Below are 114,536 nucleotides of genomic sequence, written 5' to 3' on the forward strand. Positions count from 1 at the left end.
TTCCGAATGTTACAAATCAGCCCCGAACAAAGGGGTTCTCGCGCATTTCGTCGCCGAGGCGGGTATCCGGACCATGCCCGGTCACCACGGTGGCGTCTTCATCGAGGGTGTACAGCCGCTGCTTGATCGAGCGCACGATGGTCGCCTGGTCGCCGCCCCACAAATCCGTGCGTCCTACGCCGCGACGAAACAGCGTATCGCCGGCAATCAGCAGCTTGGCCTCGGAAAACCAGAAGCTCATGGAGCCCGGCGTATGGCCTGGCGTGTGCAGCGCCACGCCACAACCGCAGGCCAGCTCTTCATCATCGGCCAGCCAGCGATCCGGGGACGGCACCGGGGTATAAGGAACGCCGAACATCTGGCACTGCATTTCCAGATTGTCCCACAGAAACTGGTCTTCCTTGTGCAGATGCAGGGTCGCGCCGGTTTTCTCCTTGAGTTGGCCGGAAGCCAGGAAATGATCGAGGTGCGCATGGGTGTGAATGATGCTGACCACTTTCAGCCCCAGGGCGTCGAGCCGCGCCAGGATCAGCTCATGATTGCCACCCGGATCGACGACGATGGCCTTTTTCGTTACCGGATCACCGATGATCGTGCAGTTGCACTGCAACGGGCCGACTGGGAAGGTTTCGCGGATAAGCGCAGGTTTGACAGCGTCCATGGGTGTTCCTGGAAAAAATGGATGGCCTATTTTGGCACAGCCCGCCGAAATCGCCGATGCCGTCCGCCGCTTATCACCTGCCTGATTGCAGAATCCACCTACATCATTGAAGGAAACGTCTGATTTAACTCCCGTACCGCCTAGCCTAGCGTGCTCGCCCCTGCAATCAACACAAGGGCTGAATCATGGGAAGAGGAACAGCTAACGGGTTAGGTCAAGGATTGCACGGCGACCTGACCACCACAGGAGCCGTGTGTATCAGTAGCTTGCCCTGTGCGACGCATGGAGGGCGTGCTGTGCTACGACTCGGGGACAAGACCACTGCGTGTAAGAAATGCGGGAAAGACGGCGTTATCGTTGACAGCCTACCCGCCATGAAATGGCATGGGGTTCCAACTGTACTCGACGGAGCAGAAGTTCACTGCGGCTGCCCACCAGGTACCAATCGACTGATTGCTCCTGCACCTTCGCCTCGCGCTACACGCTCCGGACACATTCAAGGTGTTGCTCATCCGACAAGGCATTCTGACCAACCATCGACGACAGAATCTCTACAAAGCGATCAGATACTAGCTGAGAGGAAAACACGACCTGTCGTTTGCAATGACCCTGACATGATGGAAGAAGTAGCGAGCTACATTGCCGGGGAAATGAACCGCAATATTACTCATCCGTCCGTGATGAAGATGAAGAGCCTCAACAATTTTGACGCTGATGCTGAACAAAAGAGGTTCAGAAAACTACCTTGGTACGCACGCCTTTCCCCACCCAACTTCAAAGCAATTGAGTCAGGAAATAAGGTGGCAGCTATGGCTCTTTGGGCAGAGCGTGTAGGTCAAAACAGACCCTGGGATCACAAGGTCATGATAGGGCTACAGTTTGGCGGACCTTGGCAAAAGCAAGGCATGTTCGACTACTTCTACGACATATGGTCAAACGTGCACTATGGGTACGTAGGGATGGCGGGAGGACTTTCCGAAAGTCTCCTTTTGGATGGAGCTGGAGTCGAACAAATTGCCTCAGATTCCATCCGTAAAATACAAAAGTGGGATAAAAGACCGGGTCCCCGTCGGTCGGAGGACATCGAAGGGATGCGAGCGTGGGACGACATCGGAGACAGGGTATCTATCAGCATTGGCATCAACCTTTACAGACTTCAACCGAACGGCGGGATAACCGTGAAGATGCTGATGGATAAAGTCTTAGGCTTACCACGCAGAAGCTGGGGGGATGGTATTCGTGACCATATCTGTAAGTAAGCCCCATTCCAGGATTACATGGTGTGGCTTGGTCATTCTACTGCTCGCACCCATCCTCTTTTGGTACTTCGCCGCACCTCAGGTGAACTTCTACTTTTCTGAAAAAGGCCAAGGGCGCCTAGGCTACATCCTGAATGTTCAGCACGAGATCTCAAAGGGAGAACTTTACCCCGGTGAAGTGACTGGAGGCCCCGGTCATATCTTCCCTGACGCGAAATTTTTTATGGAGTTTTACTGGAGCAACGGAGGTAAATCACACTGCATACGGATCAAACCGAAATGGCCAAACACAGATATCTACATTGGGCCAGACGGAGAAATTGAGAGTCGCACCGAGAGTGGCCGCATTGAACAGTGCGGGGCGCTCCCGGGCTGATTGCAGCCAATGTTTTCAAACCTGGCCCGTTTTTTGATCACAATTCCCCTCCTGCAACACAGAGCCACTAATACCAGCCCCCCACAATAGAAGATCTGCTGCACGTTACACCAACACCCCCAACTCCTTGGCCCGCGCCACCGCCTGCGTACGCCGCTCGACCCCGAGCTTGCTGTTGATGTGGCTGGCGTGGGTCTTGACCGTGTGCAGGGAAATAAACAGCTGATCGCTGATTTCCTGGTTCGAACAGCCCTGGGCGATCAATCGCAGGACCGCCATTTCCCGGGTGCTGAGTTGTTCCGTGGCCGCACAGGACTCCAGTCCGGGACGGGCGGCCAATGCCGGAAGTTTTTCACTGAGGCTCAGGGAAACGGGGGTTGGCGGACAGTTTTGAAGCTGCCCACGCAGCCAGTCCGGGTGCTCGACCAACAAGCGCTCAAAGGGTTGCAGCCCCCCTCCACCAGCAGCGTCCAGCGCCTGGGCCAGTGCCTTGCGTGCTTCCGGTTCCCGTCCGCTGCCCAGCAACAACGCCACTTTCTGGGTCAGCGCCATGGCACTGAGCATCTGCCGACCGCTTTGCTGGCCATGTTCGAGCAGCGCATTCAAACGCCCTTCGGCCAGCATCGGTTGGCCCTGGATGACGTCGAGCAAGGCTTGTTGCAATTCGATATGCAGCGGCAATTGCGGGTGGAATTCCGGTGGCGCGGCCCCGTTTTCACCGTTATAGGTCTGCCCCAGGCGCGCCAGCCAGGCTTCAGCCAGATCGGTGCGTCCCTGGGCCAGCCAGAGTTCACATTTGACCAGGGTGATCATGGCCAGGTAGTAGATTGGCGGCACGTCCCAGATGTGCATCAGCCGTTCGGCTTCAGCAAGTTCGGCAAAGGCTTTGGCGAACTCGCCGCTGCTGCCTTCCAGCCTGGCAATCACGCAGTGTCCGATCAACACGCTGATGTCACGGCAGGCCCGCGCCTCGCTCAAACCGGCCTGCAATCGCACCCGAGCCGCTTGCGGTTGCATGCGCAGGGCCAGCAAAAAGCCTTCGTACAAGGTCAGCCGGGCGCGAACCGCATACAGCCGTTGCGCAGGCAAGCTCTGCAGGCGCTGCATTCCCTGACGGACCTCTTCCAGCGCCCGACAGATTTCCCCGCGAGCTTGCAGCACCCGGGCGCGGTCGTAGTGCGCCAGTGCTTCGAACAAGGGGTTGCCGACCCGTTGCGCCAGTTCCAGCGATTCGCGGTTAAGCCCTCGTGCCCGCCACAAATCACCGTCGGCAATGGCCAGGTTGGATAGGGTCGAGAGGCACATCAGGCGCTGGCCGTAACGCTTGGACGGAAGACTTTCCAGCGCTTCGCCGCAGTACCGCAGCGTCAGTTCGCGGTTGCCGCGCCCACGGGCAATGATGCCGCTCAACGCCAGCCATTGAGCCAGCATCGACTTCTGGGCGGTGGCCGACGGAGCGGGTAGGAAACGGCTCAAATGGCTGGCCAGCTCTTCGGCGGCATCCAGTTGGCACGCCATCCCCAATGCCCAGCTATACAGCACGATCAGTCGCGGCGTGCTGATCAGCAAACTGTCAGGCAAGTCCATTTTCCAGCGCAACAACATGCCGACATTCTGCTCGGCCAGCAGTTGCTCTTCGGAAAGGTTCTGCACCAGGTTCGCCGCGACGTCCAGGTGACCGGCGCGCAAGGCCTGCTCCACGGCCTCATCGAGCAACCCCTGGGCATTGAACCAGCGGCAGGCACGCAGGTGCAGGCTGGCGGCCGGCACTATCGACTGGGAAGTCGGCCGCGTGCGCAACAGATCGGAAAACAGATGGTGGTAACGATACCAATGGCCATGTTCGTCCAGCGGCACCAGGAACACTTGGTGGGCGAGCAGGAAGCGCAGTATTTCGCCGCTGTCATGGGCGTCGCGAACGGCGTCGCACAGTTCGCTGCAAAAGCGTTCCTGGGGCGCCGTGTCATAGAGGAACGACTGGACCTCGGCGGGCAGGCAATCGATGACCTCTTCGAGCAGGTAATCGCGGATCAGCCCTTCCCCGCCGTGCAACGATTGCGGCAGCGCGCCATCGGTGCCCGCCTCCGAGGCGGCCAGCAGCCAGAAGCGTAACCCCGCAACCCAACCTTCGCTGCGCTCGATCAGGTTTTCCAGTGCCTCACCGCGCAAGGAACTGCTGTGCCGGTCGAGCAGGCTCAAGGCCTCGTCGTGGGTCAGGCGCAGATCCTGTTCATGTAACTCAAGCAATTGCCGCGACAGCCGCAGCCGCGCCAGATGCCAGTCGGGACGTTGGCGACTGGTGACCATCACCAACAAACCATCGGGGAGATGATTGAGGAAAAATTGCAGGCAACGGTCCAGCACTGGCCCCTGGGCCAGATGGTAATCATCCAGCACCAGCAGCAATGGCGTCGCCGGGGAAAGGTGCTCGGCCAATTCGTCGAGCAGGCCGTCCAGCCATTCTTCGAACGCGAACGGCTGATGGCGCTGGCGCATTTTCAACAGCCCGAGGGATTGCCTGCCCAGGTGCGGGAAATAGTCCTGGAGGCCTTCCAGCAGGCGCTCGAGAAAACGCCCCGGGTCACTGTCTCGCGGGCTCAACCCCAGCCAGAGACTTTGCCAGTGCGCCGGTAACCCCTGACAAAATTCCACCGCCAACGAACTCTTGCCGAACCCTGCCGGTGCGCTGACCAGCAATAACCTGCCACCGAGCCCGGCACTCAGGCGCTCGCACAAACGTGGACGCAGCACATGGCCGTCGGGCAACGGCGGGCGGAAGAAGCGCCCGTCGAGTGTCGCGACAGCAACGTGTGCAGAACCTGGGGATGTAGACAAATCAGTCATAGCCGGCTCTTGTTTGAATTGCGGGTGGCGGCGTTGCAGATGTCCGCAGCCTAGCCGTAAACGGATAGGGAATGAAGGTAATTGCTACAAATGGCTACAAAAAGTCTACAAACAAAAAAAACGCCCCGAACCAGTCGGGGCGTTTTCAGAGGGTGCGGCCTCTACTCAGTTCAGCTTAGCGAACACCATCCTGACGCAAGGCGGCCGGGGTGAAGTCGCTGGTGGTGGCAGTGAAGCCGAAGTCATAGGCCGACTTCTCTTCGTTCTTCATGCCCAGCGCCAGGTAACGACCCGATTGCAGGTCATACAGGGCTTCGAGGGCATACCACGGCACTTGCTTGTCGTAGTAGTTCTCGGCATGGGCCTCGGCAACGCGCCACAGTTGACCGCGACCGTCGTAATGGTCGATGACCGCTGCTTGCCAGGTGTCTTCGTCAATGTAGAAGTCACGCTTGGCGTAGATGTGACGCTGACCTTCCTTCAGGGTTGCAACCACATGCCACACACGACGCAACTCGTAACGAGCCAGGTCCTGGTTGATGTGACCGGCCTTGATGATGTCGGCGTACTTGAGCTTCGGATCGTCGAGCTTGTAGGCATCGGAGCCGATGTACATCTCTTTCTTGCCTTCGAGCTTCCAGTCGTAACGATCCGGTGCACCGTTGAACATGTCCAGGTTGTCGGAAGTACGCAGGCCATCGGCTGCAGTACCCGGGCCGTCATAGGACACTTGCGGTGCACGGCGCACACGACGCTGGCCGGCGTTGTAGACCCACGCCGAGCGCGGTTCCTTGACCTGATCGAGGGTTTCGTGAACCAGCAGCACACCACCGGCCAGACGAGCCGGCGCGGTCACTTTCTGCTTGAAGTAGAACAGGATGTTGCCCGGGTTTTTCGGGTCGTAATCCTTCATCTTGTCGCGGAACACGAACTGGTCCTGGAAGTACACCAGGCTGAACGAACCGTTCGGCTGTGGTGTGGCCTGGGTTACCAGACGGGTCACGCTGCCCCCGCGATAGCGGGTGATGTGGTTCCAGATGACTTCAACACCGCTTTTCGGAATCGGGAACGGAATGGCGGTTTCAAAGTTCTCCAGGCCGTTGCCGCCGGACACCAGGTTGGTGTTGGTGGCGTTTCGCTTGATGGCGGCGAACACGTCATCCGGCACGGTTGCACCGCGATGGGACGGATAGACCGGCATCTTGAAGGTTTCCGGGTAGCGCTTGAACATCGCGTACTGGCCCGGTGCGAGCTTTTCCTTGTACTGGTCGACGTTCTGCGCCGTGATGGTGAACAGCGGTTTTTCGCTGGCGAACGGATTGGACAGGAAACCTTTGCTGTCGACCGTACCGGCGTTCTTCGGCATCGGTTTCCAGGCAGGGATCGAACCGTCGGCATTACCTGCCATTTCGGCGCCCATCGGGGTCAGGCTCTTGCCCAGTTTGTCGGCCTCGGCCTGGGGAACCGCTGCGATGACGCTGGTCGCCAGCAGCGAAAGGCCCAGAACACCGGCGTGGAACAGACTCTTTGTTATTTTCATATGTGTGTTCGTCCTGAAAATACTGTGCTTAGAAGTTCACGCCGAGGCTGAGCGCAACGAAGTCGCGGTCATCCACGGTGGTGTACTTGCCGTCGAAGAAGTTGGTGTAAGCCAGGCTCGCGGTGTAGGTGTTCTGGTACTCGGCGTCGACACCCAGGCTCACCGCTTTGCGGCCTTCCTCGAAGTTGCCGCCAGGGCCAGGGGAGTAACCGCTCACGTCATGGGACCAGGCAACGTTCGGCTTGAGGTTCACACCGGCAAACACGTCGTTGTATTCCCAGATGGCACGACCGCGGTAGCCCCACGAAGTCGCGGTGGTGAAGCCTTCATCGTCGCAGTTGCGGCTGCGGTTGTTGGTCGGCGTACCCGGGCCGGCACCGTTGATGGTGCTGGTGTTGAGCGCCACGCAGGTATCGAGCGCGCCAGAAGCTGGCAACTCACCCGGGCCGTAGACCGGATCGCGGCCATAACGAACGTCGGAAGTGCTTTCCAGGCCGCCAACGTGGGTCACGCCCACTTCACCCACCAGGGTCAGACGGCTGGCGCCCATGACCTGGTCGAAGAAGTGCGTCAGGGTGGTCTGGAACTGGGTGATTTCCTTGCGACGATACCCGTGCAGGTCCTGACCCGGCACGCCGGTAAGCAGCGATGCATTGGTCAACGGGTTGTTCGGGTTGTTGTTGCCTATAGGACGGACACCGGAGAACAGGATGTCGGTGGAGTTGAGCTGCACCGGAGCGTTCGGACGGTAGCTGATCTCACCGCTCCACGCCGTACCGGTAGGCAGGGTGGTGGAGAAGCTCAGACCGTAGAGGCGGATGTCTTCCGGGTACTCGATGAAGTACTGCGAATTACCCGCCACCAGCAATGGCGCCAGCGCGGCGAACGGGCCTGGAAGCCCCGCTGCTGTGTTGTAGACCGATTGCGGCGCACCGGTGGCGCTGAAGATCGGCGCACGACTGTGGTAGTTCATGAAGTAGGCGCCGAACTCGGTGTCCAGCGGATCGAACATGTACTTGAAGGACGCACCCCACTGACCGCTGTCCCGGGCATCGCGATCCGGGCCGCGACGAACCAGAACACCTTCCTCGTTGACGTCAACGCCGTTGGCGGCCAAAGGCCCCAGGGCAATGGCCGGAATTTGCGAGCGTTTGTTCAGTACACGCAGGTTGTTGTCGCAGCCATCGGCAACGATGTCTGGCTGAGAGAAGAACGTGCCGCAGTTGTCGACGACAGTCTGGTCCCATTCAATTTGGTAAAACGCTTCGGCCGACAGGTTTTCGGTCAGGCTCTGGGACACATAGAACATGTTGACCGGGATCAGGCCTTCCTTGATCTCGGCACCCGGACGACGGAACGCGGACACGTCGATCGGGTTGATCGAGTTGATGCCACCACCGATGAAGGTACTTTCACCCCAGCTCACGACCTGCTTGCCCAGTCGCACGGAGCCTGGCTGATCGGCAATGGCGTAGTTGTGGTAGACGAAGGCGTCGAGGATCTGGCCGCCGGCAGACTTGGCGCCCTCCTTGCGGCCCTCGTCGCTGATGTCCTTGAACGGACGGTTTTCGTCCTTCAGTTCAAAGTCGTACCAGTATTTGCCACGGACGAAAACACCGGTATCGCCGTATTTCAGTTCAAGGTCATGGATGCCCTTGAAGATCTTCGAGAAGGTTTCCCCGCTCTTGAAGTTCAGGTGACCGTCATCAGATGTCTGGGACAGACCCTTGCCGCCGTTGTTGACACCGATGAGGTTCTTGTTGGCACTTTCGGTAGACCAACTGGCACCGATCGACAGGGATGAGTCGAACTGACCTTCGATTTCACCGACGTTGAAACTGACGCCGAATGCTGGCCCGGCGAGCGTAGAGGCAAGACTGACAGCCAGGGGCAGTTTCGCCCGGCGCCAGAACTGGTTAACTGATGTCATCGACGCTACTCCATGTGCATTTTATTTTTATGGCAAGAGCACTTCTAAAAACGCTGTGGATAACCGGGAGCCATGGCATCCCAAAGTCATTCCAAAGTTGCATCGCCCCGGTTCGTGCGGTTGCCCCGTTCTTAAAAATCCTTGAGCGGACTATAGCCAGCAGGTAGTAGCGCTTGATCCCTCTAAAGTGTGATTTGCAGTTGCCAGCCACTCTGGAACAGTCCTTTCGCCAGTCCGACACCCGTCGGCACGGCAAGGATGGCTGAAAAATTCGATTTGACAAGCCAAGCGCTTGCTTGGTGGGGCTGGCGTGCCCTTTCGGGCACGCCGGGAGACGCTTAAAGCGTCGAGAGGAAGGTGCTGTTGGTGGCTTGCCATTCGGTGATGTCGACGCGAATGCGCTTCTTGTCGAGTTTACCGACGCTGGTCTTGGGAATTTCAGTAACAAGGGCGATCTGGCTCGGAATCGCCCACTTGCTCAAGTGCCCCAGTTCCACGAACGGCTTGAGGTGTTCCTTGAGTTCCCGCGCCCCGATTGCGTGACCCTCACGGAGCACCAGCAGGGCAAACGGCCGCTCGCCCCACTGCGGATCGGGGATCCCCACCACTGCTACTTCACGTACCGCCGCATGACGGCTGATCAGGTCTTCCAGGTCCAGGGAGGAGATCCACTCGCCACCGGTCTTGATCACGTCCTTGATCCGGTCACGAATGTCGATCACGCCCATGCTGTCCAGGGTCGCCACGTCACCGGTGTGCAGCCAGCCTCCAGCCCAGAGCTCGGCGCCCTTCTGCGGCTCGTTGAAATAGCCCTCGGTCAGCCACGGTGCGCGCAACACCAACTCGCCCTGGGTCTCGCCGTCGGCGGGCAGGAAGTTGCCCTCGGTGTCGACGATCGCCGCCTCCACCAGTGGCCCAGGCACGCCGGCCTTGATCCGGTAAGTGGTGCGTTCGTCTTCGGTACCGGCCATCAATTCGTCGTTGAGGTGCGCGCACGACACCAGCGGCCCGGTTTCCGACATGCCGTAAGCGGCGGTCAACTGAATGCCTTTGGCCTTGGCCGCCTCGTACAACGAGCGGTTCAGGGCGCTGCCGCCGATGACGATTTTCCAGCCGCCGAAGTCGACGTCCTGCGCGGCCTTGGCATTGAGGACCATCTGCAAAATGGTCGGTACGCAATGGGAGAACGTGACCTTCTCCTTGCGCCACAACTCCACCAGGTACTCCGGGTCATAGCGGCCGGGATACACCTGCTTGAGCCCGAGCATGGTCGCCACATACGGCAAGCCCCAGGCGTGCACGTGGAACATCGGGGTGATTGGCATGTACACGTCGTTGGTGCCCAACAGGCGCACGCTATCGATCGCACCCATGATGGTCGACACGCCCATGGTGTGCAGCACCAGTTGCCGATGGGTGAAGTACACGCCCTTGGGATTGCCGGTGGTGCCGGTGGTATAGAACGTGGTCGCGACCGAGTTTTCGTCGAAATCCTCGAAGTCGTACTGCGGGCTCGCAGCGGCCAGCAGCTGTTCGTATTCGCCGACGAGGTTCGGCAGGTCCGCGGTTTTTTCCGGCAGGTCAGTCAGCAGCAGGGTTTTATCGACCGTGGTCAGTTGCCCCTCGATGGCCTTGTAGAGACCGACGAACTCGCTGTTGACCAGCACAAAGCGGTCCTCGGCGTGGTTCATGGTGTAGAGGATCTGTTCCGGCGACAGGCGCACGTTGATGGTGTGGATCACCGCGCCGATCATCGGGATGGCGAACATGCATTCCAGGTAGCGATGGCTGTCCCAGTCCATCACACCCACGGCATCCCCGGGCTTGACCCCGGCCGCAGTCAGCACGTTGGCCAGGCGGGCCACCCGTTCGATCAGGGTCGGGTAGCTGTAGCGCAACTTGTCGCGGTAGATGATCTCGCGGGTTTTCTCATAACGGGCACCGGACATCAGCAGGCGTTTGATCAACAGCGGGTACTGGTAAGCGCCTTCGGCCGGGGGGATAACGCGAGTCTGCAACATAATAATCCCTTTAATCTGACTGCACGGTCGTGACTGAAAGTACGCACTGTAGTGCCCTTGAACGCCAGCCAAATCAGCCAAAGGAATGATTTGCAGAACCCTGCAGATGCTAGCGTTGCGCCACTATCCGCAGGAATTCTCTGTCTGTAGTGACTACGGAATCAATGCATCTCGGTAAACGCCAGCTTCACGCCAATCGCAATCAGCACCGCGCCCATGGTCCGGTCGAACCAGTGACCCATGCGGGCGAAACCGGCGCGGACACGCTGCTGGCTGAACAGCATCGCCACCAGGCAGAACCAGACCGCTGTCGCCGCCGCCAGGTAAACCCCGTAACCGGCCTGCACGGCCAGTGGCGTTTGCGGATTGATGACCACGGTGAACAGCGAGAGGAAGAACAGCGTGGCTTTCGGGTTGAGACCGTTGGTGACGAAACCTGAGGTGAAGGCACCACGGGCGGTGCGCTCCCCGGCTTCCTTGTGCAGATCGTCCGCCACAGGCTTGGCCGGTTGCGCGCGCAGCGCCTTGTAACCGATGTACAGCAGGTAAGCGGCGGCAGCCCATTTCAAGGCATTGAACAACACGATCGACTGGGACACGATCAGGCCGATACCCAATAGCGAGTAACCCACGTGCAGGAAAATCGCCGTACCCACACCCAGCGCGGTCCAGGTGCCCGCGCGGCGACCGTGGGTAACACTCTCGCGCACCACCACGGCAAAGTCCGGGCCGGGGCTGGCCACGGCCAGCAGGTGAATCAGGGCAACGGTCAAGAACTCTGTCCAGTACATGGGGGCTCCTTCAGGCCAAGCGTAACTATTTATTTCATCTGGTAGGCTCGGCAGATTACGCCTTCAGTTCATTGCACAAAAGGTACAGTTGATGACGAACACTCGCCGCGCCGTATTCCTCGACCACCCGTCCCTGGACCTCGGCGACCTTGACCTCAACCCGCTGCGCAGTTGTTTCAGCGATTTGCAGCTGTTCGCCCAGACCTTGCCCGATCAAGTCATCGAACACCTCAAGGGCGCCACCGTCGCCATCAGTAACAAGATCCTGATCGATGCCGCCACCATGGCCGCCAGCCCTGATCTCAAGCTGATCCTGATCACAGCCACCGGCACCAACAATGTCGACCTCGCCGCCGCCCGCGCCCATGAGATTACCGTGTGTAACTGCCAGGGTTACGGCACACCGTCGGTGGCGCAGCACACGATCATGCTGCTGCTCAACCTGGCCACGCGCCTGGCCGATTATCAAAAAGCCGTCGGCGAAGGCCGCTGGCAGCAGGCCAGACAGTTCTGTTTGCTGGATTACCCGATCGTCGAGCTCGAAGGCAAAACCCTTGGCCTGCTCGGTCATGGCGAATTGGGCGGCGCAGTTGCACGGCTGGCTGAAGCCTTCGGCATGCGCGTTCTGCTGGGGCAAATTCCCGGACGCCCTGCCCGGCCGGACCGCCTGCCACTGGATGAACTGTTACCGCAAATCGACGCACTGACTCTGCACTGCCCGCTCAACGAACACACCCGCCACTTCATCGGCGCCCGTGAACTGGCCTCGATGAAACCCGGCGCGTTCGTGGTCAACACCGCACGCGGTGGATTGATTGATGAACAGGCGCTGGCCGACGCCTTGCGCAACGGGCATCTGGGCGGCGCCGCCACTGACGTGCTGAGCGTCGAGCCTCCCGTCAATGGCAATCCGCTGCTGGCCCACGACATTCCGCGCCTGATCGTCACCCCGCACAACGCCTGGGGCAGCCGCGAAGCGCGCCAGCGAATCGTTGGTCAAGTGAGCGAAAACGCACTGGGATACTTCAGCGGTAAGGCGCTGCGAGTCGTCAGTTGATAAACTGCGGCACTTTTTTCCATGGGAGCAGTTATGGATCCGCGCAGTGAAGTACTGCTTCGTCAGGCCGAGTTATTCCAGGGTTCGGTGTTGTTGGCCGGTTTGCCCGCCGACGACTTGCTGGGCCGCTTGCCCGAAGCTCATGGCTGGTGCTGGCACGCCGGCGATCAGGCGGCGCTGGACGCCCGCTTCGCCGAGCGCAGCCATTTTGGCGTGAATGCGCCCGAGCGCGAGTTCGATACAGCGGTGGTCTTTCTGCCCAAGGCCAAGGACCTGACCGACTACATCCTCAACGCCCTCGCCTCGCGGCTGGCCGGCCGCGAACTGTACCTGGTCGGCGAGAAAAAAAGCGGCATCGAAGGTGCCGCCAAACAACTCAACCCCTTCGGCAAGCCACGCAAACTCGACAGCGCGCGGCACTGCCAGCTCTGGCTGGTCACCGTGGCCAACGCGCCTGAAGCCAAACCGCTGGAAAGCCTGGCGCAGACCTACGAACTGCCGCTGGCCGAAGGCCCGTTGAAGGTCATCAGCCTGCCGGGGGTGTTCAGCCATGGTCGCCTCGATCGCGGCAGCGCGCTGCTGCTGGAGCATCTGGACAAACTGCCTAGCGGTCACTTGCTCGATTTCGGTTGCGGTGCAGGGGTTCTGGGGGCGGCAGTGAAACGTCGTTACCCGCACAACCAGGTCACGTTGCTGGATGTGGATGCCTTTGCCGCTGCCAGCAGTCGTCTGACCCTGGCGGCCAATGGACTGGAAGCCGAGGTGATTACCGGTGACGGCATCGATGCCGCGCCAATGGGCTTGAGTGCGATCCTGAGCAATCCGCCGTTCCATGTCGGTGTGCACACCGACTATTTCGCAACGGAGAACTTGCTGCGAAAAGCGGCAAAACATCTGAAAAACGGTGGCGAACTTCGCTTGGTAGCGAACAGCTTCCTGAAGTATCAACCGCTGATCGAAGAGCACCTTGGCGTGTGTGCGATCAAGGCCGAAGGACAGGGTTTCCGAATCTACCGGGCCAAACGCGGTTGAACTTCTTTTGAAAAAGAAGGCTTGCCGAATGGGTTTTGCCTAGGCAGAATCCGCCCCGTCCTAGGGGAGTAGTCTCCCACGAGCGCCACGCTCGTCCGGCATGCGTCAACATACTTGGTCCTCAGACCATGGCGCATGCGACCCAAGCATCCACATCAGATGGATCGCAGGGTTTGACAAGACCTATGACACGAACACCTTACCCGGGGCGGGAAGGCTGTACGTGTCATAGCCGTGTCGACCCGCCCCTTAGGAAAACCCCTGATGCTGGATTCACTACTCGTACCTACCGCAATCGTTGCCTTGGCCGAAATCGGCGACAAGACGCAACTGCTCGCGCTCATTCTCGCTGCCCGTTTCCGTAAGCCCTGGCCGATCATCGCCGGTATCGTCGCCGCGACCCTGGCCAACCACGCGGCCGCCGGTGCGGTAGGCGCCTGGGTCGGGAGTTTCTTCTCGGATACGATGCTGCACTGGATCCTCGCCGCGAGCTTCGCCGCCACGGCGCTGTGGACCCTGGTCCCGGACAAGATGGATGACGACGAGGCCAGCACCGCCCGCAAGTTCGGGCCGTTCCTGACCACGTTGATCGCGTTCTTCCTGGCGGAAATCGGCGACAAGACGCAGATCGCTACCGTGATGCTGGCTGCGCAGTATCCGGAGTTGTGGCTGGTGATCATCGGCACCACCCTCGGCATGCTGATTGCCAACGTGCCCGTGGTATTGGCCGGTAACTTTGCCGCGGACAAATTGCCATTGACCCTGATCCGTCGACTGGCGGCGTCGGCGTTCTTCATCCTGGCGATTGTCGCGGTGTACAAGGCGATGCAGAGCAGCGGGTGGATTTGACGCGATAGGTCGATAGACCGAGTTATCGTTCTTCGTCGGAACGCCGCCCGGAGCAAGCCCGCTCCCACATTGGGCCTCCAGTGCACACAAAGTTTGCAGTCAATGGAGATTTATTGTGGGAGCGGGCTTGCTCGCGAAGAGGCCAGTAGCCTCAGCACATGACTATCAGGACTTCCTGGCCTGCTCATACAAAGGCATGACTTTCGGAATCGCTGCCTGCAACGCCGCAATACGGCTCGACGACGCCGGGTGAGTGCTCATGAACTCAGGTGGCGAACCTTCCGAAGCCTTGCTCATCTTGTTCCACAGGGTGATCGCGGCATTCGGGTTGTAACCGGCGCGGGCGGCCAGTTCCAGGCCGATCAGGTCCGCCTCGTTTTCATTGGCGCGGCTGTTGGGCAAGGTCATGCCGTAGTTGGCCACGGTATCGGCCAGGGCCATGCTGTCCTGCCCCAATCCGAGCAAAGCACCGGCGCCCTGCTTGGCCATTTCGATGCCGTAAGCCTTGGACATCGCTTCACGACCGTGCTCGCGCAGGGCGTGGGCGATTTCATGACCCATGATCGCGGCGATTTCATCGTCGGTCAGCTTCAGGCTGTCGATCAGCCCGGTGTAAAAGATGATCTTGCCGCCAGGGCCGCAGTTGGCGTTGAGTTCATCGCTCTTGATCAGGTTGACTTCCCACTTCCACTGGGCCGCGTCCGGACGGAAGTTCGGCGCCTGGGCAATCAGCCGGTCGGCAATCGCCTGAACCCGCCGGGCTTCATTGCTGGTCTTGTCCAGCACACCTTTGTTGGACGCCTCGCCCACTGTCTTCTGATAGGACTGGGCGTACATCTGGTCGACCTCTTGCGCAGACAACATGCTGAACATGTACTGCTTGCGCTCAACGCCTACGGCGCCGCCACTGGTGGTATTGACCGACTGACAACCGCTGAGCAGCAGCACTGCGCCCAGTGCACTGACAACCAAAATCTTGTTCATCAAAAAACTCCCTGAAAACATGCCGCGTATCCTAGGCGTGGAAATGTAACGACGCCAGATACAATGGACGTAAGACGCACAATTCGGACAAAGCTCTCATCGCCGTAGAAAAAATTCACGTACGGCGACAACTCGCTGCCCATCACACCGCGCATTGATTCAATTACGACATCAGGCACGCAAAAACAGTCATTTCAACTGCCCGCGCTCATGCCCGCCCACTCAAGCAGATGGCCGAGATCGATCAGGTGACCAATGAAGTGGCCGGTGGTGCGGACGAGTCGAGTGCGGCCAGTGCGGACTTGACCAAGTTGGCGGAACAGCAGCGGCGGTTGATCAATCAGTTCAGGGTTTAAGTGTTACCGGAAGGTCCTGCGGACCTTATCGCGAGCAGGCTCGCTCCCACAGGGGATTTGTATACGCCACAGATCCAATGTGGGAGCGAGCCTGCTCGCGAAGGGGCCAGAACTGGCGCCGAATTAACCCGGGGTCAAACACTCCGGCCCATTGAGCTTCGGATCATTCACCATGTTGGCCAAGACCCGCTCGCGCAATGCGGCAGGCTCACTGGCCAGCAATGCTTGCAAAACATGCAATGGCGTTTCGGGATCCAGCCACGCGGCCTGCCCCGCCTCATCAAGAATCAACGGCCGCCGCTGGCTTGCCGCCGGTTGGGTAATCACGGCGGTACTCAGCCACACCTGCTCCTGTACCGGATACGCCTCCCAGATCGCCGCAAAAAATAATGACGAGCCCTCCCCCGGTGTCAGCCAGTACGGGCGCTTGCGCGTTGTGCCGCGCCATTCGTAGAAGCCATTGGCCGGCAACAGGCAGCGGCGCTCGCGCAAGGCCTGGCGAAACATTGGCTGTTCGGCAACGGTTTCGGCGCGGGCGTGGGCCGGGGTGCGGGACAGATCGGTCAGCCAGGGTGGCGTCAGGCCCCAACGGGCGCGGGCCAGCGTGCGCTGGCCGTCAGGTTCGGCCCGCAGCATCAACACCGAATCATTGGGGGAAATGTTCCACTGCGCCTGCTGGTCGGCGGGAAAACCGGGCAGCGCCGCGAAGGCGGGGTTCCAGCGAAACAGGGCATAACGTCCACACATGGGGCAACACGGCTCTTGATCAAACGAACGCCAGCCTAACAGACCAGCGTGCCGGGAAAGCTGTCCGGTTCATCGCCGGACAGCGGCAGCGCGGCATTGTACGCGGTGATCAGCTCGCGGGCGTATTCGGCCTGGTCGTTATCCACTGCCAAACCCAGCAAACCGAAAATCGGCAACTCACCGGTGGCTCCCACCAGATCGCGTCCCACCAGATGCGCCTCGATGCCCTCGCTGGCGAGCATGCCTTGCAGCAACTCGCCTTCCATCAGGTTTTCCGGATCGTAGATGCGCTGCATACACGCTCCTCACTCGTTTTCGCTGAACACTTCGAGATGCCATTCCTCTTCATGAACCTGCAACACGAAGGTTATCGGCCGGCAGCACACCTGACAGTCTTCAATATAGGTCTGATCGCCACCGGACAAATCCAGCGTCGTCTCGACTTCCTCACCACAATACGGACATTCATATTGCGCAGTTTCCAGCATCGCGGTCTCCCAGGTGACTTGTGCGTATAATCGCCGGTCTATTTGCAGGGCTATTTTTGTCTGGCTACTTTTTCAGACCGTACCCCGCCGGTTTTCAATCAAAACCTTTACTTACCCTAGCCGTTTCTAACAAGAGAGCATGATGGGCGAATTCGATGCCATCCGACCTTACGACGACAGTGAAGTCCCGGCAGTGCTGGCACGACTGCTCGGCGACAAGGCGTTTCTAGATATCCTCACCCACTTCCGCTTCCCGCGTTTCGCCGGCGCTTTAGGCTGGGCACTCAAACCTCTTATAGCCCATCGGTTGCGCCGTGAGTTTGCCGGCATTACCTCGGTGGCCACGTTACAGGACAAAGTCGAGCATTACGTCGACCATACCATCGAGCGCGCCACCGACGGTGTTACCTATACCGGGGTGGAGCAATTCAAGTCCGGCAGCGCCTACCTGTTCATCGCCAACCACCGCGACATCGTGATGGATCCGGCCTTCGTCAACTATGCCGTGTACCACGCCGGCCTGCCGACACCGCGCATCGCCATTGGTGACAACCTGCTGCAAAAGCCTTTCGTCAGCGACCTGATGCGCCTGAACAAGAGCTTCATCGTGCACCGCTCGATCAGCGGACGCCGGGAAAAAATGGCGGCTTATCAACTGTTGTCGGCGTACATCAACCATTCGATCCGCAACGATTGCGCCTCGATCTGGATCGCCCAGGCCGAAGGCCGCGCCAAGGACGGTGACGACCGTACCGAATCGGCGATCCTCAAGATGTTCCACATGAGCCGCAAGGACGAGCCGTTCGGCGAAGTCATACAGTCGCTGAACCTGACCCCGGTGTCGATCAGCTACGAGTACGACCCGTGCGATCAGGCCAAGGCCCGCGAGCTTTACATCCGCGCCACCAGCGGCAGCTACACCAAGGTGCCGGGCGAGGATGACGTGAGCATCGCCAAGGGCATCACCGGCTACAAGGGCCGGGTGCATGTGAACTTTGCCGCGCCGATCACCGAACTGTTCGACGACACCAAGCAATTGGCGGTCGAGATGGACAGGCAAATCCTCAGCGGATACCGCTTGTTCCCGGTGCACTACCTGGCTTATGCACAGTGGAAGGACGCCGACCCGCAGTTGCAGGTGCCGAAAGCGGCCGAGGTGTTCCCGGCCGACGAGCTGGCCAAGGCCCAGGAAGAATGGCAACGCCGCCTGGATGCCTGCCCTGAAGAGCATCGTCCATTCCTGGTGCTGCAATATGCGACGCCGGTGCGCAATCAGTACCGCGTGAAGGCAGGGTTGCCGCTGTAAGCGGTTTCGGCCAGATGTGAAAACGGCGCCCTCGAGGCGCCGCTTTTGTATCTGTTCACCACATAACCTGTGGCGAGACTTCAGACTTGCGTGCTGATCCACGACACCAGCAGCGCCATCCCCATGCAGGCAAAGCCGAAGATGTAGAAAAACCGGTTCATGCGCAAGGTCGCCCAGTCCAGTGTGGGCTCTGCGTTGCGGCTGCTCTGGCGCTGCGCCTGCAAACTGGCCATCGCGCGCAGTTCACGACGACGGGTGGCGTGCAGCAACCAGCCGCCCGGGAAGGCAAAGAGCAAGGCCAGCAGATTGATCAATTTGGCGGGATGGGCGGTAAACAGCGTCATCAAGTGCAGCGACATCACAAACCTCAGGTAAATCAGGTGGCAGGTGCCGGGCCGGCGACCGCGGCGCGGATTCTACCGAAAGCCTGCGCGCCTGCCCTCTGTTTCCGACAAATAACGAAGCTTTTGATCAAAGGCTGTCCTGAGTCACGGCTTCGTCATCTGTATCGGCGACCATACGCGCCTCGAAACCGACAGGGACCACGTCATGCTCCACGCCGAAAACCAGGATCGTCTTTACCTCATCACCCCCAGCGAAGAACAACAAGCCCTCGTCGGCAGTCTCGCCTTCAATGTTCAGGACCGCCATTGGCTGGTGTATTGCGCACTCGGTGGCCACCAGCATGCGGATTTACCGGAGACGGATTTGCTGACGGGCGTGAGCGTGCTGGACTTTTACTCGCAAGCCGCCTGACACCACCATTCCCTCTGTGGGTCGGTGTGCATCCACAAAAATTCAGCAGTCATGAAAAAGCCCGGGACCATCGCTGGCACCGGGCTTTTTCGCATCCAGCGAAGCTTACTCGCCGAGAATCTGACCCACGGTCGGGTCCTTGAACAGGCGGGTCAACGCATCGCTCAACACATCGCTGACCAGCTTGGTGTTGGTTTCCTGGTTCGGCGCCATACCGAAGCGCTGGTCCAGGGACGAGCCATAACGGCCGCTGTAGCGACGGTTGGCGTTCTGTACATCGGAGCGGAACGTCGCGCCGATGGTGGCTTCGGTCACGTACATGCCTTCCTTGGGCGACTGGTACTTCAACTCCGCCAGGGTCACGGTCAGTTGCGGGGCATTCATGGCGTTGTTCGTCGGGGTAAAGCCCAACAGCCGCACGGCGGCTTCAGCCTGGGCCTGCAGCTTCGGCAGGATCTGCGCGCCCTGCACGGTGATCGCGCTGGTCTCCGGGTACAGACCACCACGGGTGCCCAGCGTCGGCGACGGGCGACCGTCCACTACACGCACCACGACGGGCTGGCCATGGCCGACCGGGGCCAACTGGGCGGTCAGCTTGGGTTCCGGGCTCAGTTGTTGCGGGCTGTGGGCGCAGCCAACCAGGGTCAAACTGGTCACAGTGATCAAACCGAACAACAGGCGTTGCAACATGCTCTTCTCTCCAGAATCAGGCACAAACAGGCCGGCAGTATAGCGGTGCGCCACTGCGGGTAACCAGCACCTCACAGTGTTTGATGAAATCTCTGACAACCCCCTGGCAACGCGGTTCCTGTCACACAGATGTCACCCTCCATACACTTGCACGTAATGGCCTACAGGCAACCTTCGCAGTAGTCACCCACACGGTACTTCACCATGCGCCATCTGATCTCTCTGTTCGCGCCACGCCCACTGCATCGCTGCTTCGCCCTGCTCGACCGCAACGGCCATTGCCAGGCTTTCAAGCAGTGCAGTCTCCAGCCCATGGGCGATGGCTGGGTTGAAATCGAAGAGATCCGCCTGAACTGGCTGAATCAGCCGCTGCCTGCCGGCGCCCGGGTCGTTTCGCAGCAGCACCGGCCACGCTTGCGTGCACAGCAACTGATGACGACCTGACCAAACACCTAATAAAAGTCATTAAACACGACCATTTCCCTGCGTTTCTTAGATACAATCTCCCCCCGATTATAAGGACGTCTCCTGATCGGGCCTCGCAGCATCGTCAATGCGCTTGTATTGACACCCCGCACCGCCCACAGAGAGCCGCCCACACAGATCGAGTGAAGCTGGCGCGCTTGCTGTTTTTGTTGAGCAAAACCTCCACTTTTCGCGAATCTGCAGAGCTGTCATTACGCTCGGTCACTGAGCTGTTTGCCCGTTTTGCCTGCCCTGTATCCCATGGCGGCAATCCATCCGGGCACGGTGCCAGGCTGGGACAGCCCTTTTTGAGGTTCACGTCTTCAAAAGAGCGTGAAAAAAACGGGTTTTCACAACTTCACAAGAGTGTGGCGAGCAAATGAATAGTTTTGCGTCTGAACATGCACCATTAGCGTCTACAACAGCCCAACGACACAGGACCGAGTACTCCTCGAACACCGGAGCCTGAAGCCTGTCCGCTACGGATTTGGTTGCACAAACGGATGTATCGACCATAAGTCGAATTGCCTCCCGCGCGCTGAAATGAGTTCATATGGCTCATAGGCCCGGCAGGTAGCGTCCGTCGAAGTTGCGATAAATTGCGAAGATTCGGACATGGCGATCCTGCCATGGGTACCTGGGGCAACACTGACACGCCCCGTCACTCCTGGCAGCCATGCCGACAATTTGGTGCTGCAGATTTTGGAGACGCGTTAAATGGCGCATAACGAAGCAGTCGACGTAGTACTGGTTGGGGCCGGCATCATGAGTGCCACCCTTGCAGTACTGCTCAAAGAGCTCGACCCCGCGATCAAGCTGGAAGTCGTCGAGCTGATGGATTCCGGTGCCGCGGAGAGTTCCAACCCGTGGAACAACGCCGGTACCGGTCACGCCGGGCTGTGTGAGCTCAACTACACGCCGCAGGCCGCCGATGGCGCCGTCGACATCAAGAAAGCCGTGCACATCAACACCCAGTTCGAGGTGTCGAAGCAGTTCTGGTCGTATTTGACCAAGAAAGGCACGTTCGGCTCGTGCAAATCGTTCATCAGCCCGGTGCCACACCTGAGCTTCGTGCAAGGTGACAGTGGTGTTTCCTTCCTCAAGGAGCGCTTCAAGGTACTGAGCAAGCACCACGCCTTTTCGGACATGGAATACACCGAAGACAAGGCCAAAATGGCCGAGTGGATGCCGCTGATGATGCCTGGCCGCGATCCTGGCGAAACCCTCGCCGCGACCCGCGTGATCAATGGCACCGACGTCAACTTCGGTGCCCTGACCAACCAGTTGCTCAAGCACCTGACCAGCGCACCCGATGCCCAGGTCAAGTACTGCAAGCGCGTGACCGGCCTCAAGCGCAGCAACGGCGGCTGGACCGTCAGCATCAAGGACGTCAACAGCGGCAACACCCGTGAAGTCGACGCCAAGTTCGTCTTCCTCGGCGCTGGCGGCGCGGCACTCCCGCTGCTGCAGGCTTCGGGCATCGAAGAGAGCAAAGGCTTCGGCGGCTTCCCGATCAGCGGCCAATGGCTGCGTTGCGACAACCCGGAAGTGGTCAAGCACCACCAGGCCAAGGTCTACAGCCAGGCTGCCGTAGGTTCGCCGCCAATGTCCGTGCCACATCTGGACACCCGCGTGGTCGAAGGCAAGAAGTCCCTGCTGTTCGGACCTTATGCCGGTTTCACCACCAAGTTCCTCAAGCATGGCTCCTTCATGGACCTGCCGATGTCGGTTCGCGCCGGCAACATCGGCCCGATGCTGTCCGTGGCAAAAAACAACATGGACCTGACCAAGTACCTGGTCAGCGAAGTGATGCAATCGATGGAGCAGCGCCTGGAATCCCTGCGTCGCTTCTACCCTGAGGCGAAAGCTGAAGACTGGCGCCTGGAAGTGGCCGGCCAACGGGTACAGATCATCAAGAAAGACCCGAAGAAAGGCGGCGTCCTGCAATTCGGTACCGAACTTGTCGCGGCCAAGGATGGTTCCCTGGCGGCACTGCTCGGCGCTTCGCCAGGTGCCTCGGTGACCGTTTCGATCATGCTTGAGCTGATCGAAAAATGCTTCCCGAGCAAAACCAAGGGCGAATGGGCCACCAAACTGGCGGAAATTTTCCCGGCCCGGGAAAAGGTCCTGGAAACCGACGCTGCGCTGTATCGCAAGATCAACACGCAGAACAACGTTGCCCTGGAACTGGTTGAAGCCAGCAGCGAGACCGAAAGCTACGCTTGATTCGGCCTTATAAAAAACGCCCCGTTCTCACTGAGAGCGGGGCGTTTTTTTATGGCTGAAATTTACTCAGCCGCGAGCTTTTTCGATCAGCTCGATGTAATCCGGCGCGTTGCGCTGATCCTTGATCAGGGCAATGAAGTTATTGCCGTGCTCATCCTTGCCATTCACGTCGTAACCCGCTTCGACGAAGAACGTCAGGAAACGCGCGAAATCGTCGATGCGCAGGCCACGGTAGGCCTTGATCAGTTTGTGCAGGGACGGAGAAGTCGCGTCGACCGGTTCGAAATCGAGGAACAACTTGATCTGCTCATCGCCGATCTCGTCACCAATCACTTGTTTTTTATCTTTACGCATTGCCGACTCCAGCTCGCAGACATTTCACGGGGCGGGCAGTTTACCCCTGCGCGGGCTCAAGGCTCAACGCGGACGAGTGCTGCCGGTGTGCAGATCGGCCCAAACATGACCATTGGCGTAACTGAGAAACTGGCAATACACAGTGTCGTTGCGCAACAAGTCGATCACCACCCGGTATTGCGCCAGCGGGTAATAGAGGGTCAGGGTCTTGCTCGGCTCGTCGTAAACCGGCTTTTTCAGGCTTTTGCTTTCACCATCGAAGTTGACCAGCACCTGACTGACGGTGGCGCCCTTGCTCAGTGATTTGCCCTTGAGCCGAATCATCAACGGCGAAGTGACCGGAATCGGCTGTTGATTGGATTGACGCTGAGCACCGACCACCACCGAATAGTCGGTGACCTGCATCAGTTGCTGCTGTTCGGGGTCGGCATCGCGCAGAGTGAGATCGTCCGGCGGCAGGAATTGACTGTGCATGGGTGCCGGCACGGCGGCCAGGGGCAGGCTGAGGGTCAGCAACAGGACGGCGCAGCTGCGGATCAACAGGTTCATGACGGGCTCCAGGGGTGAACGCGTCCCCCTGTAGGAGCGAGCATGCTCGCGATGGTCGTCAACGATAACGCGGAAAACCAGATGCCCCGCGGTGTCCTTGGGCTCATCGCGAGCATGCTCGCTCCTACAGGGGGGTAGAAGATCAATCGAACTGCGCGCGCATCCAGGCCTGATACTCGGCAACGCCGGGCTCGCCTTCACGCGGAGCCCAATGCGCCAGCTCACCTTCGCCCACCGGACGGTAAGGGCCGGCCTTGCACTCGAACATCAGGCTGTCGGCCTCCAACACCACCAATCCGTGGAACACACCGGTTGGCAGGTCCACGCCAACGCAGGCGCCACCGGCCTGCAGCACGGTCTTGCTCAGCACCGCACCGGTCTCATCAAAGATCAACACGCCCAGCCGCCCCTTGAGAACCAACAGGGTTTCGGCCTTGTTGTCACCCAAATGCCGGTGAGGCGGGATATACGTGGACGGCTGCAACCCCACCGCCATGCGATGGCAAGCGTCTTCCATCTGATGGAAGTTGTGATGCTGGCGCCCACGAGGATTGGCCGCGGCTTTCCCGGCCAGCTCGGCGAACAAGGTCTGATCCAGAAAGCGAGGCGTATCCATGTCTTACATTCCTTTAACGGCGAAAATCCCGTTGGCGTTACGCCAGTAGCCTTTGTAGTCCATGCCGTAACCGAAGATGTAACGATCGATGCACGGCAGGCCGACGAAATCGGCCTTCAGGTCCGGACGGGCCTTGCGGTCGTGGTCTTTGTCGATCAGCACCGCAGTATGCACTTTACGTGCGCCAGCGTGTTTGCAGAAGTCGATGATCGCGCCCAGGGTGTGACCTTCGTCGAGGATGTCGTCGATGATCAGCACGTCACGGTCGATGAAGGAAACTTCCGGCTTGGCTTTCCAGAACAGGTCGCCGCCGCTGGTTTCGTTGCGATAACGGGTGGCGTGCAGGTAAGACGCCTCCAGTGGGAAGTGCAGGTAGGTGAGCAGCTTGCCGGAGAAAATCAGCCCGCCGTTCATCACGCAGAACACCACCGGGTTGCTGTCAGCCATTTGTTCGTTGATTTGTGCACCGACGCGGGCGATGGCCGCTTCGACTTCAGCTTCGGTGTACAGGCAGTCAGCCTCTCGCATGATTTGACGGATATGCTCGAGATCAGCGGACATGGCGCTCTCCAAGGGGTGGCGGATTCAGGAAAAGCGGGCAAAGGTACGCATCCAGCGAGGCCAGATCAAGCGTTTGTGGACTAACGTACTGTATGTCTATAGGACAACACCCTCGGATAGATTAATCTAGGCCGGTTTTTTTGCCCGCCGCCGGAGCCTTTCCCCATGCCCATCCATGAGATCCGCCACCCGCTGATCCGTCATAAACTTGGCCTTATGCGCCGCGCAGACATCAGCACCAAGAATTTCCGTGAGCTCGCTCAGGAAGTCGGCGCCCTGCTGACCTATGAAGCCACCAAAGACCTGCCGCTGGAATCCTACGATATCGAAGGCTGGTGCGGCACCGTATCGGTCGAGAAAATCGCCGGCAAGAAAATCACCGTGGTGCCGATCCTGCGTGCCGGCATAGGCATGCTCGAAGGCGTGCTCAGCCTGATCCCGGGCGCCAAGGTCAGCGCCGTGGGCGTGGCCCGCAACGAGGAAACCCTCGAAGCCCATACCTACCTGGAAAAACTGGTCCCGGAAATCGACGAACGCCTGGCAATGATCATCGACCCGATGCTCGCCACCGGCGGCTCGATGGTTGCCACCATCGACCTGCTGAAAAAAGCCGGCTGCAAGGACATCCGCGCCATGGTGCTGGTCGCCGCGCCAGAAGGCATCGCTGTGGTCGAGAAAGCTCACCCGGACGTAATCATCTACACCGCATCCATTGATCAAAAACTGAACGAACATGGCTACATCATCCCTGGGCTTGGCGATGCCGGTGACAAGATCTTCGGCACCAAGCAGAAGGACGCGTGAGCATGCAGCAAGAGTTCAACGATCCGCTCTGGCGCACGGTGCTGTCGGGTGCACAGATGCTGTTCGTGGCCTTCGGTGCCCTGGTGTTGATGCCGCTGATTACCGGTCTCGACCCGAACGTGGCGCTGTTCACGGCCGGCCTGGGGACGATCCTGTTCCAGATCGTCACCGGGCGTCAGGTGCCGGTGTTCCTGGCATCGAGCTTTGCCTTCATCACCCCGATCATTCTCGCCAAGGGCCAGTTCGGCCTGGCCGCGACCATGGGCGGCGTGATGGCGGCAGGTTTCGTCTACACCTTCCTCGGCCTGGCCGTGAAGATCAAAGGCACCGGGTTCATCGACCGCCTGCTGCCGCCGGTGGTGATCGGGCCGGTGATCATTTCGATCGGCCTGGCCATGGCGCCGATTGCCGCCAACATGGCCATGGGCAAGGCCGGCGACGGCAGTGAATTGATTCATTACCAGACGGCGATGATGATCTCGATGCCCGCGCTGCTGACCACACTGATCGTTGCGGTTTTCGGCAAGGGCATCTTCCGCCTGGTGCCGATCATCTCCGGCGTGCTGGTCGGTTTCGGCATGGCGTTCTATTTCGGCGTGGTCGATACCGCGAAGATTGCCGCGGCACCGTGGTTCGCCATCCCGCACTTCACTGCACCGGAGTTCAACTGGCAGGCGATTCTGTTCATCGTTCCGGTAGCCCTGGCCCCGGCCATCGAACACATCGGCGGCGTGATTGCCGTGGGTAGCGTGACCGGTCGCGATTACCTGAAGAAACCCGGCCTGCACCGCACCCTGCTCGGCGATGGTATTGCCACCACGGCGGCCGGTCTGTTCGGCGGTCCGCCCAACACCACCTACGCCGAAGTGACCGGCGCGGTCATGCTGACCAAGAACTACAACCCGAAAATCATGACCTGGGCGGCGATCTTCGCCATCAGCCTGGCGTTCATCGGCAAGTTCGGCGCACTGCTGCAAAGCATTCCGGTGCCGGTGATGGGCGGGATTCTGTGCCTGCTGTTCGGTTCGATTGCGGCGGTGGGGATGAACACGCTGATCCGCCACAAGATCGATCTGGGCGAGGCGCGCAATCTGGTGATTGTGTCGGTGACCCTGGTGTTCGGGATCGGCGGCGTGCTGATCGGCACCGGCACCGGGCCGGACGACTTCGGCCTCAAGGGCATCGCGCTGTGCGCGGTGGTGGCGATTGGCTTGAACCTGATCCTGCCGGGCAATGACAGCTGGAAGCACAAGAAGGCGAATGAGCCGCTGATCTAAGCAGGTTCGGATTCTTCGCTGACTGAAAGACCCTCTTCGCGAGCAAGCCCGCTCCCACATTGGATTTCGGTGTACATATATATTGTGTCCATCACCGATCAAATGTGGGAGCGGGCTTGCTCGCGAAGCTTTTAAAGCGCCAGTGGCGCCCTTTCGCACAACGCACTCAACGCTCGCGCCCAACGCGGATCATCGTTGAGGCACGGCACCAGCACCAACTCCTCGCCCCCCGCCTCGCGGAATTGCTCCTTGCCGCGATCACCGATCTCTTCCAGGGTCTCGATGCAATCGGCAACGAACGCCGGGCACATCACCAGAACCTTTTTCACGCCGCTTTTGGCCAACTCATCCAGGCGCGCTTCGGTGTAGGGTTCGATCCATTTGGCGCGCCCCAGACGCGACTGGAACGACACCGACCACTTGCCCTCCGGCAACCCCATGCGTTTGGCAAACTCTGCCGCCGTACGCAGGCACTGGCCGCGATAACAGGTGGCGACCACCTTCGGCGGCGCGCCGGCGCAGCAATCACCACCACCCTCGAAGCTGTGACCGGGGTTGAGCTTCTTCAGATGCCGTTCCGGCAAGCCGTGAAAGCTCATCAGCAAGTGATCGAAATCCTGCTCCAGATAGGGTTTGGTCGTGGCCACCAGCGCATCGAGGTATTCCGGTTGATCGTAGAACGGTTGCAGCACCGACAGTTGCACGTCGAGGTTTTTCTCGCGCACCACGCGTATGACCTCTTCGATGACCGTAGTCGTGGTGCTGTCGGCGAACTGTGGATACAGCGGCGCCAGGGTGATTCGCTTGTGCCCCCCGGCGGCCATGCGCACCAGCGTCGATTCAATCGACGGCTCGCCGTAGCGCATCGCCAGTTCGACCGGGCCATGCTGCCATTGACGGGTCATGGCTTGTTGCAGGCGACGGCTGAGCACCACCAGCGGCGAGCCCTCGTCCCACCAGATCGAGGCATAAGCATGGGCCGACTGCTCGGGACGCTTGATCAGAATCAGCGACACCAGCAGCCGTCGAACCGGCCATGGCAGGTCGATCACGTACGGGTCCATCAGAAATTGATTGAGGTAACTGCGCACATCCGCCACCGAGGTGGAGGCAGGTGAACCCAGATTGACCAGAAGCAACGCGTGATCGGTCATGCAACGTCCTATTTCAAAGGCGACCGGACAGATCGTCCAGAGCCGCGCGCAAATCCGTGAACTTAAAAGCGAAACCAGCCTGTAACAAACGCACCGGAGTGGCGCGCTGGCCGCCCAGCAACAGCAAGGACAACTCGCCCAGCCCGACCTTCAATACGAAGGCCGGCATCGGCATGAAGGTCGGGCGATGCAGTACGCCACCCAGCGCCGTGGCAAACTCGCGGTTGCGCACAGGCTTGGGCGCGCACGCATTATAGGGACCGCTGGCCTCGTTGCGATGCAGAAGAAAATCAATCAGGGCGATTTGATCGTTGATGTGAATCCACGGCATCCACTGCCGGCCGTTGCCGATCGGCCCTCCCAGGCCCCATTTGAAGGGCAGCAACAGCCGCGACAAAAAGCCGCCCTCCGCCGACAGCACCAACCCGGTTCGAATGAGGATGACGCGAATGCCCAGCGCTTCTGCCCGCTGTGCAGTCTCTTCCCAGGCGATACATAACTGGCTGGCGAAATCTTCGCTGACCGGCCCCGAGTCCTCGGTCAGTTCGCGCTCGCCACCGTCGCCATACCAGCCGACAGCCGAACCGGAAATCATCACCCATGGTTTCTGCTCGCGACTTTCAAGCCACGCCAGCAAGGTTTCAGTCAGCGTGATACGGCTGCTCCACAACAAGGCTTTACGCTTGTGTGTCCAGGGCCGGTCGGCAATCGGCGCTCCGGCCAGATTGACGATCGCATCGACCGGCTCCTGCCCCAGATCCTCCAGTCGGGCAACTCCACGCACTTGGGTACCACATATTTTCGCGACTTTTTCAGGCTGGCGACTCCAGACTGTCAGGCGATGGCCCTGCCCTGACCAGTGCCGGCAGAGCTGACGTCCTATCAAACCAGTACCGCCGGTCAGCAATATGTGCATGACTTCTTCCTCGCGTGGCGTTTTACCTTGTCCATTAGTCTATTTTTATAAGCAGGGATCTTTGGTATCGAGCAGGCTCTATGTTTAACAATAGGCCAAGCTGTCAGAACGAGAACGCTAAAAGTTATACCAAAAAACAATATTGTACAGGTTTGAACCCCGGCGTAGTCTGTACAGAAAGGTAAACGAGGCCCCTATGACTGTACCTATCGCAATCATCGGCACCGGCATCGCCGGACTCTCCGCCGCCCAGGCCCTGACGGACCTCGGGTACGTGGTTCAACTATTCGATAAAAGTCGCGGCAGCGGCGGGCGCATGTCGAGCAAGCGCAGCGATGCGGGTGCCCTGGACATGGGCACGCAATACTTCACCGCCCGCGACCGCCGCTTTGTCACGGAAGTCCAGCGCTGGCAGGCCAAAGGCTGGGTCGCCGAGTGGACGCCGCAGCTGTACACCTACCATGGCGGCCAGCTCAACCTGTCACCGGACGAGCAGACCCGCTGGGTCGGCACGCCCCGCATGAGCGCCATCACCCGCGCCCTGCTCGGTGACCTGGAAGTGCATTTCGCCTGCCGGATCACCGAGGTCTATCGTGGTGAAGAACATTGGCACCTGCAGGACGCCGAAGGGTTCACCCACGGACCGTTCAGCCACGTGGTCATCGCCACGCCGGCCCCACAGGCCACGGCTCTGCTGGCGTCAGCGCCGAAACTCGCCGGCGCCGCGGCCGGCGTGAAAATGGACCCCACCTGGGCCGTCGCGCTGGCCTTCGAAACGCCGCTGGAAACGCCCATGGAAGGCTGCTTCGTACAGGACAGCCCACTCGACTGGCTGGCCCGCAACCGCAGCAAACCCGGACGCGACAACACACTCGACACCTGGGTGCTGCACGCCACCAGCGCCTGGAGTCGCCAGCACATCGACTTGTCCAAGGAAGCCGTGATCGAACAGTTGCACGGCGCCTTCGCCGAACTGCTGCACGATTCCATGCCCGCACCAAGCTTCAGCCTCGCCCACCGCTGGCTCTACGCCCGCCCCGCCAGCAGTCACGAATGGGGCACCCTGGCCGATGCCGACCTGGGGCTGTACGCCTGTGGCGACTGGTGCCTGTCCGGACGTGTCGAAGGGGCCTGGCTCAGCGGTCAGGAAGCCGCTCGCCGCTTGCATGAGCACCTGCAGTAAAGAGCATCAACCCGAGCAAATCGCTGCTGTCACCATGGACAGCAGCCCACCACAAAACCTATACATAACATTTGACTTGTACAACTTCGAATCTATGATGAAGTTATCCTGTACAAACTCGACCGTCTGCACAGGTTCAGATTCGAGGTGCTCCGATGTTCCACTCCCCCACCAAACCGAAAATCGCCATCAGCGCCTGCCTGCTGCACCCGGACTTGCCGGTGGAGGAAGATGGCGGGCTCAATGATCCGGTGCTGCGGGAAAACTTCCTCACCCGCGCGTCCGCCTATAACGCCTGGCAGCAACTGTGCCAGGAACGCCTGACCCGAAGCGGGCTCACCGACTTTCACTCGCGCTACAAATACCTGCTGATGGCCCACAACCCGGTGCAATACAAAACCCTGGGCCACCTGCTGGGCAACATGGGCCATACCGATCCGCAGGAACTGGGGCCCCGCTATTTCAGCGAACTGATGGCGGCGCTGAAAAAGTGCGCCACCCGTCGCACTCACACCAACGTCCTGCAACACCTCAGTGGCTACCTGAAACAGGCCATCAGCCGTGAAGAAAAGCAGGCAGTGCAACACGTGATCAGCCAGTACCGCCTGGGCATCGTGCCGCTGGTGGTGCCGCTGACGCTGCTCAAACATCACTTTAACCAACACCCAGATCCCTACATCGCACAGCAGGTTTACCTGCAACCGCATCCGGAAAACCACAGCCTGCGAAACGCCATCTGATGAAAAAGGCACTCGACCCCAGCGTCCGCGAAGACCTAGGCGATGACTTTAAAAAGGCGCTGGAAGAAGGCTGGCTGCCGATCCGTGAAGTGGCGCGGCAAACCGGGGTCAATGCCGTGACCTTGCGCGCCTGGGAGCGGCGCTACGGCCTGATCGTGCCGCAACGCACACCCAAGGGCCATCGGTTGTTCTCGGCCGACCATGTACAACGCATCCAGACCATCCTCACCTGGCTCAACCGTGGCGTTGCCGTCAGCCAGGTCAAGCCATTGCTCGACACGCCGCAAGCCTTCAGCGAGTTCGTCGACAACGATTGGCACGCCTTGCTGCAAACGTTGCTGCAGGCAGTCAGCCGATTGCAGGAACGTGCCCTGGATGACAGCGTCAATCAGGCGATGGCGTTGTATCCGCCGCGAACCCTGTGCGAGCACTTGCTGATGCCCTTGCTGGCCGCTCTGGAGCAACGCTGGCAAGGCCAGTTCGGGGCGCAGATGGAGCGGGGCTTTTTTTGTGCCTGGCTACGCAGCAAATTCGGTGCGCGCATCTACCATAACAATCGTCAGTTGCGCACCGCGCCGCTGTTGCTGGTCAACCACTCGGACCTGCCCGTGGAACCGCACCTGTGGCTCACGGCCTGGCTGATCAGCAGCGCGGACTGCCCGGTGGAGGTCTTCGACTGGCCGCTGCCTGTCGGCGAACTGGCAATGGCGGTCGAACTGCTGCAACCCCGAGGGGTTCTGCTGTACTCCAGCAAAGCCCTGAACCTGGTACAACTGCCGAAACTATTGAAAGGAATCAGTTGCCCAAAAATGATTGCCGGACCAACGGTATGCATCCACCACACCGAGTTGTCCGCAAGTACTACCGAGATCGCTGATTTGTACCTGGCAGAAAATCCGTTGTCGGCACATCAGGCACTCGTTCAGCGCGGGCTGATTTAAATGAAACGCGTGGATACCAAAATGCAATTGATCTGGCTGCGCAGCGACTTGCGTCTACATGACAACACCGCCCTCTCGGCCGCCGCGGCTCGCGGCCCCTGCGTGGCGGTGTATCTGCTGAGTCCGGAACAATGGCTGGAACACGACGATGCGCCCTGCAAAGTGGACTTCTGGCTGCGTAACCTGCGCGAACTGAGCCGCGAACTGGGTCAACTGAACATTCCCCTGCTGATCCGCCAGGCTCCCCGCTGGGATGACGCGCCAAGCGTATTGCTGAACCTGTGCCGACAGTGGCAGATCGACGCGTTGCACCTCAACGAAGAATACGGCATCCATGAGTCCTGCCGTGATGCAGTGGTCGCCCGGACGCTACAGGCCGAAGGCATCGAAGCTCACCGCTACCTCGATCAATTGCTGTTCAAGCCCGGGAGCGTGCTGACCCGGACCGGCACTTACTTTCAGGTCTTCAGCCAGTTCCGCAAAGTCTGCTACGAGCGACTGCACCACTCGCTGCCCAGCCTGGTCCGCGCGCCGCACAAACAAGCGCCGCTGAACATTGCCAGCGATGCGATCCCCTTGAGTGTCGACGGCTTCGCAACACCCGCTGATAACCTGCGCAACCTGTGGCCGGCGGGCGAAGCCCAAGCCCGGCACCGCCTCGACAGCTTTAGCGATGCACAGATCGAGTACTATCAAAGCGAACGGGATTTCCCGGCGAAGCCCGGCACCAGTCAGCTCTCGGCCTATCTGGCCGCCGGGGTAATTTCTCCGCGTCAATGCCTGCACGCTGCCTTGAACAGCAATCAAGGTGAATTCGAAAGCGGCAAGACCGGCGCCGTCACCTGGATCAACGAACTGCTGTGGCGCGAGTTCTACAAACACATCCTGGTGGGTTACCCACGGGTTTCCCGGCACCGCGCGTTTCGTCCGGAAACCGAAGCGCTGGCCTGGCGCAACGCCCCCGAAGAACTGGCCGCCTGGCAACAGGCGCGTACCGGTTTACCTATCATCGACGCCGCCATGCGCCAACTGCTGGCAACCGGCTGGATGCACAACCGCCTGCGCATGGTGGTGGCGATGTTCCTGAGCAAAAACCTGCTGATCGACTGGCGCGAAGGCGAACGATTTTTCATGCGTCACCTGATTGATGGCGACCTGGCGGCGAACAATGGTGGCTGGCAGTGGAGTTCCTCCACCGGCACCGACTCGGCGCCTTACTTCCGGATTTTCAACCCGCTGAGCCAGTCGGAAAAATTCGACCCCGAAGGCATGTTCATCAAGCAATGGCTGCCGGAACTGGCCGAGCTGAATAAAAAAGACGTGCACAACCCCGCCAATCTCGGCGGTCTTTTCGGTGTTGTGGATTACCCCTCACCGATCGTCGACCTGAGTACTTCCCGTACGCGTGCGTTGACGGCATTCAAAAACCTGCCCTCGCGGCAATACGCCGCCGTTGGGTCATGAATTACCGCCACCGGGATGACTTCGATGCCGGGGCTTTGCATTATGAACATTTACCCGCATTGGGCCGGGCAATTGCCTGGCTGAAAAGGAGATTGGGATGAGTCGTACACCCGCACGACGATACTGGCTGACCGGTGCAAGCAGCGGCATCGGTGCCGCCCTGGCCGAAGAAATCCTGAAAACCGGTGCGCACCTGGCCGTCAGTTCGCGCACCGTGGCACCACTGAAAGACTTGTCGCTACGTTATCCGGGACAAGTGCTGGTAGTCGCCGGAGACCTGACCAACAGCCAGACCGTACGCGAGATCGGCGAGCAGATTGCCGAGGACTGGGGCTCGCTGGACACCGTGATACTCAATGCCGGCACCAGCGAGTACGTGGACGCCAAGCAGTTCGATGCGTCGATTGTCGAGCATGTGGTGCGCACCAACCTGCTGGCCAGCAGCTATTGCATCGACGCCGCCCTGCCTTTGCTGCGGGCCGGCATCGCACCGCATATGGTCGCCATGGCCAGTACGGTGACTTACCTGCCGTTGCCAAAGGCAGAAGCGTACGGCGCCTCGAAGGCCGGGCTGCGTTACCTGTTCGAATCCCTGCGCATCGATCTGGCCCCGGAAGGTATAGAACTCACAGTGATCAGCCCCGGGTTTGTCGAAACGCCGCTGACCGCGAAAAACGACTCCCCCATGCCCTTGAGCTGGCCGGTGGAGAAAGCCGCGCGGCACATCTTCGAAAAGCTCAAGGACCGCCCGCTGGAGATCGCTTTCCCGGCAGCGTTCATGGCCGCCCTCTGGCCACTCGCCAAACGGCCGGACCAAGTGAAACTGGAGATCGGCAAACGCATGGTGCGCAGCCAGCCGCCGATCAAGGATCAACCCTGAAAATCGCCATCATCGGCAGCGGTATCCCGGACGTTCCGATACTTGAGCGTCCGTCAGACCTTTCACACAGCACCCGGTGACTGCCTTACACTGCGCGCCATGAAAACCATCCCCCATACGCAAATCGCGGAACCCGCGGTCACCTGCTCGACCTGCGCGGCCTGCTGCTGCCAGCTCGAGGTCATGCTGATCACCGATACGGGTGTGCCTGAACGATTCATCGATACCGATGATTGGGGCGGGGAAGTGATGCTGCGCCTGGATGACGGCTGGTGCGCCGCGCTGGATCGCAACACGATGATGTGCACCATCTACGAAAAGCGCCCGCTGATCTGCCGGGAATTCGAGATGGGCGCACCGGAGTGCATCGAGGAACGCCAGGGGATTTCGACGGCGTATCGCTAGTTTGAAGTTGTCCCAATACCAATGTGGGAGCGGGCTTGCTCCGGGCGGCGTTCCGACGAAAGCGTCAGGTCAGTCGATTACAGTGTCGACTGATCCACTGCTTTCGCGAGCAAGCCCGCTCCCACATTTAGTGCAGCGTTGCGCCTTACAACGGCATCGTGTAATGCAATGCGTAGCTTTCTACACCATCGTTCGGAGTGGTGATCCCGGCGTTGGAATAGTGCGTCGCACGAACCCCGACTTCATGTCCGCCGGCAAAGCGCAAACCGAAACCAAAGCGGTCTTCGAACTGGAAGGCGCTGCCCAGATCGTTGTTTTCGACTTCGGTGCTGGCAAAGGCCGCCACGCCAACCCCAAACTCGATGTAGGGTTTGACGCTCTGGCCGGAAAATTCATAAACAAGCACGGGCGAGAACGACAGGCTGTGGTTACTGGATTGCTCGTCACCTTCCCAATAGGTGTAGGCGCCGTCCCAATAACCGGTCAGACGACCCACGTCACTCTGCCACCAGCTCTGGTCCCAATCGAATTGCATCCCCAATCGATAGGTCATGGTCGACTCGCCGGTTTGCCCCACGGCAAACTCCACACCTGCCGCCTGCGCGGTAAAAGTGTGCCCCATCAGTGCGGCCGCAATCGCGGCCAAGCAGAATAGTCGCTTCACTAGAAACTTCCTTTTCCGAACGATTTCGTATGGTTTTTTTGTTGCCAAGCCTTGCAAAACTATAGAAGTCAGCGATTTATCAGAAGTTCACCCGACTCTTCGTATTCCCCCCCGGACAGCCTTCTACCTGTTGAAGCTTCGCACAACGCCAGCGGTATTCCACAATATCGGCAAGATATTTCTGAAATGTAGCGGATCGGCGCTGGTCCAGAACTGCGCTTCGCGAGCAGGCCCCTCGGCGAGCAGCTCGCCTTCGGCCAGCAGACGCTGAAGCTGGCGCGCGACGGCGGCGCCGGTGTCGATCAGGCTGATGTCCTCGGGGATCATCTGCCGCAGCATCGGTTTGAGAAAGGGGTAATGGGTGCAACCGAGAATCAGGGTGTCCGCGCCAGCAGCCAACAATGGCCGGACATACCCGGCCAATAGCTGGCGCAACTCGGGGCTGCGCAGGTCGCCATTTTCAATCAGCTCCACCAGCCCGGGACAGGGCTGGGTGATCACTTTCACGTCCGTGGCGAAGCGGTCGAGTAACGCTGCGAACTTGGCACTTTGCAAAGTGCCGGTGGTGGCCAGCACCCCCACCACGCCGGAATGGGTTGCGGCGGCGGCCGGTTTGACTGCCGGCTCCATGCCGACGATGGGCCATTCTGGGTAGTCGCGACGCAAGTCGGCGACGCCGGCCACCGTGGCCGTGTTGCACGCCAGCACCAGGGCCTTGGCGCCCTGTTGCCGAAAGAAGTCGGCCATCAAGCTGCAACGTTGCTGGATAAATTCCGGGGTTTTCTCGCCGTAGGGAACATTCCCGCAGTCGGCGACGTACAGCAGAGATTCATTGGGCAGTAAACGCTGGATCTCGGCCAGTACCGAGAGCCCGCCGACACCGGAGTCGAACACGCCTATCGGCGCTTCACGCATGTTTCGACCCACAGACGCTGCAACCCGGATCGCGCTTGACCCGCAATTCACGGAAGCGCGTGCCCAAGGCATCGATCAACAGCAGCCGCCCCACCAGCGGCTCGCCGAATCCGGCCAGCAACTTCAGCGCTTCGAGGGCTTGCAGACTGCCGACCAGCCCCACCAGCGGACCGACTACGCCGGCCTCGCTACAGGTCAATTCGGCCTCGCTGCCGTGCCCGTACAAACAGTGGTAGCACGGACTCTCCGACCGACGCGGATCGAACACCGACAGTTGCCCTTCGAGGCGAATCGCCGCGCCGCTGACCAGCGGTTTGCCGGCGGTTACGCAAGCGGCGTTGACCGCCTCACGGGTGGAAAAGTTGTCAGAGCAATCGAGGACCAGATCTACCCCGGCCACCACGGCGGCCAGGGAGTCTTCGTCCAGCGCCGCACGATGGGCGATCAACTGGATCTCGGGATTGATCGCCGTCAGCCGCTTGAGCGCCGAATCGACCTTGGTCATGCCGACGCTGTCGGTGTCGTGAATGATCTGCCGTTGCAGGTTGGTCAGGTCGACCGTGTCGAAGTCCGCCAGGTGCAACTCGCCAACGCCGGCGGCCGCCAGATACAGCGCCACTGGCGCGCCAAGGCCGCCAAGACCGACGATCAATACGCGGCTTTCCTTGAGCCGCAACTGGCCGTCGATATCGATGTGTTGCAGCAGAATCTGCCGACTGTAGCGCAACAACTCCTGATCATTCAGCACGGCAGGCGCCCCAGACTGATGCGTTGGTGACCGCCCAGATCGGTGCGGCTGTGGACTTCTTCAAATCCGCGGGTCAGCAATAAATCGCGAACTGCCTCGGCCTGATCATAGCCGTGTTCGAGCATCAGCCAACCGCCGGCATCCAGATGCTCCGGCGCCTGGGCGACGATCAGGCGCAGATCGTCAAGCCCGTCGACTCCCGCCACCAAAGCGCTGGCCGGTTCAAAGCGCACATCGCCCTCAACCAGATGCGGATCGGTCGCTGCGATGTAGGGCGGATTGCTGATGATCAGTTGAAAACGCTGACCTTCCAGGGCGCTGAACCAATGACTGCTCAGTACCTTGGCGTTGTTCAGGTGCAGACGCTGGCGATTGCGCTCGGCCAGGGCCACGGCCTCCAGCACGCGATCCACGGCAGTGACGTTCCACGCCGGACGCTCACTGGCCAGGGCCAGGGCGATGGCGCCGCTGCCGGTGCCGAGGTCGAGCACCTTGGCCGGTGTGGCCGGTAACAGTTCCAGCGCGGCTTCCACCAGCAGTTCGGTGTCGGGGCGCGGGATCAGCGTGTGCGGCGCCACTTCCAGGTCCAGCTTCCAGAAGCCCTGCTGGCCGAGGATATAGGCCACCGGCTCACCGCTGCGGCGGCGTTGCAAATATTCGGCAAACGTCAGCGCCGCTTCGCTCGGCACGATGCGCTCCGGCCAGGTGTGCAGGAAACTGCGGGACTTGCCCAAGGCCGCCGCCAGCAGCAATTCGGCATCCAGACGCGCCGTCGGCGAGTCGGGTAAATCAGCGGCGCGCAACAAACTGGCAATGATCGTCATTTACTCACCTATCGCGGCCAGTTGATCGGCCTGGTACTCGGCCAGCAACGGCTCGATCACCGCCTCGACACCGCCGGCGAGGATCTCGTCGAGGGAATACAAGGTCAGGTTGACCCGGTGGTCGGTGACCCGACCCTGGGCAAAATTATAGGTGCGAATGCGCTCGGAACGGTCGCCGGAGCCGACCAGCAACTTGCGCTCGCTGGCGATGGCGTTGGCTGCGGCGGAGGTCTGCTGATCGTTCAGCTTGGCCGACAACCAGGACATCGCCCGGGCGCGGTTCTTGTGCTGTGAACGTTCTTCCTGGCACTCGACCACGATGCCGGACGGCAAGTGCGTGATTCGGATCGCCGAGTCGGTCTTGTTGACGTGCTGGCCACCGGCGCCGGAGGAGCGATAGGTATCGACGCGCAGGTCGGCCGGGTTGATCTCGATGACTTCCTGTTCGTCCGGCTCGGGCAATACCGCTACGGTGCAGGCCGACGTGTGGATGCGGCCCTGGGATTCGGTCGCCGGAACCCGCTGCACACGGTGTGCGCCGGATTCGAACTTCAGCTTGCCGTAGACGTTGTCGCCCTCGACCCGGGCAATCACCTCTTTATAGCCGCCGTGCTCACCCTCGTTTTCCGAGAGGATCTCCACCCGCCAGCCACGGCGCTCGGCGTAACGCGAATACATGCGGAACAGGTCGCCGGAGAAAATCGCCGCCTCGTCGCCGCCAGTGCCGGCACGGATTTCGAGGAACACGTTGCGCCCGTCGTTCGGGTCCTTGGGCAGCAGCATGCGTTGCAGGTCGGCCTCGATCGTGACCAGGCGTTCCTTGGCCTCGCGGACTTCTTCCACGGCCATTTCACGCATGTCCGGGTCGCTGTCCTTGAGCAGTGCCTGAGCGCCTTCGAGGTCGTCCTGCACTTTCAGCAGTTCTTTGTAGGCGCCCACGATCGGTTCAACTTCCGCGTACTCCTTGGAATAGGTGCGGAACTTGTTCTGATCGGAAATGACCTCGCCGTCGCCCAGCAGGGCAGTCAATTCCTCGAAACGGTCCTGGAGGATATCCAGCTTATTGAGCAGTGACGCTTTCATTGCGGTTTTTTATCCGAAAAGCTATCCGATGAGCCCTCACCGAGGGCAAAGAGTTCCTGGGCCATCGCCAGCGCATCCAGGCGACCTTCGGCAGAGAGCTTTTTCAACTGCACGCTCGGTGCGTGCAACAGTTTGTTGGTCAGCCCGCGGGCCAGTTGCACCAGCACCTCTTCGGCACTGCTGCCGTTGGCCAGCATGCGCTGGGCCTTTTGCAATTCTTCGTCGCGCAGGCGTTCGCTCTGTTGACGATAGGCCTTGAGCACGTCCACCGCCGCCAACTCGCGCAGGCGGACCATGAAGTCTTCGGCGCCGATCGAGACCATCTCTTCGGCGGCCTGGGCTGCGCCCTGACGACTCTTGAGGTTCTCGGCGACCACTTCGTGGAGATCGTCGACGCTATAGAGGTAAACGTCGTCCAGTTCGCCGACTTCTGGCTCGATGTCACGGGGAACAGCGATATCCACCATGAAGATCGGTTTGTGCTTGCGCAGTTTCAAGGCGCTTTCCACTGCACCCTTGCCCAGAATCGGCAACTGGCTGGCGGTGGAACTGATGACGATATCGCTGCGCACCAGTTCTGCCGGAATATCCGACAACAACACCGCATGTGCACCGAACTGCTCGGCCAGAATGCTCGCGCGCTCCAGGGTACGGTTGGCGACCACAATGCGTTTTACACCCAGGTCATGCAGATGGCGGGCGACCAGGGTGATGGTCTCACCGGCGCCGATCAACAAGGCCTGGCTGCGCTGCAGGTCGCTGAAAATCTGCTTGGCCAGGCTCACCGCGGCAAACGCCACCGACACCGGGTTCTCGCCGATGGCCGTGTCGGTGCGCACCTGCTTGGCCGCATTGAACGTGGCCTGGAACAGCCGCCCGAGCAACGGCCCGATGGTGCCGGCCTCGCGGGCCACGGCATAGGCCGACTTCATCTGGCCGAGAATCTGCGGTTCGCCCAACACCAGCGAGTCGAGCCCGGAAGCGACCCGCATCATGTGACGAACTGCCGCATCATCTTCATGCACATAGGCGCTTTCACGCAGCTCGTCGTAGCTCAAATGATGATATTCGGCCAGCCAGCGCAGCACGACGTCCGCCGACAGGTGATCCTGTTCTATATAGAGTTCACTGCGATTGCAGGTGGAGAGGATCGCAGCTTCGCGGCTGTCGGTGAGTCGGCAGAGCTGCTGCAAGGCCTCAACCAGCTGCTCAGGGGTAAAAGCCACGCGCTCGCGGACGTCTACTGAAGCAGTCTTGTGGTTAATACCGAGTGCAAGGAAGGCCATTCAAAGTCGCTGATTGTGACGTGAAGCCGACAATTGTCCTACTTCGACGGAATCAGAACAACTACTCGATATCTATCGTGCCAGTAGGCGACGCCGACGTTGCGAGCGGTTCTCGTTTAAAGGATCGCCCAGAGTCGTTTATCGGGCTGGCAGGTAAATTGCCGGGCCGGTTATGTTTGGCCGAAAGCTTGTGTCATGATGATCCGACCGCAGGTTAGTCGTCCTCCTCCTATATGAATAGATCTTCCGCGTTGCTCCTCGCTCTTGTCTTCCTCAGCGGCTGCCAGGCCTTGGCACCCGTGTCGTCGGACAGTGCGCCGTCGGTTGAAGACAGCACCCCGGCCCCTGAAAAGCCCAAGGTCTACAGCTCATTCAGCGAGGAAACCGTCTTCAGCCTGTTGAGCGCCGAACTGGCTGGCCAGCGCAATCGTTTCGACATTGCCCTGGACAACTATGTGACCCAGGCCATCAACACCCAGGATCCGGGCATCTCCGAGCGGGCATTTCGTATCGCCGAATATCTGGGCGCCGATCAGGCAGCCCTGGATACTGCGCTGATCTGGGCCAGGAACGCCCCCGACGACCTCGAAGCGCAACGTGCCGCCGCCGTGCAACTGGCACGCGCCGGGCGTTATGACGACTCCATGGTCTATATGGAGAGAGTCCTGCAAGGCAAGGGCGACACCCATTTCGACTTCCTTGCGCTGTCTGCGGCCGACACCGACCAGGACACCCGCAACGGCTTGATGCAAAGCTTCGACCGTTTGTTGCAGCGTCATCCGGACAACAGCCAGCTGATTTTCGGCAAGGCCTTGCTGATGCAACAGGACGGCGACACCAAAGGCGCGTTGAAGCTGCTGGAAGACAATCCACCTGAAGACGGCGAAATCGCCCCGATCCTGCTGCGTGCGCGGCTGTTGCAAACCCTTAATCGCGGTGACGAAGCCTTGCCGCTGCTGCAGAAAAGCATCAAGAAATACCCGGACGACAAGCGCCTGCGCCTGACTTACGCGCGCATGCTGGTTGAACAGGACCGCATGGACGACGCCAAGGCCGAGTTCTCGAGCCTGGTTCAGCAGTACCCGGAAGACGACGAACTGCGTTACTCGCTGGCGCTGGTCTGCCTGGAAGCCAAGGCCTGGAACGAGGCCAAGGGTTATCTTGAAGACCTGATCGCCCGGGAAAGCCACGTCGACTCGGCACACCTGAACCTCGGCCGCATCGCCGAAGAACAAAACGACCCGCAAGGCGCATTGATCGAGTACGCCAAGGTTGGCCCGGGCAACGATTTCCTGCCGGCGCAATTGCGTCAGGCCGACATCCTGATAGACAACGGCAGGACCGCCGAAGCGCAAAGAAAGCTGGCGGCAGAGCGCGACGAGCAGCCGGATTACGCGATCCAGCTGTACCTCATCGAAGCCGAAACCCTGTCCGCCAACAATCAGGGCGACAAGGCCTGGAACGTTCTGCAACAAGCCTTGCAGCAATATCCGGACGATTTGAACCTGCTCTACACCCGCGCCATGCAGGCGGAAAAACGCAATGACCTGGCGCAGATGGAAAAAGACCTGCGCACGATCATCAAGCGCGACCCGGACAATGCCATGGCGTTGAACGCCCTCGGCTACACCCTGTCCGACCGCACCACGCGCTACGCCGAAGCCAAGGCCCTGATCGAACAGGCGCACCAGATCAGTCCGGAAGACCCGGCGGTACTCGACAGCCTTGGCTGGGTGAATTACCGCATGGGCAATCTCGACGAAGCCGAGCGCCTGCTGCGCCAGGCCCTGGATCGATTCCCCGATCAGGAAGTCGCCGCTCACCTGGGCGAAGTCCTGTGGGCCAATGGCAAGCAGCGTGAAGCCAAACAAGTCTGGGGCAAGTTCCTCAAGGAACAACCCGACAGCCCGACCCTGCGCGGTACCATCAAACGCCTGACCGGATCAGAGACTCTTTAAGATTATGTTTTTGCGCCATTTCATCGTTTTCAGTTTTATCGCCCTGCTCGCCGGTTGCGCGGGCCTGGGTCCCCGCGAATCGGTCGAGGGTCGTGGCAACGCAGCCCAATGGCGCGAGCACAAACAGCAACTGACCGGCCTCGATGGCTGGCAGATCGACGGCAAGATCGGCATCCGTGCCCCGAAAGACTCGGGCAGCGGCACGCTGTTCTGGTTGCAGCGCCAGGATTACTACGACATTCGCCTGTCCGGACCACTGGGCCGCGGCGCGGCTCGCCTGACCGGACGTCCGGGCAAGGTGTCGCTGGAAGTCGCCAACCAGGGACGCTACGACGCACCGAATCCGGAAGTGCTGCTCGAAGAACAGCTGGGCTGGAAATTGCCGGTGTCCGACCTGGCCTGGTGGGTGCGCGGGCTCCCGGCTCCCAACAGCAAAAGTCGCCTGACCCTGGACGGCGACAGCCGCCTGGCCAGCCTGGAACAGGATGGCTGGAAGGTCGACTACACCGCCTACACCCAGCAAAACGGTTTCTGGTTGCCCGAGCGCATCAAGCTCAGCGGCACCGACCTTGATGTCACGCTGGTGATCAAGGTCTGGCAACCACGCAAACTGGGGCAATGACATGCCGGACAATCGCCTGACGCTGCCCTCGCCGGCCAAACTCAATTTGATGCTGCACATCCTGGGTCGCCGCGAAGACGGCTACCACGAACTGCAGACGATGTTTCAGTTTCTCGATTACGGCGACGAAATCACCTATGCCCTGCGCGATGACCGTGTCATTCAATTGCACACCGAGTTCCCGGGCGTCCCCCACGACAGCAACCTGATCGTCAAGGCTGCCAGAAAACTTCAGGAGCAATCCGCTTGCTCGCTGGGCGTGGATATCTGGATCGACAAGATCCTGCCCATGGGCGGCGGCATCGGTGGCGGCAGCTCGAATGCGGCAACAACATTGCTTGGTTTGAATCATCTGTGGCAATTGGGCTGGGATGAAGATCGCCTGGCTGGCCTGGGGTTGACGCTGGGCGCCGACGTCCCGGTTTTCGTGCGTGGCCACGCGGCTTTTGCCGAGGGTGTAGGGGAAAAACTGACCCCTGTCGACCCGGAAGAACCGTGGTATCTCGTGCTGGTACCGCAAGTCTCTGTAAGTACGGCAGAAATTTTTTCAGATCCGTTATTGACACGTAACACTCCTCCCATTAAAGTGCGCCCCGTTCCCAAGGGAAACAGTCGAAATGACTGCTTGCCGGTGGTAACAAGGCGTTATCCAGAGGTACGTAACGCTTTGAATTTGTTAGGTAAATTTACCGAAGCAAAACTCACCGGAACTGGAAGTTGTGTGTTTGGGGGCTTCCCAAGCAAAGCTGAAGCTGATAAAGTCTCGGCCCTTCTTACAGAGACCCTTACAGGGTTTGTAGCAAAAGGAAGCAACGTTTCGATGTTGCATCGCAAGCTGCAAAGTCTGCTCTAAAGGAACCGATTACCGGGTAATCGTTGCAACAAATACAGGGGCGTCGCCAAGCGGTAAGGCAGCAGGTTTTGATCCTGCCATGCGTTGGTTCGAATCCAGCCGCCCCTGCCATTTTCCTATACTCATCCAGGTTACCCTCAGCCTTCAGGTACTGCGCGTGTCCAAGATGATGGTCTTTACGGGGAACGCTAACCCCGATCTGGCTCGGCGTGTCGTACGTCAGCTGCATATCCCTCTCGGTGACATCTCTGTCGGTAAATTCTCCGACGGCGAAATTACAGCCGAGATCAATGAAAACGTCCGCGGTAAAGACGTCTTCATTATTCAGCCGACTTGCGCTCCGACCAACGATAACCTGATGGAACTGGTAGTGATGGCTGATGCCTTCCGCCGCTCCTCGGCTACTCGTATCACTGCTGTTATTCCTTACTTTGGTTATGCCCGTCAGGATCGCCGTCCGCGTTCCGCACGTGTGGCTATCAGCGCGAAAGTCGTGGCTGACATGCTTACCGTAGTCGGCATCGACCGTGTTCTCACGGTTGATCTGCATGCTGACCAAATCCAGGGTTTCTTCGATATTCCGGTAGATAACATCTACGGCTCCCCGGTTCTGGTGGATGACATCGAAGATCAGCGCTTCGAAAACCTGATGATCGTGTCCCCGGACATTGGCGGCGTCGTGCGTGCACGTGCCGTTGCCAAATCCCTGGGCGTGGATCTCGGGATCATCGACAAACGCCGTGAGAAAGCCAATCACTCTGAAGTGATGCATATCATCGGTGATGTCGAAGGGCGTACCTGTATTCTGGTCGATGACATGGTCGATACCGCCGGCACCCTGTGCCACGCGGCAAAGGCCTTGAAAGAGCATGGCGCTGCCAAGGTTTTCGCCTACTGCACACACCCTGTGCTGTCCGGTCGGGCGATCGAAAACATCGAAAATTCCATGCTGGACGAACTGGTGGTGACTAACACCATCCCGTTGTCCGCTGCTGCACAAGCCTGCTCGCGTATCCGTCAACTGGATATCGCGCCGGTAGTTGCCGAGGCGGTTCGCCGCATCAGCAATGAAGAATCGATCAGTGCGATGTTCCGCTAAGGGCCCTGCCCTTCTCGAAATGTCTCGTTGACGAAAAGCGCCCCGCCCCGGCATTCCTGTCGGGGCGGGGCTTTTTTGCCCATATCGCCTTTAGCGCTGGTCGCAAACGCTGGGGCGAATGTGGTTATTTTGGAGATACAACATGAACGATTTTACCCTGAATGCTGAAGTGCGTTCCGACCTGGGGAAAGGTGCGAGCCGCCGCCTGCGTCGTCTCGCAAGCCTGGTTCCAGCTGTAGTTTACGGTGGCGAAAAAGCCCCTGAATCCATCAGCATGCTGGCCAAAGAAGTTGCCAAACTGCTCGAAAACGAAGCGGCTTACAGCCACATCATCGAGCTGAACGTTGGTGGCACCAAGCAGAACGTCGTGATCAAAGCCCTGCAGCGTCACCCGGCCAAAGGCCACGTGATGCACGCTGACTTCGTACGCGTAGTAGCTGGCCAGAAACTGACCGCTATCGTTCCAGTGCACTTCATCAACGAAGAAGCACCGACCAAGAAAGGCGGCGAAATCTCGCACGTTGTTGCCGAGATCGAAGTTTCCTGCCTGCCGAAAGATCTGCCTGAGTTCATCGAAGTCGACCTGGCTAACGCTGAAATCGGTTCGATCATTCACCTGTCGGACCTCAAGGCGCCTAAAGGCGTTGAGTTCGTGGCCCTGGCACACGGCGATGACAAGGCTGTTGCCAACGTTCACGCTCCACGTGTTGCTCCAGAAGCTGCAGAAGGCGCTGCAGAGTAATTTTACTCTGTACGCCGGAGTGACCGGAAACATCGCGGACTAGAGCATAGCGAGAAAGCGGGCGAGAACGCGGAGTTTACATCATGGTAAATGAGCAATTTTCGTCCACTTTCGCCGCTATCCCTGATTGCGGCGATGTTATCCACCACTCCAAGGAAGGGCCCCTATCGTGACTGCCATCAAACTGATCGTTGGCCTGGGAAATCCAGGCGCTGAATACGAACAGACCCGGCATAACGCAGGGGCCCTTTTTGTTGAGCGCATCGCGAACGCACAAGGCGTGAACCTTGTGGCGGACCGCAAATATTTCGGCCTGACCGGGCGCTATTCGCATCAGGGTCAGGATGTTCGCCTGCTGATTCCCACCACGTACATGAACCGCAGCGGCCAGGCCGTGGCGGCACTCGCCGGTTTCTTCCGCATCAAGCCTGAAGAAATCCTCGTGGCGCACGACGAACTCGACCTGCCACCCGGCGTTGCCAAGCTCAAGCAGGGCGGCGGCCATGGCGGTCACAACGGGTTGCGCGACATCATCGCGCAACTGGGCAATCAGAATACCTTTCATCGCTTGCGGCTTGGCATTGGCCACCCGGGCGTTGCCAGTATGGTTTCAAATTTCGTCCTGGGTCGTGCGCCACGCGCCGAACAGGAAAAACTCGATGCCAGCATCGACTTTGCCCTCGGCGTGCTGCCGGATATCCTCGCCGGGGAATGGAACCGCGCGATGAAAAACCTGCACAGCCAGAAGGCCTGACTCTTATCCGAGGGGAAACACCATGGGATTCAATTGCGGCATCGTCGGCTTGCCTAACGTCGGCAAGTCCACCCTGTTCAACGCCCTGACCAAATCCGGGATCGCGGCCGAGAACTTCCCCTTCTGCACCATCGAACCCAACAGCGGTATCGTGCCGATGCCGGATCCGCGCCTGGATGCCCTGGCAGCCATCGTCAATCCAAAGCGCATCCTGCCGACCACCATGGAGTTCGTCGACATCGCCGGCCTGGTTGCCGGTGCGTCGAAAGGTGAAGGTCTGGGTAACAAGTTCCTGGCCAATATCCGTGAAACCGATGCCATCGCCCACGTGGTCCGCTGCTTCGAAGACGAGAACGTGATTCACGTCTCCAACAGCGTCGACCCGAAACGCGACATCGAAATCATCGAACTGGAACTGATCTTCGCCGACCTCGACAGCTGCGAGAAGCAACTGCAGAAAGTCGCGCGCAACGCCAAGGGCGGTGACAAGGACGCAGTGGTCCAGAAAGGCCTGCTGGAGCAACTGATCGCCCACTTCACCGAAGGCAAGCCGGCGCGCAGCCTGATGAAGAACATGGGGGCCGACGAAAAAGCGGTGATCAAGGGCTTCCATTTGCTGACCACCAAACCGGTCATGTACATCGCCAACGTCGCTGAAGACGGTTTCGAGAACAACCCGCACCTGGACGTTGTACGCGCCATCGCCGAAGAAGAAGGCGCCGTGGTTGTACCGGTGTGCAACAAGATCGAAGCGGAAATCGCCGAGCTCGATGACGGCGAAGAGAAAGACATGTTCCTCGAAGCCCTGGGCCTCGAAGAGCCTGGCCTGAACCGCGTGATCCGCGCCGGCTACGAAATGCTGCACCTGCAGACCTACTTCACCGCCGGTGTCGAAGAAGTCCGCGCCTGGACCGTCCGCGTCGGTGCCACCGCACCACAAGCCGCTGGCGTGATCCACACCGACTTCGAAAAAGGCTTCATCCGCGCCGAAGTGATCGCCTACAACGACTTCATCCAGTACAAGGGCGAAGCCGGTACCAAGGAAGCCGGTAAATGGCGCCTGGAAGGCAAGGACTACATCGTCAAAGACGGCGACGTGATGCACTTCCGCTTCAACGTGTAAGCTATACGCCCCCAAAAAAGCCGCGTTTGATTCGCGGCTTTTTTGTGCCTGAAACAATCATCCGCCACACCACCGAACCCCTGTGGGAGCGGGCTTGCTCGCGAAGGCGGTGTGTCATTTACAGTTGTACTGATTGACACGCCCTCTTCGCGAGCAAGCCCGCTCCCACAGGGGGATTTGTGTTGAGTCAGGCCTTTCTGGTACGCGGCAGGAAGATCGCCAACACCCCGAACAACGGCAGGAACGAACACAGGTAGTACACGTATTCGATGCCGTGTATGTCCGCCAGATGCCCAAGCAGCGCCGCACCAATCCCGCCGAAGCCGAACATCAAGCCGAAGAACACCCCGGCGATCATCCCGACATTGCCCGGCACCAATTCCTGGGCGTACACCACGATGGCCGAGAACGCCGAGGCGAGGATGAAGCCGATGACGACGCTGAGGATGCTGGTCCAGAACAGGTCGACATGGGGCAGCAATAATGTGAACGGTGCAACGCCGAGGATCGAGAACCAGATCACCGCCTTGCGCCCGATCTTGTCGCCGATCGGCCCGCCGAAGAATGTCCCCGCCGCGACCGCGCCGAGAAACAGGAACAGGTGCAACTGCGAACTGGCGACCGACAGGTCGAACTTCTCGATCAGGTAGAAAGTGAAGTAGCTGGTGAGGCTCGACATGTAGAAATACTTGGAGAACACCAGTAACCCGAGTACCACCAGCGCGCTGGTCACTCGTCCCTTGGACAGGCCGTGAGTCGCCGCCTGACCTTGCTTGAGCTTGAACAGGTTCAAGTGGTTGACGTACCAGCGGCTGATCCGGTAGAGCACGAACAGCGCAAACACCGCGAACAGGCCGAACCAGGCCACGTGCCCTTGACCGTAGGGAATGATGATCGCCGCCGCCAGCAACGGGCCGAACGCCGAGCCTGCGTTACCGCCGACCTGGAAGGTCGATTGCGCCAGCCCGAAGCGCCCGCCCGAAGCCAGGCGCGCCACACGGGACGCTTCCGGGTGGAAGGTCGATGAACCGATGCCGATCAGCCCCGCCGCCAACAGGATTAGCGGGAAACTGGCGACCACCGACATCATCAGAATGCCGACCAGGGTGCAGACCGTCCCCGCCGGCAACAACCACGGCTTGGGATGGCGGTCGGTGTAATAACCGACCCACGGCTGCAGCAGCGAGGCCGTCAACTGGAACGTCAGGGTGATCAGGCCGACCTGGGTGAAGGTCAGGCCATAGTTGGCCTTGAGCATCGGATAGATCGACGGCAGCACCGATTGGATCAGGTCGTTGATCAAGTGCGCCAGCGCTACCGCGCCGATGATGCGCATCACCAAGGGACTGCTTTGGGGCGTAGCGGACGCCGGCACTGAGCCGGTCTGGGTGTTGCTGATAGCCATGGGAGTTTCCAGACAACAGGAGGTACAAACGTGCAGGTGCGTCAATGTGCCATTTTTCGGTGCGGCAACGCCATCCCCTTAGCCTGCTAACGACTTCGATTTTTCATCGCCACAACCTTGATGGCGCAAAGCCATGGTCTGAATCTTGCCTTCCTTGTCGGCTTGAACGCGGCTTCCTTACAAAGGAGACCGACAATGGGAAGTTTCGCTACAGAGTCGGCCTACAGAGCGGACAAGGGTGAACTTTCGAGGCCTTTTTAGAGGGCACGAGTCGGAGGTGCGACAACCTCCGACGCACGCCAATAGTGCGTGGTGTCCAGAGGAGTCATGGGGCATGCAGGCTTTTTTATCACCGGGGATCGGGCTGCTGGGGCGTTTTGGCTTCGCACGTAAATTCCAGCTGTTGTTTCTGCTGTTTATCCTGCCGCTGGCCGGCAGCCTGTGGATGATCGGTCAGGACTATCGCGACAAACTCAACCTGATCTCCGGCGAACGCGCCGGGGTGCGGCAACTGCTTGCGCTTGATGCGCTGGATGACCTGCTCGCCGCCCAGCGTGATCGCGCCGCCCGGTGGCGCGCCACCGAAACCAATCGCCAGCCAACGCCGGCCACCCTCGCCGCGATGGCCGCCTTCGATGCGGTTCAGCCCGCCGTCAGCCAGGCCGCTGCCGAGTTGGGCAATGCCCTGCAAAAAGAAAGTGCCGTGGGTGAAACCCTGTCGCGTTACCAGGCCCTGCAAACCGCCCTCGATGGCCTCGATTCAAAAAGCCTGAGCAATGTCGGCTGGTGGCCGGATGGCTATGATCGCTTCACCAACGCCTTGAGCGCCCTGCAAGCCTTGCGCGAGCAAATCGCCATGGACAATCGCCTGACGCTGGCACCGTGGCTGGAAACCTACTTGCTGACGCAGATCTCCACCCAGCATGCACCGGACCTGATCGAACGGGTCGGTCGTCTGGCGGCGGTGGGTCAGGCCTCGGTGGTGTCCGGGCAGTTCACCCTGCAAAGCCGCCTGCAACTGCGCGACCTGCGCAGCCGCATCGGCGATGCTCGAGAGCAGTTGGTGAAAACCGCAGACCTGCTCGAAGCGCGCTTGCCCAGCGCCCTGCAAACCTGGGCCGGGCAATACCATGACAGCCTCAAGCGCCTCGATGCGGGCCTGAAGGTGCTGGATGACGGCGTGTTCGGCGGCAGCATCAACCTCAAGCCGGAGGATTTCGAACGCAGTCTCGATGCCCTGCTCTCCAACCTCGCCTCGTTGCGTCAGCAGTCGCTGGTGTCGCTGGATCAACGCCTGGATTACTACCACGGCTCGGCGATCCGCCAGTTCATTGTGGTGGCCGCCGTGTTGGGCTGTCTGCTGTTGGCCGCGCTGTATCTGTTCATCTGTTTGCAGGCCTCGATCCGCCGCAGCGCCAGCGGCATCACGGTACTGGCCGAGGCCTTGCGCGATGGCAATCTGAGCCTGCAAGTACCGGTTCAGGGTCGGGACGAACTGGCAGTCATCAGCACCGCGCTGAATGTCGCCGTGGTGCAACTGCGCAGCAGCCTGCAAGGGGTGGATCACGAAACCCTGCAACTGAGCAATGCGGTGCAAGCCCTCAACCATCACTCCAGCGATGCCCTGGGCGAAGTCGAAGCCCAGCAGTTGCAGATCAGCCAGATTGCCGCTGCGGCGACGCAACTGGCCGCCACCTCACAAGGGGTGGCCCACAGTTGCGAACAGGCGTCAGGCAGCGCGCAACACACCCGACGCATTGCCGCCGACAGCAGCCGTGACAGCCAGCGCACCACCGCGAGCATCCAGCAACTCAATCAACGCCTGAATGACACTGCAGCGGCACTCGGCCGGGTCAGTGAACAAGGGCAGCAGATTCAACTGGTGGTCGACACCATTCGCGGCGTCGCCGAGCAGACCAACCTGCTGGCACTCAATGCCGCCATCGAGGCGGCTCGGGCGGGCGAGCAAGGGCGTGGCTTCGCGGTGGTGGCCGATGAGGTGCGCAGCCTGTCGCAACGCACGCAATCGTCGACCGCACAGATTGCCGGCACGGTCGACAGCCTGCGCAACACGGTGAATGAGGCCGTCAGCCTGATGCAAGCCGCGTGCAGTCAGGCAGAGTCCGATGCACAAGCGGTCACCGGCCTCGGTGAACGACTCGGGGAAATCGCCAGCGCGGTGCAGAGTGTCACTGACACGCTCGCGCAAATCGCCACGGCGGTGGAGGAACAGGCCAGTACCGCCGACGAGGTCAGCGGCAATATCCAGCAGGTCGATCAAGCGGCGGTGCGTTTGCTCGAAGGGGCCCGCGCGGTGAACCGGGCAGCGGACACTCTGAGCCACGGCAGCAAGGCCTTAAGCGACAATACCGGGCGCTTCCGCTTGAGCTGAGTCCGCCAGGACTTCTCAGGCGCGGATCACCGCCTCCGGGAAGTCCTGCTCCAGTTCGCTCTTGAGCCAGTCGATAAACCACGCCACGTCCGCCGAGAGCTCGGCGGACGGCGTCAGCACCCGATAGCTTTCCAGCTTCACTTGCGCGTCCACCACCCGTACCAGCTTGCCGCTATGGAGTTCTTCACGCACCAGCACTTCGTTGGCCAGCGCAATGCCCTGCCCGCTCTCGGCCACCGACAATGCGTGGTCGTTGTTGACGTAGAGCATGTCCGAATTGAGATGGATGTCGAGGTCATTGGCGGCGAACCACAGGTTCCACCACTCGCCATCATCGACGTGGATCAGGTTGTGTTTCACCAGGTCCGCGGGGCTGTCGATGGGCTCGACGCTGGCCAGATAATCGGGGGAACAGATCGGAAACACCCGAGGGCAAATCAGGCTGGTGCGCGAGTGGGCATATTGGCCGTCCACCCCGTAGACGATGCCCAGGTCAGCGCTTTTGCCATCCACTTCGGTAAAGGTCGAATTGGGTTCAATGGCGAACTTCAAGCCCGGACGCAGGTGCCGCATGGCCTCGATGCGCGGCATCAGCCAGCGCTTGGCGAACCCCGGCACAACCATGATGCGCAACCAGCGTTCGGCGTGTTTTGGCTGCGCCTCTTTTCCGGCCTCGATGATCAGCTGCAAGGCGGCGGTGATCTTGCGGTGATACTTCTCCCCCGCCGTCGTCAGGTTGACCCCGCGAGAGGTGCGCTCGAACAGTTGGATGCCCAGCCAGTCTTCCAGCAACTTTACGTGACGGCCGATGGCCGGCTGGGTCACGTGCAGGGCCTTGGAGGCTTCGACATAGCTGCCCAGCCGGGCCGCGGCATCAAAGGCACGCACCGCGTTGAGCGGCGGCAAACGGTGGTCAGGCATGGTTTCCGGGCGCCTTCTGCTGTTAAATTTTTTAACAGCCCCTATGTTAAAATTGAAGTTTCGCCCCCGCAACCCCTCGCTGATAATCGATCCACAGCAGAACAAAAAAACAGCTGGTTACAACACCCGAACGCAATCTCGATCCTGCCCAGAAAAATAATATCCATGGCCCGACGGCACAGCTGTTTCAGCAGGTGCGCGGGCGATGGGGGAATCGGAGGTAACGCATGAATGCCCTGCATTCGCTGCAAACGCTGGCGGTGTCTATCCGCTCAGTGCGCAAAGTCTACGGTGATCCAAAGACTGGCCCGGTGGCGCTGAAAAGCATCGACCTGGACATTCGCGACAACGAGTTCTTCACCCTTCTCGGCCCTTCAGGCTGTGGCAAAACCACGCTCCTGCGGATGATCGCCGGGTTCGAATTCCCTACCGAAGGCGAGATTCTGCTCTACGGCGAAAACATCGCCGACCGCCCGCCCTTTCAGCGCCCGGTCAACACGGTGTTCCAGCATTACGCGTTGTTCCCGCACATGACCATCGCCGAGAACCTGGCCTTCGGTCTTGAATCCCACCCGATGGGCAAAGTCCTGAACAAAACGCAAATGGCCGAACGGGTGCGCGAGATGCTCGCCCTGGTGCAGATGGAGCGCTTTGCCAACCGCAAGCCGGCGCAGTTGTCCGGCGGTCAGCAACAGCGTGTCGCCCTGGCTCGTGCATTGGCGCCGCACCCCAAAGTCTTGCTGCTCGACGAACCGCTCTCGGCCCTCGATCTCAAGCTGCGCCAGGCCATGCGCGAAGAGCTGAAAACCATTCAGGCCCGCACCGGCATCACCTTCATCTTCGTCACCCATGACCAGGAAGAAGCCCTGACCATGTCCGACCGCATCGCCGTGTTGTCCGAAGGCGAAGTGCAGCAGGTCGGCCGCCCGGAAGACATCTACGAACGCCCGCGCAATCGCTTTGTCGCGGATTTCATCGGTGAAACCAACTTCATCGAAGGCACGGTCACCCGCGTCGAAGACGGCCTGGCCTGGTTCGCCGGTCCGGCCGGTCATCCGCTGCCTGCACAGCCGTGCAGCGATGTGCGGGTCGGGGCCAACGTCGCATTGTCCGTGCGCCCCGAGCGTTTGCATCTGGTGCCAGCCACCACTGAATACGCTCTGCCGTGCCGGATCGAAGCGCAGATCTACCTCGGCACCGACCTGCAATACCAGGTCAGCCTGAGCGACGGTTCGCGCCTCACCGTGCGCACCCCCAACTGCGTCGACCAGAGCAAACGCTTCGCCGTCGGCAGCCAGGCCGGTCTGTTGTTCGACCAGGGCAGCGCCAGCGTCCTGCACGATTGAGCACGAGGAATTGCCATGCACGCTTTACCGATTGCCAATACCCTGGAACGTCGGCGGGCCTTCCAGAGCTTTCTCGGTGTCAGCCCCGCGCTGATCGCCATCGGCCTGTTCCTGATCGTGCCGATCCTGATCGTCATCGGTTACTCGCTGATGGAGGCCAACCCCTACGGCGGGGTGAACAAGGTATTCAGCATTGACGCCTACACCTCGCTGCTGTTCGAGCGGCAACTGGACGACAGCCTGGCCTTCGCCGACTCCTACCTGATCATCGCCCTGCGCTCCATCGGCATCGCCGGGCTGACCACCCTCATCACTTTGCTGATCGGTTTTCCGGTGGCGGTATGGCTGGCCATGCAACCGGCCCATCGTCGCGGCTTGCTGATCTTCCTGATCACCGTGCCGTTCTGGGCCAACCTGTTGATCCGCACCTATGCGTGGATCCTGCTGCTGCGCAACACCGGGGTGATCAACAACAGCCTGATGGGCCTCGGGGTCATCGACCAGCCGCTGCAACTGCTCTACACCGACGGCGCGGTACTGCTGGGGCTGGTTTATACCTACGCGCCCTTCGTCGTACTGCCGATCTACGCCACCCTGGAAAAAATGGACATCCGCCTGCTCGAGGCCGCTCAGGACCTCTACGCCGGACGCGTTCGAACCTTGCGCAAGGTGGTGTTGCCCATCGCCAAACCGGGGATTCTCGCCGGCGCCATCCTCACCTTCGTGCCTTGCCTGGGCGCAATGATCGCCCCGGAACTGCTCGGCGGCGGCACGCGGATGATGCTCGGCAACCTGATCTTCCGCCAGTTCAGCGATGCGCGTAACTGGCCATTCGGCGCGGCCCTGTCGCTGGTGTTGATGGCGGCGGTGATGTTGGTACTGACGGTCTATGCCTTGCGTGCCGAACGCCAGCGTATCGCCAAAGGAGGTGCGTGATGATCGGCCTGTTCAAACGCAATACGCTGGGCGTGCAGGACTTCCCCGGCTTCGGCGGATTCAGTTTGCTGTTCTACCTGTACCTCTACGCGCCGATCGTGGTGCTGGTGGTGTTTTCGTTCAACGCAAACCAGTCGGCCACGGTGTGGACCGGTTTCAGCTTCGACTGGTACCGCGCGGCCTTCGCTAACCAGGCCCTGCGCCAGGCGGCTGGCAACAGTCTGTTGATCGCGGTCTGCGCCAGCATGGTCGCCACTGCCATCGCCACCCTCGCCGCCCTCGGCACTTCACGGGGTGCGAAGTTCAAGGGCCTGCAACTGTCCATGGGCGCGATCATGTTGCCCCTGGTGCTGCCTGAAATCGTGGTCGGGGTCGCCACCCTGGCGCTGTTCTCCACCATCGGTCTGTCCCTGGGCTACGGCAACCTGATCATCGCGCACACGGTGTTCTGCATTCCGTTCGCCTTTTTGCCGATACGGGCACGCCTGAACGACATGGACCTGTCCCTGGAACAAGCCTCGGCCGACCTGTATGCCGGCCCGTGGCGGACCTTCCGCAAGGTCACCCTGCCGCTGCTGATGCCGGGGATTTTCTCCGGGCTGATGCTTGCCTTCATCGTGTCGCTGGATAACTTCGTGATCTCGATGATGGTCTCCCAGGCCGGTACCACGACCCTGCCGATCTTCATCTTCGGCCTGTTGCGCATGGGCGTGACACCGGACGTCAATGCCGTCTCGACCCTGATCCTGGGCGTCTCGGTGCTGTTCGTCACGCTCTCTTATCTGCTGGGCAAAAAGAAAACCTGAACCTTCTACGTACTGTGGGGAAATAGCATGAGCAAGTTGATTGCAAGCATCGGCACTTCGTTGTTCCTGACTTTACCGCTGACCATGGTCGGCAGCGTTCAGGCCGCGGAAAAACTCAACGTGGTGAGCTGGAGCGGCTACTTTTCACCGGAGATTCTCGCCAAGTTCCAGAAGCAAACCGGCATCGAAGTCACAGTCGACTCCTACGATTCCAACGAAACCCTGCTGGCCAAATTGAAACAGGGCGGTGCCGGTTATGACGTGGCGATCCCGTCGCACCAGTTCGTGCCGATCCTGATCAAGGAAAAACTGCTGGAGCGTTTCGACCCGGTCAGCCAGCCCTACTACGCCAGCGTCGTCGACAACCTGAAAAAACCCACCTGGGACCCGGAAGGCGCCTACTCCGTGCCGTTCATTTGGGGCACCACCAGCGTGGTGCTCAACACCGAGCGCTACAAGGGCCCCACCGACAGCCTCAAGGTGCTTTACGAGCCGCCGGCCGAACTGCAAGGGCGGATCAACATGTTCGACTCGGTCAGCGACGTGGTGGACATGGCCAGCCTGTACCTGAACATTCCGCTGTGCAGTGAAGACCCGAAGCAGATGCAGCAGGTCCTGACCCTGCTCAAGGCGCAGAAACCCTTCGTCAAGACCTATAGTTCCAAGGCCGGTTCGATCCGCGAAAACCTCGCCTCGGGTGAAATCGACATGTCGACCTTCTGGGGCGGCTCGTCGATGCGCGCCCGGGAGATGAAACCGAGCCTGAAATACCTTTACCCAAAAGAAGGTGTACTGGCCTGGGTCGACAACATGGTCATCCCGACCGGCAGCAAGAACCCAGCGAACGCCAAGGCCTTCATCGCGTTCCTCAGCCAGCCTGAAAACGCGGCGATGACCCAGAACTTCCTCAAGCACCAAAGCCCGATCAAGGGTGTGGAACCCTTCCTCGATGCGGGCCTGAAGGACACGCCGGAGCTGCACATTCCCGAAGGCACCAACGTGGTGTTCAGCAAGACCTGCGGCGAAGGCGCAATCCGCCTGGCCGACCGTCTCTGGACCAACCTGATGCGTTGATCTCTACCGCCCCGACGCAAATGGCGGGGCGTTTTTCCAGCCGTCTGAAAGGCCGCTTGCAATGAACTCGAATAACATCAGCGAACTGGTCCTGTTGCAGGCCCATGAGCTCGCCGAACGCATCCGCCTGCGCCAGGTTTCCTGCCGGGAAGTGATGCAGACTTATCTTGCCCATATCGAACGCTTCAACCCGCAGGTCAATGCGCTGGTGAGCCTGCAAGCGCCGCAAGACCTGCTGGCCCAGGCCGATATCCGCGACGCCGAACTGGCGAAAGGTCAATACCGTGGCTGGATGCACGGCCTGCCCCACGCCATCAAGGACTTGTCCCTGACCCGCGGCATCCGCACCACCCTGGGTTCGCCGCTGTACAAGGACTTCATCCCCGAACGCGACGGCATCATGGTCGAGCGGATCAAAGCGGCGGGCGCGATCATCATCGGCAAGAGCAACACCCCGGAATTCGGCCTCGGTTCGCAAAGCTATAACCCGCTGTTCGGCGCGACCGGTTGTGCCTACGACCCGAGCAAGACCGCTGGGGGCAGCAGCGGCGGCGCGGCGGCGGCGCTGGCCATGCACCTGGTGCCGGTGGCCGACGGCAGCGACATGATGGGCTCGCTGCGCAACCCGGCGGCCTTCAACAACATCTTCGGTTTCCGTCCGTCCCAGGGCCGCGTGCCCTTCGATGACAGTGCCGATCTGTTTATCGACCAACTCGGCTACGAAGGCCCCATGGCTCGCAGCGTGCGCGATGCAGCGTTGCTGTTGTCGGTGCAGGCCGGGGCCGATGCGCGGGCGCCGCTATCGATTGCCGAATCGGGCAGCGCCTTTGCCGCACCGCTGGATCGAGACTTCAAAGGCACGCGTCTGGGCTGGCTCGGCGACTTCAACGGCTACCTGCCGATGGAGCAAGGCATCCTCTCGCTATGCGAGAAGGCCTTTGCCGACTTCGAAAGCCTGGGTTGCCACATTGAACCCGTTCAATCCAAATTCGCGCCAGAGAAGCTGTGGAGCAGTTGGCGGACATTGCGCCACTGGATGGTCGCCGGCTCGTTGGGCGCGACTTATGCCGACCCGCAAAAACGGGCGCTGTTGAAACCGGAAGCCTGCTGGGAAGTGGAAAACGGCCTGAAACTCTCGGCCACTGACGTGTTTGCCGCCTCGGTGACGCGCAGCGACTGGTATCGGGCGATCTCCAGGCTATTCGAAAAATACGACTATCTGCTGCTGCCCAGCGCCCAGGTATTCCCGTTCGATAAAACCCAACCGTGGCCTGCCTCCATCGAAGGCGTGACCATGGACACCTATCACCGCTGGATGGAGGTGGTGATTCCCGGCACCTTGTCCGGCTGCCCGGTGGCTAACGTACAAGTGGGCTTCAACCAGAACGGCCTGCCCATGGGCCTGCAGATCATCGGCAGACACCAGGCCGACTTCGCTGTCCTGCAACTGGCGCACGCGTACGAACAGGCCAGCCGCTGGTTCCAGCGCTGCCCTTCACCCCTGCTCAGAGGATAGATTTTGATAAACGGTTGAAAGCGCAGAGAAATATTTTAGATTTGTGCTTGACGCATCCCCGTTACCGGTGAATAATGCGCGCCACTTGGCTACATAGCTCAGTTGGTTAGAGCATAGCATTCATAATGCTGGGGTCCGGGGTTCAAGTCCCTGTGTAGCCACCAAGTACTAAAAACGGCTTACCGCAAGGTAAGCCGTTTTTTTATGCCTCGATAAAAGTGCGCCGCGGTTGCAGGAAATCCTGAACCGCACACACCCGTCGATCAGGTTCGAATCGTCGGCAATGCGGCCAATGCCCGCTCCCAGATCTGCCACGTCCGCAACCAGACCATCGCCTGCCAATCGCTGTCGGCGGGATAGAACTGCTCAAGCAGATTCAACTTGATCTCGCGCCCGACTGCATCACCTGGATGGCCATGAAGGTGCAGCCAGTGGTCATCGCGCAGATGACGGTGAACGTCCGGCCCCGGATAAGTCCCACACTCAATGACAAACGGCATCAGCCGCACCTGCGGCAGCGCATTGATCAGCGCTTGCGAGGTGTAGCCGGTGGCCGTTGCCGCCACGCCGGTTTCGCTCAGGGTGTCGGTGCCGGTTTGCAGGCTGTAGAGCCACGGACCATAAATCGCCTGCGCATCCGCCAGCGCCGGATAGGCGGACTCGGTGATGGTCAACAACATCGGATGACCGTACTCGCCAGCGCCCGTGTGCAAGTCGAAACACATGGCGACCTCGGCATGGGCCACGTGCTTTTGCACGATCTTGTGCAGCGTGCGGTTCGACCAGCTCGGCGCCAGCCCGCCGAAAAACAGGCCGTCGGGATGAGCATGCTGACCGCCCTCGACAATCGACATGACTGCCGGCCAGCCGTGCAGGCGAATCTGCTCGTCGAGCAAGGCATCGGCGCGATCACGCTGCGGGCCACGCAACTGCGGGCAGGCATAGATTTCATGCAGGGCGTTGTAGGCCTGGTTGTCTGGCAACGGGCGCTGGAAATCCAGGTGATTGCGGTTCAGGTCGATGTTGTCTTCGTTGACCCGGCGCAACCACGCCATGCCCCAAGGGTTGATGGCATGGATCATGACCACGGCGACGTCCGTTGGCAGGGAACGCTTGCCCAACTCCTGCAGCCATTTGATCTGACAGCCCGAGCCATAGAAGCCTTCGACCCCGTGAGTGCCGCTCAACGCGATCAGCAGCCGCTTGGCGCCCGGATCACCCAGCACCGCCACATCGGTACTCAGCGATTCGCCGAACGGACCTTTGAGCGGGTGTGGATATTCCGTCAGCGTTGCGCCTGCCGTGGTCGCCGCGGCCAGGAACTGTTCACGCTGGTTGCGATAGCTGGACTGGGTGGGGAACTCGGTTTGCATGTCTGCCTCTTGTTGATCTTCTGGCCTGTCTGTTGGCAACGACCCTACAGAAAATCCTGCCATTGATGAAGGACAAAAACATTGGTGCCGTGGGACCTGGTTTGCTTCCCTCCCGGTCGGCCGATAAAGTCCACTGATCGTAGATCCAACGGACGGAGTACCCCACGTGTTCTCAACCTTCCCTTTGCGCCGCTATCGCTTGCCAGCCCTGATTCTGCTCGCCAGTGCCTTGACCCTGGCCGCATGCAACAACGCTTCGGTGCCGACGCTGCCGCTCCCGCTCGCACCGGAAAGCGCTTCCGGTTTTCGCACCGACCTGCGCACCCAACACGCCGAAAAATACATGGCCGCGGCGGCCAACCCGCTGGCGGCCGAAGCTGGGCGGGAGATACTGCGCCGGGGCGGCTCGGCCATCGACGCGGCAATTGCGATGCAAGCGGTGTTGACGCTGGTCGAGCCGCAGTCTTCGGGCATTGGTGGCGGCGCTCTGATCGTACTCTGGGATGGCAAGGCCGTGCGCACCTACGACGGACGTGAAACCGCCCCGGCCGGCGCGACGGAGAAGCTTTTCCTGCAAGCCAACGGACAACCGATGGGGTTCACCCAAGCGCAGATTGGCGGCCGCTCGGTGGGCACGCCCGGCGTGCTGCGCGCCCTGGAACTGGCCCATCAAAAACACGGACGCCTGCCCTGGGCGCAGCTGTTTGAACCGGCCATCCAGCTCGCCGAGCAAGGCTTCGCCATTTCGCCACGCCTGCACCGGTTGATCGCCGCGGATCCGTCCATGCCGCGCTCGCCGGAAATGATGGCGTACTTTCGTAATGCTGATGGCAGCCCAAAAGCCGCCGGCACAAACCTGAAGAACCCGGCACTGGCCGCCGTACTCAAGCGCATCGCCCATGAAGGCCCGGACGCCCTGTACAAAGGCCCGGTCGCCGAGGAAATCGCGACCAAGGTTCAGGGACACGCCAACCCCGGCAGCTTGTCCGTAAGCGACCTCGCCAACTACCAGGCCAAGGAGCGCGCGCCGCTGTGCACCGACTACAAGCGCTGGCAAGTCTGCGGCATGCCGCCGCCATCGTCGGGCGGGATCGCCGTGGCGCAGATCCTCGGCACACTGCAAGCCCTGGAGACTCGCGACAAGCGCCTGGCGCTGGCGCCGCTGAAACCGGTCAAGACCACGGCCCCGGCCGGCATCGAACCCGATCCGCAAGCCGTGCATCTGATTTCCGAGGCCGAACGCCTGGCCTACGCCGACCGCGCACAATACTTAGCCGACGCAGACTTCGTCCCCGTGCCGGTCAAGGGCTTGGTCGACCCGGCCTACCTCGCCAGTCGCGCCGCCCTGATTGGCGAACGCAGCATGGGCACGGCCAAACCCGGCACTCCGCCGGGCATCCGGGTGGCCTATGCGCCGGACCGTTCGCCGCTGCGGATTTCCACCTCGCAAGTGGTGGCCGTCGATGATGCAGGCGGTGCCGTGTCGATGACCACCACCATCGAGTCGGCGTTCGGCTCCCACATCATGGTTCAGGGCTTCATGCTCAACAACGAGATGACCGACTTCTCGTTCATCCCCGAGGAAAACGGGCAAAAAGTCGCCAACCGCGTCGAGCCCGGCAAACGCCCGCGTTCCTCCATGGCCCCGACTCTGATCTTCGACCGCCAGAGCGGCGAATTCCTTGCCACCGTCGGTTCCCCCGGCGGCTCGCAAATCATCGAATACGTGGCCAAATCCACCATCGGCCTGCTCGACTGGAACCTCGATGCGCAAGCCGCCATCAACCTGCCCAACTTCGGCAGCCGCAACGGCCCGACCGAACTGGAACAGGGACAGTTCAGCCCGACGCTGATTCAGGCGCTGAAAGACAAAGGGCACAGCGTGAGCGAGATCGACATGACCAGCGGGACCCAGGCGATTGTTCGGGTCAAGGACGCCCAAGGGAAAGCGTCGTTGACAGGCGGCGCCGATCCGCGGCGTGAGGGGCAAGCGCTGGGGGATTGAGTCGTACGCGGGGATGAGAAAGGGCTTACCGGTGGGTAGGCCCTTTGTTTACGAGCAAGCGGATATCAGCAGCGCACTTATCGACTGATCTTCAACCCCTGCCGAACCTGGTGTTTTTCCAGCGCCAGCTCGATCAGTCGCGTCACCAGTTCGCTGTAGGTCATGCCGGTGGCCTGCCACAGTTTCGGGTACATGCTGATTCGGGTGAAGCCGGGCAGCGAGTTGATTTCGTTGATCAGCACTTCGTCGCTGTCGGTCAGGAATACATCGACGCGGGCCAGGCCGGAGCAGCCCAGTACCTGGAACGCTTCGACGGCCAGGGCGCGAATGCGCTCGCTGGCCTCGACGCTGATATTGGCCGGCACCACCACTTCAGCAGCCGTGTCGTCGATGTATTTGCTGTCGTAGGAATAGAACCCGCTGCGCACCACGATCTCGCCACAGCCACTGGCGATGGCGTCTTCATTGCCAAGCACCGCGCATTCAATCTCGCGGCCGCTGACGGCAGATTCGATCAACACCTTGGTATCGAAACTCAAGGCCAGCTCCACCGCAGCACTGTACTCAGCCTCGTCGGTGACCTTACTCACACCCACGGAAGAGCCCTGATTCGCCGGCTTGACGAACAGTGGCAAACCCAACTTGCCCCGCACCTCGGCAAACCCGGTGCGCGCCGCCGTGGCGCGGGTCAATGTCACGAACGGCGTCACGGCCAGGCCGGCATCGCGCAGCAGGCGCTTGCTGATGTCCTTGTCCATGCACACGGCCGAGCCGAGCACATCGGAGCCGACAAACGGCAGATCGGCCATGCGCAGCAAGCCTTGCAGGCAACCGTCTTCACCCAGGGTGCCGTGGACAATCGGGAAGATTACATCGACGTGACCGAGCATTTCCTGACTGGAGGTTTCCACCAGTTGTTGACTGGCTTTGCCCGGCACCACGGCCAGTTCGCGATTGGACTGATTGAGGGCGATCAGCGCCGGGTTTTCCTGGTTCAGCAAAAAGTTCGAAGGGTCGTTGAGGTGCCAGTGGCCTTGTTTGTCGATGCCGATCAGCACCGGTTCGAAGTGTGAGCGATCCAGCGCATCGACGATGTTTTTCGCCGACTGCAACGACACCTCATGCTCGGCCGAACGGCCCCCGAAAATGATCCCCACGCGCAACTTGCTCATGACCTGGCCTCATCCTGACAAATAAAAAACAACCTGTAGCGAATGCGCCCCACAGTGCAGTATTTGCCCTTGGTTTTCTAGCGGACAAGCCGCCTTCCGATCAGAAGACAGGGAACCGTTGGCTGGGTTACCGTGTTGCGCATCAAGCTCAAGACGATCATCACCATGACCAAGCGTCCGCCTCGCAATGACTGGTTCCTTCGCGCGCCCGATGTCGGCGGGCTGCAGCGTTTCGAGGCGTTTTTTGCCGGTCATGGCTACGACCTTCACCGCCACGACACCTATGCCATTGGCCACACCCTGGCCGGGGTGCAGAGCTTTCAGTATCGCGGCGGCTGGCGTCACAGCCTGCCGGGCGCAACGATCGTGCTGCACCCGGACGAAGCCCACGATGGCGAGGCCGGGACCGAGTCCGGTTTCCAGTACCGGATGATGTACATCGAACCGGCGCTGATCCAGCAGATGCTCGGCGGGCAAGCGCTGCCGTTCATCAAAACCGGGCTATCGAACGATCCCCGCCTGTTCGCCGCCACGGGCGCGTTGCTGCGCAGCCTGGATTGCCCGCTCGATCCACTGGAAGAACAGGACGCGCTGTTCGATCTGGCGCAAGCCATGAGCATGGTTTCCGGTGCGCCGGGCAAACGCTCGAGTTTCGATTACGTGGCCGCACAGCGTGCGCGGGAATACATCCACGGCGCCCTGGATCGCACCGTGACCCTGGATGAGCTGGCGCAGCACAGTGGTCGGGATCGCTGGAGCCTGTCCCGGGATTTTCGCCTGCTGTTCGGCACCAGCCCCTACCGCTACCTGACCATGCGCCGCCTGGACATGGTCCGTGCGCTGCTGATCCAGGGTCAGAGCCTGGTCAGCGCCGCGCTGATCGCAGGCTTCACCGACCAGAGCCACATGACCCGGCAATTCAGCAAAACCTACGGCCTGTCACCGGCCCGCTGGATGAACATGCAGCGCCGTTGAGCCACGCACAATCGTACAAGAAGCGCGTTGAGTCGCTGGCTATTGTGGGTTCATCAACCACCGCGAGAGCTGTTACATGAACGCTTACGAAAGCCTGAACTTCGCTGAAAAAATCAGCCGGATCGATTCCCACTGGTCGCCCCGGGTCATCGCCGAAATGAACGACTACCAGTTCAAGGTGGTGAAGCTGCTGGGGGACTTTATCTGGCACGACCACCTCGATACCGACGAAACCTTCATCGTGCTCGAAGGCCGGCTGCGCATCGATTTTCGCGATGGCCACGTGCTGGTGAACGCTGGGGAAATGTATGTAGTGCCCAAAGGCGTCGAGCACAAGCCCAGTGCCGAGCAGGAGGTAAAACTCCTGCTGATCGAACCCAAGGGCGTGCTCAACACCGGCAGTGAGGGTGGCGAACGCACGGCCGAGAATGATGTGTGGATATGAGCGCTGACCGGCTCAAGCCTACAAGGTCTTGCCATCCACCGGCTCGCCAATGGTCAGGAAGTGCCCCCCCGCCACGTGGTGCAAGGTGCGCAAGGCATCTTGCCCTTCGAAGTGCCAACGACCTTCGCTGAACACACGTTCGTCAGCCTGGGCGGCAATCACTTCGGCGAGGAACAGATCGTACCGCTGGTGATTGTTCGGCTCCGGCAACAGGCGACATTCCAGCCAGGCCACGCAGCCTTCGAGCATCGGCGCATCAACCGACTGGCCGGTGAACGTCTGCAAGTCGTAGGTTTCAAACTTGTCGCGCCCCTGACCCCGGGTCAATTCCAGGCCGGAGGTCGAACCGACGGTTTGCACAATGTCGGCCTGGGCGGCGCAGGGTACGTTCAACACAAAGGTGCCCGAGGCTTCCAGCAACTGGCGAGTCCAAGTGGACTTGTCCAGCACCACGGCAATTTTCGGGGGTTCGAAATCCAGCGGCATGGCCCAGGCTGCCGCCATGATATTGCGCTGGCCACCGTGGGCTGCGCTGACCAGCACGGTCGGGCCATGATTGAGCAGACGATAGGCCTTGGACAAGGGAACCGGACGGCGGTGAGAAACGCTCATTGAAGTCTGCTCCTGGGGAAAAGAGCCGATTGTAGCGCCCACGTAACCCTGTGGGAGCGGGCTTGCTCCCACCAAGAGCTGATCGCAGGTCAGTTAGTGAGTTGATTGGCAAACTGCCCCACCGCATTGACCACTTTCTGCGCGCCGTCCTGGATCTCGACAATCACCGTACCCGCTTCCGCCGCCAGCGCCAGGCCCTGCTCGGCCTGAAGCCTGCCGTCGGTCATCAGGGCCACGGCGTTGCGCGCCATGTCCTGGTTCTGCCGCACCACGAGGACGATTTCGTCGGTGGCCTGGCTGGTGCGCGAAGCCAGTTGCCGGACCTCATCCGCCACCACGGCGAACCCCCGCCCCTGCTCGCCCGCTCGCGCCGCTTCGATGGCCGCGTTGAGCGCCAGCAGGTTGGTCTGTTCGGCAATGCCGCTGATGGTTTTGACAATGCTACCGATCACCAGCGACTGCTCGTTCAGGGCTTCAATGCCATCGCCGGCGGTTTGCATATGCCTGGCCAGGTCGCGCATCACGTCCACGGCCTGGGTCACCACGGCGTTACCGCGCTGGGCGCTTTGGTCGGTTTGCTGCGAGGTGCTGTAGGCGATGTTGGCGGCCTCGGCGACGGCATGTTCCTGATTGACCTGATCGGTAATCACCGTGGCGAATTTCACCACCTTGTAGAGCTTGTTGTTGGCATCGGCCACCGGGTTGTAGGACGCCTCCAGCCAGACCGTACGACCATGGCTGTCGACTCGTTTAAAACGGTTGGACACGTATTCGCCCGCGTTCAGGCGACGCCAGAAGTCCTGGTACTCGGCACTGTTGTACTCCTCCGGCAGGCAGAAGGTGCGGTGATGTTTGCCTTTGATCTGCGCCAGGCTGTAACCCATGCCGCTGAGGAAACGGTCGTTGGCGGCCAGCACATTGCCATTCAGGTCGAATTCGATCACCGCCGTGGAGCGCACCAGTGCGCCGATCAGGTTCTCGTGTTCGCGGGAGGCCTCGATGGTGCGGGTCAGGTCGCTGGAGAAAATCGAAAAATGCCTGATCCGCCCATCCGCCGAGCGCACCGGTTGCAGGATTGATCGCAACCACGCTTCCTGGCCGGTACCGCGCAACAGGCGCACTGCACCGGCGAAGTGCTCGCCACGGGTCAGCGCGCTCTTGAAACGCAGCTGGAATTCATCGGATTTCACGTGATCCGGAACCAGTTCGTCGATGTGTCGGCCAATCAGGTCGCCACTCTTGTAATGCATTTCGCCAAGGAAGTTCTGATTGACCGACTGAACCCGTCCATCGCTTTCGAGGGTCAGTACCAGCATCTCGCTTTCCAGGCTTTCCTTCACTTGCTGGAGGCTGGAGAGTTCTTCACGAAGAGCCGACAGCTCCTGCTTCAAGCGTTTATTGAACATGGGAAAGCACCGATGGACAGGGGTAGAAAGCGATATGCAGCCTAACCATCGGCCTTGGAAACATTTACTTAAGCGTGTTTCAGGCTTGTCCTGTAAAAATAGTTACGACGCACGCAATCAATGCGCGCCAGCCGCAGAACAGCCTGCGATTCTCGGCATCCGTGCACCAAAGTACGCCGCACTGCCCACGCCCACCGCGCCCATCACCGCACTGAACATCACGCAGATCCATGGACTCCACGGCATCAGGCCGATCAAGAACAGCGGTGTGACACTCGCCCACGCGGCGTAGGCAATGTTGTAGGTGAACGAAATGCCCGAGACGCGAATCCGCGCCGGGAACAGGCTGACCATCACCGATGGCACCGCGCCGACCACCCCGCAGGACAGCCCTGCCACGGCGTAGGCCAGGCCGATCCAGTCGCCGCCCATGATCAGGCAGGCATACAGCACGCCGATGCCCAGCGGCAGCAGCAGGCTATAGAGCATCACCGTGCGCCAGGCGTCGATGCGGTCGACCAACAGCCCGGCGAGCACGCAGCCGATGTTCAAGAACACGATGCCCAGTGCGCTCAAGGCAAAGGTATGGCTGGCGGTCATGCCAAAGGTTTTCTGCATCATGGTCGGGGTGATGACCACGAACACCACCACCGCCGAGGTCAGCACACAGGTGAGAATCATCGCCGGCAAAATGGCCAGCCGATGCTCGCGCAAGACCGTGCGCAGCGGCAGTTCGCCGGCCGCCTCGCGTTGCGCCTGCATGGCCATGAACACCGGGGTTTCGCTGAGCCAGCGACGCAGCCAGACGCCAATCACGCCAAACACGCCACCCAGCAGGAAGGGGTAACGCCAGGCGTAATCGAGGATTTCCGTTGGTGTGAATGCCTGCGCCAGGAAGGTGGCGGTCAATGCGCCGATCAAATAACCGAAGGTCAGCCCCGCCTGCAAGAAGCCCAAGGCATAGCCGCGATGGGCGATGGGCGCGTGCTCGGCGACGAATACCCAGGCACTGGGCACCTCACCGCCCACCGCCGCGCCCTGGAGGATGCGCAGGGCCAACAGCAGCAAGGGTGCTAAATAGCCGATTTGCGCGTAGGTCGGCATGATCCCGATCAGCAGGCAGGGCAACGCCATCATCAGGATGCTCAGGCTGAAGACTTTCTTGCGCCCCAGACGGTCGGCGAAGTGCGCCATCAGGATGCCGCCCAGCGGTCGCGCCAGGTAACCGGTGGCGAAAATCCCGAAACTTTGCAGCAGGCGCAGCCACTCGGGCATTTCCGGCGGGAAGAACAACTGGCTGAGGGTCAGGGCGAAAAACACGAAGATGATGAAGTCGTAGATTTCCAGCGCCCCGCCGAGCGCGGCGAGCCCCAGGGTCTTGTAGTCCGAGCGGTTGAACGGCGTCGGGCGCGAATCGGTGTTGGCAGTCATGAAAAGAACTCTGGCACAGGCAAAAACCAAGTCGCCCATGGTCTACGCAAATGCACTGGCGGACAACCCGTTAGACCAAAGTCCCATAGCCACGAAACAGCCCCGCAAAAATCCTCGGCTTGAATTAATGTTGGCGTCTGTCCAGACGGGCGGTTACTGCCCCGAAGACCAAAACAAACATAAAAATCCGAGGTACCCCCGTGGCCGCTGATATCGAAGATAGCCGCTCCGCCCGCTTTGCCCTGCGCTGCTCAAGTTTTGCCGAACGCTGGTTTCCCGACTCCTGGGTGTTTGCTGCCCTGGCGGTGATTATCGTAGCCCTGGCCACCATGGCGATGGGTGCCAAGCCCACCGATGCCGCGATGGCGTTCGGTGACGGCTTCTGGAGCCTGATTCCCTTCACCATGCAGATGGCCTTCGTGGTGATCGGCGGTTATGTAGTCGCCAGTTCGCCGCCAGCGGTCAAGCTGATCGACCGACTGGCAATGCTCCCGAAAAACGGCCGCTCCGCCGTGGCCTGGGTCGCGCTGATCTCGATGGTCGCCTCGTTGCTGAACTGGGGCCTGTCCCTGGTGTTCGGCGGACTGCTGGTGCGCGCCCTGGCCCGTCGCACCGATCTGAAAATGGATTACCGTGCCGCTGGTGCTGCCGCCTATCTGGGGCTTGGAGCGGTGTGGGCCCTGGGCCTGTCGTCGTCCGCAGCACAATTGCAGGCCAACCCGGCGAGCCTGCCGCCGTCGATTCTGTCGATCACCGGAGTGATTCCATTCACGCAGACGATTTTCCTCTGGCAGTCCGGTGCCATGTTGCTGGCCTTGATCGTGATCTCGCTGATCATTGCCTACGCCACCGCCCCGGGCCCGAACTCGGCGCGTGACGCCAAGGCGTGCGGCGTCGATCCGAGTTTCAACCTGCCACCGCTGCAACCACGCACCCGCCCTGGCGAATGGCTGGAACACAGCCCGCTGCTGACGATTCTGCTGGTGTTGCTGGCAGCCGGATGGCTGTTTCACGAGTTCTCGACCAAACCGGCCATCAGTGCGATTTCCGGGCTGAACACCTACAACTTCCTGTTCATCATGCTAGGTGCCCTGCTGCACTGGCGTCCGCGTAGTTTTCTGGACGCCGTGGCCCGTGCGGTACCGACCACCACCGGTGTGTTGATCCAGTTCCCGCTGTATGGCTCGATCGCTGCGCTGATGACCACGGTCAAGGGCGCCGATGCACAGTCCCTGGCGCACCACATCTCGACCTTTTTCGTCAGCATTGCTTCCCACGACACCTATGCCCTGCTGATGGGCGTGTACTCGGCGATCCTCGGTTTCTTCATTCCATCCGGCGGCGGCAAGTGGATCATCGAAGCGCCATACGTGATGCAGGTGGCCAACGACCTGAACTATCACCTGGGTTGGGCCGTACAGATCTACAACGCCTCCGAAGCCTTACCGAACCTGATCAACCCGTTCTACATGCTGCCGTTGCTGGGCGTGCTGGGGTTGAAGGCGCGGGACCTGATCGGTTTCTCGTTCGTGCAGTTGCTGGTACACACGCCACTGGTGCTAGTGTTGTTATGGGCACTGGGGACGACGCTGGCGTATACGCCGCCGGTAATGCCGTAACCATAAAAAAGGGCCGGTATTGATATCGGCCCTTTTTGTTCCGCCCTGTCTGTTTCAGTAACTGCTGGTCTTAATACGCTGAAAAGGATCTGAGCATGTTCAAACTCGCGGCACTCACTCTCGCAGCCCTCACCCTGAGCACCACCGCCCACGCCGATGTCAACCTGAAGCTGGGCACTACCGAACGCGTTACCCGCCTCTTCGCCTACCCCAACAACTGTAACGTGATCTGCTTTCGCAACTGGACGCTTGAGCAAACCGTCGAGCATTACCTGACCCAAAGCGTGCAGCGTGATGGCTACAGTGGGGCGAAGGTTCTGATCAAGACCGATAACAATCAGCTATATGCCGAAATCAGCGGCGTACCCAACGGCTATGAAAAGCCCCTGGCCGCGCTGCTCGACGCCGGTGACCTGGCCTATGACGGCGCCAGCAAACTGAATGCCGATGGCAAGTGGGCGTACAGCTGGTATCTGTTCCTGCCGCTGGGTATGGCCCTGGAAAATCGCAAAAGCGTCGAACTGCTGCACTTCCCGCCAGATTATTCGCTGACCCAGGCTCAGGATTACCTGAGGTCCGCCACCACGGATCGCTGGGCCACGCTGCTGACCGCCAACGGCATCCCGGCCGAGCAGACGCCGGGCTACCAGACGATCATCGACATCGCCCCGATTGCCGCGCCTTCCAACGCGGGCAAGGACCTCGAAGGCGTCTACGGCTACTTCAAGGATTACCAGACCACCATGGTCAAGGAAGTCAGCCTGAATGCCAGCGGCGCAGCACTGCCGATGGTCGCCTTCGGCACACCGGTGCGTAACTGGATCAAAGAGCAATACGGGCCGACGGTGAACGTGTTGGGCCTGACCCAGATCAACCCGGACAACGGCGTGAAAGTCCCCGTATTGGGCTCAAACCACCCGAGCTACATATGGTATGCCGCCGATCCGGCAAGCTACACCGGCAGTGACGCCCAGGCCAAGGCCGATGCGGCAGGCCTGAAAGTCATGGGCCAGGATTTGAGTGCCGCGTGCTGGCAGGCCGCCATGGGCCGTCAACCGGACAGCAATCCAGACGTTGAGCTCAATACCTGCAGGCAAACCTGGCAAGTGGCCCGCAAAGAAAAAACCTGCGAGCTGTTCTACACCTCGATCCGCCACCTGTCGCCCCAACAGGCCGCGGGTAAATGCGCGACAGCTTCGATCGTGTCCCAGCTCAAACAACTCAAGACCCCAGCGCCAGCCACGGCAAAACCTGCTCCGCCGTTGTAACCCGATGAACGGCTGCCCATCTGTCACTTATGACAGTAGACCGCCCGTAGTATCTGCGAGAGGCTTGGGCTGAACCCATGTGCCGCAGCGCTGACAGGAACGTCAGCGCAAGGAAGTCGCAGCACCCAGCAGACAGGGATCGTTATGAAAGCTCACGCCCCTCAAGGAAAACGCCCACAACCGCCGCAAGGTGTTTACCCCTTTTCGGAGCTGCCCGTTCGCCTGGGATTTCCTTCCCTGGCCGACTTCGAAATCATTGAAAACGCCAAGGGCGAAGCCACGGCTATTGCCGCACGGCGCGAATTCCCGCGAATCACTCGTCTCTGTCGGGCGTCGGGGCACTTGCTGCCCTATCGCTGCCGGCATACCCGCCAGCTCGCCCCGGGTGTGCACGTCTACGACCCGCGCTTCTGCGGACTGTTGCGACACTCCTGCGACCCCAATGTCTTCCTCGACTTGAGCGAGTTGTGGTTATGGGCGCTGAAGGACATCAGCAAGGGTGACTGGCTGACCATGGACTTCGCCGCGACCGAAGACAAACTGCAACGCCAGTTCGCCTGCCAGTGCGGCTCATACGAGTGCCGTGGCTGGATCACCGGCTACGATGAAGAGCCGAACGCCGACGGCCAGCTGTTTTTGCAACAGTGGCGTCGGCAAAGTCCGTGCTGAAGGGCTTTACAGGGGTTCGAACGGACGCAGGCGGTACTGCGGCGGCAGTTGCTCGAAACCGCTGATGGTCGCGTTCAGGCTCTTCCAGCGGCCATCCTTGATGCCGTAGATGCAGCCGTGGACCGACAGGCTCTGCCCACGGTGCCAGGCGTTTTGCACAATGCTGGTGTGCCCGACGTTGGCCACCTGCTGGATCACGTTGAGTTCGCAGAGACGGTCGACGCGCTCCTCTTCAGTGGCGTATTTGGCCAGTTCTTCGCGTTTTTCATAATAGAGATCGCGAATCGAACGCAGCCAGCCGTCGATCAGGCCGAACTGGCGATCCTGCATCGAAGCACGCACACCGCCGCAGCCATAATGGCCGGTGACGAGAATGTGTTTGACCTTGAGTACATCGACCGCGTACTGAATCACCGACAGGCAGTTGAGGTCGGTGTGCAGCACGACGTTGGCCACATTACGGTGTACGAACAGATCGCCTGGCAGCATGCCAACGATCTCGTTGGCCGGCACCCGGGCGTCGGAACATCCGATCCACAGGAACTCAGGGGTCTGTTGGCGAGCCAGCTTGGCGAAGAAGTCAGGATCTTCCTCCTTGATCGCAGCGGCCCAACGCTCGTTGTTATCAATCAGATCTTGTAATTCGTTCATGCTTTGAAGCCTCAAGAATGATGCGCAGCTTTGACTGACAACCGTCCGTCGGGGTCACGCGCGAAATGCAGATGCTCTCCTGATCCGGAACACACGGGGCTCCATGCCGGTGGAATTCTCGATCGCCACGAGGGTCAACCGTAGTAAGGCCTACAGTATGAGGAATTGCCATGAATGATTCACGACGTCCGTACGATGCGGTGCAACCGGAACCCGTTGATGACAACGAAGACCGCATGGGCTCGGTGCGTGAGCTGGATTTCGATGAAGAAGAGCCCGGCGCCAGAATCGGTGACGAATTGACGGACGAGAAGCGCGAGCAACTGATGCCTCGTCGCCGCGGACGTGAAGCGGGCCTGACTGGTGCCTCGACCAGTGACCATCAACCTACCGACGACGACCTGAGCCCGGAAACCCTGATCCGTGAAGACGGCGCCCGGGATGCCCATGAGGCGGGCGATGATAAGCGCGCGGATTGGGACCTGAGCATCGTCGATGAGGACGATATTGGCGGTGGCAATGGCCTGGATGAGGCGGAACTGGCGCGACGCGATCCGATGGACGGCAAGCGATAATTTTTTAGTGCCTGTTCAGCCGCCTTCGCGAGCAAGCCCGCTCCCACAGGTTTTATGTACGACACAAATCTCTGTGGGAGCGAGCCTGCTCGCGAAGCTTTTGAGGCTCAATCCACCAAAGTGCAGGCCATGACCACCGCATCTTCGCGCCCGCCCACCGCCGGGTAGTAATCCCGACGTCGGCCGATTTCGTTGAAACCATAACGCTCATACAGCTTGAACGCCGCGGTATTGCTGTCGCGCACTTCCAGGAAGCACTCCCGGGCGTCAGCCTTGTAGGCAATCGACATCAAGTGCTCAAGCAATGTCAGCCCCAGGCCACGGCCCTGGTTTTCCGGCTTGACCGTAATGTTCAGCAGGTGCGCCTCGTCGAGGATGATCTGCACCACACCGTGGCCGACCTGTTGCTGACCTTCGAACATCAGCCAGATCTGATACTTGCCCAGGCCATCGAGGAAAATCCCGCGGGTCCAGGGATGGCTGTAGGCCGCGTATTCGATTTTCAGTACAGTTTCCAGGTCCGCCTCGGTCATCGGGCGAAACGATACAGCGTCACTCATTCGATTCTTTCCAGCGCGCCATCAGCCGACGCATGGCTTGCCAGACATCAGCCTTACGCTGTGGCTCTTCCATTAATAATTCCAGGCCCGGTACCGCCCAGGCCGAGCCCAGGCCTTCGATCTGCAACTCGCGATTGAACGCCTCGGCATCTGCTTCGCCGGCAAAACGCACCGCGGGCAGGCCGATCAGCCACAAGCAGGCGCAGGGCGTTTCTTCCATGCGTACCGAGAGAAAACCTTGCACGAAGTCGCGGGCCGCTTCCGGGCCCTGATCCATCGTGCCACGCACCAGCAGTGGCCAACGCACCGGCTCACCGACGATCTGCGGGCTGTCCGGCAGACCGGCGGCACGCAGCATGTCCTTGAGCAGCAGGTAGGCAGGATCGCGCGTCTGGAAGGATTCGCCTGTGGGTAACTCCACCAGCAGCAGGCAACGCCCGGCCCGCAGCAATTGCAGGGCAAAACGCGGCGGCGGCACGATCGGCGCCTTGACCACGACCGGGGCCTCTTCGGCCTCCTCCACCGGTTTGGCCCCGGTGCGGGTGCTGGTCAGCGATGGTCGCGGCACCTCGATCTTCGCCCGCTCGGCCGGCTTGGCGACAGGCGCCACGGGCGTCTGAGCCACAACAGCGGGCACGACAGGCGCGACCACAACCGGCTCGGGGATCTCCAGCAGCTCGGGCCGCGACGGCGCGGCAAAGGGCAATTCGGTGCGCGGCAGCCAGTTGACCACCTGCATGGCGGCCAGATAAGCGCGACGACGGGACTCGATAAGCAAAGGTCGGCCACTTGTGGATAACTAAAGTGCGCTGATTCTACCGCCGTTCGCTAAAGATCGCCCGCAGTTGATCGATGCACTTTACCGAAAAGAAGGCGACAGCCCGTCCCGAGATTGAATCGCATTGCCCCCGATGCAGTACAATCGCGGCTTTTAATCGCCAACCAGCCGGCCATTACGATGATCGAACCCAAGCGCGTCTTGCGCGCCCTCGCTGAACACTGGGCACTTCTGGAGCCACTGTGCGAGCACTTCGACCAAGGCACACTGAGCCTGAACGAACTGCGCACGCAACTGGCCGCCCAGCAACTCGACAGTACGCCGCAGGACATCACCAGCCTGCTGGACGTGTGGATTCGCCTCGACATCCTGGTTCCCGTGGCCAAAAGCCCAAACCGTTTCGAGCTCAATGCGCAGATTCACGACTTCCTCGCCTACCTGCGCCGCGAACACCGCCTTGGCCTGTGTTTGGAAATCGAAGCCTACCTGCGCCACCTCGAGCGTTTGGCCGGTTATATCCAGGACGCGTTCGATATCCGCGACGGCAATGACCTGGCGCGCCAGTTGCGCCTGCTCGACATGCGGGTTCGCGATGTACTGAAAAAACTCGATAACGACGAACAGGCGCTGGTGGCCGTCGCCGAGCGGGCGAAAACCAGCGATCGGCAGATTCCATTGCGCCAGCGTTATGCTGAAGTGCTGGCGACCTGGGACGAATACGTCGAGCCGATGATTGATCTGGTGAACGCCGATGGTGCCTTCGAACAAGGCGTGCGCAAGGTCGAAACCGTGCTGCTGAAGATGCTCAGCGAACAGCAGCGCCTCGGCCACCTGGTCGACGACGACATGCTGCTGCGCACCCACGCACGCATCCTCGAAATGCAGACCAGCGCCCAGCTGACCCTGCGTCACGCCCGCGAGCTGCTGCTGCCGCTGCGTGAAGAAGCGCGCCGGCACAATGCCGTGACCCGTGGCGCGGCGCTGGCCTTGTCGATGATCCGTCGCAAGGGCATCGACGCCGTGCCACAAGCGGCGATGCCGATGTTCACTCGCCCGCAGAGTACCTTCCTCGGCAGTGCCAGTCAGGTCGAAGCCTACGTTTATGCCCTAGCGCGTTTCGAGCCGAAACCGGCGCGCTTCCCCAAGGCGCACAAGACCCAGAAAGGCGAAGCGCCACGGGCGCCACGCACCGTTCGGGAAATGCTCGAACGCTGCGAAGACGCCCTGCCGATGCCGGACCTGATGACCTGGTTGCTGGAGCAGGAACCGGACGGCGCCACCGACGAATTGCTGTACTGGTTCTCTCGTCTGTCGCGGGAAAAACGCTTCAAGCGCGAGCGTCTGGAACGTCGCCAATACCATACTCACGAGCATCAGGTCAGCCTGCGCTCCTTCGCCCTGCTCTCGGTCAGCGACACCGCCGCCGAGGATTCTGCGAGCACTTCTTATGCATCTTGATCTATCCGAACTGTCCCATCTGGCACCGATCTTTCGCGAGCTGTTCAAGGGTTACCACGTCAGCCGCCGCGATCCGGAGCTGTACGCACAGTTGTCGAACTTTCAGGACCAATACCGCACGCTGTTCAAGGCCCTGGGCTTTGAACTGGTCTGCGACACCCGCGGCTTCTACTACTTCGTGCCGGACCTCGCGGCGGCCGCGGTGAACAAGACCGCCCAGCGTCTGGCGCTGTTCACCTTCATCCTCGTCGAGCACCTGGCCGACCAGGGCCGCGACCCGATCTCCGTGCTCGACGGCGGCAGCCTCGGTCGCGATGAGCTTCCGTCGTTGCTGGAAAAGTACCGCGACCTGTTCATCCAGGCCGAGGTGCAGACCCAGGACGAGCTCGAAGAAAAAATCATGCGCCGCATGACCCAGCTCGGTTTCGCCAGCGAAGAAAACGGCGTCTACCGTTTCCTGCCGCCGATGCACCGCTTCCTCGATGTCTGCCTGTCGGTGCAGCAGGACCGCGATCTGGCCGCCAGCCTGCACAGCGTCCTGCCGTTGCCGGTGCCGGTGCTGATCGACGAAGACAGTGACGAAAAACTGCTGCAGACCGACGACCCGCTCGACCTCGCGGAATTTGCAGACGAAAGCGAAGAAGACGCCCTGGCCCGCGCCATTGCCGAAGAACAGGAGCTCGACGCATGAGCAAGGAACGTTACGGCATCCGCCGCTTTGCCCTTTTGAACACCGCCGGCTACAGCCTCGGCCTGTTCCCGCTGGAAGAGCCGCTGTCGGTCTACGGCGCGAACAACCTCGGTAAATCCGCCTCGATCAACGCCTTGCAGTTCCCGATCCTGGCGCGCATGTCGGACATGAGCTTCGGCAAGTACAGCCTGGAGCAATCCCGGCGCTTCTACTTCGCCTCGGACACCAGCTACATCCTGGTCGAAGTGAACCTGCCCCACGGCCCCCACGTGATCGGTGTGGTCGGCCGCGGCCCGGGCGGCGGTTTCGGTCACCAGTTCTTTGCCTATGCCGGCAAGCTGGACCTGGCCCACTACCAGAAAAACGACACCTGCCTGCGCCAGAAAGAGCTGTTCACCAACCTTGAGCGCGAAGGCCTGAAAGCCTACGAACTCAAGCCGGATGAACTGCGCCGCTTGCTGGTCGGCGGTCACACCTCGATCCCGCTGGACCTGACGCTGATTCCATTGCGCTCCACCAGCGAGCAGAGCCTGAAGACCTTCCGCGCACTGTTCATCAACCTGCTGCACATGCGCGAAATCACTGCGGCCAAGCTCAAGCAGCTGTTCCTCGATGCCTTCGAGCACAGCCTGCGCTCCGGTAGCGTCGACTACATCGCCGCGTGCGAAGAAGCGTTCCGCGATGTACGTCGCATGGAGCAGGACTACAACTCGCTGGTCGCCGCCGGCCCGCTGGTCGAGGCGCTGGCGAACGGCGTGAAGCAACGCGACATCCTGCGCGGCAAGCTGCACCGGATCTCTCCGCTACTCGACTCCCTGCTGGGTACCTGGTCGGACTACGCCAGTGCGCGCAAGGAAGAGCTGACCATTCAGGCCGAACACTACCGCAACGAGCAGGACGCCCTGCAAAACGACCAGCGCGGCGGTACCCAGGAACTGATGCGTCTGGAGCGGGAAATCACTGGCATCCAGCGCTGGCTCGGCGAATTGTCGGTGCTCAAGCATCGCTTTGCCCTGATCGATGACGTCAAGGTGCTGGAGCAACAACTGCTGGCGGCCAAGGACGCCCACGACGAACTGGCCGGTGCGCTGGCACAGTCCCGCCAGTTCAGCGCCGAAGATCTCGACGAACGTCTGCGCGACCTGGAAAAACGCCTGAAGTCGGTCAAGCAGCAACTCGATCACGCCGACAACAACAGCTATGCCCGCCTGCGCGAAGAGTTCTCGCAGCAAGACGTCGAACGCCTGATGCGCCTGTTCAACAGCGCGCTGTTCAGCCTGCCGCTAGGCGAACACGGCATCACCCTCGACGAAAACGGCGACTGGGTGAAATCCGTGGAGCTGATCCTCGACGGCTTCAAAGGCGAACGCTTCGAAGTGCCGGGCCTGTCCATCGACATCTCCCACATCGAACCGCCGGCATTGCAGGCCCTGGCTGACCGCGCAGCATTGCGCGACCAGAAGGAACGCCTGGACAAAGAACTCAAGCAACTCAAGACCCAGCAGGCCGTGGCCGCCGACCGCGCCGCGAGCAAGACCCAGACCGAAGCGCTGTACCAGCAAGTGCTGGACGCACAAAAAGCCCTGGAAGACTTCCGTCGCGCGCAAACCCTGAGCGCCGAGGAAGGCGACAAGCTGGAACAATTGGCGCAGATGGAAGCCGCTCAGGACGAATTGAAGCGTTCCAGCGACGCCTTCACCGAGCGCGTCCAGCAACTGTCGGCCAAGCTGCAACTGGTCGGCCGCCAGATCGGCGACATGGAAGCCAAACAACGCACACTCGACGACGCCCTGCGCCGTCGCCAGCTGTTGCCGGCGGACCTGCCGTTCGGCACACCGTTCATGGACCCGATCGACGACTCCATGGACAACCTGCTGCCGCTGCTCAACGACTACCAGGACAGTTGGCAAGGCCTGCTGCGGGCCGACGGCCAGATCGAAGCGCTGTACGCTCAGGTGCGCCTCAAGGGCGTGGCCAAGTTCGACAGCGAAGACGATATGGAGCGTCGCCTGCAACTGCTGATCAACGCCTATGCGCACCGCACCGACGAAGCCCTGACCCTGGGCAAGGCTCGCCGTGCGGCCGTAACGGACATCGCCCGGACCCTGCGCAACATCCGCAGCGACTACGACAGCCTCGAACACCAACTGGCACTGTTCAACCGCGAGATCAACAAACGTCAGGTCTCCAACCTGCAAAGCTTCCGCATCGTGCTCGCCCCGAACAAGGAAGCGCTCAAGCACATCGACCAGATCATCCACAGCGCCGGTCAGTACGAAGAAGGCGAAACCCTGTCGGTCTTCGACCTGAGCCAAAGCGCCGAGCAGGACAACAAGAACGAAGAGGCCAAGGAATACCTGGCACGGCTGGTGGCGGCCAACCACAACCAGCTCGGCCTCAAGGACTTGTTCGAACTGGCGTTCGAGATCACCAAGGTCAACGGTCAACCGGTGATCCACACCGACATCGATGGCGCCGCTTCCAACGGCACCACCATGACCATCAAGGCGCTGACCAACATGTACTTGTTGCTGCACTTGATGGACCGTGACCAGGCCGGTCGCGTGCGTCTGCCGTACTACCTCGATGAGGCGGCGGACATCGATGAGAAAAACCAGGCCGCCTTGCTGGAAACCAGCCTGCAGCTGGGCTTCGTGCCGATCCTGGCGAGCGTGAAGCCGCAGGTCTGCGCCAGTGTCGCCATCGACCTGGAAGGCGGCAGCGGCCCGGCCGGCATCTACATCGATGAGGCGGACTGGAAGTACATCCGTCGTCACGATCAGGTGAAGACGACGGTCAACGAAGAAGCGGATGAACCGGAGCTGGATGCGGTCTGAGGCTTGAATCGAAGGTAATAAAAAGGCCGCGATCCAATGGATCGCGGCCTTTTTTATCAACCCGTTTTTGGCCTTTCAGTGCGTTTGAAGGCCTCTTCGCGAGCAGGCTCGCTCCCACACTGGATTGTGTTCAACACCGATCTAATGTGGGAGCGAGCCTGCTCGCGATGGGGACAGCACTGCCTCCAATTGGCTACTTGCCGATGGAAATCTTCGGCGCCCACCCCAGCCATTCCTCTTCAAACTTGTCGAACAGCGCAAACGTCTGCTCCGGTCGCGCCGGGCTGCCCATGCGCTCGCCATCCGGCGTGGCAAAGGCCACACCGCCCTGAATCATCGTCTCCAGGGATTCTGTGCGCACCGTTGCACCTTTGAACAGACCGACATCGAAGTCGAAACCGCTGGTGTTCCAGAACCGTGTACCGCTGCGTACCAGTGGCGCGTACTTCGGTTCGATCAGGATATGGATCAGGACGCGATCAGCGGTCTCGCCCAGCTCATAACCCGTTACCTTGCCCACGGTGATTTCGCGATAGGTCACTGGTACGCCGGCCTTCAGCGAACCACGACGGGCTGCGCTCAGCACCAGACTCAAACCCGCTTCCTGCTTGGCAGTTTCGGGAGCTGCGGCCAAAGCGACAAAGTTCTTCTGCGGTCCCAGGTTCTTAGGCGCCGGTTGCACCTCGATGTATTGCCCGGTCACCAGGGTTTCGAGGTTGGACGTTTTGATCAAGCCCAGTTCAGGCTTGACCACCCAGAACTGACTGCCAACCCGGGCGATGCGCTCCGGCACTTCGGTAATCCGCACGGTCAGCAGCACCGATTGCAGGTCCTCGCTGAGATCAACATCCTCCACCTTGCCGACATCCAGCCCCTTGAAACGAATCGGAGTGCCGGTACGCAGGCCATCAGCGCGATCGAGCCTGAGCGTGATGACTTCGCCTTTCTGCGTGGCGTCTTCATGGTTCGCGAACAGGCGGAAGCGCGGAATACGCTTCTGCAACGGGGCTTTGTCTTGCGGGGTCTCGAAGGCAATGCCGCCGGCCATCAAGCTCTGCAACGACTCGCTTTTAACCTGGACCCCGCCGGTCAGCCCGCCTGTGAGGGTGATGCCACTGGCGTTCCAGAAGCGCGTCGAGGCGTTGACCAGGCCTTCGTATTCCTTCTCGATGTGCACACCAATGATCAGTTGTTTCTTGGTGCGTGAGAACTGATAGCTCTGTACGGAGCCGACTTTAACCTGCTTGTAGAGAACCGGGCTGCCGACTTCCAGCGAGCCGAGATTTTCCGTGAACAACACCAGGTGCAGGCCCGGTGCACGCAGATCCAGCGGCGGTGCCTTGGCCCGTGCCACAAACTCCCGTTGAGGTGCCGAACCCTTGTCGCCAGGCCGCACAGCGATGTAGTTGCCTTTGACCAACGCCTCGAGGCCGGTAATCCCCGCCAGGGAAATCGACGGTTTGACCACCCAGAATTGGGTGCCTTCGACCAGGTAATCCTCGGCCAATGGGTCCATCGTCAATTCGGCGGTGGCCCCGGACAGGTCAGGATCGACCTTCAGCGCCTTGAGATTGCCGACTTGAATGCCTTTGTACATCACCGGCGTGCGACCGGCCTGCAAGCCTTCGAAGTCGCTGAGCTTGACCTTGACCCGGATACCCGCCGCCGCTGCATCGAAGTCTTCATAGAGTCTGAACGGCAGGCTTGGGTCGGTAGGCGGGCTGTCCTTGCGGTTTTCCGGGGTGGCGAAGGCAATGCCGCCGGCGACGATGCTGGCCAGGGATTCACTGCGAACTTTCACACCCGACAGATTGGCGTCGATGCTGATGCCGCTGGCGTTCCAGAAACGTGTGTGTTTGCGCACCAGTTTGGCGTAAGTCGGCTCAATGAAGACCTTGAGTTCGACAGTGTTCTGGTCCTCGGACAACACATAGCTTTTGATCTGGCCTACTTTGATCTGTTTGTAGAACACCGGACTACCACGGTTCAGCGAGCCCAGGCGATCAGCCTTGATGGTCAAGTGCAGACCGGGTTGGGCATCGGAGAGCGGCGGTTCCTCGGCCAGCGCCTTGAACTTGCGCACGGGCTCGCCTTCCCCCGGGCTGATGGCGACATAGTTACCTGAAACCAGCGTCTCAAGACCGGTAATCCCTGCCAGCGTCACGCTCGGCTTGACCAGCCAGAAACGCGTGCTGGTTCGCAGGTATGGCTCTACGTCCTTGTTCATTTCGATGCTGGCGATCACGCCTTTGGAACTGCCCTCGTCATCGAGCTTGAGGCTTTTGACCTTGCCGACCGACATGCCTTTATAGACAACTTCGGTCTTGTTGGCCTGAATGCCCTCGCCGCTCTCAAAACGCACCTGAATCTGGATACCGGTCTCGTTATAGGCACGCCAGCCGAGCCAACCGCCGATGATCAAGGCGATCAGGGGCAACACCCAAATGGCAGACCAGTTCGACGCCGGTCGGGTTTTCGCTACAGGCAAATCAGTCATGGTCGTCGTCCGACTCCGTGTTATCCCAAATCAGTCGGGGATCAAAAGTTACCGCGGCAAGCATCGTCAGAATCACCACCGTGGCGAAAGCGATGGCGCCAGGATTGGCTTCGATGCTGGCAAGCCGCCCAAAATTCACGACCGCCACGAGGATGGCGATCACAAAGATATCGAGCATCGACCAGCGGCCGATGAATTCAATGAAACGGTACATCCAGATACGCTGGCGAGCCGAAAGGGGCTGACGACGCTGCACGGAAAACAGCAATAAACCAATGCCCACCAGCTTGAAGGTGGGCACCAGGATACTGGCGATAAACACAACGGCCGCAATGGGAAACATGCCGTAGTGCACCAACTCGATGACACCCGCCATGATCGTGCTGGGCGCACCTTTGCCCAAAGAGTTCACGGTCATGATTGGCAACAAATTGGCCGGTATGTAAAGAATGGCGGCGGTAATCAGCAATGCCCAGGTGCGCACCAGGCTATTCGGGCTGCGGGCATGCACCAGCGCTCCGCAGCGTGTACAGACTTGCTCATCGGTATCAGCTTCCTGCCTGTTCAATTCATGACATTCCTTGCAAATCAGAATGCCTGCATCAATCGCCCGCATGGGCATCCTCTCCTGATAACGCTTGCCAGATCTGGTGGGGCGACATTACGACCTCCAGCCAGACTTGGATCAGCAACAAACCAATGAAGCACACCAAGCCAACGCCTACGGTGATGGTTGCCATATCTGCCAGTTTTACGATCGCCACCAGTACGCCCATGAAGTAAACCTCGAGCATCCCCCATTCGCGTATATGGTGATAAATGCGATAGAGCAACAAGCCGTAGCTGCGTCCGACATCAAAACGGATACTCAACAATACGGCTAGTTGGCACAGCAGCTTGAGTAACGGAATTCCTATGCTGCACAGGAACACCACCACTGAAACACTTTGCATGCCTGTGTCAAAAAGAGCGACAACACCGCTCCAGACAGTGTCTTGCGAAGATTGCCCGAGTAGATTGAGCTGCATGATGGGTAAAAAGTTCGCCGGAATAAACAACAACAAGGCGGCGATGACCAGGGCGAGACTGCGCTGTACGACGTTGTACCGATTGGCATAAAGCTCGTAGCCACAGCGCGGGCAGAGGGCTTTTTCGCCATGGGCGAGTTCTGGTTTACGCATGAGCAAGTCGCACTCATGACAGGCAACCAGATTTTCTAGTGGTAATTCTGACAGCTCTTTGGCGTCAACCGAATCCGGCATAAGCGCTCTGACTCTGAAAAAGTTGGACCTATTCTAGTGTCCCGGGACAAAAATAACTGCGTCAATTTGTGCTTGATTGATCGTGCTTTTCCTGCGGACAAAAACAAAACCCCAACTGCTTTCGCAATTGGGGTTTCGGAATTTAATCTTGACGATGACCTACTCTCACATGGGGAAACCCCACACTACCATCGGCGATGCATCGTTTCACTGCTGAGTTCGGGATGGGATCAGGTGGTTCCAACGCTCTATGGTCGTCAAGAAATTCGGGTACTGAGTCGTGACCAGTTGGCCGCGCTTCAGCAAATTGGGTATGTGACAGCTTTCGGTGTTTTGTAAGCTTCGAACTTTCGGTTCTTTCGTCTTCACACACCGCAATCTGGCCTTTCGACGCAAATTGCTTGGGTGTTATATGGTCAAGCCTCACGGGCAATTAGTATTGGTTAGCTCAACGCCTCACAGCGCTTACACACCCAACCTATCAACGTCGTAGTCTTCGACGGCCCTTCAGGGGACTCAAGGTCCCAGTGAGATCTCATCTTGAGGCAAGTTTCCCGCTTAGATGCTTTCAGCGGTTATCTTTTCCGAACATAGCTACCCGGCAATGCCACTGGCGTGACAACCGGAACACCAGAGGTTCGTCCACTCCGGTCCTCTCGTACTAGGAGCAGCCCCTCTCAAATCTCAAACGTCCACGGCAGATAGGGACCGAACTGTCTCACGACGTTCTAAACCCAGCTCGCGTACCACTTTAAATGGCGAACAGCCATACCCTTGGGACCGGCTTCAGCCCCAGGATGTGATGAGCCGACATCGAGGTGCCAAACACCGCCGTCGATATGAACTCTTGGGCGGTATCAGCCTGTTATCCCCGGAGTACCTTTTATCCGTTGAGCGATGGCCCTTCCATACAGAACCACCGGATCACTAAGACCTACTTTCGTACCTGCTCGACGTGTCTGTCTCGCAGTCAAGCGCGCTTTTGCCTTTATACTCTACGACCGATTTCCGACCGGTCTGAGCGCACCTTCGTACTCCTCCGTTACTCTTTAGGAGGAGACCGCCCCAGTCAAACTACCCACCATACACTGTCCTCGATCCGGATAACGGACCTGAGTTAGAACCTCAAAGTTGCCAGGGTGGTATTTCAAGGTTGGCTCCACGCGAACTGGCGTCCACGCTTCAAAGCCTCCCACCTATCCTACACAAGCAAATTCAAAGTCCAGTGCAAAGCTATAGTAAAGGTTCACGGGGTCTTTCCGTCTAGCCGCGGATACACTGCATCTTCACAGCGATTTCAATTTCACTGAGTCTCGGGTGGAGACAGCGCCGCCATCGTTACGCCATTCGTGCAGGTCGGAACTTACCCGACAAGGAATTTCGCTACCTTAGGACCGTTATAGTTACGGCCGCCGTTTACCGGGGCTTCGATCAAGAGCTTCGCGTTAGCTAACCCCATCAATTAACCTTCCGGCACCGGGCAGGCGTCACACCCTATACGTCCACTTTCGTGTTTGCAGAGTGCTGTGTTTTTAATAAACAGTCGCAGCGGCCTGGTATCTTCGACCGGCGTGGGCTTACGGAGCAAGTCCTTCACCCTCACCGGCGCACCTTCTCCCGAAGTTACGGTGCCATTTTGCCTAGTTCCTTCACCCGAGTTCTCTCAAGCGCCTTGGTATTCTCTACCCAACCACCTGTGTCGGTTTGGGGTACGGTTCCTGGTTACCTGAAGCTTAGAAGCTTTTCTTGGAAGCATGGCATCAACCACTTCGTGTTCTAAAAGAACACTCGTCATCAGCTCTCGGCCTTGGAATCCCGGATTTACCTAAGATTCCAGCCTACCACCTTAAACTTGGACAACCAACGCCAAGCTGGCCTAGCCTTCTCCGTCCCTCCATCGCAATAACCAGAAGTACAGGAATATTAACCTGTTTTCCATCGACTACGCTTTTCAGCCTCGCCTTAGGGACCGACTAACCCTGCGTCGATTAACGTTGCGCAGGAAACCTTGGTCTTTCGGCGTGGGTGTTTTTCACACCCATTGTCGTTACTCATGTCAGCATTCGCACTTCTGATACCTCCAGCAAGCTTCTCAACTCACCTTCACAGGCTTACAGAACGCTCCTCTACCGCATCACCCGAAGGTGATACCCGTAGCTTCGGTGTATGGTTTGAGCCCCGTTACATCTTCCGCGCAGGCCGACTCGACTAGTGAGCTATTACGCTTTCTTTAAAGGGTGGCTGCTTCTAAGCCAACCTCCTAGCTGTCTAAGCCTTCCCACATCGTTTCCCACTTAACCATAACTTTGGGACCTTAGCTGACGGTCTGGGTTGTTTCCCTTTTCACGACGGACGTTAGCACCCGCCGTGTGTCTCCCATGCTCGGCACTTGTAGGTATTCGGAGTTTGCATCGGTTTGGTAAGTCGGGATGACCCCCTAGCCGAAACAGTGCTCTACCCCCTACAGTGATACATGAGGCGCTACCTAAATAGCTTTCGAGGAGAACCAGCTATCTCCGAGCTTGATTAGCCTTTCACTCCGATCCACAGGTCATCCGCTAACTTTTCAACGGTAGTCGGTTCGGTCCTCCAGTCAGTGTTACCTAACCTTCAACCTGCCCATGGATAGATCGCCCGGTTTCGGGTCTATTCCCAGCGACTAGACGCCCTATTAAGACTCGCTTTCGCTACGCCTCCCCTATTCGGTTAAGCTCGCCACTGAAAATAAGTCGCTGACCCATTATACAAAAGGTACGCAGTCACCCAACAAAGTGGGCTCCCACTGCTTGTACGCATACGGTTTCAGGATCTATTTCACTCCCCTCTCCGGGGTTCTTTTCGCCTTTCCCTCACGGTACTAGTTCACTATCGGTCAGTCAGTAGTATTTAGCCTTGGAGGATGGTCCCCCCATATTCAGACAAAGTTTCTCGTGCTCCGTCCTACTCGATTTCATGACCAAGAGATTTTCGCGTACAGGGCTATCACCCACTATGGCCGCACTTTCCAGAGCGTTCCGCTAATCTCAAAGCCACTTAAGGGCTAGTCCCCGTTCGCTCGCCACTACTAAGGGAATCTCGGTTGATTTCTTTTCCTCAGGGTACTTAGATGTTTCAGTTCCCCTGGTTCGCCTCTTGCACCTATGTATTCAGTACAAGATAACCATCTTATGATGGCTGGGTTCCCCCATTCAGACATCTCCGGATCAAAGTCTGTTTGCCGACTCCCCGAAGCTTTTCGCAGGCTACCACGTCTTTCATCGCCTCTGACTGCCAAGGCATCCACCGTATGCGCTTCTTCACTTGACCATATAACCCCAAGCAATCTGGTTATACTATGAAGACGACATTCGCCGAAAATTCGATTGAGCTCCTAAGAGCAACTCACAAATTTTACCTTAGCCTGATCCGTTACCAGTGAAAGTAACGTTCAGTCTATCTTTCTATCACATACCCAAATTTTTAAAGAACGAACTAGTCAAAGACTAGAAATCAACATTCACCATCGTCTCGATGGAATGCTCATTTCTAAGCTTTATACAATCAGAAGCAGTAGTGGTGGAGCCAAACGGGATCGAACCGTTGACCTCCTGCGTGCAAGGCAGGCGCTCTCCCAGCTGAGCTATGGCCCCGTATTTCTACAGGCGTTTCCCACACAAAATTGGTGGGTCTGGGCAGATTCGAACTGCCGACCTCACCCTTATCAGGGGTGCGCTCTAACCAACTGAGCTACAGACCCAATTTCGAGCTGCTAAGGCCGACCTCACCCTGCTCTTTACCACAAAGCATGGGGTGCGCTCTAACCAACTAAGCTACAACCCTTTTGGCTGCTTCTATATCGTCTTCTTCAATGAATCAAGCAATTCGTGTGGGAACTTATGGAGCAGCTGAGTCGTCGATTAAGGAGGTGATCCAGCCGCAGGTTCCCCTACGGCTACCTTGTTACGACTTCACCCCAGTCATGAATCACACCGTGGTAACCGTCCTCCCGAAGGTTAGACTAGCTACTTCTGGTGCAACCCACTCCCATGGTGTGACGGGCGGTGTGTACAAGGCCCGGGAACGTATTCACCGCGACATTCTGATTCGCGATTACTAGCGATTCCGACTTCACGCAGTCGAGTTGCAGACTGCGATCCGGACTACGATCGGTTTTGTGGGATTAGCTCCACCTCGCGGCTTGGCAACCCTCTGTACCGACCATTGTAGCACGTGTGTAGCCCAGGCCGTAAGGGCCATGATGACTTGACGTCATCCCCACCTTCCTCCGGTTTGTCACCGGCAGTCTCCTTAGAGTGCCCACCATAACGTGCTGGTAACTAAGGACAAGGGTTGCGCTCGTTACGGGACTTAACCCAACATCTCACGACACGAGCTGACGACAGCCATGCAGCACCTGTCTCAATGTTCCCGAAGGCACCAATCCATCTCTGGAAAGTTCATTGGATGTCAAGGCCTGGTAAGGTTCTTCGCGTTGCTTCGAATTAAACCACATGCTCCACCGCTTGTGCGGGCCCCCGTCAATTCATTTGAGTTTTAACCTTGCGGCCGTACTCCCCAGGCGGTCAACTTAATGCGTTAGCTGCGCCACTAAGAGCTCAAGGCTCCCAACGGCTAGTTGACATCGTTTACGGCGTGGACTACCAGGGTATCTAATCCTGTTTGCTCCCCACGCTTTCGCACCTCAGTGTCAGTATCAGTCCAGGTGGTCGCCTTCGCCACTGGTGTTCCTTCCTATATCTACGCATTTCACCGCTACACAGGAAATTCCACCACCCTCTACCATACTCTAGCTTGTCAGTTTTGAATGCAGTTCCCAGGTTGAGCCCGGGGCTTTCACATCCAACTTAACAAACCACCTACGCGCGCTTTACGCCCAGTAATTCCGATTAACGCTTGCACCCTCTGTATTACCGCGGCTGCTGGCACAGAGTTAGCCGGTGCTTATTCTGTCGGTAACGTCAAAACACTAACGTATTAGGTTAATGCCCTTCCTCCCAACTTAAAGTGCTTTACAATCCGAAGACCTTCTTCACACACGCGGCATGGCTGGATCAGGCTTTCGCCCATTGTCCAATATTCCCCACTGCTGCCTCCCGTAGGAGTCTGGACCGTGTCTCAGTTCCAGTGTGACTGATCATCCTCTCAGACCAGTTACGGATCGTCGCCTTGGTGAGCCATTACCTCACCAACTAGCTAATCCGACCTAGGCTCATCTGATAGCGCAAGGCCCGAAGGTCCCCTGCTTTCTCCCGTAGGACGTATGCGGTATTAGCGTTCCTTTCGAAACGTTGTCCCCCACTACCAGGCAGATTCCTAGGCATTACTCACCCGTCCGCCGCTGAATTCAGGAGCAAGCTCCTGTCATCCGCTCGACTTGCATGTGTTAGGCCTGCCGCCAGCGTTCAATCTGAGCCATGATCAAACTCTTCAGTTCAAACATCTTTGGGTTTTGAGAAAACCCTAAACTTGGCTCAGCAATCGTTGGTTACATCTTTGATTTCTCGCGGAGTAACTTGTGATGCTGATAATCTGTTGACTAGCAGTCTGACTCCACAAGCACCCACACGAATTGCTTGATTCAGTTGTTAAAGAGCGGTTGGTTAAGATCTTTCGTCTCAACCGAGGCGCGCATTCTACAGCAGCCTCATTTGCTGTCAAGTGATTATTTTCAGAAGTTTTCAAAGTTTCGCTTGGAAATCCTTAACAACTTCAACCACTTGCGCTTCAGATCTCTCGTCAGCGGGAGGCGAATTCTACAGCGTTACACGCTGCTGTCAACACCTCTTTTTCAACTCCCTTTCGGCTTCGATGAACTGAAGCAACCTGCTGTCGAAAACTGCGTAACTCTTTGTTTACCAAGGAGTTTTCCGTTTCGACTGCGCCGGAAGTGGGGCGAATTATAGACACCTGGAATCTGCCGTCAACCACTATTTACGCCTTTTTGGCGGAAGAGCCCTTTTTAGCCATTAAACGCGGGATTCGACGAGCCAAAGGCGGTAGCCGCAGCACTAACAGCAATGCACCTATGGATGCATAGATCGCCCACTCCTTCAGGTCGGCGCGCACAATCCAGAGCATATGCAGTAATCCAAGCCCGAGAATGACATACGCCAGGCGATGCAACTTCTTCCAGCGGGAACCCAGTCGTCGCTGACTGTATCGATTGGAAGTCACCGCCAATGCCAGCAAACCAAGAAAACCCAACACCCCGACAATAATGTAAGGCCGCTTGCGCAACTCGACACCCAGCTGCGACCAGTCAAAACCAAGAATGAATGCGCAATAACTACTGAGGTGGAGCAGCACATAGGCAAAGCACCACAATCCCAACTGTCGCCGCACGGCATTCCACCCTGCCCAACCCGTAAGTCTCTGCAAAGGCGTCAAGCTCAAGATTACGAGCAGCAGAACAAGCGTCCCCAAACCCAGCCGATCGACCAGTACCTTGCCCGGATCCGGCCCGAGGACATCCTCCCAGGCCTGATACAACCACAGCAGCGGCCACACCAGCACTACGACAAAGACACCGATGCGCCAAAGCGGATAGCGCATCAGTAGTTCTTCCTCAGGTCGAGCCCCGTATATAGAGAGGCGACTTCCTCTGAATAGCCGTTGAACATTTGCGTGTCACGTATATTGGGCTTGAACAAGCCACTGGGCAGGCGGCGTTCACGCGCCTGAGTCCAGCGAGGATGATCAACAGTGGGATTCACGTTCGCATAAAAGCCATATTCATCCGCTGCAATGCTCTGCCAGGTGGTTTTCGGCTGCTCGCTGACCAGACTGATGCGCACGATGGACTTGATGCTCTTGAAGCCATATTTCCAGGGCACCACCAAACGCAACGGCGCGCCGTTTTGATTAGGCAACTCACGCCCGTACATGCCGACCGCAAGAATCGCCAACGGGTTCATCGCCTCATCCAGACGCAGCCCCTCTATATATGGCCAGTCGATCAAGGCAAAACCGGAGCGCTGCCCCGGCATGCTTTTGGGATCCTGCAGGGTTTCGAAGCGGATGAATCTGGCTTTCGAGGTCGGCTCGACTTCCTTGAGCAAGGCCGAGAGCGGAAAACCGATCCAGGGAATGACCATCGACCAGGCTTCCACACAGCGCAAACGGTAGATTCGCTCCTCCAGCTGATACGGTTTCATGAAGTCTTCGATCGCATACCGCCCGGGCTTGCCCACCTCCCCGTCCACCACCACCGACCACGGCTCCGTCTTCAGCGTGCCGGCATTGGCAGCCGGATCACCTTTATCGGTGCCGAACTCGTAGAAGTTGTTGTAGTGGGTCGCATCCTTGAAGGGTGTGATTGCCTCATCCTTGACGACAACCGCTCCCCACTTGACCGAGGAAAGCTTTTCGCTGAACCAGGAAGGCGCCTTGCCAGGCTCGACGTCCGCATAACGCGCCACATCGTCGGCAGCCGCCCACCGAGGAAGACCGCTCACGGCCAAACCGGCAACAGCAACACCCAATACATTGCGTCGAGAAAGATAGATGGATTCAGGCGTGACATCCGACTCATGGCAGTCGGATGCCTTAGGGACTTTGATCAGCATGGCTACTCCGCAGTATTGGAGAACAGATGCACCAACAGACTGCGGAGTATGAGGGAAATTACATCACTCGACGCTTTTACGCCGACGAAGATGTAACAGGTATTGAACCGGGCCGGACGCGGCATAGGCGAGGAAGACCAGCAGCAGAATGCGCGGCGGATCACTGAAAACAACCGCGAACACCAACACTACTGCGAGAATCGCCACGAAAGGCACTCGCCCCTTCAGGTCCAGTTCCTTGAAGCTGTTGTACTTGATGTTGCTGACCATCAGCATGCCGGCCGCCGCCACCATCAGCGCAACCAGGAAAGACATCTTGGAACCCTGGATGCCGTAGTCGCTGAACGCCCAGACGATACCTGCAACCACGCCCGCAGCGGCGGGACTGGCCAGACCGATGAAGTAGCGCTTGTCCGCGGTGCCGACCTGCGTGTTGAAGCGTGCAAGGCGTAATGCCGCGCCCGCCACGTAGATGAAGGCGACCATCCAGCCAACCTTGCCCATGTCACCCAAGGCCCAACCGAAGGCCAGCAATGCCGGTGCAACACCAAAGGCAACCATGTCCGACAGAGAGTCGTACTCAGCACCAAAGGCACTCTGGGTATTGGTCATGCGCGCAACGCGGCCGTCGAGGCCGTCGAGCACCATGGCAACGAAGATCGCGATGGCAGCAAAGGCGAAGTACTTGCTTGCATTGACTGAGTCGCCGGCGCTCAAGGCCGCCTGCGCACTCATCGAATTGATGATGGAATAGAACCCTGCGAACAGGTTCGCAGTGGTGAACAGATTCGGCAGAAGATAGATACCACGATGCCGGACTTTACGACCTTCAGCGTCATGCCCTTCTTCGACATGTTCATCGATGGGCAGCAGGCTATCGGCGTCAGAGGCCTGGTTTGGCTCTTCGGGGCGTTCGCTCATGGACATTACCTTGCAACGGGTGGAAAGTTTGGACAGGTGTCTGGGACGACGGTTCGGCCGCAAACGATGCAGCTTTATACCAGAACCGGCCCCCCAAACGAAAAAACGCGGCCTAAGCCGCGTTTTTTGTACAAGCGCGTGACTTAGTTTTTAGCTTTGTCGACGATCTTGTTGGCACCGATCCACGGCATCATGGAGCGCAGTTGCTCGCCGATGATTTCGATACCGTGAGCGGCATTGTTACGACGCTTGGCGGTCATCGAAGGATAGCCGGTAGCGCCTTCGCTGATGAACATCTTGGCATATTCGCCGTCCTGAATACGTTTCAGGGCGTTGCGCATGGCCTGACGGGATTCGGCGTTGATGACTTCAGGGCCGGTCACGTACTCGCCGTATTCGGCGTTGTTGGAGATCGAGTAGTTCATGTTGGCGATACCGCCTTCGTACATGAGGTCAACGATCAGCTTCAGTTCGTGCAGGCACTCGAAGTAGGCCATTTCTGGCGCGTAGCCAGCTTCAACCAGAGTTTCGAAACCGGCCTTGACCAGCTCAACGGTACCGCCGCACAGAACGGCTTGTTCGCCGAACAGGTCGGTTTCAGTCTCGTCCTTGAAGGTGGTTTCGATGATGCCGGTACGACCGCCGCCAACGCCGGCAGCGTAGGACAGAGCGACGTTCTTGGCGTTGCCCGAGGCGTCCTGGTAGATAGCGATCAGGTCAGGGATACCGCCGCCCTTCACGAACTCGGAACGTACGGTGTGACCTGGAGCCTTCGGCGCGATCATGATCACGTCGAGGTCAGCGCGCGGCACAACCTGGTTGTAGTGGATCGCGAAACCGTGGGAGAAGGCCAGGGTGGCGCCTTTCTTGATGTTCGGCTCGATTTCGTTCTTGTACAGGGAGGACTGGAATTCGTCCGGGGTCAGGATCATGACCAGGTCAGCAGCTGCAACAGCGGAAGCAACGTCAGTCACTTTCAGGCCGTGGGCTTCAGCCTTGGCAACGGTAGCCGAACCTTTACGCAGGCCGACAGTCACGTCAACGCCGGAGTCTTTCAGGTTGCACGCTTGAGCGTGGCCTTGGGAACCGTAACCGATGATGGCAACTTTCTTGCCCTGGATGATCGACAGGTCGCAGTCTTTATCGTAGAAAACTTTCATGAATTTCCCCTATATCAGGCCGTTCAGGCCGTTCGCTAATTTGGTTTAGATGCTGAGTACTTTGTCGCCGCGGGCAATGCCGGTCACGCCACTACGGACGGTTTCCAGAATCGAGGCGGTGCCAATGGACTGAATGAAGCTGTCGAGCTTGTCGCTGGTACCGGTCAGTTGAACGGTATACACGCTGGCGCTGACATCGACGATCTGCCCACGGTAAATATCGGTAGTGCGCTTGATCTCGGCACGCTGGGCGCCGGTGGCCTTGACCTTGACCAGCATCAGTTCGCGCTCGATGTGAGCACTCTCCGACAGGTCGACCAGTTTTACCACTTCGATCAGCTTGTTCAGGTTCTTGGTGATCTGCTCGATGACTTCATCGTGACCAACTGTGGTCAGCGTCAGACGCGACAGGGTCGGGTCTTCGGTCGGGGCCACGGTCAGGCTTTCGATGTTGTAGTTGCGCTGCGAGAACAGGCCAACCACACGAGACAGAGCACCGGGTTCGTTTTCCAGAAGCAAGGAAATAATGTGCCGCATGATTAGGTACGCTCCGTCTTGCTCAGCCACATATCGCGCATGGAGCCGTCTTTGATCTGCATCGGGTAGACGTGCTCGCTGGTATCGACCGAAATATCGATCACCACCAGGCGATCTTTCATGGCGAACGCTTCTTCCATCTTCGACTTCAAATCTTTCGATTCAGTGATGCGCACGCCAACGTGGCCATAGGCTTCAGCCAGCTTGACGAAGTCAGGCAACGACTCCATGTAGGAATGCGAGTGACGGCTGCCATAGCTCATGTCCTGCCACTGACGAACCATACCCAGAACGCCGTTGTTCAGAATGACGATTTTTACCGGCAAACCGTATTGCAGACAGGTGGACAGTTCCTGGATGTTCATCTGGATACTGCCTTCGCCCGTTACACAGGCAACGTCGGCATCCGGATAGCTCAACTGAATGCCCATGGCCGCCGGGAAACCGAAGCCCATGGTGCCCAGGCCACCGGAGTTGATCCAGCGGTTCGGCTTGTTGAACTTGTAGTACTGGGCAGCAAACATCTGGTGCTGGCCCACGTCGGAGGTCACAAAGGCGTCGCCATTGGTCACTTCGCACAGGGTTTCGATCACGGTCTGAGGCTTGATCTTGCTGCCGTCGCCCTTGTCATACGGGAACAGGCCGCGATCACCGCGCCACTCGTCAACCTGCTTCCACCAGCTGGCAACGGACTCCTTGTTCGGGGTCTCGCCGATTTCCTTGAGGATCGCGACCATTTCGGTCAGGACACTCTCAACCGGACCAACGATAGGCACGTCGGCCTTGATGGTCTTGGAGATCGAAGCCGGGTCGATGTCGATGTGGATGATCTTGGCGTTCGGGCAGAACTTCGACGCGCCGTTGATGACACGGTCGTCGAAACGTGCGCCGACGGCGAGGATCACGTCAGCATGGTGCATCGCCAGGTTGGCGGTATAGCTGCCATGCATGCCGAGCATGCCGATGAACTGACGGTCGGTGCCAGGGAAGCCACCGAGGCCCATCAGGGTATTGGTCACTGGCAGGTTGAGCATCTTCGCCAGTTCGGTCAGTGGTGCGGAACCACCACCCAGGATCACGCCGCCGCCCGAATACAACACAGGACGCTTGGCCGCCAGGAGCATTTCTGCCGCCTTGCGGATTTGCCCGGAGTGACCGCGAACAGCCGGGCTGTAGGAGCGCAACTTGGCTTTTTTCGGGAAGACGTATTCGAACTTCTCGGCCGGGTTGGTCATGTCTTTCGGGATATCGACAACGACCGGGCCAGGACGACCGGATTGCGCCAGGTAGAACGCCTTCTTCATGACTTCCGGGATTTCCGACGCGTGCTTGATCATGAAGCTGTGCTTCACGATCGGCCGGGAGATACCGATCATGTCGGTTTCCTGGAACGCATCGGTGCCGACCATGGTGCTAGGCACCTGACCGGAAATGATCACCATCGGAATGGAGTCCATATAGGCGGTGGCGATACCGGTGATGGCGTTTGTTGCGCCAGGACCGGAAGTCACCAGTACCACACCGGCTTTACCGGTGGCACGGGCGTAGCCGTCAGCCATATGGGTAGCCGCTTGCTCGTGACGAACCAGGATGTGGGTCACTTCCGGTTCTTTGAACAGGGCATCGTAAACATGAAGAAGAGCACCACCCGGGTACCCGTAGATATATTTGACGCCTTCGTCACGCAAGAAGCGGACGAGCATCTCACCGCCAGATAAAAGCTCCACGTTGCTCACCTCTAAAACGCCAGAATACCGCCCACGAAAAATGGGACGGGTCTTAATAGGTTTACTTCTCGGCAGAGCATGAGCGACGGTGGTCGCCGACTACGTCAGCACTGACTGAGCAAGTATTGGGATCGTCCCAAGTGTTGCGGGGCTTTCCCACCCAGCGCGAGGTAACGCGTTGCGGGTGTAACAGGTCGACGCGGATATGCGCCTCATGATCTGCTGAGAGGGTCTGCTTCTGGCAGTCCCTGTACAGCGGACTTTGGATTCTTCTGTTTCGTCCTTCGCAAGTCAAGCCGTCTATGTGCTTTATTCTACTAAGCACATGAGAACGCAAGAAAAAACCCGTAAACCAGCCGTGTGTTAGCTTCGATTGCGCAACTTTTGGCAAAAAATTGGCACGCGCATGCACTTACCCTGCAGCGGCCGACAAAATAGAGAGATATTGTGAACAACTGCCAGCGGACGCTGGCAGCTTCTGGCTCAGCGAGACGCCGTGATCAACTGATCAAACTGTTTGAGCAATACCTGCAACTGCCGATCCTTGCCCTGGACATTGCGCCCGGCAAAGACCATTTCAGCCATTTCCTGAATGCCCGAAGCATTGGGTAGCGGCAAATCCTGCTCGAGGATCATCTTCATGCGTGGCAGGAAGATCCATTGCAGCCATTGCTCGAAATCCAGTGTATCGACCGAAAACGGCTCGACACTGGAAAGCGCTTCGGCGGAGGGCGGGACTTCATCCCACCACCCTTGCACCCGCAGCTCGCGCTCGATCAACAACAGTTGATCGGCGATTTTCAGAAAGCGCGCATCCATCACAGCGTTACCTTGGCCTTCTGACGAGCCAATGCCGCGCCCTGAGAGTCACCCTGCTTCGCGCGCGCCTGGGCAATCAGCTCCCACAAGTTGGCCTGAAGGGCTGGACGGCCATTGGCAAGGGTCAGCCCGCGGCGAGCGAACTGCTCGGCCTGGGCGGCATCGCCCTGAGCCATGCGCACCTGCGCCAGACGGTAAAGCACCTGCGGCTCTCGTGGTGCAACGCGTTGGGCGCGTTCGAGGCTGGAGGCGGCACCGTTGAGATCACCGCTCGCCTGTTGCTGTTGAGCAGTGGTCAGCAAAGCCAGTACCGGGCCGTCCAGTTGCTCATCTGCAGAAAGCCCGCCCGAACTGGCCGATGGAATCCCGCTTGGCGACGACGGCATGCTGTAGCTGCCCTGATTGATCGGCGCCGATTGGACCGGCGACGCGTCAATTGGCCCCGGCGTGATCGGACCCGGGGTAATCGGTGTCGTGCTGATCGGCGTCGAGGTCGTTGCAGCACCTGGCACCATCACCACTACGCCGCTGTCACCTTGCGCAATCGCCTGGGTCTGCGACTGGCCTTGCGCAGGGCGCTTGACGGTCGTCTGGCGGAAACCGCCATTGGCCGAGATCCGCTCACTGTTGGACACGGCGGTGCCGGAATCCACAACCGGAATCGAGCCACGTTGTACGCTAGAGCAACCGCTGAGCAAAGCTACGGCGGCAACCGCTGGAATCAACCACTTGTTCACTTGAAACCCTCTTTGCTTAATTCATCCAGCCCTTGACCCAGTCCATCACCGACTCCGCAGGGTTTTCACCACCGCAAGCGGCACCGGGAGGTGGTTCGCTGCCGCGAATATACGGCATCTGCACGGCACCTGGGCAACCGGCGTCAGAACCTTGCCCGGTTCGCGAATCAACCCAGGCCTGAACAATATTATCCGGCTGCGGCATGTCCAGCGGCAAAGGGTCGGCCTTGCGCATGAAGCTGGTCCAGACCTGCAGGGCTCCGGTGGCGCCGGTGAATGGCGTCTTGCCGTTGTCGTCGCGACCCAGCCAGACCACCGCCAGCAAGTCCTGGCTGAAACCGGCAAACCAACTGTCCCGCGAGTCGTTACTGGTACCGGTTTTACCCGCCAGGGTCAGGGTCCTTGGCAACACGCTATAAACCGAGCTGCCGGTACCTTCACGCATCACCCGCTGCATGGCGCTCTGGATCAGGTAAATGGAGGCCGGATCAAAACGCTGCTGAATCTGGAACGGATAACGCTTGAGCGGTTCGCCCTCGGCAGTCAGCACGCTACGAATCCCGCGCATCGGCGTATTGAAGCCGCCGTTGGCGAGGGTCTGGTACATGGTCGCCACTTCGATTGGCGTCATGCCGCCGGCCCCGAGCAACATCGACGGGAAAGCCGGGAACTCACGAGTCACGCCCAGGCGCTCCACCGTCTTCAGGACGTTCGGTACACCAACCGCCAAACCGAGACGCGCGGTCGACAGGTTGTAGGAGTGCGCCAGGCCTTGATAGAGAAACACCGTGCCGTGAGAACGACGATCATAGTTCTGCGGTTTCCAGACCTGACCATCCGCGCCTTTGACCGAGAAGGACTCGTCCGACAGCCAGCTGGTCAACGTGTACTGGCTTGGTTTCTCCAGCGCGGTCAGGTAAACCGCCGGTTTGATCAGCGAGCCGATCGGCCGTACCGCATCCAGCGCCCGGTTGAACCCGGCAAAACCGGCCTGGCGACTGCCGATCATGGCCTGCACCTCCCCGGTCTCCGGGTTGGTCACGACCATTGCCGCTTCGACGTCATCGGAACCCTTGCGTCCTGCCAGACGCTTGAAGGTGTCGTTGACCGAGGCTTCAGCCTTCATTTGCAGGATCGGATCGAAACTGGTGAAGATGCGCAGCCCTTCTTCGGTCAAGTCTTCGTCGCGATAGTCTTCGCGCAATTGACGCTTGACCAGATCGAGGAAGCCGGGGAACGAGCTGTCCGCCAGACTGCCGCGCTTGGTCACGCCCAGCGGCATTTTCTTCGCCGCCTCAACCTGCTCGGCCGTCGCGACGCCCTGCTCTTGCAGCACATCGAGTACCAGGTTGCGCCGCTCGAGGGCACGCTCCGGATTACGACGGGGGTTATAGGTAGAAGGCCCCTTGACCATGCCGACCAGCAGCGCGACCTGATGCAGCTTGAGCTCGGCCAGCGGCTGGCTGAAGAAGAACTGGCTGGCCAGACCGAAACCGTGCACCGCACGCTGACCGTCCTGCCCGACAAACACTTCGTTGAGGTAAGCCTCAAGGATTTCGCGCTTGTCATAGTGCAGTTCAAGCAGCAGCGCCATCATCGCTTCGGTGAGTTTGCGGTTCAGGCTGCGCTCGTTGGTCAGGTAGAAGTTTTTGACCAACTGCTGAGTCAGGGTACTGCCGCCCTGACGCATGCGCCCGGACGAACCATTGACCCAGACTGCGCGGGCGATCGACTTCGGCGAAACACCAAAGTGATGATAAAAATCACGATCCTCGACCGCCACCAGCGTTTCAAGCAGGTACGGTGGCACCTGATCGATCTTGATCAGGATCCGGTCTTCGAGGTTTTTCGGGTACAGGCCGCCGATCAGCAGCGGCTCCAGGCGCACCACCGACAGTTTCGAGCCCTTTGCCCCCGCCAACTCGGCCACGTAATCGCCGGAGAAACGCACCCGCACCGGTTGCGCCTGCTCCATGCCTTCATAGAACTGGAAGCCACGAGTGTTCAGGTCAACGGTATTGCCGTTGACCGACGCCGCCCCCGGACCATTGGCCACGCTTTCACGGCGATAGCCCAGGGCATCGAGTTCGGTCAGGAAATCATCCCGGCTCAGTTTCTGTCCGACGAACAGTTCGAGCGGGCGCGCGTAAACCTTGGCCGGAATGGTCCAGCGCTTGCCGGAGAACTTCTCCTGGACGATTGCATCAAGGTAAACGGCGAATCCGGCCAGCACCACCAGGGCGACCAGACTGAGTTTAATGGCCCAGCCCAGCCACGGGCGCAGGCCCCTGGAGGGTGGTTTTTTCGGGGTGCGGGGAGTTCGAGTACGAGTCATGGCGGCGGATTATACGCACTTTATTCATCCTCAACAGGAGCGCTCCGAGGTTTGCGTCGAGCGGACTTGCGGCCATAATGACGGCCTTGAATTTCCCCGACTCTGAAGGATCGCCTGTGAGCCAGTCCCTGATCGCTGCCCTGCAAAACCCTGCCCTCTACCCGCATCCTGTAGAGGGATTCCAGGTCATCGAGACCCATATTTCCTGGGTACTGCTCACCGGCCCCTATGCCTATAAAGTGAAGAAACCGGTCAATTTCGGTTTTCTCGACTTCACCAGCCTTGAGGCTCGCGAACACTTTTGCGCTGAAGAACTGCGCCTGAACCAGCGCCTGACCGACGATTTGTACCTCGAAGTGCTGCCCGTCACCGGCAGCGTCGAGGCTCCGCAACTGGGCGGCGAAGGCCCGGCCATCGAATATGTACTGAAGATGCGCCAGTTCCCGCAAAACGGCTTGCTCAGCACCCTTCAAGCCAATGGCGAACTGACCACCGCGCACATCGACGAGATAGCCGAGCAAATCGCCCGCTTCCACCTCAGCGCACCGAAAGTACCGGCCGGGCACGAAGCCGGCACCCCTGACAGCGTCATGGCGCCGGTGCGGCAGAACTTCGAACAGATCCGTCCGTTCCTCAGCGACAAAGCCGACCTGTTGCAACTCGACGCCCTGCAAGCCTGGGCCGAAAGCAGCTTCGAGCGCCTCAAACCGCTGTTCGCCCAGCGCAAGGCCGAAGGTTTCATTCGTGAATGCCACGGGGATATCCACCTGGGCAACGCAACCGTGATCGACGGCAAGGTCGTGATCTTCGACTGCATCGAATTCAATGAACCTTTTCGCTTTACCGACGTTTATGCCGACACCGGCTTCCTGGCGATGGACCTGGAAGATCGCGGCCTGAAGTGCCTGGCGCGTCGCTTCATCAGCCAGTACCTGGAGCTGACCGGTGACTATCGCGGTCTCGAACTGCTGAACTTCTATAAAGCCTACCGCGCACTGGTCCGCGCCAAGGTTGCCCTGTTCAGCATGCCGGCCGACGCCACTGCGGTGCAGCGCGCCACGACCCTGCGCCAGTACCGCAACTACGCCAACCTGGCAGAAAGCTACAGCACCATTCCTTCGCGCTTCTTGGCTATTACTTGCGGCGTTTCCGCCGTCGGCAAGAGCCATGTCGCCATGCGCCTGGTCGAAGCCCTGGGCGCGATTCGCCTGCGTTCCGATGTCGAGCGCAAGCGCCTGTTCGGCGAGCAAACTGTCGAGAATGACTTACAGGCCGGCATCTATAGTGCCGACGCCAGCGCTGCGACCTATGCCCGCCTCCACGAAATCGCCGACGTCATTCTGCGTGCAGGCTTCCCGGTGGTGGTCGATGCCACTTACCTCAAGCGTGATCAGCGTGACAGTGCCGCAAAGGTGGCCGAGGCCACCGGTGCACCCTTCCTGATCCTCGACTGCAATGCGCCGCAGGCCGTGATCGAAAGTTGGCTGGCCATGCGCCAGGCAGACAAGAAAGACCCGTCCGACGCCACCCTGGCTGTTATCGCAGCGCAGCAAGCCAGCCGTGAAGCGCTGACACCCGCAGAAATCCTCTGCAGCAAGCGCGTCCAGACCAATGAAAGCGGGACGCTCGATACCGTTGTCGCGCAAATTCGTCAGCGCCTTCCGGGCCTGTAAGGAAGTTTTTCAGCCGTGAAGCCTCCGCTGGCTTCACGGCCGTCAAATAGTGGCACTATAATGGCGTCATAAAACCAACAGGTGATGCGACATGAGCCAGCCGAAACTTCTCGACACACCGCTTTATGCCCTGCTGCACAAAGACGACATCAGAGGCTTCAACAGTGAACGCCCCAAGGATGGCCACATCGACATGGCGGGTGGAGATTTCCGGGGGCTGGACCTGCGCGAGCTGAATGCCGACGGTGTGGATTTCAGCAACGCCTACTTCCGTTCCGCCGACTTGCGTGGCATCGATTTTCGCAAAGCGAACCTGGAAGGCGCGAGCCTGGCCCACGCGCAAATCTCCGGTACGTACTTTCCGGTGGAACTCAGCGCCGACGAAATCCTGATGTCGATGAACTTCGGCACGCGATTGCGTTATCGCACCCGCTGACCAACGTCGCTGACTGACACGTCCAGCGCCCTTGGTTGCGCCGGACTGTGGGGGATGCTCACCCGTAATTCCTGATTGTTCCCCGCCTCTTCCCACGGCGTTCGCGGATTTTTCACGCTCTGCCATTACTCGTTTCTTAGAAGCATTTGCGTCGAAAACGAGCAAACAATCACGCTTTTCCTACTGATGGCTACACTCCTCAGAAGATTGCCCACGCTCTCCATTCGGCCATCGCAAGGAGGCTTGATGAATGATGAACTGCAACACCTGAAGAATCTTGGCAAGACGTCAGCGCAATGGCTGCATGCCGTGGGCATCCATAGCGCTTCGGACTTGCGTCGCCTCGGGGCGGTGGATGCTTATCGGGCCGTGCGCACGCGCGGTTTTCGGGCGTCCAAGGTGTTGTTGTACGCAATTGAAGGCGCCCTGATGGACGTTCACTGGAACGACATTCCTGCCGAGCGCAAGGAAGCGCTGAACAAACAACTGGAAGCCATCTCTACACGACACAAGATTTGATCCGACAAATACTTCTGCAGCTTTGCAACCCGAAACCCAATGATTACGGGGCCTGCAAACGCAAATCCGGCAAATCGCAAAGAAATCAAAAAACAGCGGTTGACTTGGTAATGAGAATCGATATGATTATCACAACTGGTCGCGAGACTGGTCGATATTCTGAAAAGCCCTTGGTTCGGACTCTCGGATTATCTCCTCATCAGGCTAATCACGGTTATTTGACCCGGCTCTTGCCGGGTCTTTTTTTGCCTGTGGAAAAGTACTGACAGGGTCAGGCGCAGCGTCCTTCCAAGGATTCCACGGGCAAGTCCGCCATTTGATAGCATTCAACACTCAAGCTCGGACATATCCGGTCACGAGCCGCGGGACCGAGGACAGACATGAAGTTGCTTTGCGCAGGTGCCGAGCTGGTCAATGACAGCAGCCGCGGGTTCGACATCGATGGTCAAAAGTTTTTTGCAGTGCGCCGCAGTGGCCAGGTTTATGTGTACATCAATCGCTGCCCGCACCGGGGCGTTGCCCTGGAGTGGCATCCCGACCAGTTTCTCGACCCCAGCAACAGCCTGATCCAGTGCGCCACCCATGGCGCACTGTTCCTGATCGAAGACGGTGAATGCGTCGCCGGCCCTTGCGCGGGGCAAGCCTTGACCGGCGTGACCTGCCGCGAGGATGAACAGGGGATCTGGATCAGCCTTTAACCACCCGGTAACACGTCCAGACGCCGGTCGACCAACATTTCTTCGTGGCTCAACCGCACACCGTAAGCCAATACCTCGACCCCGCAGGCGATAGCCTCACGCAAGGCCTGTGCATAAGCCGGGTCGATTTCCTGCGCCGGGCGCACGGCCTCGATGTCGGTCAGGCAAACACAGTACAACTGCACCGCGCGAATACCGTCCCTGGCCAAGTGCGCCAGCTCCCGCAGATGCTTGGCGCCACGCTGGGTGACCGCATCGGGAAACGCCGCCACCGCCGTACCGTCGAAACCCAGGGTCACACTTTTGACTTCGACATAGGCAGGCCCTTCGGGGTAATCGAGGCGGAAATCGATACGACTGTTTTCCTGGCCATAAGCCACTTCGCGCTTGAGCCCGGTAAAACCGTTCAGTTCGGTAATGACGCCCGCCCGCAGCGCCTCCTCGATCAAACCGTTGGCGCGGGCGGTGTTAACGCAGAACAGCCGCCCTTGCGGGGTTTCACCGACCTCCCAGGTGCCAGGCAACTTGCGTTTCGGGTCGTTGGAGCGACTGAACCAGACTTGCCCGCCCTCGACCTGACAATTGAGCATCGAGCCTGTGTTCGGGCAGTGAATGGTCAGCAACTCGCCATCAACGGTTTCGATATCGGCGAGAAAACGCTTGTAACGTCGGATCAGGCGCCCTTCTTCGAGGGGAGGATGAAAACGCATCAGCCTTGCCAGCTCCGCAACCCACGGGCAATGCGCTCGACCGCCTCCTGCAGACGCTCGAGATTTTGCGTGTAGGCGAACCGCACATGATGCCCGGCCTGATAACGCCCGAAATCCAGCCCCGGGGTGAATGCCACATGTTCGGTTTCGAGAAAGTGTTTACAGAACGCGAAGGCATCGCCGCCGAACTTGCTGATATCGGCGTACAAGTAGAACGCCCCTTCCGGCTCCACGGCAATGCCGAAGCCCAATTCACGCAAGGCCGGCAGCAGGTAATCCCGACGCCGGCCAAATTCGGCGCGACGCTCCTCGAGAATGCTGATGGTTGCCGGCTCGAAACAGGCCAGTGCAGCGTGCTGCGCCATGCTTGGAGCACTGATATAGAGATTCTGGGCGAGCTTTTCCAGCTCACCGACGGCCGCGTCGGGGGCCACCAGCCATCCCAGCCGCCAACCGGTCATCCCGAAGTACTTCGAAAAACTGTTCAGAACGAATGCACTGTCGTCGACTTCCAGCACGCTGGCCGCATCGGTGCCGTAGGTCAGGCCGTGATAAATCTCGTCGACCACCAGATGACCGTGGCGCTCCTTGATCGCGACAGACAGCTTCGCCAGCTCGTCGCGGGTCAGGATCGTGCCGGTCGGATTGGCTGGCGACGCCACCAATGCGCCGACGCTATCGTGATCCCAATGACGCTCGATCAGGCCTGGTGTCAATTGATAACGCACATCCGGACCGACCGGCACCAATTGCGCCGCACCTTCGACCAGTCGCAGGAAGTGCCGGTTACACGGGTAGCCCGGGTCCGCCAGCAGCCAGTGCTTACCAGGATCGACCAGCAATGCGCTGGCCAGTAGCAACGCGCCGGACCCGCCAGGCGTGATGAGGATGCGCCGAGGGTCGATGCTCAAACCGTAACGCTGCTGATAAAAGCCCGAAATGGCCTCGCGCAGCTCCGGAATGCCGCGCGCGGCGGTGTAACGGGTCTTCCCCGCTGTCAGCGCAGCCTGGCCGGCCTGGATGATCGGCTCGGCGGTGGTGAAGTCCGGCTCGCCGATTTCCAGGTGGATCACATCGTGGCCGGCCGCCTGTAATTCATTGGCCCGCGCCAACAGCGCCATGACATGGAAAGGTTCGATCGCGCGACTGCGGGCACTGTAGGACTGAGCCATTGGCCTTCCTTCAACGGAAAAAAAACCGATTCTACCCAAGCGCAGGAACGAGCGAGAACCTAAAGCGGTCAGAGGCCTTGTAACCCCGATCACAAACGACTCGAGCGCGCGCGCAAGGTTTGACTAAAATCAATAATTGAGCAGGGTTCCAGAGCCACCAGACAACGGTTTGTCATCATTTGCAAGCACCATGTGCCGCGAGCTCGACATCCGGGAGTAGCGCGGCCCGAGTTGATCTGGTAAGTTCGCCCGCTTGCAGCCGCAGGGCCGGCAGGTGCCGGTGATGGAGCAATCCTGCGCAGATGGATTACAAGAGTAGAGGCGGTCTATTTCATGTCCACCCAAGCAAAGCAGCAAAACCAGGCGATCAGCGGCTTCGAGCCCTATGTTCAGAAAGCCGGCGAAGAGTACATGGGCGAGCCCATGCGCAAGCACTTCACCAAGGTCCTGAATCAGTGGAAGAAAGAGCTGATGGAAGGTGTCGACAAGACCGTGGACCACATGAAGGACGAAGCGGCCAACTTTCCTGATCCGGCAGACCGTGCCAGCCAGGAAGAGGAATTCGCCCTCGAACTGCGTGCCCGCGATCGTGAACGCAAGTTGATCAAGAAGATCGACAAGACACTTCAGCTGATCGAAGACGAAGAGTACGGCTGGTGTGAATCCTGCGGCATCGAGATTGGCGTCAAGCGCCTCGAAGCGCGTCCTACCGCCGACCTGTGCATCGACTGCAAGACCCTGGCGGAAATCAAGGAAAAGCAAGTCGGCAAATAATTGCGACTTGAACGAAGAACGGAGCGTGCGAACGCTCCGTTTTTGTTTCTGATGTTTTTTTGGCTTTAAATGCATTCATGACCGCCAACACCCCCTACATCGGGCGCTTCGCCCCCACCCCTAGCGGCCATCTGCACTTCGGCTCGCTGGTCGCCGCACTGGCCTCCTACCTTGACGCGCGCTCGGTGGGCGGACGCTGGCTGATGCGCATGGAAGACCTTGATCCACCCCGCGAGGAACCCGGCGCCCAGGTGGCCATTCTCAATGCACTGGAAAGCTATGGCTTCGAGTGGGATGGCAACCTGGTTCGCCAAAGCGAGCGGCACGATGCCTACGCCGAGGTGCTCAATCGCCTGTTCAATCAAGGCTTGGCCTACGCCTGCACCTGTTCGCGCAAACAGCTGGAGCCGTATCACGGGATTTATCCGGGGCTATGCCGCAATGCTGGCCATGGCACTGACGATGCGGCCATCCGCCTGCGCGTACCGGAACTGGAATACCATTTCATCGACCGGGTGCAGGGCCAATACCGCCAACATCTGGGGCGGGAAGTCGGCGACTTCGTGATCCGCCGCCGCGACGGGCTCTATGCCTATCAATTGGCCGTGGTCCTGGACGACGCCTGGCAGGGCATCACCGATATCGTTCGGGGTGCCGACCTGCTGGATTCCACGCCCCGCCAGCTCTACCTGCAAGAACTGCTAGGCCTGCCTCAACCGCGTTATTTGCATATCCCGCTGATTACCCAGCCTGATGGCAACAAACTCGGCAAATCCTACCGTTCGCCGCCGTTGACCGAGGATCAGGCAACGCCCCTGCTGCTGCGGGCGCTACGGGCGCTGGGACAGGACCCTGGAGCCGAACTGACGTACGCCACGCCACGGGAAGTGTTGAATTGGGGCATTGCCCACTGGGATGCCTCGTTGATCCCGCGCACACTGAGCCTGCCCGAGGCACAGCTATTGTGATCGCACTTGCAGTGGCGCGCCCATCCGTTACCATCGCCGCACGTTTTCGGGCACACGCATAAAAAAGAGAGGCCGGGATGTACATCTATCGCTTGGTCCTGCTTTTGGTAGTGGGGATTTACCTGTTTTCCCCGGCCATCATGGATTGGTGGATCGACGCCACTGGCGCCTGGTATCGCCCTTATCTGCTCTGGCTGATTCTGATCGTCGTGACCTTCATCCTGCAGAGCCAAAAAGATGCCGATGAGCTTTAGCCTGACCCAGATGATCCTGATCAGCGCCGCGTACCTGGCGGTGCTGTTCGGTGTGGCCTGGATCAGCGAACGGGGCATGATTCCCCGGGCGATCATTCGCCACCCGCTGACTTACACCCTGTCGCTGGGCGTCTACGCCAGCGCCTGGGCGTTTTACGGCACCGTGGGCCTGGCCTATCAGTACGGCTACGGTTTTTTGTCCAGCTACCTGGGTGTTTCCGGGGCATTTCTGTTGGCGCCGGTGCTGCTCTACCCGATCCTGAAGATCACCCGCACCTATCAACTGTCGTCGCTGGCGGACCTGTTTGCCTTCCGCTTCCGTAGTACCTGGGCCGGTGCGCTGACCACGATTTTCATGCTGGTCGGCGTACTGCCGCTGCTGGCCTTGCAGATTCAGGCGGTCGCCGACTCCATCAGTATCCTCACCCGAGAGCCGGTACAGCATCGCGTGGCCTTGAGCTTCTGCGCATTGATTACGCTGTTCACGATTTTCTTCGGCTCCCGCCACATCGCCACCCGCGAAAAGCATGAAGGCCTGGTGTTCGCGATTGCCTTCGAGTCGGTGATCAAGCTGATCGCCCTCGGCGGTGTCGGGCTGTATGCGCTTTACGGCGTGTTCGACGGCCCGCAACAGCTTGAACTGTGGCTGCTGCAAAACCAGACCGCGCTCGCCGCCCTGCACACGCCGTTGCAGGAAGGCCCGTGGCGTACGCTGCTGCTGGTGTTCTTCGCCTCGGCGATCGTGATGCCGCACATGTATCACATGACCTTTACCGAGAACCTCAACCCGCGCTCGCTGGTCAGCGCGAGCTGGGGCCTGCCGCTGTTCCTGTTGCTGATGAGCCTGGCGGTGCCGCTGATTCTCTGGGCCGGCCTGAAGCTCGGCGCCACCACCAACCCGGAATACTTCACCCTGGGCATCGGCATCGCCGCCAACAGCAAGGCTTTGGCGTTGCTGGCCTATGTCGGCGGGCTGTCCGCCGCCAGTGGCCTGATCATCGTCACCACGCTGGCGCTGTCCGGGATGGCCTTGAACCACCTGGTGCTGCCGCTGTATCAACCACCGGCCGAAGGCAACATCTACCGCTGGCTGAAGTGGACCCGCCGGGCGCTGATCGTCGCGATCATCATGGCCGGCTACGGCTTCTACCTGATGCTCGGTGCCGAGCAGGACCTGGCCAACCTCGGCATTGTCGCTTTCGTCGCCACGTTGCAGTTCCTGCCGGGCGTGCTCTCAGTCCTGTATTGGCCGACCGCCAACCGTCGCGGCTTCATCGCCGGCTTGCTGGCGGGGATCCTGGTGTGGCTGGTGACCATGCTGTTACCACTGGTCGGCAACCTGCAGGGCTTCTACATTCCGCTGCTGAACATGATCTACGTGCTGGACGACACCAGTTGGCACATGGCGGCGATTGCCTCGCTGGCAGCCAACGTGCTGATGTTCACCCTGATCTCGCTGTTCACCAACGCCAGCACCGAGGAGGCCAGCGCTGCCGAAGCCTGCGCCGTGGATAACGTGCGCCGTCCGCAACGCCGGGAACTGCACGCCGCCTCGCCCCAGGAATTCGCCACGCAACTGGCCAAGCCACTGGGTGCAAAAGCGGCGCAGAAAGAAGTGGAACAGGCACTGCGCGATCTCTATCTGCCTTTCGACGAACGCCGACCGTATGCCCTGCGCCGCTTGCGTGACCGCATCGAGGCCAACCTCTCCGGCCTGATGGGTCCGAGCGTGGCCCAGGACATGGTCGAGACGTTTCTGCCGTACAAGGCTGGCGGCGAAAACTACGTCACCGAAGACATTCACTTCATCGAAAGCCGCCTCGAGGACTACCACTCGCGCCTGACTGGCCTGGCCGCCGAACTTGATGCCCTGCGCCGCTATCACCGCCAGACCCTGCAGGAATTGCCAATGGGCGTTTGCTCGCTGGCCAAGGATCAGGAAATCCTCATGTGGAACAAGGCCATGGAGGAACTGACCGGCATCGCCGCGCAGCGCGTGGTCGGTTCGCGCCTGAGTACCATTGCCGACCCATGGAAAGAACTGCTGCAAGGCTTCATCAATCTGCCGGACGAGCACTTGCACAAACAGCACCTGGCCCTCGACGGCCAGACACGCTGGCTGAACCTGCACAAAGCGGCGATCGACGAACCCCTCGCGCCGGGCAACAGCGGCTTGGTGTTGCTGGTGGAAGACTTGACCGAAACCCAGATGCTCGAGGACAAACTGGTGCACTCCGAGCGTCTGGCCAGCATCGGTCGACTGGCGGCCGGCGTGGCCCATGAAATCGGCAACCCGATCACCGGTATCGCGTGCCTGGCGCAGAACCTGCGCGAAGAACGTGAAGAAGACGGCGAGCTGAAGGAAATCAGCGGCCAGATCCTCGAGCAGACCAAACGCGTGTCGCGCATCGTCCAGTCGCTGATGAGCTTTGCCCATGCCGGCAGCCATCAGCATAGCGACGAGCCCGTCTGTCTGGCCGAAGTGGCTCAGGATGCCATCGGCCTGCTGGCCCTGAACCGACGCAATTTCGAAGTGCAGTTCTACAACCTGTGCGACCCCGAACACTGGGTCGAAGGCGACCCGCAACGGCTGGCCCAGGTATTGATCAACCTGCTTTCAAACGCCCGTGACGCCTCGCCTCCCGGCAGCGCGGTACGGGTCAAGAGCGAAGCCGGCGAACACACGGTCGATCTGATCGTGGAAGACGAAGGCAGCGGTATTCCGTCGAGCATCATGGATCGATTGTTCGAACCTTTCTTCACCACCAAGGACCCTGGCGAAGGCACCGGTCTGGGCCTTGCACTGGTCTATTCCATCGTTGAAGAGCATTATGGACAAATCACCATCGACAGCCCGGCTGATGTTCAAAGCCAACGCGGCACCCGAATCAGGGTTACCTTGCCGCGTCATGTCGAAGCGACGTCCGCTGTGAACTGAGACCGTCGAGAGTATCGAATCAATGCCGCACATTTTGATCGTCGAAGACGAAACCATTATCCGCTCCGCCTTGCGCCGTCTGCTGGAACGTAACCAGTACCAGGTCAGCGAAGCCGGATCAGTGCAGGAAGCACAAGAACGCTTCACCATTCCCTCGTTCGACCTGATCATCAGTGACCTGCGCCTGCCGGGTGCTCCTGGCACGGAGTTGATCAAGCTCGCCCAGGGCACGCCGGTGCTGATCATGACCAGCTATGCCAGCCTGCGCTCGGCGGTCGACTCGATGAAAATGGGCGCGGTGGACTACATTGCCAAGCCATTCGACCATGACGAAATGCTGCAAGCGGCCGCACGAATCCTGCGCGACCGACAAACGGTACAAGCCGGCGGTGAAGCGGTTGCCGGCAAAGCCGCCAACGGTGCGGCGAAATCCGGTACCGACAACAGCAACGGTGAAATCGGCATTATCGGCTCGTGCCCACCGATGCAGGACCTGTACGGCAAGATCCGCAAAGTGGCACCGACCGACTCCAACGTTCTGATCCAGGGCGAATCGGGTACCGGTAAAGAACTGGTGGCGCGCGCCCTGCACAACCTGTCCAAACGCGCCAAGGCGCCGATGATTTCGGTGAACTGCGCGGCCATTCCGGAAAGCCTGATCGAGTCCGAACTGTTCGGCCACGAAAAAGGCGCATTCACCGGCGCCAGCGCCGGGCGCGCCGGCCTGGTGGAAGCGGCGGATGGCGGCACCTTGTTCCTCGACGAAATTGGCGAACTGCCACTGGAAGCCCAGGCTCGCCTACTGCGCGTATTGCAGGAAGGCGAAATTCGTCGCGTGGGCTCGGTGCAGTCGCAAAAAGTCGATGTGCGCCTGATCGCCGCGACTCACCGCGACCTCAAGAGCTTGGCGAAAATCGGCCAGTTCCGTGAAGACTTGTATTACCGCCTCCACGTTATCGCGCTGAAGCTGCCAGCCCTGCGCGAACGCGGTGCGGACGTCAACGAAATCGCCAACGCCTTCCTGGCGCGGCAAAGTGCGCGGATCAACCGCACCGACCTGAAATTCGCCGCGGATGCCGAGCAAGCCATTCGCCACTACTCCTGGCCGGGCAACGTTCGTGAACTGGAAAACGCCGTCGAGCGCGCCGTTATCCTGTGCGAAAGCCCGGAAATTTCCGCCGAGCTGCTGGGCATCGACATCGAACTGGGCGACCTGGAAGACGACGAGTTCATTGGCCTGCCGCCCCAACAGGGCAACGGCAACGCCAGTAACAGCAACCACGAACCGACCGAAGACCTCTCCCTGGAAGACTACTTCCAGCATTTCGTCCTCGAACATCAGGACCACATGACCGAAACCGAGTTGGCCCGCAAACTCGGGGTCAGCCGCAAATGCCTGTGGGAGCGCCGTCAGCGCCTTGGCATCCCGCGGCGCAAGACCGGGGTGGCCAGCGAAAGCTGAACCGTACCTGTCTCATGTGCGGGTAACACGTGACTTTCTGAAAAAACTGTTACCTCAGCTTTTTCACGTAACAGAAGCCGGGGCTTACGGTAACGAAGCCCCGGCTTTTTTTGGCCCTCGAAATGCCTGCCGACCGGCCTAACCCCTTGTTTTATTGGGTTTCGCAAAAGTTGGCACGCACCCTGCTATATGTTTGATACAAGAACAATAACAAGCAATGCACAAGACAATAAAAATAAGACGAATCGACTCACGCACAATAAAAACAAGACGGCGAGAGGCGCAGCTAACTGATTCTTTTGGAGAGGCGTTGTATTTGGGGCTTGCCCCACGACCAGGCCGAGAACAACAAAAAACTGTCTTAAGACAGAGCCTGTACTGGTTGGATCGAAAGATCACTGCAATTCAGCGACCAAAGCAATCCGTTTGCTCTTGGCTCCCGATTGGGAGGGTCATGAAGGAAAGCTTCATGGCGAGGGCACTCAACAAAAACAAGAAGCCCGAAACCAAAAATAAAAATAGAGCATGCAACTACTTCTTGGGGAGCTTCGGCTCCCCTTGTGGTTTCCGTGATTCGCAAATCCCCCGCAAATCGACTCGTTCCGGCCTTGAAGCCTGCGGCCTACAGCTCATATCTGCTGTGTCCTACACCATCCCCCGACTAAATGCTAGAATCCCCGCCCATCATGCGGTCATTCTTCTGTTATGGCCGAATATTCCTTCAAACAGTGCATCCCATGCTGAAGAAGCTGTTCCAGTCATTCCGTACTCCCAAGCGTCCTACGCAACACATTCGCAGCACGCCTGAAGTGCTCAACAGCGGCCAACACTCGCTGCAGAAGGCGCAATTCAGCCGCTACGCGGTGAATATCGTTGAACGCCTGCAGAACGCCGGTTATCAGGCTTATCTGGTGGGCGGTTGCGTGCGCGACATGCTGCTGGGTATCACACCGAAAGATTTCGACGTTGCCACCAGCGCCACACCCGAGCAGGTACGGGCCGAATTCCGTAACGCGCGAATCATCGGGCGCCGGTTCAAGCTGGTGCACATCCACTTCGGCCGCGAAATCATCGAAGTCGCGACCTTCCGCGCCAATCACCCGCAGAACGAAGACGAGGAAGACAGCAATCAGTCTTCGCGCAACGAAAGCGGGCGCATCTTGCGCGATAACGTCTATGGCACCCTGGAGGAAGACGCGCAACGTCGCGACTTCACCATCAATGCCCTGTATTACGATCCGGTCAGCGAACGCATCCTTGACTACGCCAACGGCGTACACGACATCCGCAACCACCTGATCCGCCTGATCGGCGATCCGACGCAACGTTACCAGGAAGACCCGGTACGGATGCTGCGGGCCGTGCGTTTCGCCGCCAAGTTGAACTTCGGCATCGAAAAACACAGTGCCCTGCCAATCCGCGGCCTGGCGCCGATGCTGCGCGAGATCCCGTCGGCCCGCCTGTTCGAAGAGGTGCTCAAGCTGTTCCTCTCCGGCCATGCCGCCGATACGTTTGAAATGCTGGTCGACCTGCAGTTGTTCGATCCACTGTTCCCGGCCAGCGCCGAAGCACTGGAATACAACCCGACGTACACCCACACCCTGATCAGCGAAGCCCTGATCAATACCGACCTGCGGATCAAGCAGAACAAACCGGTAACTCCGGCGTTCCTGTTTGCAGCCCTGCTCTGGCCTGCCCTGCCGGCCCGCGTCCTGCGCCTGCAGGAACGTGGCATGCCGCCGATTCCGGCGATGCAGGAAGCGGCGCACGAACTGATTGCCGAACAGTGCCAGCGCATCGCGATCCCTAAACGCTTCACCATGCCGATCCGTGAAATCTGGGACATGCAGGAACGCCTGCCCCGCCGCAGCGGCAAGCGTGCCGATCTGCTGCTGGACAATCCACGCTTCCGCGCCGGCTACGATTTCCTGTTGCTACGCGAAAGCGCCGGCGAGCAGACCGATGGCCTGGGCGAATGGTGGACGGACTATCAGGACGCCAACGAAAGCGAGCGTCGCGACATGATTCGCGACCTCAGCGGCAAGGAAGAAGGCACCGGCGCCCCGCGCAAGCGTCGCCGCAGCGGTGGTTCCAAGCGCAAACGCGCCGCCGGCGCTTCGAGCACCACGGGCGAGTAATCCATGGAACGCATCTACATCGGCATGGGCAGCAACCTGGCTGACCCCGCCGACCAATTGCGCAGCGCCGTCGAGGCGCTGGCGCAGTTGCCGCAAACGGAGCTGGTTGGGGTTTCTGCGTTTTATCAAAGCGACTCGCTGCTACCCGGACAACCGCGCTACACCAATGCGGTGGCCGCTCTCGACAGCACGCTGGCGCCGCTGGATTTGCTCGATGCCTTGCAGGCTATCGAAAACGGCCAGGGTCGTGAGCGCCTTGAGCGTTGGGGGCCGCGCACGCTGGACCTCGACATCTTGCTGTTCGGTGATCGACTGATCGACGAACCGCGCCTCAAGGTTCCCCATTACCACATGCAGGAACGGGCCTTCGTGCTGTATCCGCTGGCGGAACTGGCACCTGCGGATCTGCGCCTGGCCGATGGCCGGACCTTGGCCGAACTGCTCAAGGCATGCCCGTTCGTCGGCCTGGAACGCCTCCCCCAGATTTGACCAAGCCCCCTGTGGGAGCGAGCCTGCTCGCGAATGCGGTGTGTCATTGAGCATCAGTGTTGACTGGTACACCGCATTCGCGAGCAGGCTCGCTCCCACATTGGTTTTGCGTCGAGCGCGGCATCTGCTGCTGAATCGCATCAGTTACCCCGGTAACACCCCACCCGTAACAATGCGGTAACACACGCAATTGACTTCCCTCGTTCTCCTCACGACTATAGGCGTCCCGCTGCCGCCAACACGGCGTTCAAGGGCGCAATCCAGGCCTTAAAAGCACGACGAAAGAGCGTGCGCCTGTATTCAACGAAGAATCACGCGCGTTACTCGCAGTAGTTTCCACAGCGCCTGAATGAGGAACTTTTCATGCCAGCCATCACCCTGACCACCCTGCAAGGTCTGAAGCAAAAAGGTGAAAAGATCACCATGCTGACCTGCTACGACGCGACCTTCGCCCACGCCAGCAACCAGGCCGGCGTCGAAGTGCTGCTGGTGGGCGACTCCCTCGGCATGGTTTTGCAGGGCCACGACAGCACCTTGCCTGTCACCACCGCAGAAATGGCTTATCACGTGGCCGCCGTCAAACGCGGTAACAGCGATGCCCTGATCCTCGCCGACCTACCTTTCATGGCCTACGCCACCACCGAGCAAGCCATGACCAACAGCGCCCTGTTGATGCAGGCCGGCGCGCACATGGTCAAGGTCGAAGGAGCGTTGTGGCTGGCCGATTCGATCCGCCTGCTGGCCGAGCGCGGCATCCCTGTCTGCGCGCACATGGGCCTGACGCCGCAATCGGTGAACATCCTTGGCGGCTACAAGGTCCAGGGTCGCAATGAAAACCAGGCGCGGCAGATGCGTGCCGACGCGATTGCCCTGGAACAGGCTGGCGCGGCAATGCTGCTACTCGAGTGCGTCCCGAGCGAACTGGCGGAAGAAATCACCCAGGCGGTGAAGATTCCGGTGATTGGTATTGGCGCCGGCAATCGCACCGATGGCCAGGTGCTGGTTCTGCACGATATGCTGGGGCTGTCCATTACCGGGCGCGTGCCGAAATTCGTGAAAAACTTCATGACTGGCCAGACCAGCATTGAAGCTGCATTGAATGCCTACGTGACTGAAGTCAAAGCGGCAACTTTCCCTGGGATCGAACACGGATTTTCTGCATGAACACCGTAAAAACCGTACGCGAACTGCGGGCCGCCGTGGCCCGTGCCCGTGGCGAAGGCAAGCGCATCGCCTTTGTGCCAACCATGGGCAACCTGCACAGCGGCCACGTGGCGCTGGTGACCAAAGCCTCCCAACGGGCGGACTTCGTGGTTGCGAGCGTTTTCGTCAACCCGCTGCAATTCGGTGCTGGCGAAGACCTCGACAAGTACCCGCGCACCCTCGCCGCCGATCAGGAAAAGCTGCTCCAGGCCGGTTGCCATCTGCTGTTTGCCCCCACTGTTGAGGAGATGTATCCCGACGGCATGGCCGGCCAGACCCGCGTCAGTGTCCCGCAATTGTCCGAAGGCCTGTGCGGCGCCAGCCGTCCGGGTCACTTCGAAGGCGTGGCGACGGTGGTCAGCAAGCTGTTCAACATGGTCCAGCCGGACCTGGCGATTTTCGGCGAGAAAGACTTCCAGCAACTGGCGGTGATACGCGCACTGGTTCATGACCTGAACATGCCGATTCAGATCATCGGTGAGCCCACTGTTCGCGCAACCGATGGCCTGGCACTGTCGTCGCGCAACGGTTTTCTCAACGAAGAGCAACGTGCTGTGGCACCGGTGGTCTACCGCACGCTGAAAGCGATCGGCGAGGCGATCAAGCAGGGTGAACGCGACTACCCGGCGCTGATCGGCACGCAGATCAAACAGCTCGAAACAGCCGGCCTGCGTCCTGACTATCTGGAAATTCGCCATGCCCTGACCTTGCGCCCGGCGACGGCACAGGATCGTGACCTGGTGATTCTGGTGGCGGCGTTCCTCGGTACGACGCGGTTGATCGACAACCTGCACCTGAACCTCGACGCGCCCGTCTAGCCAACACAATTCCCCTGTGGGAGCGAGCCTGCTCGCGATAGCGGTTGTTCAGTCACAACAATTTTGACTGATACACCGCCATCGCGAGCAGGCTCGCTCCCACAAGGGGATCTGCGCCGGTTTCCAAGCCGTATTGCCGCCCACAACCCCTTCGGGCAAACTGCCCGCCGTTCGATTCCGACCTGGGAAATACTCATGCACGCCATCATGCTCAAAGCCAAGCTGCATCGCGCCGAAGTCACCCACGCTGTACTCGATTACGAAGGCTCCTGCGCCATCGACGGTGAATGGCTGGACCTGTCCGGCATCCGCGAGTACGAGCAGATCCAGATCTACAACGTCGACAACGGCGAGCGCTTCACCACCTACGCCATCCGTGGTGAAGAAGGTTCGCGCATGATCTCGGTCAACGGCGCCGCCGCGCACAAGGCCAAGGTTGGCGATCGCGTGATCATCTGCGCTTACGCTCATTACAGCGAAGCCGAACTGCTCAACTTCAAGCCGCGCATGCTCTACATGGCACCGGGCAATGAATTGAGCCACACCAGCAACGCCATTCCGGTCCAGGTCGCCTGATCCGAGTCCTGTCTCTTCCGTTTGTCGGACCGTTCCTAACTTTGGTGTTAAAAAAGTACCGGAAACAGGTCAGACAAAGTCAAGACAGATCATTGCGCGGGGTTTACTGTATCCGCCCTGCGCCATGAAATCGTGTCGACGCAGTTGACCGGGACGCCCACCCACAGCGCTCCGGGATTTTTAGTGTTCAAAAGGCCGTTCAAGTAATAAGGAAACCCGCAGCGATGGCGTATTACCGCACTCCTCACGACGTTACCGCTCTGCCTGCCTGGCAAGCGTTGAATGACCACCGCCAAGCCATGCAGGATTTCAGCATGCGCGAAGCCTTCAATGC

Annotated in this window: 101 protein-coding genes, 4 tRNA genes, 3 rRNA genes, 4 pseudogenes and 1 riboswitch (1 of these 113 cut by a window edge); of the genes and pseudogenes, 58 read left to right on the forward strand and 54 right to left on the reverse strand. The window is 59.6% G+C overall.

Annotation, left to right across the window (positions count from 1 at the left end):
- Positions 1–16: 16 nt before the first annotated feature.
- Positions 17–661: an MBL fold metallo-hydrolase gene (locus AC3IT9_RS24335; protein ID WP_150727983.1), complete on the reverse strand. Its 645-nt coding sequence runs from the start codon at positions 659–661 to the stop codon at positions 17–19.
- A 614-nt stretch (positions 662–1,275) separates the two neighbouring features.
- Between AC3IT9_RS24335 and AC3IT9_RS24340 the strand changes: the two genes are divergently transcribed.
- The gene (locus AC3IT9_RS24340; RefSeq protein WP_489271205.1) at positions 1,276–1,920 is read left to right on the forward strand and encodes a polymorphic toxin type 44 domain-containing protein; all 645 of its coding nucleotides are present in this window, start codon (positions 1,276–1,278) and stop codon (positions 1,918–1,920) included.
- Between the two features lie 481 nt (positions 1,921–2,401).
- On the opposite strand, the gene AC3IT9_RS24345 is transcribed toward AC3IT9_RS24340, so the two are convergent.
- The 5 genes from AC3IT9_RS24345 to AC3IT9_RS24365 all read right to left on the reverse strand — a co-directional run bounded on the left by AC3IT9_RS24345 (position 2,402) and on the right by AC3IT9_RS24365 (position 11,422).
- Positions 2,402–5,140, reverse strand: coding sequence for a winged helix-turn-helix domain-containing protein (locus tag AC3IT9_RS24345; RefSeq protein ID WP_150727985.1), 2,739 nt, complete (start codon positions 5,138–5,140; stop codon positions 2,402–2,404).
- 175 nt (positions 5,141–5,315) lie between these two features.
- Positions 5,316–6,680, reverse strand: a complete 1,365-nt coding sequence (locus AC3IT9_RS24350) for a DUF1329 domain-containing protein (RefSeq protein ID WP_150727986.1) — start codon at positions 6,678–6,680, stop codon at positions 5,316–5,318.
- Positions 6,681–6,708: 28 nt separating this feature from the next.
- Complete coding sequence (locus AC3IT9_RS24355) at positions 6,709–8,610, reverse strand: DUF1302 domain-containing protein (RefSeq protein ID WP_150727987.1); 1,902 nt, start codon at positions 8,608–8,610, stop codon at positions 6,709–6,711.
- 338 nt (positions 8,611–8,948) lie between these two features.
- On the reverse strand, positions 8,949–10,631 hold the full coding sequence (locus tag AC3IT9_RS24360) for a fatty acid--CoA ligase (protein WP_150727988.1): 1,683 nt from the start codon (positions 10,629–10,631) through the stop codon (positions 8,949–8,951).
- A 161-nt stretch (positions 10,632–10,792) separates the two neighbouring features.
- The gene (locus AC3IT9_RS24365) at positions 10,793–11,422 is read right to left on the reverse strand and encodes a LysE family translocator (RefSeq protein WP_150727989.1); all 630 of its coding nucleotides are present in this window, start codon (positions 11,420–11,422) and stop codon (positions 10,793–10,795) included.
- A gap of 91 nt (positions 11,423–11,513) precedes the next feature.
- Between AC3IT9_RS24365 and AC3IT9_RS24370 the strand changes: the two genes are divergently transcribed.
- The 3 genes from AC3IT9_RS24370 to AC3IT9_RS24380 all read left to right on the forward strand — a co-directional run bounded on the left by AC3IT9_RS24370 (position 11,514) and on the right by AC3IT9_RS24380 (position 14,360).
- Complete coding sequence (locus tag AC3IT9_RS24370) at positions 11,514–12,479, forward strand: 2-hydroxyacid dehydrogenase (protein WP_489271206.1); 966 nt, start codon at positions 11,514–11,516, stop codon at positions 12,477–12,479.
- 33 nt (positions 12,480–12,512) lie between these two features.
- Entirely contained in the window at positions 12,513–13,511 is a 999-nt protein-coding gene (locus AC3IT9_RS24375; protein ID WP_008045980.1) for a methyltransferase, read from the forward strand.
- A 51-nt stretch (positions 13,512–13,562) separates the two neighbouring features.
- Positions 13,563–13,686: riboswitch (yybP-ykoY riboswitch) on the forward strand.
- Between the two features lie 89 nt (positions 13,687–13,775).
- On the forward strand, positions 13,776–14,360 hold the full coding sequence (locus AC3IT9_RS24380) for a TMEM165/GDT1 family protein (RefSeq protein ID WP_150727991.1): 585 nt from the start codon (positions 13,776–13,778) through the stop codon (positions 14,358–14,360).
- A gap of 165 nt (positions 14,361–14,525) precedes the next feature.
- Here AC3IT9_RS24380 and AC3IT9_RS24385 read toward each other — a convergent pair whose 3' ends face one another.
- On the reverse strand, positions 14,526–15,344 hold the full coding sequence (locus tag AC3IT9_RS24385; protein WP_150727992.1) for a M48 family metallopeptidase: 819 nt from the start codon (positions 15,342–15,344) through the stop codon (positions 14,526–14,528).
- Between the two features lie 233 nt (positions 15,345–15,577).
- Between AC3IT9_RS24385 and AC3IT9_RS24390 the strand changes: the two are divergent.
- A pseudogene (locus AC3IT9_RS24390) lies at positions 15,578–15,700 on the forward strand (hypothetical protein); the annotation flags it as partial.
- Positions 15,701–15,823: 123 nt separating this feature from the next.
- Here AC3IT9_RS24390 and AC3IT9_RS24395 read toward each other — a convergent pair.
- From AC3IT9_RS24395 to AC3IT9_RS24405, 3 genes are read right to left on the reverse strand one after another with little or no spacing between them, the layout of a single operon-like run.
- A complete protein-coding gene (locus AC3IT9_RS24395) occupies positions 15,824–16,447 on the reverse strand; it encodes an SOS response-associated peptidase (RefSeq protein WP_150756218.1) in 624 nt (207 codons plus the stop codon).
- A gap of 35 nt (positions 16,448–16,482) precedes the next feature.
- On the reverse strand, positions 16,483–16,743 hold the full coding sequence (locus tag AC3IT9_RS24400) for a putative signal transducing protein (protein WP_057713336.1): 261 nt from the start codon (positions 16,741–16,743) through the stop codon (positions 16,483–16,485).
- Between the two features lie 9 nt (positions 16,744–16,752).
- Positions 16,753–16,935 (reverse strand): CPXCG motif-containing cysteine-rich protein, encoded by a 183-nt coding sequence (locus tag AC3IT9_RS24405; RefSeq protein WP_053159662.1) that lies wholly within the window; start codon positions 16,933–16,935, stop codon positions 16,753–16,755.
- Positions 16,936–17,074: 139 nt separating this feature from the next.
- Between AC3IT9_RS24405 and AC3IT9_RS24410 the strand changes: the two genes are divergently transcribed.
- A complete protein-coding gene (locus tag AC3IT9_RS24410) occupies positions 17,075–18,241 on the forward strand; it encodes a 1-acyl-sn-glycerol-3-phosphate acyltransferase (protein WP_150727993.1) in 1,167 nt (388 codons plus the stop codon).
- Between the two features lie 80 nt (positions 18,242–18,321).
- Here the strand turns inward: AC3IT9_RS24410 and AC3IT9_RS24415 are convergent, their stop codons facing one another.
- Entirely contained in the window at positions 18,322–18,600 is a 279-nt protein-coding gene (locus AC3IT9_RS24415) for a hypothetical protein (RefSeq protein WP_489271207.1), read from the reverse strand.
- Between the two features lie 190 nt (positions 18,601–18,790).
- Here AC3IT9_RS24415 and AC3IT9_RS24420 point away from each other — a divergent pair, with 190 nt between their 5' ends.
- On the forward strand, positions 18,791–18,997 hold the full coding sequence (locus AC3IT9_RS24420) for a hypothetical protein (protein WP_085724026.1): 207 nt from the start codon (positions 18,791–18,793) through the stop codon (positions 18,995–18,997).
- 105 nt (positions 18,998–19,102) lie between these two features.
- On the opposite strand, the gene AC3IT9_RS24425 is transcribed toward AC3IT9_RS24420, so the two are convergent.
- The gene (locus AC3IT9_RS24425; protein WP_007973847.1) at positions 19,103–19,687 is read right to left on the reverse strand and encodes a YajG family lipoprotein; all 585 of its coding nucleotides are present in this window, start codon (positions 19,685–19,687) and stop codon (positions 19,103–19,105) included.
- 204 nt (positions 19,688–19,891) lie between these two features.
- Here AC3IT9_RS24425 and AC3IT9_RS24430 point away from each other — a divergent pair, with 204 nt between their 5' ends.
- Both AC3IT9_RS24430 and mqo read left to right on the forward strand, forming a co-directional pair.
- Positions 19,892–20,131: a hypothetical protein gene (locus AC3IT9_RS24430; RefSeq protein ID WP_150727995.1), complete on the forward strand. Its 240-nt coding sequence runs from the start codon at positions 19,892–19,894 to the stop codon at positions 20,129–20,131.
- Between the two features lie 738 nt (positions 20,132–20,869).
- Positions 20,870–22,378 (forward strand): malate dehydrogenase (quinone), encoded by a 1,509-nt coding sequence (mqo, locus tag AC3IT9_RS24435; RefSeq protein ID WP_150727996.1) that lies wholly within the window; start codon positions 20,870–20,872, stop codon positions 22,376–22,378.
- 66 nt (positions 22,379–22,444) lie between these two features.
- Here the strand turns inward: mqo and AC3IT9_RS24440 are convergent, their stop codons facing one another.
- The 4 genes from AC3IT9_RS24440 to AC3IT9_RS24455 all read right to left on the reverse strand — a co-directional run bounded on the left by AC3IT9_RS24440 (position 22,445) and on the right by AC3IT9_RS24455 (position 24,458).
- On the reverse strand, positions 22,445–22,732 hold the full coding sequence (locus tag AC3IT9_RS24440; protein WP_150756220.1) for a PA4642 family protein: 288 nt from the start codon (positions 22,730–22,732) through the stop codon (positions 22,445–22,447).
- Positions 22,733–22,795: 63 nt separating this feature from the next.
- On the reverse strand, positions 22,796–23,281 hold the full coding sequence (locus tag AC3IT9_RS24445) for a hypothetical protein (protein ID WP_489271208.1): 486 nt from the start codon (positions 23,279–23,281) through the stop codon (positions 22,796–22,798).
- A gap of 142 nt (positions 23,282–23,423) precedes the next feature.
- Entirely contained in the window at positions 23,424–23,897 is a 474-nt protein-coding gene (locus tag AC3IT9_RS24450) for a WbuC family cupin fold metalloprotein (RefSeq protein ID WP_489271209.1), read from the reverse strand.
- 3 nt (positions 23,898–23,900) lie between these two features.
- On the reverse strand, positions 23,901–24,458 hold the full coding sequence (locus tag AC3IT9_RS24455; RefSeq protein ID WP_150728000.1) for a hypoxanthine-guanine phosphoribosyltransferase: 558 nt from the start codon (positions 24,456–24,458) through the stop codon (positions 23,901–23,903).
- 165 nt (positions 24,459–24,623) lie between these two features.
- Between AC3IT9_RS24455 and upp the strand changes: the two genes are divergently transcribed.
- Complete coding sequence (upp, locus tag AC3IT9_RS24460) at positions 24,624–25,262, forward strand: uracil phosphoribosyltransferase (protein WP_102671705.1); 639 nt, start codon at positions 24,624–24,626, stop codon at positions 25,260–25,262.
- Positions 25,263–25,264: 2 nt separating this feature from the next.
- Positions 25,265–26,539: a uracil-xanthine permease family protein gene (locus AC3IT9_RS24465; RefSeq protein ID WP_057713328.1), complete on the forward strand. Its 1,275-nt coding sequence runs from the start codon at positions 25,265–25,267 to the stop codon at positions 26,537–26,539.
- 131 nt (positions 26,540–26,670) lie between these two features.
- Here AC3IT9_RS24465 and hemH read toward each other — a convergent pair whose 3' ends face one another.
- Both hemH and AC3IT9_RS24475 read right to left on the reverse strand, forming a co-directional pair.
- On the reverse strand, positions 26,671–27,693 hold the full coding sequence (gene hemH / locus AC3IT9_RS24470; protein ID WP_489271210.1) for a ferrochelatase: 1,023 nt from the start codon (positions 27,691–27,693) through the stop codon (positions 26,671–26,673).
- 13 nt (positions 27,694–27,706) lie between these two features.
- Positions 27,707–28,609 (reverse strand): TIGR01777 family oxidoreductase, encoded by a 903-nt coding sequence (locus AC3IT9_RS24475; protein WP_489271211.1) that lies wholly within the window; start codon positions 28,607–28,609, stop codon positions 27,707–27,709.
- A gap of 196 nt (positions 28,610–28,805) precedes the next feature.
- Here AC3IT9_RS24475 and AC3IT9_RS24480 point away from each other — a divergent pair, with 196 nt between their 5' ends.
- From AC3IT9_RS24480 to AC3IT9_RS24510, 7 genes and pseudogenes are all read left to right on the forward strand, one after another.
- Positions 28,806–29,792: an NAD(P)/FAD-dependent oxidoreductase gene (locus tag AC3IT9_RS24480; protein ID WP_150728004.1), complete on the forward strand. Its 987-nt coding sequence runs from the start codon at positions 28,806–28,808 to the stop codon at positions 29,790–29,792.
- A gap of 197 nt (positions 29,793–29,989) precedes the next feature.
- Positions 29,990–30,532 (forward strand): annotated as a pseudogene (locus AC3IT9_RS24485) (YbgA family protein); the annotation flags it as partial.
- Positions 30,532–31,473: a MerR family transcriptional regulator gene (locus AC3IT9_RS24490; protein ID WP_489271212.1), complete on the forward strand. Its 942-nt coding sequence runs from the start codon at positions 30,532–30,534 to the stop codon at positions 31,471–31,473. The pseudogene AC3IT9_RS24485 and the gene AC3IT9_RS24490, both read left to right, overlap by 1 nt.
- Before the next feature lie 21 nt (positions 31,474–31,494).
- Positions 31,495–32,937 carry a deoxyribodipyrimidine photo-lyase gene (gene phrB / locus AC3IT9_RS24495; protein ID WP_489271213.1) on the forward strand — a complete coding sequence of 481 codons (1,443 nt, stop codon included), beginning with the start codon at positions 31,495–31,497 and terminating at the stop codon, positions 32,935–32,937.
- Between the two features lie 2 nt (positions 32,938–32,939).
- Positions 32,940–33,038: pseudogene (locus tag AC3IT9_RS24500) on the forward strand (nuclear transport factor 2 family protein); the annotation flags it as partial.
- The gene (locus AC3IT9_RS24505; protein WP_489271214.1) at positions 33,035–33,817 is read left to right on the forward strand and encodes an SDR family NAD(P)-dependent oxidoreductase; all 783 of its coding nucleotides are present in this window, start codon (positions 33,035–33,037) and stop codon (positions 33,815–33,817) included. The pseudogene AC3IT9_RS24500 and the gene AC3IT9_RS24505, both read left to right, overlap by 4 nt.
- A 99-nt stretch (positions 33,818–33,916) precedes the next feature.
- The gene (locus tag AC3IT9_RS24510; RefSeq protein WP_056726267.1) at positions 33,917–34,222 is read left to right on the forward strand and encodes a YkgJ family cysteine cluster protein; all 306 of its coding nucleotides are present in this window, start codon (positions 33,917–33,919) and stop codon (positions 34,220–34,222) included.
- A 145-nt stretch (positions 34,223–34,367) separates the two neighbouring features.
- Here AC3IT9_RS24510 and AC3IT9_RS24515 read toward each other — a convergent pair whose 3' ends face one another.
- From AC3IT9_RS24515 to hemA, 6 genes are all read right to left on the reverse strand, one after another.
- Entirely contained in the window at positions 34,368–34,886 is a 519-nt protein-coding gene (locus AC3IT9_RS24515; protein WP_150759016.1) for an acyloxyacyl hydrolase, read from the reverse strand.
- 123 nt (positions 34,887–35,009) lie between these two features.
- A complete protein-coding gene (murI, locus tag AC3IT9_RS24520; protein WP_489271215.1) occupies positions 35,010–35,801 on the reverse strand; it encodes a glutamate racemase in 792 nt (263 codons plus the stop codon).
- Positions 35,794–36,549: a molybdopterin-synthase adenylyltransferase MoeB gene (locus AC3IT9_RS24525; RefSeq protein WP_150759017.1), complete on the reverse strand. Its 756-nt coding sequence runs from the start codon at positions 36,547–36,549 to the stop codon at positions 35,794–35,796. The genes murI and AC3IT9_RS24525 overlap by 8 nt, the downstream gene beginning before the upstream one ends.
- Positions 36,543–37,373 carry a peptide chain release factor N(5)-glutamine methyltransferase gene (gene prmC, locus AC3IT9_RS24530; RefSeq protein WP_423502310.1) on the reverse strand — a complete coding sequence of 277 codons (831 nt, stop codon included), beginning with the start codon at positions 37,371–37,373 and terminating at the stop codon, positions 36,543–36,545. The genes AC3IT9_RS24525 and prmC overlap by 7 nt, the downstream gene beginning before the upstream one ends.
- Positions 37,374–38,456: a peptide chain release factor 1 gene (gene prfA, locus AC3IT9_RS24535; RefSeq protein ID WP_489271216.1), complete on the reverse strand. Its 1,083-nt coding sequence runs from the start codon at positions 38,454–38,456 to the stop codon at positions 37,374–37,376.
- Positions 38,453–39,742 carry a glutamyl-tRNA reductase gene (hemA, locus tag AC3IT9_RS24540; RefSeq protein WP_056726273.1) on the reverse strand — a complete coding sequence of 430 codons (1,290 nt, stop codon included), beginning with the start codon at positions 39,740–39,742 and terminating at the stop codon, positions 38,453–38,455. Before hemA ends, prfA begins: the two co-directional genes overlap by 4 nt.
- A gap of 233 nt (positions 39,743–39,975) precedes the next feature.
- Here hemA and AC3IT9_RS24545 point away from each other — a divergent pair, with 233 nt between their 5' ends.
- The 8 genes from AC3IT9_RS24545 to ychF all read left to right on the forward strand — a co-directional run bounded on the left by AC3IT9_RS24545 (position 39,976) and on the right by ychF (position 46,893).
- Positions 39,976–41,700, forward strand: coding sequence for a tetratricopeptide repeat protein (locus AC3IT9_RS24545; RefSeq protein ID WP_489271217.1), 1,725 nt, complete (start codon positions 39,976–39,978; stop codon positions 41,698–41,700).
- Positions 41,701–41,704: 4 nt separating this feature from the next.
- Entirely contained in the window at positions 41,705–42,322 is a 618-nt protein-coding gene (gene lolB, locus AC3IT9_RS24550; protein WP_489271218.1) for a lipoprotein insertase outer membrane protein LolB, read from the forward strand.
- 1 nt (position 42,323) lies between these two features.
- Positions 42,324–43,175 (forward strand): 4-(cytidine 5'-diphospho)-2-C-methyl-D-erythritol kinase, encoded by an 852-nt coding sequence (gene ispE / locus AC3IT9_RS24555; protein WP_489271219.1) that lies wholly within the window; start codon positions 42,324–42,326, stop codon positions 43,173–43,175.
- 36 nt (positions 43,176–43,211) lie between these two features.
- Positions 43,212–43,286, forward strand: a tRNA-Gln gene (locus AC3IT9_RS24560).
- A 46-nt stretch (positions 43,287–43,332) separates the two neighbouring features.
- Complete coding sequence (locus tag AC3IT9_RS24565; protein ID WP_003208392.1) at positions 43,333–44,274, forward strand: ribose-phosphate pyrophosphokinase; 942 nt, start codon at positions 43,333–43,335, stop codon at positions 44,272–44,274.
- A gap of 142 nt (positions 44,275–44,416) precedes the next feature.
- Positions 44,417–45,016, forward strand: coding sequence for a 50S ribosomal protein L25/general stress protein Ctc (locus tag AC3IT9_RS24570; protein WP_008046051.1), 600 nt, complete (start codon positions 44,417–44,419; stop codon positions 45,014–45,016).
- 169 nt (positions 45,017–45,185) lie between these two features.
- Positions 45,186–45,770: an aminoacyl-tRNA hydrolase gene (gene pth, locus AC3IT9_RS24575; protein WP_046030136.1), complete on the forward strand. Its 585-nt coding sequence runs from the start codon at positions 45,186–45,188 to the stop codon at positions 45,768–45,770.
- 22 nt (positions 45,771–45,792) lie between these two features.
- Positions 45,793–46,893, forward strand: a complete 1,101-nt coding sequence (gene ychF / locus AC3IT9_RS24580; RefSeq protein WP_150728018.1) for a redox-regulated ATPase YchF — start codon at positions 45,793–45,795, stop codon at positions 46,891–46,893.
- Positions 46,894–47,080: 187 nt separating this feature from the next.
- On the opposite strand, the gene AC3IT9_RS24585 is transcribed toward ychF, so the two are convergent.
- On the reverse strand, positions 47,081–48,298 hold the full coding sequence (locus tag AC3IT9_RS24585) for an MFS transporter (RefSeq protein ID WP_489271220.1): 1,218 nt from the start codon (positions 48,296–48,298) through the stop codon (positions 47,081–47,083).
- Positions 48,299–48,632: 334 nt separating this feature from the next.
- Here AC3IT9_RS24585 and AC3IT9_RS24590 point away from each other — a divergent pair, with 334 nt between their 5' ends.
- Positions 48,633–50,690, forward strand: a complete 2,058-nt coding sequence (locus tag AC3IT9_RS24590) for a methyl-accepting chemotaxis protein (RefSeq protein ID WP_489271222.1) — start codon at positions 48,633–48,635, stop codon at positions 50,688–50,690.
- 15 nt (positions 50,691–50,705) lie between these two features.
- On the opposite strand, the gene AC3IT9_RS24595 is transcribed toward AC3IT9_RS24590, so the two are convergent.
- A complete protein-coding gene (locus AC3IT9_RS24595) occupies positions 50,706–51,611 on the reverse strand; it encodes a LysR substrate-binding domain-containing protein (RefSeq protein WP_150756380.1) in 906 nt (301 codons plus the stop codon).
- 227 nt (positions 51,612–51,838) lie between these two features.
- On the opposite strand from AC3IT9_RS24595, the gene AC3IT9_RS24600 reads away from it, so the two are divergent.
- From AC3IT9_RS24600 to AC3IT9_RS24625, 6 genes are all read left to right on the forward strand, one after another.
- Positions 51,839–52,957, forward strand: a complete 1,119-nt coding sequence (locus tag AC3IT9_RS24600) for an ABC transporter ATP-binding protein (protein WP_150756381.1) — start codon at positions 51,839–51,841, stop codon at positions 52,955–52,957.
- Between the two features lie 15 nt (positions 52,958–52,972).
- A complete protein-coding gene (locus AC3IT9_RS24605) occupies positions 52,973–53,893 on the forward strand; it encodes an ABC transporter permease (RefSeq protein ID WP_489271223.1) in 921 nt (306 codons plus the stop codon).
- Entirely contained in the window at positions 53,893–54,699 is an 807-nt protein-coding gene (locus tag AC3IT9_RS24610) for an ABC transporter permease (protein ID WP_150756382.1), read from the forward strand. The genes AC3IT9_RS24605 and AC3IT9_RS24610 overlap by 1 nt, the downstream gene beginning before the upstream one ends.
- 27 nt (positions 54,700–54,726) lie before the next feature.
- Entirely contained in the window at positions 54,727–55,773 is a 1,047-nt protein-coding gene (locus AC3IT9_RS24615; protein ID WP_150756383.1) for an ABC transporter substrate-binding protein, read from the forward strand.
- Positions 55,774–55,834: 61 nt separating this feature from the next.
- Positions 55,835–57,289, forward strand: a complete 1,455-nt coding sequence (locus AC3IT9_RS24620) for an amidase (protein ID WP_150756384.1) — start codon at positions 55,835–55,837, stop codon at positions 57,287–57,289.
- Positions 57,290–57,376: 87 nt separating this feature from the next.
- Positions 57,377–57,453, forward strand: a tRNA-Met gene (locus AC3IT9_RS24625).
- 99 nt (positions 57,454–57,552) lie between these two features.
- Here the strand turns inward: AC3IT9_RS24625 and AC3IT9_RS24630 are convergent.
- Positions 57,553–58,662, reverse strand: a complete 1,110-nt coding sequence (locus AC3IT9_RS24630; RefSeq protein WP_489271224.1) for a DUF2817 domain-containing protein — start codon at positions 58,660–58,662, stop codon at positions 57,553–57,555.
- Between the two features lie 166 nt (positions 58,663–58,828).
- On the opposite strand from AC3IT9_RS24630, the gene ggt reads away from it, so the two are divergent.
- Positions 58,829–60,667 (forward strand): gamma-glutamyltransferase, encoded by a 1,839-nt coding sequence (gene ggt, locus AC3IT9_RS24635; RefSeq protein ID WP_353741582.1) that lies wholly within the window; start codon positions 58,829–58,831, stop codon positions 60,665–60,667.
- Between the two features lie 77 nt (positions 60,668–60,744).
- Here ggt and ddlA read toward each other — a convergent pair whose 3' ends face one another.
- Entirely contained in the window at positions 60,745–61,839 is a 1,095-nt protein-coding gene (gene ddlA / locus AC3IT9_RS24640; RefSeq protein WP_489271225.1) for a D-alanine--D-alanine ligase, read from the reverse strand.
- Positions 61,840–62,004: 165 nt separating this feature from the next.
- Here ddlA and AC3IT9_RS24645 point away from each other — a divergent pair, with 165 nt between their 5' ends.
- Together AC3IT9_RS24645 and AC3IT9_RS24650 are read left to right on the forward strand one after the other, a co-directional pair.
- Positions 62,005–62,814: an AraC family transcriptional regulator gene (locus tag AC3IT9_RS24645; protein WP_489273539.1), complete on the forward strand. Its 810-nt coding sequence runs from the start codon at positions 62,005–62,007 to the stop codon at positions 62,812–62,814.
- Positions 62,815–62,890: 76 nt separating this feature from the next.
- On the forward strand, positions 62,891–63,259 hold the full coding sequence (locus AC3IT9_RS24650; protein WP_150728024.1) for a cupin domain-containing protein: 369 nt from the start codon (positions 62,891–62,893) through the stop codon (positions 63,257–63,259).
- Positions 63,260–63,277: 18 nt separating this feature from the next.
- Here AC3IT9_RS24650 and AC3IT9_RS24655 read toward each other — a convergent pair whose 3' ends face one another.
- The 4 genes and pseudogenes from AC3IT9_RS24655 to AC3IT9_RS24670 all read right to left on the reverse strand — a co-directional run bounded on the left by AC3IT9_RS24655 (position 63,278) and on the right by AC3IT9_RS24670 (position 66,708).
- Entirely contained in the window at positions 63,278–63,871 is a 594-nt protein-coding gene (locus AC3IT9_RS24655; protein ID WP_489271226.1) for a flavin reductase family protein, read from the reverse strand.
- Positions 63,872–63,960: 89 nt separating this feature from the next.
- Complete coding sequence (locus tag AC3IT9_RS24660; protein WP_423502321.1) at positions 63,961–64,569, reverse strand: methyl-accepting chemotaxis protein; 609 nt, start codon at positions 64,567–64,569, stop codon at positions 63,961–63,963.
- Positions 64,552–65,277 (reverse strand): annotated as a pseudogene (locus AC3IT9_RS24665) (PAS domain-containing protein); the annotation flags it as partial. The pseudogene AC3IT9_RS24665 and the gene AC3IT9_RS24660, both read right to left, overlap by 18 nt.
- Positions 65,278–65,394: 117 nt before the next feature.
- Entirely contained in the window at positions 65,395–66,708 is a 1,314-nt protein-coding gene (locus AC3IT9_RS24670; RefSeq protein WP_489271227.1) for an MFS transporter, read from the reverse strand.
- A 200-nt stretch (positions 66,709–66,908) separates the two neighbouring features.
- Between AC3IT9_RS24670 and AC3IT9_RS24675 the strand changes: the two genes are divergently transcribed.
- From AC3IT9_RS24675 to AC3IT9_RS24685, 3 genes are all read left to right on the forward strand, one after another.
- Positions 66,909–68,327: a short-chain fatty acid transporter gene (locus tag AC3IT9_RS24675; RefSeq protein ID WP_489271228.1), complete on the forward strand. Its 1,419-nt coding sequence runs from the start codon at positions 66,909–66,911 to the stop codon at positions 68,325–68,327.
- 95 nt (positions 68,328–68,422) lie between these two features.
- A complete protein-coding gene (locus AC3IT9_RS24680) occupies positions 68,423–69,595 on the forward strand; it encodes a hypothetical protein (protein ID WP_489271229.1) in 1,173 nt (390 codons plus the stop codon).
- A gap of 144 nt (positions 69,596–69,739) precedes the next feature.
- Positions 69,740–70,264 carry an SET domain-containing protein gene (locus tag AC3IT9_RS24685; protein ID WP_489271230.1) on the forward strand — a complete coding sequence of 175 codons (525 nt, stop codon included), beginning with the start codon at positions 69,740–69,742 and terminating at the stop codon, positions 70,262–70,264.
- Positions 70,265–70,270: 6 nt separating this feature from the next.
- Here AC3IT9_RS24685 and can read toward each other — a convergent pair whose 3' ends face one another.
- Positions 70,271–70,915 (reverse strand): carbonate dehydratase, encoded by a 645-nt coding sequence (can, locus tag AC3IT9_RS24690; protein WP_150728035.1) that lies wholly within the window; start codon positions 70,913–70,915, stop codon positions 70,271–70,273.
- A gap of 170 nt (positions 70,916–71,085) precedes the next feature.
- Here can and AC3IT9_RS24695 point away from each other — a divergent pair, with 170 nt between their 5' ends.
- Positions 71,086–71,490, forward strand: a complete 405-nt coding sequence (locus tag AC3IT9_RS24695) for a serine kinase/phosphatase (protein ID WP_150728036.1) — start codon at positions 71,086–71,088, stop codon at positions 71,488–71,490.
- 107 nt (positions 71,491–71,597) lie between these two features.
- Here AC3IT9_RS24695 and rimI read toward each other — a convergent pair whose 3' ends face one another.
- Positions 71,598–72,050 (reverse strand): ribosomal protein S18-alanine N-acetyltransferase, encoded by a 453-nt coding sequence (gene rimI / locus AC3IT9_RS24700; protein WP_007978046.1) that lies wholly within the window; start codon positions 72,048–72,050, stop codon positions 71,598–71,600.
- Positions 72,043–72,789, reverse strand: a complete 747-nt coding sequence (locus AC3IT9_RS24705; protein WP_150759036.1) for an energy transducer TonB — start codon at positions 72,787–72,789, stop codon at positions 72,043–72,045. The genes rimI and AC3IT9_RS24705 overlap by 8 nt, the downstream gene beginning before the upstream one ends.
- A 219-nt stretch (positions 72,790–73,008) precedes the next feature.
- On the opposite strand from AC3IT9_RS24705, the gene mksB reads away from it, so the two are divergent.
- The 3 genes from mksB to mksF are packed head-to-tail and all read left to right on the forward strand — an operon-like array spanning position 73,009 to position 77,814.
- Positions 73,009–74,286, forward strand: coding sequence for an Mks condensin complex protein MksB (mksB, locus tag AC3IT9_RS24710; protein WP_191633672.1), 1,278 nt, complete (start codon positions 73,009–73,011; stop codon positions 74,284–74,286).
- The gene (gene mksE, locus AC3IT9_RS24715) at positions 74,276–74,977 is read left to right on the forward strand and encodes an Mks condensin complex protein MksE (RefSeq protein ID WP_489271232.1); all 702 of its coding nucleotides are present in this window, start codon (positions 74,276–74,278) and stop codon (positions 74,975–74,977) included. The genes mksB and mksE overlap by 11 nt, the downstream gene beginning before the upstream one ends.
- Complete coding sequence (gene mksF / locus AC3IT9_RS24720; RefSeq protein WP_150756395.1) at positions 74,974–77,814, forward strand: Mks condensin complex protein MksF; 2,841 nt, start codon at positions 74,974–74,976, stop codon at positions 77,812–77,814. The genes mksE and mksF overlap by 4 nt, the downstream gene beginning before the upstream one ends.
- Positions 77,815–78,007: 193 nt before the next feature.
- On the opposite strand, the gene AC3IT9_RS24725 is transcribed toward mksF, so the two are convergent.
- The 17 genes from AC3IT9_RS24725 to mrcB all read right to left on the reverse strand — a co-directional run bounded on the left by AC3IT9_RS24725 (position 78,008) and on the right by mrcB (position 97,374).
- Positions 78,008–80,311 carry a PqiB family protein gene (locus AC3IT9_RS24725; protein ID WP_423505702.1) on the reverse strand — a complete coding sequence of 768 codons (2,304 nt, stop codon included), beginning with the start codon at positions 80,309–80,311 and terminating at the stop codon, positions 78,008–78,010.
- Positions 80,304–80,927 carry a paraquat-inducible protein A gene (locus AC3IT9_RS24730; protein ID WP_150728041.1) on the reverse strand — a complete coding sequence of 208 codons (624 nt, stop codon included), beginning with the start codon at positions 80,925–80,927 and terminating at the stop codon, positions 80,304–80,306. The genes AC3IT9_RS24725 and AC3IT9_RS24730 overlap by 8 nt, the downstream gene beginning before the upstream one ends.
- On the reverse strand, positions 80,914–81,573 hold the full coding sequence (locus AC3IT9_RS24735) for a paraquat-inducible protein A (protein ID WP_150728042.1): 660 nt from the start codon (positions 81,571–81,573) through the stop codon (positions 80,914–80,916). The genes AC3IT9_RS24730 and AC3IT9_RS24735 overlap by 14 nt, the downstream gene beginning before the upstream one ends.
- 146 nt (positions 81,574–81,719) lie before the next feature.
- Positions 81,720–81,835, reverse strand: a 5S ribosomal RNA gene (gene rrf, locus AC3IT9_RS24740).
- 150 nt (positions 81,836–81,985) lie between these two features.
- Positions 81,986–84,879, reverse strand: a 23S ribosomal RNA gene (locus AC3IT9_RS24745).
- Between the two features lie 247 nt (positions 84,880–85,126).
- A tRNA-Ala gene (locus AC3IT9_RS24750) sits at positions 85,127–85,202 on the reverse strand.
- A gap of 30 nt (positions 85,203–85,232) precedes the next feature.
- Positions 85,233–85,309: transfer RNA gene (locus AC3IT9_RS24755), tRNA-Ile, on the reverse strand.
- A gap of 161 nt (positions 85,310–85,470) precedes the next feature.
- Positions 85,471–87,007: ribosomal RNA gene (locus tag AC3IT9_RS24760) — 16S ribosomal RNA — on the reverse strand.
- The 16S, 23S and 5S rRNA genes sit together here with 2 tRNA genes alongside, the layout of an rRNA operon.
- A 497-nt stretch (positions 87,008–87,504) precedes the next feature.
- Complete coding sequence (msrQ, locus tag AC3IT9_RS24765) at positions 87,505–88,125, reverse strand: protein-methionine-sulfoxide reductase heme-binding subunit MsrQ (RefSeq protein WP_150754940.1); 621 nt, start codon at positions 88,123–88,125, stop codon at positions 87,505–87,507.
- Positions 88,125–89,138: a protein-methionine-sulfoxide reductase catalytic subunit MsrP gene (msrP, locus tag AC3IT9_RS24770; RefSeq protein ID WP_150754941.1), complete on the reverse strand. Its 1,014-nt coding sequence runs from the start codon at positions 89,136–89,138 to the stop codon at positions 88,125–88,127. The genes msrQ and msrP overlap by 1 nt, the downstream gene beginning before the upstream one ends.
- Before the next feature lie 63 nt (positions 89,139–89,201).
- Complete coding sequence (gene pssA / locus AC3IT9_RS24775; RefSeq protein WP_150727084.1) at positions 89,202–90,059, reverse strand: CDP-diacylglycerol--serine O-phosphatidyltransferase; 858 nt, start codon at positions 90,057–90,059, stop codon at positions 89,202–89,204.
- Positions 90,060–90,202: 143 nt separating this feature from the next.
- On the reverse strand, positions 90,203–91,219 hold the full coding sequence (ilvC, locus tag AC3IT9_RS24780) for a ketol-acid reductoisomerase (protein ID WP_003228216.1): 1,017 nt from the start codon (positions 91,217–91,219) through the stop codon (positions 90,203–90,205).
- 45 nt (positions 91,220–91,264) lie between these two features.
- Positions 91,265–91,756, reverse strand: a complete 492-nt coding sequence (gene ilvN / locus AC3IT9_RS24785) for an acetolactate synthase small subunit (protein WP_003176102.1) — start codon at positions 91,754–91,756, stop codon at positions 91,265–91,267.
- A 2-nt stretch (positions 91,757–91,758) separates the two neighbouring features.
- Positions 91,759–93,483 carry an acetolactate synthase 3 large subunit gene (locus AC3IT9_RS24790; protein ID WP_008053903.1) on the reverse strand — a complete coding sequence of 575 codons (1,725 nt, stop codon included), beginning with the start codon at positions 93,481–93,483 and terminating at the stop codon, positions 91,759–91,761.
- A 483-nt stretch (positions 93,484–93,966) separates the two neighbouring features.
- Positions 93,967–94,302, reverse strand: a complete 336-nt coding sequence (locus AC3IT9_RS24795) for a YqcC family protein (RefSeq protein WP_046041827.1) — start codon at positions 94,300–94,302, stop codon at positions 93,967–93,969.
- Positions 94,302–95,039, reverse strand: a complete 738-nt coding sequence (locus AC3IT9_RS24800; protein ID WP_489271233.1) for a tetratricopeptide repeat protein — start codon at positions 95,037–95,039, stop codon at positions 94,302–94,304. The genes AC3IT9_RS24795 and AC3IT9_RS24800 overlap by 1 nt, the downstream gene beginning before the upstream one ends.
- Before the next feature lie 16 nt (positions 95,040–95,055).
- Entirely contained in the window at positions 95,056–97,374 is a 2,319-nt protein-coding gene (gene mrcB, locus AC3IT9_RS24805) for a penicillin-binding protein 1B (RefSeq protein ID WP_489271234.1), read from the reverse strand.
- 116 nt (positions 97,375–97,490) lie between these two features.
- Here mrcB and AC3IT9_RS24810 point away from each other — a divergent pair, with 116 nt between their 5' ends.
- The 4 genes from AC3IT9_RS24810 to AC3IT9_RS24825 all read left to right on the forward strand — a co-directional run bounded on the left by AC3IT9_RS24810 (position 97,491) and on the right by AC3IT9_RS24825 (position 100,700).
- Positions 97,491–99,047 carry a bifunctional aminoglycoside phosphotransferase/ATP-binding protein gene (locus AC3IT9_RS24810; protein ID WP_489271235.1) on the forward strand — a complete coding sequence of 519 codons (1,557 nt, stop codon included), beginning with the start codon at positions 97,491–97,493 and terminating at the stop codon, positions 99,045–99,047.
- Positions 99,048–99,138: 91 nt separating this feature from the next.
- On the forward strand, positions 99,139–99,483 hold the full coding sequence (locus AC3IT9_RS24815; RefSeq protein WP_150727080.1) for a pentapeptide repeat-containing protein: 345 nt from the start codon (positions 99,139–99,141) through the stop codon (positions 99,481–99,483).
- Between the two features lie 246 nt (positions 99,484–99,729).
- Positions 99,730–100,002 (forward strand): TfoX/Sxy family protein, encoded by a 273-nt coding sequence (locus AC3IT9_RS24820; RefSeq protein ID WP_108216473.1) that lies wholly within the window; start codon positions 99,730–99,732, stop codon positions 100,000–100,002.
- A gap of 380 nt (positions 100,003–100,382) precedes the next feature.
- The gene (locus AC3IT9_RS24825; RefSeq protein ID WP_489271236.1) at positions 100,383–100,700 is read left to right on the forward strand and encodes a Rieske (2Fe-2S) protein; all 318 of its coding nucleotides are present in this window, start codon (positions 100,383–100,385) and stop codon (positions 100,698–100,700) included.
- Here AC3IT9_RS24825 and sfsA read toward each other — a convergent pair.
- Positions 100,697–101,410 (reverse strand): DNA/RNA nuclease SfsA, encoded by a 714-nt coding sequence (gene sfsA / locus AC3IT9_RS24830; RefSeq protein ID WP_150757719.1) that lies wholly within the window; start codon positions 101,408–101,410, stop codon positions 100,697–100,699. The genes AC3IT9_RS24825 and sfsA overlap by 4 nt on opposite strands.
- Positions 101,410–102,582: a pyridoxal phosphate-dependent aminotransferase gene (locus AC3IT9_RS24835; protein ID WP_489271237.1), complete on the reverse strand. Its 1,173-nt coding sequence runs from the start codon at positions 102,580–102,582 to the stop codon at positions 101,410–101,412. Before AC3IT9_RS24835 ends, sfsA begins: the two co-directional genes overlap by 1 nt.
- 333 nt (positions 102,583–102,915) lie before the next feature.
- On the opposite strand from AC3IT9_RS24835, the gene dksA reads away from it, so the two are divergent.
- The 11 genes from dksA to pgi form a co-directional block, all read left to right on the forward strand.
- Positions 102,916–103,356, forward strand: coding sequence for an RNA polymerase-binding protein DksA (dksA, locus tag AC3IT9_RS24840; RefSeq protein WP_007971100.1), 441 nt, complete (start codon positions 102,916–102,918; stop codon positions 103,354–103,356).
- Positions 103,357–103,433: 77 nt separating this feature from the next.
- Complete coding sequence (gene gluQRS, locus AC3IT9_RS24845; RefSeq protein ID WP_489271238.1) at positions 103,434–104,324, forward strand: tRNA glutamyl-Q(34) synthetase GluQRS; 891 nt, start codon at positions 103,434–103,436, stop codon at positions 104,322–104,324.
- Between the two features lie 77 nt (positions 104,325–104,401).
- Positions 104,402–104,578, forward strand: a complete 177-nt coding sequence (locus tag AC3IT9_RS24850; protein WP_003176118.1) for a hypothetical protein — start codon at positions 104,402–104,404, stop codon at positions 104,576–104,578.
- Positions 104,562–107,516, forward strand: coding sequence for a sensor histidine kinase (locus AC3IT9_RS24855; RefSeq protein WP_191624914.1), 2,955 nt, complete (start codon positions 104,562–104,564; stop codon positions 107,514–107,516). The genes AC3IT9_RS24850 and AC3IT9_RS24855 overlap by 17 nt, the downstream gene beginning before the upstream one ends.
- 22 nt (positions 107,517–107,538) lie before the next feature.
- The gene (locus AC3IT9_RS24860) at positions 107,539–108,978 is read left to right on the forward strand and encodes a sigma-54-dependent transcriptional regulator (protein ID WP_150754948.1); all 1,440 of its coding nucleotides are present in this window, start codon (positions 107,539–107,541) and stop codon (positions 108,976–108,978) included.
- 737 nt (positions 108,979–109,715) lie between these two features.
- The gene (locus tag AC3IT9_RS24865) at positions 109,716–111,116 is read left to right on the forward strand and encodes a polynucleotide adenylyltransferase PcnB (RefSeq protein WP_191624915.1); all 1,401 of its coding nucleotides are present in this window, start codon (positions 109,716–109,718) and stop codon (positions 111,114–111,116) included.
- A gap of 3 nt (positions 111,117–111,119) precedes the next feature.
- Complete coding sequence (folK, locus tag AC3IT9_RS24870; protein ID WP_489271239.1) at positions 111,120–111,605, forward strand: 2-amino-4-hydroxy-6-hydroxymethyldihydropteridine diphosphokinase; 486 nt, start codon at positions 111,120–111,122, stop codon at positions 111,603–111,605.
- 363 nt (positions 111,606–111,968) lie between these two features.
- A complete protein-coding gene (panB, locus tag AC3IT9_RS24875; protein WP_150754950.1) occupies positions 111,969–112,769 on the forward strand; it encodes a 3-methyl-2-oxobutanoate hydroxymethyltransferase in 801 nt (266 codons plus the stop codon).
- Entirely contained in the window at positions 112,766–113,626 is an 861-nt protein-coding gene (gene panC, locus AC3IT9_RS24880) for a pantoate--beta-alanine ligase (protein WP_489271241.1), read from the forward strand. Before panB ends, panC begins: the two co-directional genes overlap by 4 nt.
- A 195-nt stretch (positions 113,627–113,821) precedes the next feature.
- Entirely contained in the window at positions 113,822–114,202 is a 381-nt protein-coding gene (gene panD, locus AC3IT9_RS24885; RefSeq protein WP_003228271.1) for an aspartate 1-decarboxylase, read from the forward strand.
- A gap of 224 nt (positions 114,203–114,426) precedes the next feature.
- Positions 114,427–114,536, forward strand: the start of a protein-coding gene (pgi, locus tag AC3IT9_RS24890) for a glucose-6-phosphate isomerase (RefSeq protein WP_150727067.1). The gene runs 1,555 nt beyond the window's last position; only the first 110 of its 1,665 coding nucleotides appear in the window; the start codon lies at positions 114,427–114,429; its stop codon lies off the right edge, out of view.

The sequence above is a fragment of the Pseudomonas sp. KH_046_1 genome, assembly GCF_057839025.1.

Excerpts from the sequence above, each read along its gene's own strand:
- AC3IT9_RS24585 (WP_489271220.1), bottom strand. The coding sequence starts at position 48,298 with ATGGCTATCAGCAACACCCAGACCGGCTCAGTGCCGGCGTCCGCTACG.
- AC3IT9_RS24360 (WP_150727988.1), bottom strand. The coding sequence starts at position 10,631 with ATGTTGCAGACTCGCGTTATCCCCCCGGCCGAAGGCGCTTACCAGTAC.
- msrP (WP_150754941.1), bottom strand. The coding sequence starts at position 89,138 with ATGCTGATCAAAGTCCCTAAGGCATCCGACTGCCATGAGTCGGATGTC.
- AC3IT9_RS24355 (WP_150727987.1), bottom strand. The coding sequence starts at position 8,610 with ATGACATCAGTTAACCAGTTCTGGCGCCGGGCGAAACTGCCCCTGGCT.
- AC3IT9_RS24350 (WP_150727986.1), bottom strand. The coding sequence starts at position 6,680 with ATGAAAATAACAAAGAGTCTGTTCCACGCCGGTGTTCTGGGCCTTTCG.
- can (WP_150728035.1), bottom strand. The coding sequence starts at position 70,915 with ATGAACGAATTACAAGATCTGATTGATAACAACGAGCGTTGGGCCGCT.
- AC3IT9_RS24855 (WP_191624914.1), top strand. The coding sequence starts at position 104,562 with ATGCCGATGAGCTTTAGCCTGACCCAGATGATCCTGATCAGCGCCGCG.
- AC3IT9_RS24475 (WP_489271211.1), bottom strand. The coding sequence starts at position 28,609 with ATGCACATATTGCTGACCGGCGGTACTGGTTTGATAGGACGTCAGCTC.
- AC3IT9_RS24570 (WP_008046051.1), top strand. The coding sequence starts at position 44,417 with ATGAACGATTTTACCCTGAATGCTGAAGTGCGTTCCGACCTGGGGAAA.
- AC3IT9_RS24820 (WP_108216473.1), top strand. The coding sequence starts at position 99,730 with ATGAATGATGAACTGCAACACCTGAAGAATCTTGGCAAGACGTCAGCG.
- AC3IT9_RS24415 (WP_489271207.1), bottom strand. The coding sequence starts at position 18,600 with ATGTCGCTGCACTTGATGACGCTGTTTACCGCCCATCCCGCCAAATTG.
- AC3IT9_RS24410 (WP_150727993.1), top strand. The coding sequence starts at position 17,075 with ATGATGGGCGAATTCGATGCCATCCGACCTTACGACGACAGTGAAGTC.
- AC3IT9_RS24450 (WP_489271209.1), bottom strand. The coding sequence starts at position 23,897 with ATGGATACGCCTCGCTTTCTGGATCAGACCTTGTTCGCCGAGCTGGCC.
- AC3IT9_RS24480 (WP_150728004.1), top strand. The coding sequence starts at position 28,806 with ATGACTGTACCTATCGCAATCATCGGCACCGGCATCGCCGGACTCTCC.
- AC3IT9_RS24670 (WP_489271227.1), bottom strand. The coding sequence starts at position 66,708 with ATGACTGCCAACACCGATTCGCGCCCGACGCCGTTCAACCGCTCGGAC.
- AC3IT9_RS24380 (WP_150727991.1), top strand. The coding sequence starts at position 13,776 with ATGCTGGATTCACTACTCGTACCTACCGCAATCGTTGCCTTGGCCGAA.
- AC3IT9_RS24685 (WP_489271230.1), top strand. The coding sequence starts at position 69,740 with ATGAAAGCTCACGCCCCTCAAGGAAAACGCCCACAACCGCCGCAAGGT.
- AC3IT9_RS24405 (WP_053159662.1), bottom strand. The coding sequence starts at position 16,935 with ATGCTGGAAACTGCGCAATATGAATGTCCGTATTGTGGTGAGGAAGTC.
- AC3IT9_RS24795 (WP_046041827.1), bottom strand. The coding sequence starts at position 94,302 with ATGGATGCGCGCTTTCTGAAAATCGCCGATCAACTGTTGTTGATCGAG.
- AC3IT9_RS24340 (WP_489271205.1), top strand. The coding sequence starts at position 1,276 with ATGATGGAAGAAGTAGCGAGCTACATTGCCGGGGAAATGAACCGCAAT.
- AC3IT9_RS24735 (WP_150728042.1), bottom strand. The coding sequence starts at position 81,573 with ATGCCGGATTCGGTTGACGCCAAAGAGCTGTCAGAATTACCACTAGAA.
- folK (WP_489271239.1), top strand. The coding sequence starts at position 111,120 with ATGGAACGCATCTACATCGGCATGGGCAGCAACCTGGCTGACCCCGCC.
- upp (WP_102671705.1), top strand. The coding sequence starts at position 24,624 with ATGCCCATCCATGAGATCCGCCACCCGCTGATCCGTCATAAACTTGGC.
- ilvN (WP_003176102.1), bottom strand. The coding sequence starts at position 91,756 with ATGCGGCACATTATTTCCTTGCTTCTGGAAAACGAACCCGGTGCTCTG.
- AC3IT9_RS24375 (WP_008045980.1), top strand. The coding sequence starts at position 12,513 with ATGGATCCGCGCAGTGAAGTACTGCTTCGTCAGGCCGAGTTATTCCAG.
- AC3IT9_RS24615 (WP_150756383.1), top strand. The coding sequence starts at position 54,727 with ATGAGCAAGTTGATTGCAAGCATCGGCACTTCGTTGTTCCTGACTTTA.
- AC3IT9_RS24730 (WP_150728041.1), bottom strand. The coding sequence starts at position 80,927 with ATGCGGGCGATTGATGCAGGCATTCTGATTTGCAAGGAATGTCATGAA.
- AC3IT9_RS24600 (WP_150756381.1), top strand. The coding sequence starts at position 51,839 with ATGAATGCCCTGCATTCGCTGCAAACGCTGGCGGTGTCTATCCGCTCA.
- panB (WP_150754950.1), top strand. The coding sequence starts at position 111,969 with ATGCCAGCCATCACCCTGACCACCCTGCAAGGTCTGAAGCAAAAAGGT.
- mksF (WP_150756395.1), top strand. The coding sequence starts at position 74,974 with ATGAGCAAGGAACGTTACGGCATCCGCCGCTTTGCCCTTTTGAACACC.
- murI (WP_489271215.1), bottom strand. The coding sequence starts at position 35,801 with ATGCGTGAAGCGCCGATAGGCGTGTTCGACTCCGGTGTCGGCGGGCTC.
- AC3IT9_RS24865 (WP_191624915.1), top strand. The coding sequence starts at position 109,716 with ATGCTGAAGAAGCTGTTCCAGTCATTCCGTACTCCCAAGCGTCCTACG.
- AC3IT9_RS24545 (WP_489271217.1), top strand. The coding sequence starts at position 39,976 with ATGAATAGATCTTCCGCGTTGCTCCTCGCTCTTGTCTTCCTCAGCGGC.
- AC3IT9_RS24835 (WP_489271237.1), bottom strand. The coding sequence starts at position 102,582 with ATGGCTCAGTCCTACAGTGCCCGCAGTCGCGCGATCGAACCTTTCCAT.
- rimI (WP_007978046.1), bottom strand. The coding sequence starts at position 72,050 with ATGAGTGACGCTGTATCGTTTCGCCCGATGACCGAGGCGGACCTGGAA.
- gluQRS (WP_489271238.1), top strand. The coding sequence starts at position 103,434 with ATGACCGCCAACACCCCCTACATCGGGCGCTTCGCCCCCACCCCTAGC.
- AC3IT9_RS24825 (WP_489271236.1), top strand. The coding sequence starts at position 100,383 with ATGAAGTTGCTTTGCGCAGGTGCCGAGCTGGTCAATGACAGCAGCCGC.
- AC3IT9_RS24605 (WP_489271223.1), top strand. The coding sequence starts at position 52,973 with ATGCACGCTTTACCGATTGCCAATACCCTGGAACGTCGGCGGGCCTTC.
- phrB (WP_489271213.1), top strand. The coding sequence starts at position 31,495 with ATGCAATTGATCTGGCTGCGCAGCGACTTGCGTCTACATGACAACACC.
- AC3IT9_RS24815 (WP_150727080.1), top strand. The coding sequence starts at position 99,139 with ATGAGCCAGCCGAAACTTCTCGACACACCGCTTTATGCCCTGCTGCAC.
- AC3IT9_RS24860 (WP_150754948.1), top strand. The coding sequence starts at position 107,539 with ATGCCGCACATTTTGATCGTCGAAGACGAAACCATTATCCGCTCCGCC.
- AC3IT9_RS24395 (WP_150756218.1), bottom strand. The coding sequence starts at position 16,447 with ATGTGTGGACGTTATGCCCTGTTTCGCTGGAACCCCGCCTTCGCGGCG.
- msrQ (WP_150754940.1), bottom strand. The coding sequence starts at position 88,125 with ATGCGCTATCCGCTTTGGCGCATCGGTGTCTTTGTCGTAGTGCTGGTG.
- AC3IT9_RS24335 (WP_150727983.1), bottom strand. The coding sequence starts at position 661 with ATGGACGCTGTCAAACCTGCGCTTATCCGCGAAACCTTCCCAGTCGGC.
- AC3IT9_RS24400 (WP_057713336.1), bottom strand. The coding sequence starts at position 16,743 with ATGCAGCGCATCTACGATCCGGAAAACCTGATGGAAGGCGAGTTGCTG.
- hemH (WP_489271210.1), bottom strand. The coding sequence starts at position 27,693 with ATGACCGATCACGCGTTGCTTCTGGTCAATCTGGGTTCACCTGCCTCC.
- panD (WP_003228271.1), top strand. The coding sequence starts at position 113,822 with ATGCACGCCATCATGCTCAAAGCCAAGCTGCATCGCGCCGAAGTCACC.
- ispE (WP_489271219.1), top strand. The coding sequence starts at position 42,324 with ATGCCGGACAATCGCCTGACGCTGCCCTCGCCGGCCAAACTCAATTTG.
- mksB (WP_191633672.1), top strand. The coding sequence starts at position 73,009 with ATGATCGAACCCAAGCGCGTCTTGCGCGCCCTCGCTGAACACTGGGCA.
- prfA (WP_489271216.1), bottom strand. The coding sequence starts at position 38,456 with ATGAAAGCGTCACTGCTCAATAAGCTGGATATCCTCCAGGACCGTTTC.
- AC3IT9_RS24455 (WP_150728000.1), bottom strand. The coding sequence starts at position 24,458 with ATGTCCGCTGATCTCGAGCATATCCGTCAAATCATGCGAGAGGCTGAC.
- AC3IT9_RS24705 (WP_150759036.1), bottom strand. The coding sequence starts at position 72,789 with ATGCAGGTGGTCAACTGGCTGCCGCGCACCGAATTGCCCTTTGCCGCG.
- sfsA (WP_150757719.1), bottom strand. The coding sequence starts at position 101,410 with ATGCGTTTTCATCCTCCCCTCGAAGAAGGGCGCCTGATCCGACGTTAC.
- AC3IT9_RS24645 (WP_489273539.1), top strand. The coding sequence starts at position 62,005 with ATGACCAAGCGTCCGCCTCGCAATGACTGGTTCCTTCGCGCGCCCGAT.
- AC3IT9_RS24610 (WP_150756382.1), top strand. The coding sequence starts at position 53,893 with ATGATCGGCCTGTTCAAACGCAATACGCTGGGCGTGCAGGACTTCCCC.
- ychF (WP_150728018.1), top strand. The coding sequence starts at position 45,793 with ATGGGATTCAATTGCGGCATCGTCGGCTTGCCTAACGTCGGCAAGTCC.
- AC3IT9_RS24650 (WP_150728024.1), top strand. The coding sequence starts at position 62,891 with ATGAACGCTTACGAAAGCCTGAACTTCGCTGAAAAAATCAGCCGGATC.
- mqo (WP_150727996.1), top strand. The coding sequence starts at position 20,870 with ATGGCGCATAACGAAGCAGTCGACGTAGTACTGGTTGGGGCCGGCATC.
- AC3IT9_RS24445 (WP_489271208.1), bottom strand. The coding sequence starts at position 23,281 with ATGAACCTGTTGATCCGCAGCTGCGCCGTCCTGTTGCTGACCCTCAGC.
- AC3IT9_RS24695 (WP_150728036.1), top strand. The coding sequence starts at position 71,086 with ATGAATGATTCACGACGTCCGTACGATGCGGTGCAACCGGAACCCGTT.
- AC3IT9_RS24420 (WP_085724026.1), top strand. The coding sequence starts at position 18,791 with ATGCTCCACGCCGAAAACCAGGATCGTCTTTACCTCATCACCCCCAGC.
- AC3IT9_RS24510 (WP_056726267.1), top strand. The coding sequence starts at position 33,917 with ATGAAAACCATCCCCCATACGCAAATCGCGGAACCCGCGGTCACCTGC.
- AC3IT9_RS24595 (WP_150756380.1), bottom strand. The coding sequence starts at position 51,611 with ATGCCTGACCACCGTTTGCCGCCGCTCAACGCGGTGCGTGCCTTTGAT.
- AC3IT9_RS24385 (WP_150727992.1), bottom strand. The coding sequence starts at position 15,344 with ATGAACAAGATTTTGGTTGTCAGTGCACTGGGCGCAGTGCTGCTGCTC.
- AC3IT9_RS24345 (WP_150727985.1), bottom strand. The coding sequence starts at position 5,140 with ATGACTGATTTGTCTACATCCCCAGGTTCTGCACACGTTGCTGTCGCG.
- dksA (WP_007971100.1), top strand. The coding sequence starts at position 102,916 with ATGTCCACCCAAGCAAAGCAGCAAAACCAGGCGATCAGCGGCTTCGAG.
- AC3IT9_RS24725 (WP_423505702.1), bottom strand. The coding sequence starts at position 80,311 with ATGACTGATTTGCCTGTAGCGAAAACCCGACCGGCGTCGAACTGGTCT.
- hemA (WP_056726273.1), bottom strand. The coding sequence starts at position 39,742 with ATGGCCTTCCTTGCACTCGGTATTAACCACAAGACTGCTTCAGTAGAC.
- AC3IT9_RS24370 (WP_489271206.1), top strand. The coding sequence starts at position 11,514 with ATGACGAACACTCGCCGCGCCGTATTCCTCGACCACCCGTCCCTGGAC.
- prmC (WP_423502310.1), bottom strand. The coding sequence starts at position 37,373 with ATGACGATCATTGCCAGTTTGTTGCGCGCCGCTGATTTACCCGACTCG.
- AC3IT9_RS24465 (WP_057713328.1), top strand. The coding sequence starts at position 25,265 with ATGCAGCAAGAGTTCAACGATCCGCTCTGGCGCACGGTGCTGTCGGGT.
- AC3IT9_RS24850 (WP_003176118.1), top strand. The coding sequence starts at position 104,402 with ATGTACATCTATCGCTTGGTCCTGCTTTTGGTAGTGGGGATTTACCTG.
- AC3IT9_RS24590 (WP_489271222.1), top strand. The coding sequence starts at position 48,633 with ATGCAGGCTTTTTTATCACCGGGGATCGGGCTGCTGGGGCGTTTTGGC.
- mksE (WP_489271232.1), top strand. The coding sequence starts at position 74,276 with ATGCATCTTGATCTATCCGAACTGTCCCATCTGGCACCGATCTTTCGC.
- AC3IT9_RS24430 (WP_150727995.1), top strand. The coding sequence starts at position 19,892 with ATGCGCCATCTGATCTCTCTGTTCGCGCCACGCCCACTGCATCGCTGC.
- panC (WP_489271241.1), top strand. The coding sequence starts at position 112,766 with ATGAACACCGTAAAAACCGTACGCGAACTGCGGGCCGCCGTGGCCCGT.
- pssA (WP_150727084.1), bottom strand. The coding sequence starts at position 90,059 with ATGAGCGAACGCCCCGAAGAGCCAAACCAGGCCTCTGACGCCGATAGC.
- AC3IT9_RS24680 (WP_489271229.1), top strand. The coding sequence starts at position 68,423 with ATGTTCAAACTCGCGGCACTCACTCTCGCAGCCCTCACCCTGAGCACC.
- AC3IT9_RS24440 (WP_150756220.1), bottom strand. The coding sequence starts at position 22,732 with ATGCGTAAAGATAAAAAACAAGTGATTGGTGACGAGATCGGCGATGAG.
- AC3IT9_RS24655 (WP_489271226.1), bottom strand. The coding sequence starts at position 63,871 with ATGAGCGTTTCTCACCGCCGTCCGGTTCCCTTGTCCAAGGCCTATCGT.
- AC3IT9_RS24620 (WP_150756384.1), top strand. The coding sequence starts at position 55,835 with ATGAACTCGAATAACATCAGCGAACTGGTCCTGTTGCAGGCCCATGAG.
- AC3IT9_RS24365 (WP_150727989.1), bottom strand. The coding sequence starts at position 11,422 with ATGTACTGGACAGAGTTCTTGACCGTTGCCCTGATTCACCTGCTGGCC.
- AC3IT9_RS24505 (WP_489271214.1), top strand. The coding sequence starts at position 33,035 with ATGAGTCGTACACCCGCACGACGATACTGGCTGACCGGTGCAAGCAGC.
- ddlA (WP_489271225.1), bottom strand. The coding sequence starts at position 61,839 with ATGAGCAAGTTGCGCGTGGGGATCATTTTCGGGGGCCGTTCGGCCGAG.
- AC3IT9_RS24630 (WP_489271224.1), bottom strand. The coding sequence starts at position 58,662 with ATGCAAACCGAGTTCCCCACCCAGTCCAGCTATCGCAACCAGCGTGAA.
- mrcB (WP_489271234.1), bottom strand. The coding sequence starts at position 97,374 with ATGACTCGTACTCGAACTCCCCGCACCCCGAAAAAACCACCCTCCAGG.
- AC3IT9_RS24425 (WP_007973847.1), bottom strand. The coding sequence starts at position 19,687 with ATGTTGCAACGCCTGTTGTTCGGTTTGATCACTGTGACCAGTTTGACC.
- lolB (WP_489271218.1), top strand. The coding sequence starts at position 41,705 with ATGTTTTTGCGCCATTTCATCGTTTTCAGTTTTATCGCCCTGCTCGCC.
- AC3IT9_RS24490 (WP_489271212.1), top strand. The coding sequence starts at position 30,532 with ATGAAAAAGGCACTCGACCCCAGCGTCCGCGAAGACCTAGGCGATGAC.
- ilvC (WP_003228216.1), bottom strand. The coding sequence starts at position 91,219 with ATGAAAGTTTTCTACGATAAAGACTGCGACCTGTCGATCATCCAGGGC.